Origin of the sequence: Promicromonospora sukumoe 327MFSha3.1, from assembly GCF_000385135.1 — a bacterium.
In the GTDB taxonomy this organism is placed as follows: domain Bacteria; phylum Actinomycetota; class Actinomycetes; order Actinomycetales; family Cellulomonadaceae; genus Promicromonospora; species Promicromonospora sukumoe_B.
Genome location: NZ_ARQM01000015.1, coordinates 173,014 through 283,595 on the forward strand (window position 1 = coordinate 173,014; position 110,582 = coordinate 283,595).

Genomic DNA, 110,582 nt, shown 5'->3' on the forward strand with positions numbered 1-110,582 from the left:
GGAAGTAGGCCTGCGCGGTGGAGCCGCTGGTGGCGGTCAGCGTCGAGACCGTGTCGTTCAGCAGGCTCTGCAGGTCGCCGTTCGACGTCGTCGCGGCGTTCGAGAAGTTCTCCGAGACCTTCGTCGTCAGCGCCGCGGCCTCGCGGTCGATCGCGGCGAGCCGCTGCTCGTAGATCCCGTCCCGCACCGACGTCGACAGGTACAGCCCCAGCACCGCGATGGCCGCGAGGCCGATCGCCAGCGCCGTGGTGACGACACGCAGCTGCAGCGAGGAGCGCCACTGCGCGACCCCGCGCCGGGTGGCCCGGACCGTGACCACCCGGGCCCGTGAGACCACCCGGCGGAGCCGTGTGACCAGGCCGGACGGCATCAGCGGGTCGCGCCCGCCTTGTAACCGACGCCGCGCACCGTCAGGACGATCTCCGGGTTCTCCGGGTCACGCTCGATCTTGGAGCGCAGGCGCTGGACGTGGACGTTGACCAGGCGCGTGTCGGCGCTGTGCCGGTAGCCCCACACGCGCTCCAGCAGCACCTCGCGCGTGAACACCTGCCACGGCTTGCGGGCCAGCGCCACGAGCAGGTCGAACTCGAGCGGGGTGAGCGCGATGCGCTCGCCGTCACGCATGACGGTGTGGCCGGTGACGTCGATCTCGACGTCGCCCACCACGAGCCGCTCCGGGCCCGGGTCCTCGCTGCGGCGCAGGCGCGCCTTGATGCGGGCCACGAGCTCCTTGGGCTTGAACGGCTTGGACACGTAGTCGTCGGCGCCGGACTCGAGGCCCACCACGACGTCGAGTGTGTCCGACTTGGCCGTGAGCATGATGATCGGCACGCCCGACTCGGCGCGGATCTCGCGGCAGACCTGGACGCCGTCCTTGCCCGGGAGCATGAGGTCGAGCAGCACGAGGTCGGGTTGGTGGGTCCGGAACATTCCGAGCGCGGAGTCCCCGTCGGCACAGAAGATCGCCTCGATGCCCTCACCCTTGAGGACGATGCCGATCATCTCCGCCAGTGCTGTGTCGTCGTCGACGACAAGAACTCGTACCTTCATGCCCTCCAGTGTGCCAGCCTGGTCCAGTAAACCCGTCCTCGCGGGCCGCTACCTGGCGTGTTCGGCGCAGGTTCACCCGGTTCGGGGCGAATGGCCACGTTGCGGGAAGCCGCACGGGATACGGGGGACAACCCCCGCGAGATCGGGCGGTCGACCCCATGTCGCGGGCGCACCCGCAGGGGCGAACCTGGCACCATGACAACCATGACCGTCGACCGGCTCACGGCCGGAGCCGTCCCGGGCGGCGCCGCCCGGCCAGGTCCCCACTTCCTGACCGCACCGTTCTCGGGCCGCACCTGGCGGGAGCAGGGCTACCTCACGCTCGTGCTCCTGCTGGCCCCGTTCGCCCTGACCTACACGATCTTCGCCGTGAGCTTCACCGTCGGCATCGCCGTGACCGTGGTGGGCCTCTTCGTCGCCGGCGCCGTGGTGCTCGGCGGGCGCGGCTGGGGCGCCGTGTACCGCGGGCTCGCCCGCGAGCTGCTCGACCTCGAGGTCGCCGCGCCCGCGCCGTACGTGCGGCCCCGCGGCTTCTGGCGCACGGTCGGCTCCCTGATCGGCGACGCCACCGGCTGGCGCGCGCTGCTGTTCATGCTGGTCACGTTCCCGCTGGCGATCATCGCGTTCGTCACGAGCACCACGATCCTGTTCACCGGCCTCGGCGCTCTGACCTACGGGATCTGGTACCGGTACCTGCCCACGCAGCCCGACAGCGAGGGCACGCTCCACCGGGGCGCCTCGTTCGGCACCGACTACTTCCTGGACACGCCGCCGCGCATCGCGCTGGCCGCGCTGGCGGGGCTGGTGCTGTTCTTCTGCTGGCCGTGGATCACGCGGATGTTCGCACTGCTGTTCCGGGTGCTCACCGCCGGCCTGCTGAGCCCGACCCGGGCGAGCCTGCGCGTCGCCGAGCTGGAGCGGTCCCGCACCGGCACCGTGGAGGACGCCGACGCCCGCCTGCGCAGCATCGAGCGCGACCTGCACGACGGCACGCAGGCCCGCCTCGTGGCCGTCGCCATGCAGCTCGGCGAGGCGCGCGAGCACCTGACCGAGGGCGGCGACGTCACCCAGGCCGCCGAGCTGGTCGACACGGCCCACGCGTCGACCAAGGAGGCGCTCACCGAGCTGCGCGAGCTGGCCCGGGGCATCCACCCGCCGGCGCTCGACAGCGGCCTCGCGGTCGCCCTCGAGACGCTCGCCGCGCGGTCGGCCCTGCCGGTCACCGTGGACGTGGACCCGAGCGTCGAGGCGGACGGCCGCCTGGTCCCGGCCCTGGAGTCGATCGCCTACTTCAGCGTCGCCGAGCTGGTCACCAACGCGGCCAAGCACGCCCGCGCCTCCGGGGTGTACGTGCTGGTCGAGTCGGTGCAGCGGGCCGGCGGCCCCGACGCCGCGCTCCGCATCCGGGTGCGTGACGACGGCCGCGGCGGCGCCGAGGTCGTCGCGCCCGACGGCTCGGGGCAGCGGTCGGGCCTGGCGGGCCTGGCCGAGCGGGTGCGGTCGGTCGACGGCACGTTCGACCTGTCCAGCCCGGTGGGCGGGCCTACGGTGGTCACCGTGACCCTGCCCACCGCCCGCCCCGCCGGCCCGGCATGACCGGCCCGACGCCGGACGCGGGCCTGCGCGTGCTGCTCGCCGAGGACTCGGCGATCCTGCGCGACGGCCTCGCCGCGCTCCTGACGCGCCGGGGCCACGCGGTGCGCACCGTCGCCGACGGCGCCGCGCTGGAGCGCGAGGTGGCCCGCGTCGCGCGCGAGGAGTCGCTGCCCGACGTCGTCGTCGCGGACATCCGCATGCCGCCCACCTTCACCGACGAGGGCCTGCGGGCCGTGCTGAACCTGCGGTCCCGGCATCCGGAGCTGCCGGTCCTGCTGTTCTCGCAGTACGTGGAGACCCGGTACGCGAGCCTGCTCCTGGCCGGGGACGCCCGGGGCGTGGGCTACCTGCTCAAGGACCGCGTGGCCGACGTGCGCGACTTCGTCGCGGCGCTCGGCCGCGTGGCGCGCGGCGAGACGGTGCTGGACCCCGAGGTGGTCACGCAGCTCATGGGCACCGCCCGGCAGGACGTCGCCCTGGAACGCCTGTCGGCGCGCGAGCGCGAGGTGCTGGGCCTGATGGCGCAGGGCAGGTCCAACGGGGCGATCGCCGACACGCTGCACCTGTCCTACGGCGCGGTCGAGAAGAACGTGGCGGCCATCTTCACCAAGCTCGACCTGCCGCAGGACGCCGCCGACCACCGGCGGGTCCTGGCCGTGCTGCGGCACCTCGGGGTCTGACCGCGCCGGGTCCGGGGCAGCGGCCCCGGACCCGGCGTCCGGCATCCGGTGGCAGACGTCAGAGCCGGCCGGCCGCCTTGAGCGCCAGGTACTCGTCGGCCAGGCGCGGCGCGAGGTCGTCCGGCAGCGCCTCGACCACGTCGGCGCCGTAGCGGCGCAGCATCGTGGTCACGGCGGTGCGCTCCAGGTCGCCGCGGGCGGCCGCCGCAGCGTCGTACACCTCGGCCACCGTCTCGCGGCCGGCGCGCAGGCCCGCCACCTCCTCGTCCGCGACGGACGCGACGACCACGGTGTGGTCGCGGGCGAGCTGGTCCACCACGGGCAGCAGGCCGTTCTCCACGGCCGCCGGGTCGAGGGTGGTCAGCAGCACCACGAGCGCGCGCTGGGTCATGCGCGTGCGCACCTGCGTCACGACGCCCGGCCAGTCCGTCTCCAGCAGCACGGGCTCGACGGTCGCCAGGGACTCCGCCAGCGCGGGCATGAGACGCGGCCCGGCCGCGCCCGCCACCCGCGCCCGCACGGTGCGGTCGAACGCCACGAGCTCCACGCGGTCGCCCGCGTGGCCGGCCAGCGCCGAGAGCAGCAGGGCCGCCTCGATGCTGGCGTCCAGGCGCGGGGCGCCCGTCGACTCCGCGGCGCCCACCCGGGCGGCGGCCGTGCGGCCCGTGTCGAGCACGATCAGCACGCGCCGGTCCCGCTCGGGACGCCACGTGCGCACCACGACCTCGCGCCGCCGGGCCGTCGCGCGCCAGTCGATCGAGCGCACGTCGTCGCCCACCACGTACTCCCGCAGCGAGTCGAACTCCGTGCCCTCACCGCGGATCTGCACCGCGGCCCGACCGTCCATCTCGCGCAGCCGCGCCAGGCGCGACGGCAGGTGCTTGCGGCTGGCGAACTCGGGCAGCACCCGCAGGCGGCCCGGGACCGGCAGAGTCACCTGCCGGCCGGCCAGGCCCAGCGGCCCGAGGCTGCGGACGGTCACGCCGCCGGCGGCCCGGTCCCCGCGCCGCGTGGGCACGAGGGTGGTGGGCAGCCGCGCGGCCTCGCCGTCGGGCAGGTCCACGTGGTGCCGGCCCGGGCCGCCCGCGGCCGGGCGCACCCGCTCGGACCGGCCCCGGCCCGGGCCGGCGCCGGCCGAAGGCCCCCACGCGTCCCGGACCACGGCCCGCAGGCGCCGGCCCGAGGCGTTGCGGACCACGAGCTCGCTGGTGGCCTCGGACCGCAATCGGACGGAGCCCGGCACGCGCCGCTGCACCGCCACCCGGCGCGGCGAGGCCGCCAGGGCGACGTCGGCGACGCAGGCCAGGACCACGACCGTGGCCCAGATGAGCACCGTCCCGTTGGCCGGCCAGATCAGCACGGGCACCACGCCGAGGCCCATCAGGGCGGCGGCCCGCCACGTCACGACCATGCGGCCCTCAGCGCGGCACGGGCACGGAGGCCAGCACCGTGTCCAGCACGCCCTCGGCGGTGACGCCCTCCAGCTCGGCCTCCGCGCGCAGCTGCACGCGGTGCCGCAGCGTCGGGTGGGCCAGCGCCTTGATGTCGTCGGGCGTCACGAACGAGCGGCCCGACAGCCACGCCCAGGCCCGCGCCGTGCGCAGCAGCGCGGTGGCGCCACGCGGCGAGACGCCGAGCGAGAGCGACGGCGAGAACCGGGTGGCGCGGCAGACGTCGACCGCGTAGCCGAGCACCTCGCGCGACACCTGGACCAGCGCGACCTCGGCGCGGGCGCGCTCCAGCACGCTCGCGTCGGCGACGGGCGTGACCCCGGCGGCGGCCAGGTTGCGGGGGTCGAACCCGGCGGCGTGCCGGGCCAGGACCTCGACCTCCTGGTCCCGCTCGGGCAGCGGCAGCACCAGCTTGAGCAGGAACCGGTCGAGCTGGGCCTCGGGCAGCGGGTAGGTGCCCTCGTACTCGACGGGGTTCTGGGTGGCGATGACGAGGAACGGGTCGGGCAGCAGGCGCGGCGTGCCGTCCACGGAGACCTGCCGCTCCTCCATCGCCTCGAGCAGGGACGCCTGGGTCTTCGGGGGCGTGCGGTTGATCTCGTCCGCCAGCACCAGGTTGGTGAACACGGGGCCCTCGCGGAACGAGAACTCGGCCGTGCGCGCGTCGTAGACGAGCGAGCCCGTCACGTCACCGGGCATGAGGTCGGGCGTGAACTGGACGCGCTTGGTGTCCAGCTTCAGCGCCGCGGCCAGGGTGCGGACCAGCAGCGTCTTGGCGACGCCCGGCACACCCTCCAGGAGCACGTGGCCCTGGCACAGCAGCGCGATGAGCAGGCTGGTCACGGCCGCGTCCTGCCCGACGACGGCCTTGCCCACCTCCGTGCGGACGGCCGCCAGGGCGGAGCGCAGCTCCTGCGACGGCGCGGGCGGAACGCTCGGGGCGGACGCCGGCGCGGGCTCGGCGTCGGCCTGGCCGTCGACCGGCACGGTCTGCACGGTCCGGTCGGACGTCGGCTCCGCGGGCTGCGCGGCGGGCTGTTCGGGGAAGGCTGGTTCGGTCACGGTCGGTGGACCTCGCTCTCCAGGGTGTCGAGTCGGCGCACGAGCTCGGCGAGCGCGGCGTCGTCAGCGGGCGGTGGGCCGTAGAGCAGGTCTGCCACCTGCTGCGACGGGCGGTTCGTGGCGGCCACGACGGCGTCGACCACGGTGTTGGCATCGGAGGACCGGGCCAGGCCGAGGCGCGTGGCGACCCGGTCGGCGGACGCGGCCCGCAGGCCAGCGGCGGCGTGCCCGCGGGCACGGGCCGCCCGGTACAGCCGGGCGCGGCCGCGGGTGGCCTCGGCGGAGCGGACGAGCACCGGCAGGTCCTCGACCACCAGCGGGCCCATGCGGCGCACGCGCCAGAACGCGAGCAGCACGGCGGCGAGCACCACCACGAGGGCGACGGGCGCCGAACCGGGCGGCATCAGCGCGTTCACCTGGCCGCGCTCGGCGGGCGTGGGCGTGTCCCCGCCGGTGCTGATGTCCATCGGGTTCGGCACCAGCCAGACGAGGTCCTCGTTCTGCCCGAGCATCCACAGCGCGAGCGCCGCGTTGCCCTCGTCCACGACCGAGCCGTTGCGGACCACCGCGGGGTCGTTGACCACGGTGACCGAGCGGTCCGGGAAGTCCAGCCGCGCGTAGGCGTAGGCCCCGGTGTCGTCCGGCCAGCACAGGACCGGGCGGACCTTGTCGGAGCCGCCCGACGCGTCGTACAGGCCGGGCGTCAGCGTGACCGCGCCCGCCGCCTGCGCGGCGGGGTCGGCACACTGCGGCTGCGTGGGTTCGGGCTGCTCGCCGTAGGTGATGTCAAGGAGGTCCTGGCTCACGCCCGCGACCATGCTGTAGTCGGGCTGGAGCACGACCAGGTCGGCGCCCGTGCGGTTCAGCGCCGAGATCTGGTCGTCGGCGAAGAACGACGGGTTGGGCGTGATCAGCAGCGTGCTGTCCTTGCCCGCGGCGGCCACGGCGTCGGCCACCGAGGTGACGTGGGTGATCTGCACGCCCTGGTCCTTCAGCACCTCCGCCACTGCCATGGCCCCGTTCGGCTCCGGGTTGTCCGGGGCGTACGGGTCGGCGGACGTCGGTGTGCGGACCACCGCGAGGAACAGCACGAACAGCGCGACGATGCCGAGCACCGTGAGCGGCCAGCGTGCCCGGCGCCACCGGCTCGCGGCGCGCGACCGCCCGCTGGTGTCGTCGCCGATGACCACCGGCGGCTCGTCGACCGGCCCCGTGGGCGCCGCGGCCACCGTGGACGGCGGCGTCGGGGCGGGCGGGGCCGGGAGCTGCGCGGTCATGCGGACACCTCGCGCTGCCCGTCGGCGCGCGCGGTGCCGTCCGGCTCCGCGCCGGTGCCCGTCCCGCTGCCCGGACCACCCCCGGACACGGCCACGGGCCGGGCGGCGGCGACCTGGCCGTCGAGCTCCCGCAGGGCGGCGTCGTCCGCGGCCGTGGCGACCCGGTCGCCGTACTCGACGCCGTCGAACAGGTCGGCGCCGGAGCGCAGGCCGGCGGCCTGACCGGGCAGGCGCTCGCCCGCGTCGCCCGCGGCCTCCTGCGCCGTGCGGCCGGGGCGCGGCTCGATGATCACGCGTTCCTCCAGGGACCGGACCACGGCCCGGAAACGTTCGGCGGCGGCCTTGTTCCAGTCGCCCGACGCCGCGGCGGCGTCGGCCGCGCCGCGCATCTGGGCGGCCGTGCGGGCGTCGTCGGTGTCGAGCACCTCCGCGGAGCCCGCCCGGTCGCGGCCCAGGCGCACGGGCCCGGCCACCAGCCAGGCGATCCCCAGGACGAGCACGGCGGCGACCGCGATGACGATCCCGAGCTGCGGCCCGGACATGGCCGTGTCGGGCCAGTCGATGCCGCTCAGCCAGTCCAGGACCCAGCGGATCAGGCGGGACAGCAGCGACTCACGCTCCGCGTACTCGGGTCGCTGCAGCTCGCTGGTGAGCCACTCGCGTGCGGTGTCCCGGTCCGGGACGACGGGCAGATCGGCCCTCATGTCACTTGTCCGCCGCGGCTGCGGCCGCGGCCTGCAGCTGCACGTCCAGTCCCTCGCGACGCATCCGGGTGTCGATGTAGAGCAGGGCGACGACGCCGCCGAGGAACAGGATGCTCATGCCGCCCGTGATCACGTAGGTGAGCCCGTAGCCGGCGGCCATGGCCGCGTCGCTGGCCGTCATCATCGCGACGCCCATCAGCGCGCCGATCGGCAGCGCGACGATCTGACCGATCACGCTGAGGATGATCGAGGTCAGCACGTAGATGCCGAGCACCCGCCAGAACGTGCCGCGGGTCAGCTTCCAGGCGCGCGTGAACGTGGCCCAGAAGCCGCCGCCCTCGACCGCGAGCGCCGGCGGGACCAGGATCACGCGGGTGAACGCCCAGACGCCGGCCACCAGGAGCGCGGCGAGCACGAGGAACACGCCGACCACGCCGATCGTGGGGTCCACGGCGAAGAGCCCGACGACGATGCCGACCGCCAGGGTGTAGGCCACGATCATGACGAGGGTCGACAGGAGCGAGAAGCCGATCAGGAACCAGGCCCGCTTGGCGACGCGCCGCCAGGCGTCGGACACCGAGATCTTGCGCCCGATGACGGAGTCGCTGACGGAGATGGCCATGACGCCCATCGCGAGCGGCGTGGCGAGCGTGAGCAGCAGCCCGGTGCCGAGCAGCGACCCGTAGGTGACGCCCAGCATGTCCTGCGTGAGGCCCATCTCGTCGAGCATCGGGTCGTTCCCGGCCGCGGCGAAGACGCTGCCGAACAGGTCGGTGAACCAGGTGGTCAGCGGGATGCTGATCAGGGTGCCGATCGCGACGGCCACGATGACGATGATCGCCGTGAGCCCGAGCGTGACGGCGGGGTTGTGCCGTACCGCCCCGAACGCGCCGTCGTACAGCTCACCGAGCGTGAGGGGGCGCAGCGGGACGATGCCGGGCTTGTCGGCGGCGGGCCGGTAGCCCGGGACCGCTCCCCCGGGCGCCTGCTGCCCGTACTGGCTCTGGCCGTACTGGGTCTGCCCGTACTGGGTCTGGCCGTACTGCCCGGCGGGCGGCGTGCCGTACTGGGGCTGCCCCGGCGCCTGCGGCGCGGACGGGTCGTACCCGGGCGCGTACTGCCCGTACCGCGGCGGCTCGCCCCAGCCGGCGGGCTGGGACCCTCCGGACTGCGGGGGCGTCGGCTGCGCCGGCTGGTCGGGTGCGCTCTCGGGCGTCGTCATGGGGCGTGCTCCGGATGTCGTCTGGGGTCGTGCCTGTGCGCCGCAACCCTAGTACGGGGCACCGACACGGGGTGGCGTAATTCGTGGGCCCGGGCGGGTCGCCACGCAACCGTCACCCGGCTGTAACCACCGTAGCGCCGGCCTCGTGCTCGGCGAGGTCGCCGGACGCGCCGGCCCGGACGGCCCGGCCGCCCAGCACGTACACGTAGGTCCAGAACGCGGCGAGGACGATCGCGCCGATCACGATCTTGAGCCACCAGTACAGCTCGGAGCCGGTCACGAAGCCCTCGACGAGGCCGGAGACGGCCAGGGCCACGGCGAGCCCGATGACCGTGGTGATCAGGGCGCGGCCCTCGGCGGCCATGGCGACCGACCGCTTGCGGTGCCCCGGGTCGATGAGCGTCCAGAACAGCCGCAGGCCCGCGGCGCCCGCCACGAAGATGCAGGTCAGCTCCAGCAGGCCGTGGGGCGCGATGAGCGTGAGGAAGAGGTCGAGCTCGTCGTGGGCGGCCATCATGCCGCCGGTGGCACCGATCTGGACCGCGTTCTGCCAGAGCACGTTCAGGGTGAAGAGGCCGGTGATGCCTCCGGCCACGGCCTGGGCCGCGATCCAGGCGTTGTTCGTCCACACCACGGCGGCGAACCCGATGCCGGGGTCGTAGTAGGAGGCGAAGGCCTCGTTGACGTAGTTCTCCTGCGCCGACGGCGGCATCATCGCGTTCATCGCGTCGGTGTCGGAGGCGATGTAGACGCCCGCGACGATCGCGACGAGCAGGCAGGCCGCCGTCACGGCGTGCGACCACCACCGGATCCGGTAGAACGCGGCGGGCAGCGACACGACGGCGAACCGCACCACCTCGCGCCAGGCGGGCTCGTGCGACCCGGCGATACGGGTGCGCGCCCGGTTGAGCACGTCGGACAGCCGGGTCACGAGCGCCGGGTCCGGCGCCGCCGAGCGCACGGTCGACAGGTGCGTGGCCACGGACTGGTACAGGCGCACCAGCTCGTCCGACTCGGCGCCGTCGAGGCGGCGCCGGGACGAGAGCTCCTTGAGGCGGTCCCACTCTGCGGCGTGCACGGCGGTGAAGGCGTCGATGTCCACGACGGTAGTCTGCCGCACAGGGACCGCGGTACGTCCCGAGGCCCGCACCAGCAGACTCATCCGACCAGACCCACCCGACCGGAGGAACCGTGCAGGACGGCATCGTCATCGGCGAGGGCGTGGTGCTGGACGCGCGCCCGGCCTCGTTCATCACGCGCGCCATGGGCGCCATGCTCGACTTCCTCGTGATCGGCGTGGTCGTCACCGCCGTTCTGATCGTGGGCGCGGTCTGGTTCCTGGAGAACGCCGTGCTGGGCGAGGACATCGCGATGGTGGTCTACGTCCTGGCGAACGTCGTGGTCATGGTGGCCGTCCCGGTCACGGTCGAGACACTGTCGCGCGGCCGCTCCGTCGGCAAGCTCGCGTGCGGCATCCGCGTGGTGCGCGACGACGGCGGCCCGGTCAGGTTCCGGCACGCCCTGGTGCGTGCGCTCATCGGCGTGATCGAGCTGTGGCTGACGTTCGGCGCCGTCGCCGCGATCGCCTCGCTGTCCAACGCGAAGGGCAAGCGCCTCGGCGACCTGGCGGCGGGCACGTACGCGGTCCGCGTGCGGGGCGGCAAGCCGGTCTCGGCCCCGATCGTGATGCCGCAGTCCCTCGCGGCGTGGGCCCGCACGGCGGACATGCGCCGCCTGCCGGACGGGCTGGCCCTGGCCGCCCGCCAGATGCTGGGCCGCGCCGCGCGCCTGGCCCCGGAGTCCCGGGCGCGGCTCGCCGACGACCTGGCCGGCCGCATCGAGCCGTACGTGGCCCCCGGGCCGCCGCCGGGCACGCACCCCGAGGCGTTCCTGCACGCGGTCCTGGCCGAGCGCCGCGAGCGCGAGCTCGGTGCGGGCCAGCGGGAGCGCAAGCGGGCGCAGGAGCAGGCCGAGCTGCTGCACCGGCTCCCGTTCGCGGTCGCCGACCCGCCCCGCTGACGCCTTCCGGCAGGGCGCGGACGTCGTGGGACGCCGTCAGGTGCGGACGTCGTCCCAGGCCCGCATCAGGCCCTTCGAGCGCAGCGCCGCGGAGCAGCGCAGCAGCCCGGCCTGCACCGCCCGGCGCAGCCGGGTCGACGTCGGCCGCTCGACGCCGTAGTGGATGGCCACCGCCAGGACGAGGCTCAGCGCGCCGGCCGCGACCAGCGCGACCGTGCGCGTGGTCTCGTGGGCCAGCACGTCGATGACGGCGTACCCGAACTGCGTGTGCACCAGGTAGACGGGGTACGTCAGGGCGCCGACCGTGCCCAGCACGGCCGCGACCCTACGAGGTGGGGCGTTCCTGCCGCGCAGTGTGGTGGCCCAGACGGCCACGACGCTGGCCAGCATGATCATCACGGCGATCACGGGGTTCACGGCCACGCCCTGGAGGTCGGACGCGCGGCCGGCGGCCTCCTGCACCCGCATGACGCACAGAACGAGGCCGCCCACGAGCAGCGTGCTGGTGACCAGGTCGAACCCGTCGCGGTACGCGAGGAACAGCAGCATGCCGACGGCGAAGTACGGGGCGTAGACGGGCACGAGCCAGTCGGCCAGCCAGTGGGCACCGAACTCCTGCGCGGCCCAGCCCGCGAGCGGCCAGATCGTGGCGAAGGCCAGCACGCGGTTGCGCGTGAGCGGCCCGAACGCCAGCACCACGAAGACCAGCAGGTAGAACTTCAGCTCCACCAGCAGGGTCCAGAACACGACCTGCACGCCCGTGACGTCGAAGAGGTCCTGCACCATCGTCAGGTTGACCAGGGTCTCGGTCAGGCTGGTCTGCCGCCCGCCGGACCAGAACTGCTGCAGCCCCACGGTCAGCACGATGCACGCCCAGTACGCGGGGAAGAGCCGGCCCACGCGGGAGGCGACGAAGCCCGCGATCCCCCGGCCGTCCGCGCTGAGCAGGATCACGAACCCGGAGATCACGAAGAACAGCTCGACGCCCAGCCACCCGTACCGCGTGACCTCGTTGAGCAGCGGGAACGCCCGATCCGGGTCGGCGCCCCAGTAGCTGGTCACCGTCGAGGTGGCCGTGAAGTGGTAGAGCAGCACGGCCGCCGCGGCGCCGAAGCGCAGGCCGTCCATGGCCACGAGCCGGCCGGTCGCCTTGCGGCGTGGGGCCCCCGTGGTCGCAGGGCTCGCCTCGGGAACGGTTGCGGTCAGGCTCTCGTCAGGACGGGTCATCGCCGCCGACCTTAGATCACGGAAAGATAACGGTCAAAATCACCCTAGCAGAAGGGCCAGGAGCGTCTTGGCCGAGGTGTCCCAGTCGTAGCCGGCGGCTCGGAGCCGTGCGGCGGCCGACCGCTCGGCCCAGGTCTCGGGGTCGTCGAGCGCGCGGACGGCGGCGACGTACCCGTCGACGTCGTCCGGGTCGACGTACGCGCCCGCCGCCCCGCCGACCTCGCGGAACACCGGGATGTCGCTGACCACCAGGGGCGTGCCGAGCGTCATCGCCTCCACGAGCGGCAGGCCGAAACCCTCGTCGCGCGAGCCGGAGACCAGCGCCGTCGCGCCGCGCAGCACGTCGCGGTAGTCCTCGTCGGAGGCGCCGTCGTGGAAGACGAGCGTGCCCGGCCCCGCCAGCTCCGTCAGCGCCGCCCGCCGCTCGGCCGTGACGGGGCTCATCAGGTGCAGCTCCCACCCGGGCAGGTGCGCCATGGCCCGCGCCGGTAGCTCGACGTTCTTGTACGGCATGAACGAGCCCATGTAGACCAGCGAGCGGGTCCGCTCCGTGCGGGGCAGGTCCGGCACCGGGTCGGGCGCGTTCGGCACCACGGTGACCGGGCGGCGGGTCAGCCGGTGGGCGGCGATCAGGTCGCGCGTGGTCTCCGAGACGGTCACCACGGCGTCGGCCCGGTTCAGCAGCACGCGCTGCGGCCACCACGCGAGGTGGAACGCCCGCCACAGCAGGCGCACGGGTGCCGGCAGGTTCCGCGGGGGCGTGGGGTGCCGGTAGTAGATGAGGTCGTGCAGGGTCAGCACCACCCGGTAGTCCCGGCCCCAGGTGCCCATGGTCTGCATGGGGCTGAACACGACGTCGGCACCCGTGCGGCGCACCTGCCGGGCCACGAACGGCTCGCGCCAGCTCGTCGGTGCGCTCACCAGGTGCCACGGCAGCCCGGCCGGCAGGTGGTCGAGCTGGCGCTCGTCGTCGACCAGCACCTCGATGGGGTGCAGCCGGGCCAGCGCCGTCACGATGCCGGCGGTGTAGCGGCTGATCCCGTCGTGCCGGCCGACCCGCAGGTACCGGCAGTCGACGACGATCCTGGGCCCCGTCACGACGCGGCCCCGTCGAGGCCCGCCAGGAACGCCTCGACCTGCTCGGCAACGGCGTCCGGCGCCTCGTAGTGCGTCAGGTGACCCACCCGCGGCACGACGGCGAGCCGTGCGTCGGCGAACAGGCCCTGCAGCACGCGCTGGGACGGCAGCGGGGCGACGTCGTCGTTCTCGGAGGCGACCAGGAGCGTCGGCAGGCCGATCGCCGGCGCGTAGCCGGAGACGTCCGTGCCCACCGAGGCGTGGAACGCCTCGAGCAGCGTGCGCCGGTCCGCGAACCCGGAGAAGTACCGGTCGTGCTCGGCGTGGATCCAGCGCCGCAGGACCCGGTCGTCCGTGGTGACCATCGCCACACTCGCCACGCGCGTGAACACCGGGTGCCGGAGCAGCCCCGTGCCCACCCGCTCCGGGAGCGCGGCGGCGAGCCGGTGCACCCCGACCGTCACCGCGCTCAGCGCCCGGCGCGGTCCCGCGAGCGCCGCCGTCGCGATCGGGTTCACCAGGACGAGCCCCCGCAGGGCCGGCGCGTCCGGCGTCTCGGCCGCGACCGTGGCCGCCGCGACGATCGAGCCGAAGGAGTGGCCCGCCAGCACGGCGTCCCCCTCGGGCACGAGCGCGGTCAGCAGCTCGGCGGTCCAGGCGGCGTAGCCGGGGATGTCGTGCACCCCGTCGCGAAGCGGCGCGGACCCCCCGAACCCGGGCAGGTCGGGCACATATACCTGCACGTCAGGACGCCGCCGCACGAGGTGCGCGACGATCGGCTCCAGGCCGTGGTGGTCGCCCCGCAGCCCGTGCAGGAACACGATCCGGTGCGGCGCGGCGGGGTCGCCGTAGACCCGGACGTGGGCGCGGACGCCCCGGATCTCGAGGTCCGCGTCGCGCGCGGGTGTGGCCGCGACCAGTCCCGCGTACGGTGCCTTCTGCGGGGAGGTGCCCGGCGCCGCGTGGCCCGGAACCTGCCCTGCCCCAGGCGCTGTCCCGGGCGGCGACGCGGCGCTGTCGCGCGGGTGCGTGTCGGTGTTCATCGCGCTGACCCTAAGCACTCGAGGGACGGTCACGGGAGGGGTCCGAGAAAGATGGGGGAAAACCCCCATGTCATTACGGGGGGAAACCTGGTGGCGGAGAAGGGCATCCTTACGTCACCGTTGTCCCATGCAAGCCATAGCGGTCGCCCTCGCCGTGCTCGGCGCCGCCCTGTTCGCCGGGGCAGCAGTCCTGCAGCACCGCGAGGTGGCCGACCTCTACGGAGAACCCGACCCCCGCGAGCGCGTGATGTCGCTGCGCCGGCTCAGCCGGATCGCCCGGCGGCCCGGCTGGCTGGCCGGGTTCGGGCTCGCGGCGGGCGGCACGATCGTGCACGCCGTGGCGCTGGCCCTGGCCCCGCTCCGGCTCGTCCAGCCGATCGGCGTGCTCGCGGTACCCGTGGCCGTGCTGCTCTCCTCGCTCCGCCTGCGGCGCGCGCCCGGCCGCAGCGTGCTGCTGGGCGTGGCCCTGACCATGGCGGGCGTCGCGGTCTTCGTGGCCGCCTCGGTCAGCGCCACCTCGGGCAACCCGCCGCCCCCCGGTTCCACCCTGCCGACGATCCTGGTCGTCGGCAGCGTCGTTCTCGCCCTCGGTGCGGCCGGCCTCGCGATCGGCGGCTGGCTGCGCTGCGTCGCCTGCGCGACGGCGGGAGCCACCGCGTTCGGCCTGCTCTCCGCGCTGATGCGCGTGGTCTTCCAGGAGCTCGCGCGCGGCACGCAGTGGTACGACCCGCAGGTGCTCGGCACGGCGGCGTGCGCCGTCGCGGCGCTGGTGCTGGGCGGCTGGCTCGTCCAGCAGGCCTACCCCGCCGGCCCGCCCGAGGTCGTGGTCGCCTGCCTGACCGTCGTCGACCCGATCGTCGCCGTGCTGCTCGGCGCGGTGCTCCTCGGCGAGGGGGCCGACACCTCGGTCGGCACCTGGTTCCTCCTCGGCGGGGCGGCGACCGCCGCGGCCGCCGGGGTCCTCGTCCTTGCCCGGCTCCACCCAGACGCCGTCGCGGCCCGCGCGGCGCGCAGCAACCCTTCGAGACTTCCCGAACCATCGAGAGGTACAGCACAGTGAACCTGCCTGGTACTCCCCGCACGATCTTGATCGGCGCCGATACCTACCCGCCCGCCGTGAACGGCGCCGCCCGGTTCGCCGGCAGCCTGGCCACGGGACTGGCCGGCCGTGGGTACGACGTGCACGTGGTGGCCCCGTCGCCGACGGGCAAGCCGGTGCGCGAGGTGCGTGACGGCGTCGTCCTGCACGGGCTGCGGTCCAGCCGGTACCCGACGCACCACAACCTGCAGATCTCCCTGCCCTGGGAGACGCGCCGCGCGGTCACGGAGATCCTGGACGAGGTACGGCCCGACGTCGTGCACACCAACGGCAGCTTCATCGTGGGCCGCGCGCTGGTCGACACCGCGCACCGCGCGGGCCTGCCGATCGTGGCGACCAACCACCTGATGCCGGAGAACCTCGTGGGCTACCTGCTGGTGCCGGGCGCGATGCACCGCCGGGTCGGCCGCTGGCTCTGGCAGGACATCGGCCGCGTCTACGCGAAGGCCGACGTCGTCACCGCGCCCACGCCCCGCGCCGTCGACCTGCTGGCGCAGCACGCCGGGCTGAGCCACGCGATCCCCGTGTCCAACGGCATCGACACCGACCGGTACACGACCTCCGTCCGCGAGGGGCGCGACGAGCCCACCGTGCTGTTCGTGGGGCGACTGGACCAGGAGAAGCGGGTCGACGAGATCATCCGCGCCTTCGCCCTGCTGCCCGCGGACCTCCCCGGCCGGCTGGAGATCGTCGGCACCGGCGCGAAGGCCGACGAGTGGGCTGCGCTCGCCGCCGAGTCCGGCGTCGCGGGCCGGGTCCGGTTCCGCGGCTACGTGCCCGACGACGAGCTGCTCGCCGCCTACTCCGCCGCCGACGTGTTCTGCATGCCCGGTGTGGCCGAGCTGCAGAGCCTGGTGACCCTGGAGGCCATGGCCTCGGGCCTGCCCGTCGTGGCCGCCGACGCGATGGCGCTGCCGCACCTGGTGCGCCCCGGCGTCAACGGCTGGCTCTACACCCCGGGCGACGTGCGCGAGCTGGCGAACCGCCTGGGCGACCTGCTGGCCGACGCCGGCCTGCGCCACCGCATGGGCGCCGCAAGCCGCGAGCTCGTCGCGGCGCACGCCGTGGACGGCACGCTGGACGCGTTCGCCGAGATCTACGAGAAGGTGCACGCCACGCGCGCCACCCCTGCGGCGGCCTGAGCCGCTGTCGCTGGTCGAGCCCCGCCGTCGCTGGTCGAGCTTGTCGAGACCCTGGTCTCGACAAGCTCGACCCGCGAAGGCTCGACCCGCGAGGGCGACAAGCTCGACCCGCGATGGGCTAGCCCCCGAAGACCGGGGCCACCGCCTTGACCAGCTCGTTGCCGCCCAGCACCAGGAACATCGCGGCCACCAGCACCAGGATCACGTTGACCCACCAGCGGTTGCGCCACTGCTGCGGCACGGCCTTGCTGTTCATCAGGAACAGCAGCGTGAGCGCCAGGAACGGCATGAACAGCGAGCCCAGCGCGCCGTAGACCACGACCAGGAGGATGGGCTTGTCGAGGAACAGCAGCGCCATCGGCGGGAACGTCAGCCACAGGATGTACCAGCGGTAGTAGGTGCCGCCCGCGCCCCGGCGGCGGTCGTCGGCCGGCAGGTTGCGCATGGTCGCCACGAAGTCGGCGAACATGAGCGACACCCCGTGCCAGACGCCGATCACCGACGAGAACGTCGCGGCGAAGAAGCCGACCAGGAACAGCGGCGCCATGAACGCCCCGTAGCGCTGGGCGAGCACGTCGGCGACGTCGACCAGCCCCTGCTCGCCGTCCGCCACGGCGAGGCCGGCCGAGTACAGCAGCTCGGAGCCGACGATCAGCATGGCGATCACGAACACGCCCGACATGAAGTACGCCCACGCGTTGTCGAGACGCATGACCCGCATCCAGCGCGGCGTGTCCCAGCCCTTCTCCGTGAGCCAGTAGCCGTAGGCGGCCAGCGTGATGGTGCCGCCGACGCCGCCCGCCAGGCCGAGCGTGTTCAGCACCGCGCCCTCGGGGATGATCGGCACCAGGCCCGCCGCGATCTCGCCGAGGTTGGGCGTCGTCAGCGCCGCCGAGCCCACCACGGTCACGAACATGACGCCGATGAGCACGGCCATCACGTTCTCGAACGGCTTGTACTTGCCGAACCAGACCAGCAGCAGGCCGGCGACGCCGGCGGCCATCGCCCAGTACCGCACCTCCAGCACCGGGAACAGGCCGTTCAGCGCGAGGCCGACGCCGGACATCGCCGCGGCGCCGTAGCTGAAGCCCCACACCACCACGTACACGCCGAAGTAGACGACGGCCCACAGGCCGAGCGACTTCCAGCCGTCGAAGATGGTGCGGCCGGTCGCGAGCGTCCAGCGGCCCGCGCCCTCGACCAGCGCGATCTTGACGACGACGCCGAGGATCACCGCCCACAGCAGCGCGTACCCGTAGTTGCTGCCCGCGACCATCGTGGCGACCAGGTCGCCGGCGCCGATGCCGGTGGCCGCCACGACCAGGCCCGGGCCGATGATCCGCCAGCGCGGTCTCTCCAGGGACTCGCCCTGCCGGACACCGGCCTCGTCGCCGGACGTCCGCTGGTCCTCGGTCAGCCGATCTCCTGGAAACCCCTGTGAAGTGACCTCATTGTCCTTTTCCATGGCGTGACTGTACCCATGCGTTTCACCCGCCCAAAAGGGACGCGCACCCGCCCCGGACCGTGTCACAGAGGTTTAACAGGACTGCAATCCATTGCATACACACACGACCCTGTCTGAGTGATTGTATGCAATCGTCCCTCTCAGACCCGGATTGGATTCTCCAGTGCGCACACCACTGCCGCGGCTGCGCGGCCCACTCGCCCCCGCCGCCGGCCTCCTGGCCACGGCGCTCGTCCTGTCCGGCTGTCAGGAGGTGCAGACCTCCGCCCCCGCCGAGGAGACCGCCGACGTCACCGGCGTTACCCTGGACGGCCGCACGGTCGAGGAGGGCGGCGACCTCGTCATGGCCCTGTCGGCCGAGCCCGACGTGCTCGACCCGACCACCTCGTCGTCGCTCTACACGCGCTACGTCATGGAGACGATGTGCGAGAAGCTCTACGACATCGACGAGTCGGGCGAGATCGTCCCGATGCTCGCCACCGAGCTGCCCGAGGTCTCCGACGACGGGCTCACCGTCACGTTCCCGATCATGGAGGGCGTGCAGTTCGCGGACGGCACGCCGTTCGACGCCGAGGCCGTCAAGACCTCGATCGAGCGCCACCTCACCAAGGAGGACTCCTCCCGGCGCAGCGAGCTGGGCCCGGTCGAGGAGGTCACCGCCGTCGACGACAGCACGGTCGAGATCACCTACGAGACGCCGTTCGCCCCGCTCACCGCGGTCCTGGCCGACCGCGCGGGCATGATCATGTCGCCCACGGAGCTGGAGAAGGCGGGTGACGACTTCGGCGAGCACCCCGTCTGCGTCGGCGCCTTCAAGTTCGTCGAGCGCGTGCCGCAGACGTCGATCACGGTCGAGCGCGACCCGCTGTACTACGACGCCGACAACGTGCACCTGGACACGATCACCTACCGCATCATCACCGACGCCAGCATCCGCTCGGCCAACCTGCGCTCCGGCGACGTCCAGGTCGCCGACTCCCTCTCGACCCAGGACCTGGCCGAGCTGGAGTCCGCCGACGGCGTCGGCCTGCTGGAGGTCGGCTCGCTCGGCTACCAGGCCATGACGGTCAACGTGGGCAACACCGACGGCGTCGGCGCACCGCCCGGGGAGATCGACACCCCCATCGCCACGGACCCGCGCGTGCGCCAGGCCCTGTCGATGGCCGTGGACCGCGAGCAGCTCGTGAAGTCCGTGTTCAACGACCGGTACGACCCGGCCTGCTCCCCCATCTCCCCCGCGTCCCCGTTCAGCAGCGACGCGAGCGAGGCCTGCCCGGAGTACGACCCCGAGGGCGCCAAGGCGCTCCTCGAGGAGGCCGGCGCGGACGTGCCGTACAAGATCGAGATCAAGGTGACCAACACGCCCGACACCCTGCGCCTGGCGCAGGCCGTCCAGGCCTCCGTGGCCGACGGCGGGTTCGAGCTCACCATCGTCCCGGTCGAGTACTCCTCGCTGCTCGAGGTGCAGGAGCAGGGCGACTTCGACCTGCTGCAGCTCGGCTGGTCGGGCCGCGTGGACCCGCACGGCAACATGTTCAACTTCCTGTCCACCGGAGCCGGCAACAACTACTCCGGGTACAGCGACCCCGAGGTGGACGACCTGCTCACGCAGGCCGCCACCGTGATCGACCCGGCCGAGCGGGCCGAGCTGTACGGCCAGGTCGTGACCAAGGTCCAGGCGGACAACCCGATCATCTACCTCTACCGGACGCGCAGCATGACCGGCCACGCCGACGAGGTGGCGGGCATCTCCACCTACGCCGACGGCGTGGTGCGGCTGAGCAACGCCGCGTTCGTCGAGCCGGCCGAGGGCTGAGAGCACCCACGATGCGTCGTTACCTCCTCGTCCGCCTCGGCCAGTCGGCCGTGACGCTCCTGCTGGCGTCGATGGTCATCTTCCTGGGCGTGCGCATGCTGCCCGGCGACCCCGCGCTCGCGATGGCGGGCGAGGAGGCCACGCCGGAACGGCTCGCCATGATCCGCGCCGACCTCGGCCTGGACCAGCCGGTCTGGGTGCAGTACGGGCGGTTCCTCGCCGAGGTCGTCTCGGGCGACCTCGGCGAGTCCACCCGCACCGGCGCCTCCGTCGCGAGCATGATCGGCGCCACGCTGCCGGTGACGCTCTGGCTGTCGCTCTACGCGATCGTCGTCGCCGTCGTGACCGGGGTGGCGCTCGGCCTGCTCGCCGAGCGGTACCGCGGGCGCTGGCCCGAGTGGGTCGCGAACGCCGCGGCCCTGACCAGCCTGTCGGTGCCCAACTTCTGGCTCGGCATGCTCGCGATCGTGTACCTGTGCATCGGCCTGGGCCTGTTCCCGGCGTCGGGCTACGTGCCGCTCACCGACGACCCGGTGGGCTGGGTGGTGCACCTGACCCTCCCGGCGCTGATCCTCGGCACGGGCCTGGCCGCCGTCATCATGCGGCAGACCCGGGCCTCCATGATCGAGGCCATGCGCACCGACTACGTGCGCACGGCCCGCGCCAAGGGCCTGGGCCGCACCCGGGTGCTGCTGCGGTACGGGCTGCGCAACTCCCTGATCGTCGTGGTCACCATCGCCGGGCTCCAGCTCGGCGGCCTCATCTCGGGGGCCGTGGTGACCGAGCAGATCTTCGCGCTGCCCGGCTTCGGCAAGCTCACGCTCGACGCCGTCTTCCAGCGCGACTACCCCGTGATCCAGGCCGTCGTGGTGCTCACCACCGTCGGGTACGTGCTGGTCAACCTGGCCGTGGACGTCCTGTACTCCGTCATCGACCCGCGCATCCGAGTGGGAGGCCGCTCATGACCGTCATCGAGCACGGCGATCTCTCGCCCGAGCCCGCGCCCGCCGTCGTCGGGCCGCGGCGCCTGCTGTCCCGGCTGCGCACGCCGCAGGCGATCACCGGCGCCGCGATGCTCGCCGTGGTGGTGCTCGCCGGGCTGCTCGCGCCCCTGCTGGCCCCGCACGGGCCCGCGGAGGTGCACTTCGACGCCCCGTTCCAGCTCCCCGGCACCGTCGGGTACGCGCTCGGCACCGACGACCTGGGCCGCGACATCCTGTCCCGGATGATGTACGGCATCCGCGCCTCGCTCATGGTGGGCGTCGTGGCGGTGGGCCTCGCCGTCGTCGTCGGCACGCCGCTCGGGCTCGCCGCCGGGTACTACCGGTGGCTGGACGCACCCGTCTCGCGCCTGACCGACGTGACGCTCGCGTTCCCGTTCCTCATCCTCGCGGTGGGGCTGGCCGCCATCAACGGGCCCAGCCTGTCCGGCGCGGCGATCTCGCTCGGCATCGCGCAGGTGCCGACCATGGTGCGCGTGGTGCGCGCCGAGACGATGCGCCTCAAGGAGAGCCCGTTCGTGCTCGCCGCGACGGCGATGGACGCGTCGGGCCCGCGGATCCTCGCGCAGCACATCCTGCCCAACTGCCTCTCGGCGATCATCGTGCAGGCTACGGTCATCATGCCGGCGGCGGTGCTGGGCGAGGCGGTGCTCTCGTTCCTGGGCCTCGGCATCCAGCCGCCCACGCCGAGCCTGGGCATCATGCTCTCGGACGCGCAGCAGTACCTGGGCCGCGCGCCCACCGCCGCGCTGTTCCCGGGACTTGCCATCGTGGCGATCTGCCTCGGCTTCAACCTCCTCGGGGACGCCCTGCGCGACGCCCTCGACCCGTCCACCGACCGTAAGTGAGTGCCATGACCTCGACGCCGTTCGTCCGGCCGACCACCCCGCTGACCCGCCCCGACCTGAAGGGCACGTTCGGGATGGTGGGCTCCACCCACTGGATCGCCACCGCGAGCGCCCAGGCCGTGCTCGAGCGGGGCGGCAACGCGTTCGACGCCGCGGTCGCCGGCGCGTTCGTGCTGCACGTCGTGGAGCCGCACCTGAACGGGCCGGGCGGCGACATGACCGGCGTCTTCGTGACGGCGGACGAGCCGGCGCACCCGCGCGTGCTGGTGGGCCAGGGGCCCGCGCCCGCGGGCGCGACGATCGAGCACTACCGGTCCGAGGGCCTGGACCTGGTGCCCGGCTCGGGCGCGCTGGCGGCGGCGGTGCCGGGCAGCGTGGACGCGTGGCTGCTGCTCCTGCGCGACCACGGCACCTGGGACCTCGCGGACGTGCTGGCCTACGCCATCGGGTACGCCCGCGACGGGCACCCGCTGCTGGAGCGCGTGGCGGGCACCCTGACGAACGTGGCCGACCTGTTCCGCGACCACTGGCCCACCTCCGCCGCCCACTGGCTGCCCGACGGCGAGGTGCCCGCCCCCGGCACGGTCGTCACCAACCCGGAGTACGCCGACCTGCTGGACGCCGTGGTCGCGGCCGGTTCGGGGGCGGCGACGCGGACGGAGGCGATCGACCTCGCCCGCGCCGCCTGGCGCGAGCAGGTGGGCGCGGCCGTGGAGGCGTTCGTCGCCACGCCGCACCGGCACGCCGACGGCGCCGACCACGCAGGCGTCATGACGGCCGCCGACGTCGCGGCCTTCGCGGCGTCGTACGAGGACGCGGCCACGGTGACCTTCCGCGGGTACACGATCGCCAAGACCGGCGCGTGGGGCCAGGGCCCGGCGCTGCTGGCCACCCTGAAGATCCTGGAGGGTCTGGACGACGCCGCGCTGGACCCGTCCACCGAGCTGGGCGCCCACACGGTCCTGGAGGCGCAGAAGCTCGCGCTCGCCGACCGCGACGTCTGGTACGGCGACCCGGCCGCCGACGACGTGCCGCTGACGTACCTGCTCAGCGAGGAGTACGCGGCGCTGCGCCGGGCGCTGATCGCGGACACCGCGAGCCACGAGGTGCGTCCGGGCGAGGTGCCGGGCCGCGCGACGCCGCCGGTGCCGGTGCTGCGCACCGAGTACGCCACGAGCGCGCCGGCCGGGTCGCTGCCGGGCGCGCCCGGGGGCAGCGCGGCGGCGGGCGTGGGCGAGCCGACGGTCGAGGTCTCGACAAGCTCGACCCGCGGCGCGGAGCCCGACTCCCCCGAGCACACCGGTGCCACCCGCGGTGACACGTGCCACATCGACGTCGTGGACCGCTGGGGCAACATGGTCTCGGCCACGCCGTCGGGCGGCTGGCTGCAGTCCTCCCCGACGGTGCCGGGCCTGGGCTTCTGCCTCGGCACGCGCCTGCAGATGACGTGGCTGGACGAGGCGTCGCCGTCGGCCCTGACCCCCGGACGGCGGCCGCGGACCACGCTCACGCCCACCCTCGTGCTGCGCGACGGCGAGCCCGTGATCGCGCTGGGCTCGCCCGGCGGCGACCAGCAGGACCAGTGGCAGCTCCTGTTCCTGCTGCGCGTGCTCGTGGGCGGGTACACGCCGCAGCAGGCGATCGACGCGCCGGCCCTGCACACGACGTCGTTCCCCGGCTCGTTCTGGCCGCGCACCTGGACACCGGGCGGCGCCGTCGTGGAGGACCGGCTGGGCGAGGACGTCATCACCGCGCTGGAGGGCCGCGGCCACGTGGTGACCCGGGCCGGCGACTGGGCGCTGGGGCGTCTGTCCGCCGTGACCCGCGACCCGGCCACAGGCCTGCTGGGCGCGGCCGCCAACCCGAGAGGAGCGCAGGGATATGCCGCAGGACGCTGACCGCCCCGCCCCGCTGCTGCGCGTGCGCGGCCTGGAGGTCGCCTACGGCGACACCCCCGTCGTGCGCGGCGTCGACCTGGACGTGGCGCGTGGGGAGCGCGTGGCGATCGTGGGCCAGTCCGGCTCGGGCAAGTCGACCGTCGTGGCCGCGCTCCTGCGGCTCCTGCCCGGCGCGGGCCGCATCACGGGCGGCACCGTCGAGCTCGACGGCGAGGACCTGACCGCCGCGGGCGAGGCGCGGATGCGCGCCGTCCGGGGCGGCCGCATCGGGCTGGTGCCGCAGGACCCGGGCACCAACCTCAACCCGGCCATGCGCCTGGGCGACCAGGTAGCCGACGCGCTGCGGGCCCACGGCCTGCGCGGCCCGGCGGTGCGACAGCGCGTGCACGAGCTGCTGGAGGAGGCCGGCGTGCCCGAGCCGGAGCGGCGGGCCAAGCAGTTCCCGCACGAGTTCTCCGGCGGGATGCGCCAGCGCGTGCTCATCGCGATCGCGCTCGCCCGTGAGCCGGAGCTGCTGCTCGCCGACGAGCCGACGTCGGCCCTGGACGTGACCGTGCAGCGGCGCATCCTGGACCACCTGGTGGCGCTGGCCGAGTCCCGCGGCACCGCGATGATCCTGGTGACGCACGACCTGGGCCTGGCCGCGGACCGCGCCGACCGCGTGATCGTCATGCTCGACGGCGAGGTCGTGGAGCAGGGCACGCCCGAGCAGGTGCTGCGCGCGCCGCAGCACGAGTACACGCGGCGGCTGGTCGCGGCGGCGCCGGCCGTCGTCGTCGCCCAGGGTGAGGCGGAGGCCCCTTCGGAGCGGCCGGGCGCGGCAGAGGGGACGGGCGCGGACGCGCCGTCGTCCGCCGACGTCGTCACCGTCCGCGACCTCGTCAAGGAGTACCGGGTGCGCGGGCGCGGCGGGGTGCTGCGCGCCGTCGACGAGGTGTCCTTCTCCGTGCCGCGCGGCGGCACCACCGCCCTGGTGGGCGAGTCCGGCTCGGGCAAGACGACGGTCTCGCGGATCCTGCTCGGGCTGGAGGCCCCGACGTCGGGCGAGGCGCTGGTGGACGGCCGCAGCATCTCGGGAGCGGCCCGCGCCGAGCGGCGCGCGCTGCGCCGCCGGGTGCAGCCGGTGTTCCAGGACCCGTACGCGTCGCTCGACCCGACCCACACCGTGGAACGGGTGGTCGACGAGCCGCTGCGGATCTTCGGCATCGGGGACCGGGAGTCGCGCCGGGCGCGCGTGGCCGAGCTGCTGGACCAGGTGGCGCTCCCCCGGGACGTCGCCCACCGGCACCCGGGCGCGCTGTCCGGCGGGCAGCGCCAGCGCGTGGCGATCGCGCGGGCGCTGGCCCCCGGGCCGGAGCTGCTCGTGCTCGACGAGGCGGTCTCGGCGCTCGACGTCCTGGTCCAGGAGCAGATCCTGGATCTCCTGGCTGACCTGCAGGAACGCCTCGGGGTGTCGTACCTGTTCATCAGCCACGACCTCGCGGTGGTGCGCGGCATAGCGGATAATGTGGTGGTGCTGCGGCAAGGCCGCGTCGAGGAGCAGGGGTCCGTCGACGACGTGTTCCACTCCCCGCGGGCCGCCTACACCCGAGACCTGCTAGGAGCCATCCCCGGTGCCGCTTTCGCCCGATGAGCCCGTGCTCCCTGCCGTGGTGCGGCCCTCCGTGCAGGACGCGATCCGGCGCGACATCATCGCCGGGGTCCTGACTCCCGGCGCCCGCGTGACCGAGGCCTCGCTGGCCCAGCGGTACGACGTCTCGCGGGTGCCGGTCCGGGAGGCCCTGCGCGGCCTGGCGAGCGAGGGGTTCATCGACTCCCGCCCGCACGTGGGCTCGCGCGTGGCGCCCATCCCGGTGCACGACGCCGACGACCTGTTCGCGGTGCGGGAGGCCCTGGAGGTGGCGACCGCGCGGAGCGCGGCCCGGCGGGCGGCGGCGCTCTACTCGGGCGACGAGAGCCCCGAGGACTGGTGGCGCATCCGCCGCCAGATCGCCGCGCTGCTCGACGCCGGGGACGCGCACGTGGCCGAGGGCGACCTGGACCCGCTGGTCGGGATCAACGACCAGATCCACATCGCGATCGCCGAGCTCAGCGGCAGCGCCACCCTGACGCAGCTCCTGCGGCAGCTCTCCTGGAAGATCGAGTGGCTGTACGCCGCCGACATGCAGTCGCGCGGCAAGCGGCTCTGGCCGGACCACCGGGTGATCGTGGGCGCCATCGACGCCGGCGACGGCGAGCGGGCCGCCGCCCTGATGGCCGCGCACGTGCGGGAGTCGCGCATCGGCTACCTGCGGCGCTACGGCGTCACGCGGCCGAGCTCGGACCCCGAGGTCGCCGCGGCCGTGCGGCGGCAGCCGGGCGGTGCGCAGGACGCCGTCCTGCCCGGCGCCGATACCGTGGGACCGTGACGAGCGACGAGCAGACCAGGGACGAGGCGACCGGGGACGAGGCAACCGGGGGCCAGGCGACCGGCGCAGGGCACGAGGGTTGCGGGTGCGGGTGCGGGACCCCGGGGCGGGGCGCGTTCGTCCAGCTCGGCTCCCGCCCGGCGGACGCCGCCGCGGCGCCCGCCCCGGGCCGGCACGACGTCGAGCAGGCGAGCGTGCCCGCGGGCCGGTTCACGATGGGCGACTCGTCGGGCGACCGGAACCCCGCCGACGGCGAGGTCCCGCTGCACGAGGTGGCCCTCGACGCCTTCGAGATCGACGCGACCACGGTCACGAACGCCGACTTCGCGCGGTTCGTCGACGCCACCGGCTACCGCACCGAGGCGGAGACGTTCGGCTTCTCCGCCGTCTTCCACCTCGCCGTCGCGGCGGACCGCGGCGACATCATGGGCCAGGCCGACGGCACCCCGTGGTGGTTCGGCGTGCAGGGTGCCGACTGGGCGCACCCGGGCGGCCCGCGCTCCGACGTCGACGGCCTCGACGACCACCCCGTGACCCACGTGAGCTGGAACGACGCCGTCGCCTACTGCGCGTGGGCCGGCCGGCGGCTGCCCACGGAGGCCGAGTGGGAGTACGCGGCGCGCGGCGGCGTCGACGGCGCCAAGTACCCCTGGGGCGACGCCGAGGTCGACGACGGCGGCTGGCGCGCCAACATCTGGCAGGGTGCCTTCCCGCGCGAGAACACCCTGGACGACGGCTGGCTCACCACCGCGCCGGTGCGGACGTTCGAGCCCAACGGCTACGGCCTGTGGCAGCCGGTCGGCAACGTCTGGGAGTGGTGCCAGGACTGGTTCGACCCCGGCTGGTACGGGCGCTCCCCCGCGGCGAGCCCGGCGGGTCCCGAGGCCGGCGCCATGCGGATCCTGCGCGGCGGCAGCTACCTGTGCCACATCTCGTACTGCAACCGCTACCGCAACTCCGCGCGCTCGTCGAACACGCCCGACTCCTCGATGGGCAACGCCGGGTTCCGCACGGTCGCGCTGGCCGGGGCCGACGGCGGGGCAGTCGCGGCGTCCGACGCCGGACACGGCGCCGCCGCATGACCGCCCGGAGATTCCCGCAGCGCGTCTACCGGGACGGCGAGGAGCCCGACCCCCGGTTCAGCCTCGCCAACGAGCGCACGTTCCTGGCGTGGCTGCGCACGGCGCTCGGGATGTACGCGGGCGCGTTCGCGCTGGAGGCGCTGTCGCTGCCGGCCGCGACGGGCTGGCGGCTGGCCGCGGCCGGCGTCTTCCTGGTGCTCGGCACGCTGGCCGCCGTGCAGGCCTGGCTGGGCTGGGCCGCCACCGAGACGGCGCTGCGCCTGGGCCGGCCGCTCCCCGGACTGGCGGTGGGCGGGCTGATCGTGGTCGGCATCGTGGTGGCCGTCGCGCTGGTCACGATCGGGCTGTTCGTATGACCGAGGGGCACGGCGTCTACGACCCGGGCCTGCAGACCGAGCGCACGCTGCTCGCCTGGCGCCGCACCTGCCTCGCGTTCGGCGTGGCCAGCCTGGTGGGCATGCGGTTCACCGTGGAGACAGCGGGCGTGATCGCGGTCTTCGCGGGCGTCATCGGCGCCGGGCTCGCCGTCGCCGCGTACGTCGCCGCCGCGCTCGGCTACCGCCGGGCCAACCGCGCGCTGCACGACACGGGCTCCCTCGACCACGGGGCCGCGCCCATCGCCCTGGCCACGGCGGCGGCCCTGGTCCTCGGCATCGCGTGCGCGGGCTACCTCCTGCTGGGCGCCCTGCGCGCCTGACCCTCCGGGCCGAGACGGTCGAACGTAGGGTTCGTCGGCGCATGAGCGCTCATGCGCCGACTGAGCCTACGTTCGACCAACCGGGCGCGGGGCGAGCTCCGGTCAGTACAGCAGGTCGCGGTACTGCGGCCGAGCCTTCATGGCGTGGATGATCAGCGTCTCGCCGGAGTCGAAGTCAAGGTCACGATCTCAAGCAGTCGCCCGGCATCGTCGAAGCCGAGCAAGAGCCAGCGGCGCGGGTCGTCCTAGTCGTCCAGGGGTGCGCGGTACGCGGGCTGCTCGGTGGCGCGCAGGACGCCGGCCTCGGTCAGCCGGTCTCGACGAAAGTGCTTACGGGCTGATTCATGCAGCTTCACGCGACGTGCGCCCAGGCACGCACCGCCGCGCGGATCGCCTCGGACCTGTTCGCCAGCCCCTCGGCCTTGGCCTGCCGGTCGAGCGCGGCGAGCGTCGCGGCGTCCAGCCGGGCCGGCACCACCTCGCCCGGCCCGTCACCGGCCGGCGGGCGACCGCGTCGACGCAGCTTGGACACGTCGTAGCCAGCCTCGGCCTCGTCGGCCCAGGCCTGGATCTGCTCCTCGCTCACCGCCTGCCCGCGGATCTTCCTGTCGCTCATCCAATTATCGTATACGTAAATGAAAGTCCGTCAATGATGTGGGGCATCAGCTCAGACCGAGCTCGTCGGCCGCCGCCTGACGCTCGGCGCCGTCGAACGTAGGGTTCGTCGGCGCATGAGCGCTCATGCGCCGGCGGAGCCTACGTTCGACGATCAGGCTGCGTGGCGATCCGCCGCCGAGCGGGCGCGCGTCAGAACGTGCGGTGGGTCCAGTTGCCCGACAGGAGGGTGCCCGCTACCGGCATCGTGCGCAGGGCCTCGGCTGCGCCGTCAGCACCGTCCGCACCGCCGCCCCCACCAGCCCCGCCAACCCCAGCCCCGAGCTCCAGCGGGTCCGCGTCCAGGACCACCAGGTCGGCCGGCGCGCCCGCCGTCGGGACCAGGCCCCGCCCGTCCGTCGACGCCGCCAGGGCCGTGCGCAGGCCGATCCGCTGCTCCGGGTGCCAGGGTGCGCGCCCGTCGCGCGACCGGCTGACCGCCGCCGCGATCGCGAACCAGGGGTCGAGCGGCGCGACCGGGGCGTCCGAGCCCAGGGCGAGCACCGCGCCGGCGTCGTCCAGGGCGCCGAACGCGAAGGCGTGCTCCGTGCGGCCGGCCCAGTGCCGGTCGGCGACGTCGCGGTCGTCCATCGCGTGCTCGGGCTGGACGGACGCCACCACGCCGAGCTGGGCGAACCGTGCGAGGTCGGCGGGGTCGAGGAGCTGCGCGTGCTCCACCGAGCCGCGCGCGCCCGTCGCGGCGAACGCGTCGAGCGCGAGGGTGTTGGCGTGGTCGCCGATCGCGTGGATCGCGCACCGCAGCCCGCCGGCGTGCGCACGGGCCATGAGCGGGACCAGCTCGGCCGGGGGCACGGACAGGATCCCGTGCGCCTCGGGCCCGGTCAGGCCGGGGTACGGGTCGTGGCAGTAGGCGGTGCGCGTGTTGAGCGAGCCGTCGGTGACCACCTTGAACGGCCCCTGCTCCAGCAGGCCGCCGGTGCCCGGCAGGACGGCGCCGCTGCGGAGCCCCTCGGCCAGCACGTCGTCCAGCCACGGCGTCCACACGCCGGCGCGCACGCGCAGCGCGGCGAAGCCCGCGGCGAACCGGCGGCGCCAGGCCGTGAGGTTGTCGGTGATCTCCAGGTCGACGACACCGACCACGCCGCGCGCCGCGGCGGCCGCGGCGGCGTCGGCCACCCAGGCGTCGGCCAGGTGGTCCGGCGCCCGGTCGACGACGGCGGCCAGCGGCAGCCACTCGGCCTCGCGCAGCACGCCCGTGGGGTGCTCCGCCACGCCCGCGAACCGCAGGCCGGCGGTGTTCAGCCAGGCGCAGTGCAGGTCGCCCGAGACGAGCACCACCGGCACCTCGCCCGCGACGGCGTCGAGCAGGTCCGCCGTCGGGACGTCGGGCCACAGCGCGTCCCGGAACCCGTAGCCGACCAGCGCGGTCCCGGGCTCGGGGAGCCCCTGGGCGAGCCGGTCGCGCACCAGGGCGACTGCCTCGGCGGCCGAGCGAGCGCCCGACAGGTCGAGCCGACGCCGCACCAGCGCCCACTGGGTGAGGTGCACGTGCGCGTCCCAGAGCCCGGGCATGAGGATCCGCCCGCCCAGGTCGACCCGCTCCGCGCCGTCGCCGTCGCCCTGCCCGGCCTCCTCGACCGAGACAACCACCCCGCCGCGCACCAGCACGTCGACGAGCCCGTCGCCGGTCCCGCCGACCGCCCCGCGGTCGGTCCCGCCGAACGTAGGTTTCGTCGGCGCAACACCCCCCGTTGCGCCGACAGACCCTACGTTCGACGCCCTGCCCAGCAGGCGGGCGTTCGCCAGCAGCAGCGCGGTCATGCCGCGCCGTCCGGGCGGCGCGTCAGCTCGGCGCGGACCTCGGCCGCGAGCGCCGGCTGCGCGTAGTGCGGGTCCGACTCCAGCGCCGTGACCACGCGTTCCACCACCTCGCGCGGCTTGTCCTGGCTCAGCTTGGCCTTGCCCTGCCAGCGGACGACGCGGAGGCGGAACCCGGCGGCGCCCTTGGCGATGCGGTGGGCGTACTCCTCGACGCTCGGCAGCCGCACGGGCCGGGGCAGCACGGACTCGTACCGGTCGACGGTGTCGGACAGGACGCCGTACGACTCCTCGGGGCCGAGCAGCTCGACGGTGCACCACAGGTGCACGGCGAGGTAGTCCCAGGTGGGCACGGCCGGCGTCATCTCGTACCAGCCGGGCGAGACGTAGCCGTGCGGGCCCTGCACGATCAGCAGCGACTCCCGCCCGCTGTCCAGCGAGTGCAGCACCTCGTCGGGCCGGCCGACGTGGGTGAGCAGGCTCATCGGCTCCCCCGCCGCCGTGTCCTCCAGCAGGACCGGCAGGTGGGAGGCGACCGGGGCGCCGTCGTCGGCCACCGAGACGAGGGTGGCCCAGCCGTGGGTGCGGACCAGGTCGCGCACGCGGGCCTCGTCCTGGATCTCGTAGTCGCTCGTGTGGATCACAGGGTCATCGAACCATCAGGGAGGGCCCCTCCGGGACCCGTGCCGTGTGACCGCCGCGTAAAACTTTCATTTCCTTCTGAAACTTCATTGACCTCGATCGGCGGGGTGCGCTCAACTGTTCGCCACCCGAGCAGGACCCCGGTGCGCGAGAGCGCGCTACCCGTGGAGGAACCATGAACCCGAGACTTCGGCCGCTCCCCTACCGCGCTGGTACGGCGGCGACCGCCCTCGCACTGACCCTCGCCCTGTCCGCCTGCGGCTCGGCCGGCGCCGACGACGACGCCGCCGGCTCCGGCGGTGGCTCGATCAGCGTGGCCGTCACCGACCCGATCCAGACGATTCCCGCCCGGCAGACCGTCGCCTACGACCTCAACATGGCCGTCTGGTCGCCGCTGACCTGGGTCGACGCCGGCGGCGAGCTCACCTACGTGGCCGCCGAGTCGATCGAGTCGGACGACGCCACCACCTGGACCGTCACCCTGCGCGACGGCTGGACGTTCCACGACGGCACGCCCGTGACCGCGCAGTCGTACGTGGACTCCTGGAACGCGGTCGCCTACGGGCCCGACGCGTTCGAGAACTCCGGCCAGCTCGCCGGCATCGCCGGGTACGACGACCTGAACCCCGCCGAGGGCGACCCCGAGACCAAGGAGATGGAGGGCCTCGAGGTCACCGGCGACCTGACGTTCACCGTGACGCTGGACGGGCCCGACGGCCAGTTCCCGATGCAGGTCAGCCAGGCGCAGACCGCCATGTACCCGATGCCCGCCTCCGCCCTGGAGGACATGGACGCCTACAACACGCACCCCGTGGGCAACGGCCCGTTCCAGGTGGTCGGCGACTACGTGGAGAACGAGCCGATCGAGACCGAGGCGTACGCCGACTACCAGGGCACGGCGCCCACGGTCGACGCCATCACGTTCGTCCCGTACGCCGACGCCACCACCGCCTACACGGACGTCCAGGCGGGCAACATCGACGTGGCGAGCGTGCCCGCGGCCCGGCTCCCGCAGGCCGCCGCCGACTTCGCGGACCGCCTGTACACGTTCGACGCGCCCGGCATCTCGTACCTCGGCCTCCCGCTGTGGGACGAGCGGTACCAGGACGTCCGCGTGCGGCAGGCCATCTCGATGGCCATCGACCGCTCGACCATCTCCGACGTCGTCTACGGCGGCCTGTACACCCCGGCCACCGCGTTCACGCCGGCCGTCGAGGCGGGCACGCCCGAGGGCATCTGCGCCGAGTTCTGCGAGTACGACCCGGCCGCCGCGAAGGCCCTGCTGGACGAGGCCGGCGGGTTCGACGGCACTATCGACATCTACTTCCCGGGCGGCATCGGCCTCGACGAGCTGTACAAGGCCATCGCCAACCAGCTGCGGCAGAACCTGGGCGTCGAGGCCGTCGCCACGCCGAGCGCCGACTGGGCCGAGTTCTCCGAGAAGCGCACCGCCGGTGACATCGACGGGCCGTTCTTCTCCCGCTGGGGCGCCCTCTACCCCAGCCAGCAGAACACGCTGCGCTCGTTCTACGTCGAGAACGGCGGCTGCCCCAACTGCATCCCGTACTACGAGGACGACGTCGCCGAGCTGATCTCCGCGGCCGACGCCGAGGCCGACCCCGCGGCGGCCGGCGAGGCGTACGCCGCCGTGCAGGAGCGGCTGCTGGAGGACTTCCCCGCGCCGCCGCTGTTCTTCGAGACGTACTCCTACGTGACCTCGGAGCGCGTGGCCGAGCTGCCGACGTCGGCGGTGGGCAACCCGACCTTCAGCGCCGTCGTCCTCGCCGAGGGCGCATGAGCACCACCGCCACCGGGGCGCTCGACGCGGGCCTGCTCGACGACGTGCTCGACCGGGCCCGCGCCGTCCCCCCGATGACCGACTTCCCGACGGTCGACGCGCTCCTGGACTGGTTCGCGGCCCTCGCCGACGACCACCCCTCGCTGGTGCGCCGCCGGCGCGTGGGGACGTCGCGGCTCGGCGAGCCGATCGAGATGTTCTCGGTGGGCGACGGGCCGCGGCCGCACCTGCTCTTCGCGGGCGTGCACCCCAACGAGCCCATCGGGTTCCGCACGCTGCAGCACCTGGCCGCCGAGCTGGTGGCCGACCCGGGGCTGCGCGCCGCGACCGACGCGACGTGGCACCTCGTGCCGTGCATCGACCCGGACGGCACCCGGCTGAACGAGTCCTGGTTCGGCGACCCGGCCGACCGGGCCGCCTACGCCCGGGGCTTCTACCGCCCGGCGCCCGGCGAGCAGGTGGAGTGGACGTTCCCGTTCGCCTACAAGGACGCGTACTTCGACGACGTGATCCCCGAGACCCAGGCGCTCATGCGCCTGATCGACGAGCTGCGGCCCGAGCTGATGGTCAGCCTGCACAACGCCGAGCTCGGCGGCGTGTACTACTACCTCAGCGAGGACCTGCCGGACGCCGTCGGGCCGCTGCACGCCGTGCCCGCCGCGCTCGGCCTGCCGCTCGACACCGGCGAGCCGGAGTCCGCCGCCCTGCAGCGGCTGGCCCCCGCGATCTACCGGGCCGGCTCGACGCGGGACGAGTACGACTACCTGGAGTCCCTCGGCCTCGACGCCCCCGCCATGGTGGGCGGCGAGGGGTCGGCGGCCTACGCCCGGCGGCACGGGACGGTCTCCCTGATCGCCGAGCTGCCGTACTGGTCGCACCCGTCCGCGGACGACACGAGCGAGTCCGACGCCGACTACGCCGACGTGGTGCGCACCAAGGCCGAGGCCCTGGTCGAGCTCGGCGGCACGCTGACGGCGCTGCTGGAGGAGGCCCGCGGGGACCTCACGCTGCGCAGCCCGTTCCTGCGGGCCAGCGAGTCCTTCGTGCCGATGATGACCTCGGCCGGGACCAGCGAGCTCGTGCGCGCCGGGCGGCTGACGTCGCGGGCCGCGACGGGCGCCGAGGTGTTCAGCAACGAGGAGGTGGTGCGCATGTTCCGGCTGCGGTTCGGCGGCATGCTGGTCCGCGCCCTGGAGGCGGAGGCCGGGGCCGGGCTGGCCACTGCACGGCTGCGCCGCGTGCACGCCCGGGCCTCGGAGCTCTGGGCGGGCTGGCTGGCCGACGCCCAGGCCGTGACCGGCCTGGAGCCGCTGCCGGTCGAGCGGCTCGTCGGGGTGCAGTACGGCGCCACGCTCACGATGTCGCACGTGCTCGCGGCGCGCGGCCCGGGCGTCGGCTCCGGCGGCGGGGGCGGACGGCGATGACCCGGCGCGTCACCCGGCGCCTGGTCGACCTGCTCGTGGTCTTCCTCGGCGTCACGCTGATCATCTACCTCATGGTCTTCGCGCTGCCCGGGGACCCGATCGCCGCCCTCGGCGGCGACCGGCCCCTGGCACCCAACGTGGTGGCCGAGCTGCGCGAGCGGTACCACCTGGACGAGCCCGTGCTCCAGCAGTACCTGCGCTACCTCGGCGGGCTGCTCCAGGGCGACCTGGGCACCACGTTCCAGGGCCAGTCCGTGGCCGACCGGATGGCGCTGCGCTGGCCCGTGACCATCACCCTGGCGCTGACCGCCTGGGGCATCGAGGTGCTGCTCGGCGTGCTGCTCGGCCTGGTCGCCGGCCTGCGTGCCGGCGCCGTCAGCGACCGCCTGGTCCTGGCCGGCACCGTGGTGGCGACGTCGATCCCGGTGTTCGTGCTCGCCGTCTCCGCCCAGCTCTGGCTGGGCGTGGAGCTCGCCTGGTTCCCCGTCGCGGGCACGAGCGCGGGCTGGCCGACGGCGTACCTGCTGCCCGCCGCCGTCATCGCCGTGTTCGGGCTCGCGTCCGTGGCCCGGCTGATGCGCGGCTCCGTGGTGGACACGCTACGGACCGACTTCGTGCGGACGCTGCGGGCCAAGGGTCTGCGCGAGCGCCAGGTGGTGGGGGTGCACGTGCTGCGCAGCTCCTCGATCCCGGTGCTCACGTTCCTCGCCATCGACCTCGGGTACCTGCTCGGCGGCACCGTGGTGGTCGAGGGCGTGTTCAACCTGCCCGGCGTCGGGCAGCTCCTGTTCCAGGCGATCCGCGCCCACGAGGGGCCCACCATCGTGGGCGTGTCCACGGCGCTCATCCTCGTGTTCCTGGTGACCAACCTGCTCGTCGACCTGCTTGCCTCCGTCCTCGACCCGAGGATCCGCCATGAGTGAACCCCTGCCCGCCGCGCCCGCCGCCGCGGGATCCACCGCCGCGAGCGCCGCCGCTGCCGCCCCCGCCACCGCACCGGCCGTCGCCCGGCGCGGCGTCTGGCGCACGCTGCGCCGTCGCGCGCTGTTCTGGGTGTCCGCGGCCGTGCTGGCCGTGCTCGGCCTGGTCGCGCTCGTCCCCTCCGCGTTCGCGGGGTGGTTCGGCCACCCCGACCCGCGGGCCTGCGACCTGGCCTCCAGCGCCCAGCCGCCCGGCGGCGGGCACGTGCTGGGCACCGACGTGCAGGGCTGCGACGTGTGGGCCAACGTCGTGTTCGGCACCCGCGCGTCCCTGACCGTGGGGCTGCTGTGCACGGCCGTGGCCCTGGCCGTCGCGCTGGTGGTCGGCACGCTGGCCGGGTACTACGGCGGCTGGCTCGACCGCGTCGTCGCCCGCCTGACCGACGTGTTCCTCGGCTTCCCGTTCCTGCTCGGCGCCGTCGTGGTCCTGACGTCGGTGGGCTCCCGGTCCGCCGTGTCCGTGGCCCTGGTGCTGGCGCTGTTCTCGTGGCCCACGATGGCGCGGCTGGTGCGCGGCTCGGTGCGCACGGTGCGCGACGCACCGTACGTGGAGGCCGCGCGCGCCATGGGCCTGCCCGACCGGCGGATCATCGCGCGCTACGTGCTCCCGAACGCCCTGGGCCCCGTGCTGGCCGTGGCGACGATCATGGTGGGCAGCGTGATCGTGGCCGAGTCCACGCTCACGTTCCTCGGGCTGGGCCTGAACGCGCCGTCGATCTCCTGGGGCCTGCAGCTGTCCAGCGCGCAGTCCTACTTCCAGACGTCGCCGCACATGCTGGTGGCGCCCGCGACGGTCCTGACCGTCACGGTGCTGGCGATGATCACGCTCGGGGACGTGCTGCGCGACGTGCTCGACCCGAGGGGTCGCTCGTGAACCCGGATCCTAGGGTGGGCCCATGAGCAGCCACACCCCCGCTGACCAGCCCACAGACCCGTCCACGGACCGGCCCGCCGCCCTGCCCGCCGACGGCGTCGACGAACCCGTGCTCGACGCCGCCGCGGAGCACTTCGTGGAGCAGTTCGCCCTGACGTGGGGAGCGTCGCACAGCCCGCGCATGGAGGGCCGGATCGTCGGCCTGCTCATGATCGTGGACCGGCCGTACCTGTCGTCGCAGCAGATCGCGAAGCTGCTCAAGGCCAGCGCCGGCGCCGTCTCCACCGGCACCCGGCGGCTGGTCGAGACCGGGTTCGTCAAGCGGCACGCGGTCCTCGGCGACCGCCAGCACTACTTCCGCGTCGAGGACGACATCTGGGGCAGCTTCCTCGCGGGCGAGCGCAACTACCTGGGCCACCTGCGCAACGTGATCGACGACGGGCTCGCCATCGCGGGCGACGCCGACGGCCCGCACAAGCGCCTCGTCAACGCGCGCAACTACATGGAATGGCTTGCCGGGTACCACCGCAAGATGCTCGCCGACTGGGAGGCGTACCGCGACGCCCAGCCGGCGGACGGAACAGGAGAACCGTGACCGACGCCGCCCCCGACTCCGCGCTCGCCACCACCTCCGGCCCCGACCCGGCGCCGGGCTCCGTGCCCGGCCCCGGGCCGGTCCTGGAGGTCCGCGACCTGACGGTCACCTTCCGGGTCGACGACGGGCACGCCCCCGACGTGCACGCGGTGCGCGGTGTGTCCTTCGACGTGCTCCCGGGCGAGGTGCTCGCCGTCGTCGGCGAGTCCGGCTCCGGCAAGAGCGTCACCTCGCTCGCCCTGCTCGGGCTGCTCGGCCGGCACGCGACGGTGGGCGGCAGCGCCCGCCTCGGCGGGGCGGGGCGGGAGCCCGTGGAGCTGATCGGCCTGGAGCGCCGCGCGCTGCAGGACGTGCGCGGGCGGCGCGTCGCCATGGTCTTCCAGGACTCCGCGGGCGCGCTGGACCCGGTGTTCACCGTGGGCTTCCAGCTCGACGAGATGCTCAGGCGGCACGCGCCGGACCTGACGCGCGCGCAGCGCCGGGAGCGGGCCGTGGAGCTGCTGCGCCTGGTCGAGCTGCCCGACCCGGCCGAGCGCCTGAGGTTCTACCCCCACCAGTTCTCCGGCGGCCAGGCCCAGCGCGTGATGATCGCGATGGCGCTGGCCTGCGACCCCGAGGTGCTGCTCGCCGACGAGCCGACCACCGCGCTCGACGTCACCGTGCAGCGCGAGGTGCTGGACGTGCTGCGGCGCCTGCGGGAGCGGGTGTCCACGTCGATCGTGCTGATCACGCACGACATGGGCGTGGTCGCCGACCTCGCGGACCGCGTGGTCGTGATGCGCGGCGGCGAGGTGGTCGAGACGGCGCCGGTGCGGCAGCTCTTCGCGGCGCCGCGGGCGGCCTACACGCGCGAGCTGCTGGCGGCAGTGCCCCGGATCGGCACGCCCGACCGGCCGAGCGGGGCCGACGGCGCCGAGCGGCCGGCCCTCGCGTTCGAGAACCTGGTGGTGGAGTACCGCGACCGGCGGGGCCGCGCGGTGCGCGCCGTCGACGGCGTGACGCTGGCCGTGCAGCCGGGCGAGATCGTGGCACTGGTGGGCGAGTCCGGATCCGGCAAGTCGTCCATGGGGCGCTGTGCGCTGGGGCTGGCGCCGGTCACGTCCGGGTCGGTCGAGGTGGTCGGCACCCGCCCCGGGCACGACACCCCGAAGGCGGTCCGGGCGGCCCGGGCCCGGATCGGGGTCGTGTTCCAGAACCCCGCGGCGTCGCTCAACCCGCGCTACTCGATCGGCGAGTCCGTGGCCGAGCCGCTGCGGGTGCACGCGGGCCTGCGCGGCCCCGAGCTGGAGCGGCGCACCGCCGAGCTGCTGGAGAGCGTCGAGCTCCCGGCGTCGTGGGTGTCCCGGTACCCGCACGAGCTCTCGGGCGGGCAGCTCCAGCGCGTCTCGATCGCCCGCGCGATCTCGCTGGGCCCGGACCTGCTCATCGCCGACGAGCCGACGTCGGCCCTGGACGTGTCCGTGCAGGCCACCGTCCTGGAGCTGTTCCGCCAGGTGCAGCAGTCCCTCGGCTTCGCCTGCCTGTTCATCAGCCACGACCTCGCGGTGGTGGACGAGCTGGCGGACCGCGTCGCCGTCCTGCACCAGGGCCGGCTGGTGGAGTCGGGCCCGCGGGCCCGGGTGCTCGGGCAGCCGGAGCAGGACTACACGCGGCGCCTCCTGGCGGCGGCCCCGGTCCCGGACCCGGAGGCCCAGGCGGCCCGCCGGGTCGCGGCCGCCTGCTGAACCACAGCCGGTACCCGGGCCGAGATGCTGCCGTGACCCTGGGTCAACCTCGGGTTAAAGCGGGGTCCCTACGGTACCGACGTGTCTCACCCTCACCCCCTCGGCCCCGCCACCCCGACCGTGCGGGTCGGCGCGGTCGACGGCCTCCGCGGGCTCGCCCTGCTCCTCGTGGTCGCGTTCCACCTCTTCGGCCAGGGCCGGGTCTCGGGCGGCGTGGACGTGTTCCTGGTGCTGTCCGGGTACTTCGCGACCGGGGCGCTGCTGCGCCGGGCCGAGGGCGGCACGCTCCGGCTCGCGGCGCACTACGCCCGTACCCTCGCGCGGCTGCTGCCCGCGGCGCTCGTGGTGCTCGCCGCGGTCACGGTCGCCCTGCTGACGCTCGCGCCCCGGCTGCGCTGGTCGGCGGGGCTGCGGGAGGTCGGCGCGTCGGCGACGTCCTGGCAGAACTGGGAGCTGGTGAGCTCCTCGCTGGCCTACGGCGCGGCCGGGCCCGACGCCAGCCCGCTGCAGCACTTCTGGTCGCTCTCGGTGCAGGGCCAGTTCTTCGCCGCCTGGCCGCTGGTGGTGCTCGGCCTGGTCGCGGTCGCCCGACGCCGCGCACGGGCCGGGGGCGCCCGACTGACCCCGCGCGGCCTGGTGACCGCGGTGACGGCCGCGGCCACGGCGGCGTCGTTCGCGTACGCGCTGTGGCTCGTCGACGTCGACCAGCCGGTCGCGTACTTCAGCACGTTCACGCGGTTCTGGGAGATCGGCGTGGGCGCGCTGCTCGCGCTGACCCTGCCGCGGGCGGTCGGAGGGGCGCCACGACGGGGCTCCTCCCGGCCGGGCTCCTTCGCCGCGGGACCGGCCCGGACCTGGGCCGGGTGGGCGGGCCTCGCCCTGGTCGTCGGGTCGGGCTTCCTGGTCGACGGCGCCGACGTGTTCCCCGGCGCCTGGGCCCTCGTCCCCGTCAGCGGGGCGGTCCTGGTCCTCGCGGCGACCGTCGCGGGGTCCACGCGGCCCTGGGGAATCGAGCGCCTGCTGGACTCGGCCCCGCTGCGCCTGGGCGCCCGCGTCTCGTACGCGCTGTACCTCTGGCACTGGCCCGTGCTGGTGTTCTGGCTGCTGACCACGGGCTACCGGCAGGCCGGCCCGCTCGCCGCCGTCGCCGTCCTGGCCATCTCGGCGGTCCTCGCCTGGCTCACCACGCGCTACGTGGCCGAGCCGCTGCTCGCGCACGTCACGACCCGGCTGGCCGCACGCCGGGCCGCGCGCTCCGGCCCGGCCCCGGCGGACCGTGCGAGCGACCCGGCCGGGCGGGTCGCCGCCCTGCCGTCGGGCCGGCGCACGCTCGCGGTGCTGGCGGGCACCGCCGTGCTGGTGCTCGGCGGGGCGCAGGTCGCGGCCACCGCGCACGACGAGACGGTGCGGCAGAACGTCACGGACCTGCTCGCGCCGTCACCCGACCACCCGGGCGCCGCGGCGCTCGTCCCGGACCGTTCCGCCGCACAGGCGCCGGGCACGCGGGCAGCGAAAGCCCAGGCCCCGGACGCCCAGGACCACGTCGCCCAGGACCCGGCCCCGCCGGACCTGGACCCGACGGCCTCGGGCCCGGCAACCCCGCCGCCCCCGTTCCGCCCCGCCACCTGGGTCGCCTACGACGACCACCCCGACCGCCCGGACTGCGCGCAGGGCGGCGACCGGTCCGAGCTGCTGGAGTGCGTGGTGGTGGACCAGGCCGACCCGGCCGCCGTCGTCTACCTCGCCGGGGCCTCGCACGAGCAGCAGTACGAGGAGGCGTTCGCCGCGCTCGCCCGCGAGCACGGCTGGGAGCTGCGGGAGATGCTCAAGCACGGCTGCCGCCTGGCCACGCCCGACGGCGGGGAGGACGACGGGGAGGACACCGCCGCCGGGCCGGTGCCCCCGCCGTCGTGCGTCGCGTGGAACGAGGAAGCGCTGGCCGCGCTCGTGGCGGCCCGCCCGGACGTCGTCGTCGTGGTGGGGAGCCGCACCTACGAGGACGGCGCCCCCGAGGAGGTGCTGCCCGGCCAGGTCGGGGCGTGGCGCGTCCTGGCGGACGCCGGGATCCGCGTGGTGACGATCCGCGACAACCCGCGGTTCGAGTGGTTCGTGCCCGAGTGCCTCGACCGTGCCGACGTCCCGGAGGACTGCGCGCGGCCCCGGGCCGAGCAGCTCGCCCCCGTCTCGCCCGTGCCGACGGCGCCGGGTGTGCCCGCCACCGCGGTCCACCTGGACCTCAGCGACGCCGTCTGCGGGCCCGAGGTGTGCGATCCGGTGGTCGGGAACGTGCTCGTCTACCGCGACGACGACCACCTGACCAACACCTACGTGCGCACCCTGGCGCCCGTCGTGGGACGACAGCTCCGGTCCGGCGCGCCCTGGCTCTTCGAGAGCGGGCGGGGCGCCGGACCGGAGTGAGCGTCACAGCGCCTGGGGCAGCACCTTGCGCAGCCGGTCGGTGAGCTGGTTCACGTAGGTGGCGCTCACGTGGTCGGCGTCGCGGTAGACGAGCACGTTCCCGATCACCGCGTGGCAGGTCTTCTCGTCGCAGAAGGAGTCGGTGAAGTCCCCGACCCTGACCCGCGGCGCGGCCTCCAGCGCCGCCGGGACGACGTCCCGGCCGGCCAGGGCACGGTCCCGCGACAGGTCGCACTCCGACGGGTCCGAGTAGTTCTTGTTGACGCACGCGACGGCGTCGCCCCGCGCGCCCGGCGTGTCCCGCAGCACGACGACCTGCGAGCCCTGGTCGGCGAGCTCGTTCCAGACCTCGGCGAGACCCGCCGCTCCCGCGTACTCCTCCGAGCCGCGCGCCACGAGCTTGTTCGACTCGTGATAGGTGGTGACCACCAGGTCGGGCGCGCTCTCGCGCAGCTCGACGCGGGTCTGCGCGTTGGCCTCGTTGCAGGCGTCGACGTAGGACTCGTCGCCGGCCTGGCTGTCGGCGGAGTACGGGCACGCGGAGTGCAGGTAGGTGACCACGCGCCAGCCCCGCTCCTCGGCGACCGTGATGATCGGCTCGGTGAGCACGGCGGCGTGCGAGTCGCCCACCACGGCCACGGTCGCCGTCGGGTTGTCGGTCACGCCGAACTCGCACCTGGTCGTCTCGGTGGCCGACTGCCCCGACTGGCACTCCCTGACCTCGGGGTCCAGGTCGTCAGCAGCCTTGATCGGGTTCGGCGCGATCCCGGTGAGCCCGTCGACGAACGGCGCGAAGCCCTGCTCGATCCCCTTCGGGACCGTCACGGCCGCGTCGACCGCCTGGGCGTTGGCGTCCCACCGCTCGGTGATGCCCTGCAGCTTCCACGGCATCGTCAGGGTGAGCGCGGCCACCAGCAGCATCGCGACGAGGGAGGCGACGAGCAGGCGCCCGTCGGCCCGGAACCAGCGGATCGACCGGACGGGCTGCTCGACGAGGACGTAGCTGGCGATCGCCATGGCGAACGAGGCCAGGAGGATCACCATGACGTCGGTGAACTTGGGGCTGCGTCCGGTGTAGACACCGAAGAACACGATCACCGGGAAGTGCCACAGGTACAGCGAGTACGAGATGTCGCCGATGCGCTGCACGCCCCACGACTCGGTGACGGTGCGGAGCGAGCCGGGGCCCGAGGTGCGGCCCGCCAGGATGACGGCGCACGCGCCCAGCACGGGCGCGAGGGCGGCGAAGCCGGGGAACGGGGTGCCGTCGTTCAGCACGCAGGCCGCCGCGACGATGGTCGCGGCGCCGAACACGGCCATCGTGTTGCGCAGCGGGCCGAAGCGCTGCGTGTCCTTGATGAGCAGCGCCAGGATGCCGCCGGCGGCGAGCTCCCAGACGCGGGTCAGCGTCGAGTAGTAGGCCACCGGGTCGCCGGCGAGCGACTGCCACACGCCCCAGACGAAGGAGGCGGCGAGCACCGCGCCGAAGACGACGAGCAGGATGCGGCGCAGCGTCTCGGGGTTCTTCACCATCCGGCCGCCGCGCACGCCGCCCCAGATCCCGACCGCCAGCAGCACGAGCAGCGGCCAGACCAGGTAGAACTGCTCCTCCACGCCCAGCGACCAGAAGTGCTGGAAGGCGGTGGGGTCGTTGCTGGCCGCCTGGTAGTCGACGGCGTCGGCCGCGAGCGCCCAGTTCTCGACGTAGAGCACGGAGGCGAGCGCCTGCCGCCACCAGATCGCCACGAGGTTGGGCGGCAGCACGACGAGCGCGATCAGGATCGTGGCCACGGTGGCGACCAGGGAGGCCGGCAGGATGCGCCGGGCGCGGGCGGCCCAGAACTTCTTGAGGCTCACCGAGCCGGTGGTCGAGACCTCGCGCCACAGGTGGCCCGTGATGAGGAAGCCGGAGATCACGAAGAAGACGTCTACGCCGATGTAGCCGCCCGGGAGAACGTCGGGGTCGATGTGGTAGATCACCACGAGCAGCACCGCGAGAGCTCGCAGTGCCTGGACCTCGGGACGGAACTTGCGGGGGCGGACGGGAGCCTCGGCGGCCCGGTCGTCCGGCGTGGCGGCAGCGGGTGCCGTCGTCATAGCCGTCATGGAGAGTCAGGCTCCTCGTTTCGGGGCCAAGAACGGGGCAACTGTGCCACACATTCCTTGGGCGAAAAAGTGATGGTTGGCACCAGTCCTCTCCTTTGTGCAGAAGCGGTGGCAATCCTGGTCAGGGCGCGTAAGTTGCCCTACGGGTCCCGCTCGGGGACCCGCCTTTGACCCACAGGAGCGTGAACCATGCACTTCCACTCCCGTAGAGCAGTCGCCGTAGCCGCGGCGGCGACGCTCGCCCTCACGGCGCTCGGCGGCGCCGCCGCGACGGCGGCCGACGAGCCGGAGTCGACGCCGGTCCCGATCGTGACGCCGGACGGTGCCCTGTTCTCCTACGTCGTGAACACGGAGCGGGCCGGCGTGGCCCAGGCAGCGCTGGCCACGAAGGCGATCAAGCGGGCCGACGGCGTCGTCGTGCAGAGCTGGCCGCAGATCGGCGTCGTCGTGGTGCACTCGGCCAACGGCTCGTTCCGCGAGGACGTGGTGCGCGCGGACCGCCTCGGCGTCGTCGAGTCGGTGGGCGCCACCCGCACGGTGTCCCCGACGGAGGGCACGCCGGGCGCGGACGCCCCGGCGGGCGCGAAGGAGAGCCGGTCGGTGGTGGGCAAGGGGCAGAAGGACTCCGTGGGCGGCACCGTCGACGGGCCGTCCCGCTCCGCGGCGGACGACCCCGACCCGGGCGAGGTGACGCAGTGGGACATGGAGATGATCAAGGCTGACCAGGCCATCGAGGTCAACCCCGGCTCGTCCCGCGTCACGGTGGGCGTGCTGGACTCCGGCATCGACGCCGCGCACCCCGACCTGGCCTCCCAGGTCGACGCCGACCAGTCCGTGAACTGCACCGACGGCGGCCGGCCCGACCGGTCGGCGGGCGGCTGGCTGCCCACGACGTCGGACCACGGCACGCACGTGGCGGGCACCATCGCCGCTGCCCAGAACGGCACCGGCATCGTGGGCGTGGCGCCGGGGGTCAAGCTGGCCTCGGTCAAGGTCGTGAACGACGACGGCTACATCTACCCCGAGTACGCCATCTGCGGCTTCGTGTGGGCCGGCCTGGAGCGCATGGACGTCACGAACAACTCGTACTACGTGGACCCGTTCATGTACTGGTGCTCGGACCAGCCCGACCAGGCCGCCGCCAAGGAGGCCGTGCGGCGCGCGGTGGAGTACTCGACGGACCGGGGCGTGGTGCACGCCGCCGCCGCGGGCAACGCGTCGACCGACCTGGCGAACAACACCACCGACAGCTCGAGCCCGAACGACTCGACGACGGTCCAGCGGACCATCAACTCCGGCTGCGAGGACATCCCGACCGAGTTCGACGGCGTCGTCTCCGTCTCGTCGCTGACCCAGGCGGGCAACCTGAGCTCGTTCTCGAACCGAGGCCTCGGCAAGATCGACGTCTCCGCCCCGGGCAGCTCGATCCTGTCGACCGAGCTCGACGGCACGTGGGGCCTCAAGAGCGGCACCTCGATGGCGTCCCCGCACGTCGCGGGGGTGCTGGCGCTCCTGAAGTCGGCGCACCCGCGCTGGACGCCGGCCAAGCTGGAGGCCGCCGTTCGCGCCCAGGCCGACGACCACGAGTGCACCACCACGACGGCCGGCCCGGCCTGCGTGGGCACGCCGGCGGAGAACAGCTTCTACGGTGACGGCATCGCCGACGCCCTGGACGCCGTGACCGCCCGCAGGTAGGGATCCGGCCGATGTCCACCGGTGGTCGGGCTGGTCGAGACCTGGTCAGGTCTCGACCAGCCCGACCACCGGTGCCCGCGCCCCGCGCGAGCGGGCCGGGGGCCGGGGGTCAGTACTGCCGGCCGGCGGTGCCGATCATCCCCGCGGCGACCGTCTTGTTGGTCGCCTCGTCCACGAGGATGAAGGCGCCGGTCTGCCGGTTCTGCGTGTAGGGGTCCACGAACAGCGGCTGGGTCACGCGCAGGCGGATGCGCGCGATCTCGTTCAGCTTGATCTCGGTGGCGTCCTCGTCGCGGTGCAGCGTGTTCACGTCGACGCGGTAGTTGATGTTCTTCACCATCGCGCGCGCCCACCGGGTGGTGTGCTTGATCGCGTACTTCTTGCCCTGCACCAGCGCCGCCGACTCGTCCATCCAGCAGATCTGCGCGTCGACGTCCTGCGTGACCGTCGGGGCGTTGTTCGGGCGGCAGATCATGTCGCCGCGCGAGATGTCGATCTCGTCGGCCAGCCGCACCGTCACCGACATGGGCGGGTACGCCTCCTCGACGGGCCCGTCGGCCGTCTCGATGGACGCGATGGTGGTCTCCAGGCCGGCCGGCAGGGCCAGCACCCGGTCCCCCGGCTTCATGACGCCGGACGCGACCGTCCCCGCGTAGCCGCGGTAGTCGCGCGCGTCGTTCTGCTGGGGCCGGATCACGTACTGCACCGGGAACCGGACGTCGACCAGGTTGCGGTCGGACGCGACGTGCAGCCGCTCGAGGTGGCTGAGCAGCGGCGAGCCGTCGAACCACGGCATGTTCTCCGACCGCGTCACCACGTTGTCGCCCGCGAGGGCGGACACCGGGATGAAGGTCAGGTCGGGCACCCGCAGCCGGGCCGCGAACTCGGTGAACTCCGCGCGGATCTGCTCGAAGACCTGCTCGTCGTAGTCGACCAGGTCCATCTTGTTCACGCAGACCACGATGTGCGGCACGCCCAGGAGCGTGGCGAGGAACGTGTGCCGGCGCGACTGCTCGACCACGCCCTTGCGCGCGTCCACGAGGATCAGCGCCACGTCCGCCGTCGACGCGCCGGTGACCATGTTCCGCGTGTACTGGATGTGGCCCGGGGTGTCCGCGATGATGAACTTGCGCTTGGGCGTCGCGAAGTAGCGGTACGCCACGTCGATGGTGATGCCCTGTTCGCGCTCGGCGCGCAGGCCGTCCGTCAGGAGCGACAGGTCCGCGTAGTCGTTGCCGCGGTCCCGGCTGACCTGCTCCACCGACTCGAGCTGGTCGGCGAAGATCGACTTGCTGTCGAACAGCAGCCGGCCGATCAGGGTGGACTTGCCGTCGTCGACCGAGCCGGCCGTGGCGAACCGCAGCAGGTCGCCGGTGACGAGCTCGTTGCGCCCCTCCGGGGTCGCCTCGGGAAGAGTCGTCGTCATCAGAAGTAGCCTTCCTTCTTGCGGTCTTCCATGGCGGCCTCGCTGACCTTGTCGTCGCCGCGCGTGGCGCCGCGCTCGGTCAGGCGCACGGCCGCGACCTCCTCGACGACGTCGCGCAGCGTGGCCGCGCCGGACTCGACGCACGCCGTGAGGTTCGCGTCGCCGACGGTGCGGTAGCGCGTGGACAGGACCTGGGCGGTCTCGCCGTCCTTGAGCGGCGTGAAGCCGTTGACCTCGTAGAGCATGCCGCTGCGCTCCACGACCTCGCGCTCCCTGGCGAGGTAGAGGTCGGGCAGGTCGATGTCCTCGGCCTCGATGTAGGACCAGATGTCCAGCTCGGTCCAGTTGGACAGCGGGAACACCCGGATCGACTCGCCCTGGTGCACGCGGCCGTTGTACAGGTTCCAGATCTCCGGGCGCTGGTTCTTCGGGTCCCACTGGCCGAAGTCGTCGCGGAAGGAGAACACGCGCTCCTTGGCGCGCGCCTTCTCCTCGTCGCGGCGCCCGCCGCCGAACAGGGCGTCGAAGCCGTGCTTCTCGGCCGCCTCCAGCAGCACCGGCGTCTGGATCCGGTTGCGCGAGCCGTTGGGCTCCTCCTGCACCAGACCCCGGTCGATCCCCTCCTGCACGGAGGCGACGACGAGCTGCACGCCCGTGCGCTCCACCCAGCGGTCCCGGCAGTCGAGCACGGTCTGGAAGTTCAGGCCCGTGTCCACGTGCATGATCGGGAACGGGACGCGCGCCGGGGCGAACGCCTTGACCGCGAGGTGCAGCATGACGATGGAGTCCTTGCCGCCGGAGAACAGCAGACAGGGGCGCTGCATCTCGGCGACGACCTCGCGCATGATGTGGATGCTCTCGGCCTCCAGGCTGCGCAGCTGGCTCAGAACGTGACTCTTCACGACCGGGCACCTTCCTTGCGATCTGCCCCGGCCACGGACGCGACACCCACGGTGTCGAGCAGCTCGCGCAGGCGCGGAGCCAGTGCCGGGGGACATACGAACAGGTCGGGGAGCCAGGGATTCTCCCTGTTGTACTCCAGCTCGGATCCGTCCAGCCGGGTGCAGACGAGACCGCGGGAGAAGGCCACGGCCACCGGGGCCGCGGAGTCCCACTCGTACTGCCCGCCCCCGTGGACGTAGGCGTCGACGGTGGCGTCGGCCACCGCCATCATCTTGACCCCGGCCGAGCCCATCGGCACGAGCTCGACGTCGTCGCGCTCGGCCAGCGCCGCCACGAAGGCCGGCGGGCGGCTGCGGCTCGCGGCGATCCGCAGCGGCCGGTCCCCGGACAGGACGGCGGCGGAGTCCTCGTCACGCACGACGCCGTCCGCGGTGGTGAGGACCTGCCCGCGGGCGGGCAGGGCGACGGCGCCGGAGGTGAGGCCGGGGCCGCGCTCCCAGAGCGCCACGTGGACGGCGAAGTCGTCCCGCCACTGCCCGGCCAGGGGTCCGTCGGCGTGCCGCTCGGCGAACTCGCGGGTGCCGTCGAGCGGGTCGATGATCCAGACCCGGTCCGCGCCCGTGCGGGCGGCGTCGTCCTTGGCCTCCTCCGAGAGGACGGCGTCGCCGGGCCGGGCCGCCGACAGCGCGGCGGCGAGCCATGCCTGGGCGGCGGCGTCGCCGGCGTCCTTCAGCTCCCTGGCGACGAACGAGCCGCCGGCGGCGTCGACCTCCGCGCGGAGCGCGAGCAGCACCTCGGCAGCACCCGAGGCGAGTGCGCGGGCGAGGGAGTCGTCGTCGAGCGACGCCGGCGGGAGCGTGGGGGACGGCGCGTTCATCGGTCTCCAGGGTGGGCGACTTCCGGCTGGTCAGGCCGTCCCGATGCGGCGCTCGACGGGGGCCAGGCTGCCCAAGGTACAGCCCGCCGGAGGCGCCGGCGACTACCATTCCGCCATGCGATCAAGCGCCAGTTCACCAGAAGGCATCAATACCGGCCATAGGCGGGGTTAATACCTACTACTCCGATGGATTTGATCGGGAATGAGCCCGCCGGCGGCAGCAGCGGCCGGCCGCGGAACCCAGGCGGCACCCGGATCCCCGGCCGCACCCGAGACCGCCGGCGACCCGGCAGAGACGAGCCCGCACAGATGACCGACTCCCCCGCCCGCGTCCTTGACGACGACGAGCTGGACGTCCTCGAGCTCACCCTCGGTGGGGCGCTCCCGCCGTCGGCCCTGGTGACGGCCCTGCGGGCCCGCCCGGCGGGCGACGCGCTCTCCGGGGCGGGCGACGCCGGGACGGCCGGCGTGGTGCTGACCGACGCCGAGAACACACCGCTGGCCCGTCTCACGGACCTGCCCGGCGGGACGCCCGCGGTCGAGCCGCTGCGGCCCCTCGCCGCGGCGATCGGGCCGCAGTGGGACGCCGCCGTGCGCCGTCCGGCCCGCGACGTGCGGGCGGGCGTCGGTGCCGCGGCCGGCCTCGGTCTGCTCGTCACCGAGGTCCCGACCCGCGAGGAGTCCGACGCCGCGGCGACGCTCGTCGCCGGCGCCGGGCCGGGCGAGGCCGTGGAGCCGGCCGACGGGGCCGGGACTGCCGACGTGCTGCTGCTCGTGCCGGTCGCGCGCCGCGCCCCCGAGCCGGGCACCGTCGGCGCACCCGGGCTCGTGCGGGCGGCCCAGGGCCTGGCCGGCACCCTCGCCGAACGCACCGGCGCGCGGGTGGCCACCGTCGTCGTGCCCTGGTCCGGGCTGGGCGACGTGTCCCTCGACGACGTGGCGACCGCCTACGGCACGGCCCGCGTCGAGCGGCTCGCCGCGCACCGCTCGCCGGCCACGGCCGAGCGCGTGGCGGCCCTGCCCGGCGTGCGGGACGAAGCCGTCCGTGCGCTGTACCCGCCCGCCTCGGCGGCCGAGCTGACCCGCGCCGCGAGCGGCGCCCACCGCCGGGGCGCGGTCGTGTTCTTCACGGGCCTGTCCGGTTCGGGCAAGTCGACCGTGGCGCGCGCCCTGGCGGCCGAGCTGGAGGACGACGGCCTGGGCACCACGCTGCTCGACGGCGACGAGGTGCGCCAGCACCTGTCGAAGGGGCTCGGGTTCGACCGCGCGTCCCGGGAGACCAACGTGGAACGCATCGGGTACGTGGCGGCGCTGGTGGCCCGGCACGGCGGCATCGCCGTGGCCGCGCCGATCGCGCCGTTCGCCGCCGGCCGGGCCCGCGTGCGGGCCCTCGCCGAGGAGGCCGGCGCGCACTTCGTGCTGGTGCACGTCAGCACGCCGCTGGCGGTGTGCGAGGCCCGCGACCGCAAGGGCTTCTACGCCCGGGCCCGGGCCGGCGAGGTCGCTGAGTTCACCGGCATCTCGTCGCCCTACGAGGAGCCCGACGACGCCGACCTCGTCATCGACACCACCGACGTCCCGGTCCCGGAAGCGGTGGACCGGGTCCGCCGCCACCTGGCAACCCTGCTGGGCTGAGCCGGTACCTGATCAGGGCGGTCGGCAGAAGGTCAGGTGGTCGGCAGCTCGAGCTGCCGACCACCTGACCTTCTGCCGATCACTCACCGGGGCCTACCAGCCCTCGGCAGAATCAGGCCCGCGCCTCCGCCGCCTTCTTCTGCTCGGCCTCGGCCTTCTTCGCCTCAGCCTCCGCGGCCTTCGCCTCGGCCGCGCGCTTGCGCTGGATCGCGCGCCGGCGCGCCGGGGTCATGCCGCCGGGCCGCTGCGCGCGCACGAACTTCTTGTACGCGTCGGCGACCTCGTGCACGGGACCGTCCATGACGAGCTGCCCCTGGTGCATCCACAGCACCCGGGTGCACATGGCCTCGATCGTCGAGATCGAGTGGCTCACCAGGAACACGGTGCCGGCGTTCGCCCGCACGTCCTCGATCCGCGACTTGCTGCGCTCCTTGAAGGCGGCGTCACCCGTGGCGAGCGCCTCGTCGATCATCAGGATGTCCGGCGACGCGGCCGACGAGATCGCGAACCGCAGGCGCGCGCCCATGCCGGACGAGTACGTCTTCATCGGCAGGTAGACGAAGTCGCCGATGCCGGCGAACTCCACCACCTCGTCGAACTTCTCGTCGACCTCCTTGGGCGTGAGCCCGAGCGCGAGGCCGCCGATCATGATGTTCCGCTCGCCCGAGAGCTGCGGCATGAGGGCCGCGTTCACGCCGAGCAGCGACGGCTCGCCGGAGACGTGCACGCTGCCGTGCTTGGGCGGCATGAGGCCGGCGATCGCCCGGAGCATCGTGCTCTTGCCCGAGCCGTTGACGCCGACGATCCCGACGGACTCGCCGTGCCGCACCGTGAACGAGACGCCGCGCACGGCGTGCACCTCGCTCACCGCGCCCACGTGCTGGCGGCCCGACTGGAGCAGCCTCTTGAAGAACGGCTCCTTGACCTTGATCTCGCGAACCTCGGAGCCCTTCTTCTCGGCCTCCTTGCGCGCGCGACCGCCGATGACGCGGTAGACCACGTGCAGGTCGTCCACCACGAGGCAGGGGTCGCCGAGATCGGTCTCGAGCGCCTCCTCGCCCTCGTCCTCGGGCTCGATCTCGAGGTCGAAGTCCATGTGCTCGTCGGCCTCAGTCACGTCCGTACCTCTCCTCGCCGCGCCAGAACACGATGAAACCGACCACGAAGAACACCACGGCCCACACGCCGCCGAGGGCCCACATCAGGCCGCTGGGCGGGAACTGCTCCTCCTGCATCAGCACGGAGCGCACCAGGTACAGGTACACCGCGACCGGCTGGTACTCCAGGATGCCGCCGACGACCGCCTTGAACGCCTCGGGGATGTGCAGCTTGTCGAGGTGGCCGACGATCGGGAAGATGACGCCGGACGCGTACATCACGACGCGCATGACGAACGGCAGCACGTTCTCGACGTCGGGCGTCGTGGCCACGTACCGGGCCATGATGAAGGCCAGCCCGGTGTTGAAGATCCACATCAGCGCCACGGCGGCGGGCAGCAGGAGCCACCACCAGGTGATGTGGATCATGGCGTAGCCGGGCAGCAGACCGCTGAGCAGCGTCACGATGCACATGACCACGATCGCGGGCAGCAGCGTGGTCAGCAGCGACAGCACCGTCGACATCGGCAGCACCGCACGCGGGAAGTGCAGGGAACGCAGCAGCTGGGTCTTGCCGCTGATGGACTTGGCACCGCCGGTCACCGAGGACTCGATGAAGCGGTACATGAAGACGCCGATCACGATGAACGCGATCGAGTTGCTCACGCCTCGGTTGAGGCCGAGCAGGATGCCGAAGATCAGCACGTACACGGCCGCGTTGAGGATGGGGTTCAGCACGGCCCAGAGCTGGCCCAGGTAGTTGTTCTGGTTCTTGGCGTACGCGGTCGACGTGGCGAGGACGCGGATGAAGGCCCAGCGGCCTGCCAGGTCGCGGATGTACTCGCCCAGCGGCGGGCGGACGTTCAGGGGGCGCAGCCCGTACTTCTTCGCGAGAGCGAGCCGCTCGGCAGACGTCGTGCCGGGGACGAGCGGCGGCGGTGGCGTTTTAGCATCACCGCTGGCGGCAGGCTTTGCTGGCGCTGCCGCGTCGGTAGTAGGTGTGCTCACGGTTTGGGAAATACCTGTCTGGTCGGGGGCACTGCCGGGGACGATCCGGCCGTTCGATCCTAGCGGGTCACGGACCCTAGCAGTTTGGTCGGGATGCCTGTAGCAGGGCCGGGGACCACGCCCGCCGGACCTCGGCGGACGTCTCCCGTGAGAGACTCCACGCGTGCAGCACCCCCGTCCCGCTCCTCGAACGACCGAACCGGGCACCGCGTCCCCGCGTGTGGCCGGCGCCCTGGTCGAGTCGCCGCTGCAGCTGCTCTGCACGGTCGAAGCGCACGCCGCCGGATACGGCGGAACCGAGACGCACGTACACGTGCGCGACGACGTCCCCGCGCTGGGCGACGCCCTGTCCGGGGTGCGCGAGCTCACGCTCCCCGACGGACTGACCTTCGACCTCGCGGGACGCCGCAGCGCCCTGACCGCGCGCGAGCCCGTCTGGCTCGTGGGCGACGCCTTCTCCGGCCTGTTCCAGGCCACCGCGCCCCTGCGCCGCCCGGAACGCATGGTGCTGGTCGACGACGGCCTGGCCACCCTCGAGCTGTGCCGCCTCCTGGTGCGCCGCGCTCCCCTGGTCCGGATCGGCCGTCCCGCGCGTGCCCCCCGGCGGCGCCTCGGCGCCGTCGCCGCCGGCCGCCTGCGGTCCCTCGCCGCCGACGGCCGCGTCACGATCTTCACCGCCATGCCGCTCACCCCCGACCTGTCCGCCGGGCTGCGGGCCCAGGGCTTCGACGTGCGGCACAACCAGTTCGGCTGGCTCACCGCGCAGCCCGCCGACGAGGCGATGCCCGAGCCCACGATCGTCGTCGGCTCGGCGATGGCCGCCGACAAGCTGATCGACCCGCACCGGTACGTCGACTGGATCCGGTCGCTGGCGAAGGAGAGCGCGCTGCGCTACCTGCCGCACCGCCGTCAGACGCCGGAGCTGCTCGCGACCCTGGCCGAGATCGACGGCGTGACCGTCGACGCCCCCGGCGCCCCCGTCGAGATCCGGCTGCGGGGCCTGCGCGCGGGCCAGCGGGTGCTGAGCCTGCCGTCGACGTCGACAATCCTGTTGACCACTATCATTTCCCCGCTCGGTGTCCCCGTCACCGCGCTCGACGTGCCCGCCGACTGGTGGACGCCGCGCGCGACGGCCGAACAGCGAGCGCACCTGACCAGCGTCGTCGAGCTCGCCCGGCAGGCCCGGGCAGCAGCCGACGACGCTCCGGAAACCGACTCCCCGGAGGCGAACGAATGACCATCCGCGTGCTCGCGGTCGCGGACAGCGACTCCTACCTGAAGTGGGCATGCGCGTCGCTGGACAGGCTCGGCCCGGCCGACGACAGCGGCCTGGACCGCTCGGCCGTGATCGTCAAGACGCCGATCGCGCCGACCACCAGTCAGATCGCCGCCGCCGTCGCCGGGTCCTCGGTGGTCCGGCCCGCCGTCCTGCTCCTCCGGGACCTCGCCGCGCAGGTCCGGGACACGAGCCCCGACGTCGTGCTCATCGCCGCCACCGGGCCCGTCGCCGAGGTGGTGGCGCGCGCCGTCGTCGCCGCGGCGGGCAAGCGCCGCCCCGCCCTGATCACCGGGCTGCCCGGCATGGCGCTGCCCGCCACGCCGAAGGGCACGGGCTGGCGCCGCTGGTGCGACGCGTTCGTGGTGCACAGCCGGCTCGAGGTCGACGCGTACCGCGAGGCCTTCGCCGAGCACGGGGTCACCCCCGAGGTGCCGCTGGCCCACCTGCCGTTCCTGGAGCACACGGCCGGGAGCCTGGGCGCCGAGCCCGTCAAGCGCGTCGTGTTCGCGGCGCAGGCCAAGGTGCCCGACAACCGGCCCGACCGCGTCACCCTGCTGGACCGCCTGGCGAAGCTGGCCGAGGACGACTTCGAGGTCATCGTGAAGCTGCGCGCCCGAAAGGGCGAGCGGCAGACGCACAACGAGGCCTTCCCGTACGACGAGCTGTGGGACGCCGAGCACAAGAAGCTCGGGCACCGCAGCGACGCGCTGCGGTTCGTCGACGGCCCCATGGCCGAGTGGCTGCAGGCCGGCTCCGCGCTCATGACGGTCAGCTCGACCGCCGCGATGGAGTCGCTGTCCCTGGGCCTGTCGACCGTCATCATCGACGACTTCGGCGTGACCCCTGAGCTGCTCAACGCGCCGTTCGCGGGCAGCGGCTGCGTGCTCCCCGTGGCCGGCGCCGCCGAGGCGTTCCGCGCGGGCGGTCCGGAGCCCGACACCGCCTGGCTCGAGGACAACTACCTGCACGCCGCGGAGTCCGAGCTGCCGGCAACCGTCCGGGAGCTGGCGGCCCGGCGCGCGGACGGGACCCTCACCGAGCTGGCCGAGGTCAAGCCGTGGCTGCGCCTGCGCTACCTGCGGATGTACTCGCAGATGTACCTGCCCCGGTTCGTCTACGACGGGATCCGGCTGGTGACCCGCCCGGTGCGGCTGCTGTTCCTGGACAAGAAGGCCTGACTCCCGCGAGGTGTCAGACGTACAGATCACTCGGGTGACCTGTACGTCTGACACCTCGTTCGGCGTCCGGGTGGGTCAGACGCCGTCGTCGACCCGGACGCGCTCCGTGAGCCCGCGCAGGAACCCGGCGCCCCACGCCATGTGCATCGTCACGAGCGTCGCCGGCAGGGCCAGCGCCGAGCGCAGGTCGAGCCGCGGGCGGCGGGTCGCCGCGTGCGCCGACGCCGCCAGCACGCCCAGCAGGTAGGTGGCGGGCGGCACGAGGCCGACCACGGTCACGGGCAGCGAGCCCGCGACGGCGCCGGCGATCGCCACCAGCACGGACACGGCGAGCACGACGACGGCGGTCGGCGGGGCGAGGTAGCGCAGGTTCGCGGTGCCGGGGTTGCGGCGCACCACCTCGCGGCGCCACATGCCGGTGCGCCAGAACTGCGTGGCGATGGCGCCCAGCGAGCGGCGCGGCTTGTACTCGACGACGAGCGACGGGTCGAACCAGAGCAGGCTGCCGCTGGTGCGCAGGCGCAGGCACAGCTCCCAGTCCTGGGCCCGCACGTACACGGGCGAGTACCCGCCCACGCGCTCCAGCGCCTCGCGGCGGAACGTGCCCAGGTAGACGGTCTCGGCCGGGCCGGCGACGCCGCCCGTGTGGAACGACGCGGCGCCCAGCCCCGCGGGGTGGCTCATGGCACGCGCCACGGCCTTCTGGACGGGGGTGTCGCCGACGGGAAGCATCTGCCCGCCGACGCCGTCCGCGCCCGCGGCCTGGAGGGCCTCCACGGCGCGGCGCACGTACGTGGGCTCGGCCACGGTGTGGCCGTCCACACGGACGAAGATCGAGTGTCCCTCGGGCATGCGCTCCAGGCCTGCGTTCAGGCCCAGCGGCTTGGAGCCCGTCGGGTTGTCCACCACGGTGACGCGGCCGGTCTCGACCGCGAGCTTGTCGGCGATCTCGCGGGTCCGGTCCTTGGACGGCCCCACCGACAGCACCACGTGCAGCGGGTGGGGATAGTCCTGGCCCAGGACCGAGCGCACCATCGCCTCGAGGTAGGGCTCCTCGTCACGTACGACGGCGACCACCGTCACCAACGGCATGCTCGCCGCCTCTACCCGCTCGGGCACGAGGCCTCCTCTCGTTGACGCGTTGGCAGGACCTACAGGTCCACGATCTCGTGTTCTGTCAGTTCCGGAAACATCGGGGGCGGACGCCGCGCACACGCGGCGTCCGCCCCCGACAGGTCGACCTGTTACGCGTCGACGCGGCGCAGGCGCGACATCGGCGAGAACTCGCCGGGCATGACGCGCTTCTGGCCGTCGCCGAGAGCCTTCTCGAGGATGCGGATGTCGCGCACCAGGTTCTCGAGGCCCTTGGGCTCGAGCGAGGAGGCGTGGTCCGAGCCCCACATGGCGCGGTCGAGCGTGATGTGCCGCTCGACGGCGACGGCACCCAGCGCGACGGCCGCGATCGAGATCTGCAGACCGGTCTCGTGGCCCGAGTAGCCGACGGGCACGCCGTAGCGCTCCTGCAGCGTCGTGATGGTGCGCAGGTTCGCCTCCTCGGGGGGAAGCGGGTAGGTCGAGGTGGAGTGCAGGATCACGAGCTTGCTCGAGTCCAGGATCTCCACGGCGGCGTCGATCTGCTCCAGCGTCGACATGCCGGTCGACAGGATGATCGGCTTACCGGTCGCGGCCAGCGCGCGGAGCATCTCGTGGTCCGTCACCGAGGCGGAGGCGACCTTGTGGGTCGGCACGTTCATCTTCTCGAGGAACTCGACCGACGGGGCGTCCCACGGAGAGGCGAACCACTGGATGCCCTTCTCCTTGGCGTACGCGTCGATCTCCGTGTACTCGGGCTCTTCGAACTCGACCTTGTACTTGTACTCGAGGTACGTCATCTCGCCCCAGGGCGTCTGACGGATCTTGTCGCGCTGGTCCTTCGGCGTGCTGATCTCCGGCGTGCGCTTCTGGAACTTCACGGCCTGGCACCCGGCCTCGACCGCGACGTCGATCAGCTTCTTGGCGATCTCGACGTCACCGTTGTGGTTGATGCCGATCTCACCGATCACGTAGACCGGCTGGTCAGCGCCCACCTGGTGCTCGCCGATGGCGACCGGCGTGGGCTGCGCGTTCGTCGCGCTCATAACGAGGTCCTTCCGAAGATGTCTTGCACAGGGTAGTGCTCGTACGGCTTGTCGATGGCTATCCGGTGACGGCTGGAGCCTGGGCGGTGCCGGCACCGGGCGCGACTTCACCCGGACGCGAGGCGAGTATACGGTCACAGACCTCACGAACCGCACCGTCTCCGCCGTCCCGGGACAGCACGATCCTGGCCTGCGCCTTCACCTCGGGACGCGCGTCGGCGACCGCGATCGGCCAGCCGACGACCGCCATGGCGGGCAGGTCGTTGACGTCGTTCCCGACGTACGCGACCCGCGCCGGGTCGAGACCGTGGTCCGTGAGCCAGCCGCGCAGCGCGGTGGCCTTGTCCTCGACGCCGTGCAGCACCTCGACGCGCAGCTTGCTCGCGCGGGAGGCGACGACCTTGTTGGTCTCGGTGGACAGGATCAGGACGGGGATGCCCGTGCGCCGCAGGCGGGAGATACCCATCCCGTCGCCACGACTGACCCGGACCTGCTCGGTGCCGTCCTGGTCCACGTAGGCGTGGTCGTCGGTGTGCACGCCGTCGAAGTCGGTCACCAGGGCGTCGACGTCGAGCGGCTCGGGCGAGGCGTCGACGTCCTGGTCGACGAGCTGGCGGGCGAGCCACAGGTCGCGCGGCTCGTCGATCTCGATCGACCACTCGGGGGCGACCGGCTGGATGCCGACGTCGCCGAAGAACCGCGTCCCGCTCTCCCGGAACCCGTCCGTACGCATCACGTAGAAGGCGCCGGTCTCCCGGTAGTGCGGGGCCCGCTCCTGGCGCCGCGGCCGGTACTCGGTGGTGTGGCCCACCGGGCTGGCCACGCCGTCGTCGATCCGCCACTGGAAGTCGTGCGTCTCCGAGACGGCGACGACCACGTCCTTCTCCCCCTCGGCGACGGTGCGCACGGCGGCGTCCAGGTCCGCGGGGTCGATGAACGGAGAGGTGCACTGCACCAGCACCGTGACCGGCGGGATCTCCTGCGGGGGCAGGCCCCCGTCACCGGCCTCCACCCGCTCCAGGACGTGCAGCAGCGCGGACTCCGACGACGCCGTCCCGCCGGCGATCTCCGCGGGCCGGACCACCACGCGAGCTCCGTGCGACAGCGCCTCCGCCGCGATCTCGTCGTGGTCCGTCGAGACGATGACCGTCCCGACCGACGGGGCCGCTGACGCGGCCTGGACCGCCCGGCCGACGAGCGTGATGCCGTCGACCCGGGCCAGGTTCTTCAGCGGGACCCCCTGCGAACCGCCGCGGGCCGGGATGATGACGATGGCCGACGGGCCGGCTGTCTCTGGCATGCTTTCCTTCGACGGGCTGACTCGGGCGGAGCCTGGTGAACCAGGTCCCGTCCCGCCTGCGCGTCGCGCGCAGGGCGCTGTCCACTCTAGCGCTCCCCGACTCGCCCCCTGGCACCCCGGCTCCACGCGGTCATCGGGCCGTTCGCGTCCGTCGTACGGGCCCGAACTCCATCTCTGAGAGGATTACGCCATGAAGATCGCTGTTGCCGGAACGGGCTATGTCGGCCTGTCCAACGCCGTCCTGCTCGCACAGCACCACCAGGTGTGGGCGGTGGACGTAGACGCTTCGAAGGTCGCGCTGGTGAACGACCGCAAGAGCCCGATCGTGGACGCGGAGCTGGAGGAGTACCTCGCCACGAAGGACCTCGACCTCACCGCGACGCTGGACGCCTCGGCCGCCTACACCGGTGCGCAGGTCGTGGTCGTGGCGACGCCGACGAACTACGACGAGGTGACCAACTTCTTCGACACCTCCTCGGTGGAGTCGGTGATCGACCAGGTGCTGCAGGTGGCACCCGACGCGACGATCGTCGTGAAGTCCACGATCCCGGTGGGCTTCACCGAGCGGGTGCGGGCCGAGCGCCCCGGCGCCGCCATCGTCTTCTCGCCGGAGTTCCTTCGGGAGGGCCGGGCGCTGTACGACAACCTGCACCCCTCGCGCATCGTGGTCGGCGACCGGTCCGAGCGCGGCAAGCACTTCGCCGAGCTGCTGCTCGAGGGCGCGCTGACCAAGGACGTCCCGATCCTGCTGACCGACGCGACCGAGGCCGAGGCGATCAAGCTGTTCGCCAACACCTACCTCGCGCTGCGCGTCGCCTACTTCAACGAGCTCGACACGTACGCGGCCACCCACGGCCTGGACACCGCGCAGATCATCGAGGGCGTGGGCCTGGACCCGCGGATCGGGTCGCACTACAACAACCCGTCCTTCGGGTACGGCGGCTACTGCCTGCCCAAGGACACCAAGCAGCTCCTGGCCAACTACGCCGACGTGCCGCAGAACCTGATCAACGCCGTGGTGGACGCCAACACCACGCGCAAGGACTTCGTCGCCGCGGACATCCTGCGGCGCGAGCCCAAGACCGTGGGCGTGTACCGCCTGGTCATGAAGTCCGGGTCGGACAACTTCCGGGCCTCCTCGATCCAGGGCATCATGAAGCGCATCAAGGCCAAGGGCATCGAGGTCATCGTCTACGAGCCCAGCCTCGAGGACGACGAGTTCTACAGCTCCGAGGTCGTCCGCGACCTGGACGCGTTCAAGGGCCGCGCCGACGTCATCATCGCCAACCGCCGCACCGAGGCGCTCGACGACGTGGCCGACAAGGTCTACACCCGCGACATCTACGGCCGCGACTGATCATCGGTGAGGCCCGCCGCGGGTCGAGCTCGTCGAGACCGGTGAGGTCCCGAAGAGCTCGACCAGCGGCGGGCCTCACCCGTCCCTGCTGGTCCGGACAGGCTCAGTGCGGCCGGAACATGACGGCCTGCGCGACCGCCTTCGCCCTGCGGACCGCGCCCGACCGTCGCGCCGCCTGGCGGACGAGCCGTCCCGCGTCGCGCCGGAGCCGGGTCCTGACCTTCCTCGCCACCGCACGGGCATCCGCGTGGCGCTGGTCGTCGCCGGGCGCGCCGGCCTGCGGCACCGGCACCACGGCCGCCCGGCCGGCGACGTCGTCGGCCCCCGCGAAGAACTTCGCGGTCCAGGGGTGCTCGGCGAGCAGCCGCCTCCGGTCCTCCGACACGGCACCCGGTCGGCGCATCGCGTGCGCGATCTCGTCCACCAGCAGCTGCAGGTCGATCTCGACGGGACCGCGCTCGACCAGGGTGCCGTCCGGCGCGACGTCCGCGCGGTTCAGGCGGACGTCGGTGATCGCCAGCGGGACGCGGTTGCCGTCCTGGAGCTTCGGCAGCCGCTCCAGCACCTCGTCGACCCCGACGGCGTACCCGGCCGTCCCGTAGACCTCGGCCGCCGTCGACAGCTCGGCCGAGAAGCACCCGATGACGGCGGCGGGCCACAGCCGGTCGTACAGGACCTCCGCGGGTACCGGGTCGTCGAGCACCCGCAGCCGGACGCCGAGCTCGTCCGCCAGGTCCGGGAGCCGGTGCGCGAACGCCGGGGGCGCGCTCGGGCGCGGCGTGAGCACGACCTGCCGGTGCCCCAGCCCGGCGGCCACCCGAAGGAATCTCTCGTGCAGCTCCTGCTCCTCCTCCGGTGACAGCAGCCCGGACGTGCTCAGGTCCTGCCCGAGCACGATCGCGTCGACCCGCTCCTCGCCCGGCGACGCGGACGCCGTCGCCTCACCGTGCTCGGCCACGACGTCCCGGTACCCCGCCGAGGACAGGACCACGTTCGCCACCACGTGCTCGCGCAGGAGCACCGGGTCCAGCCCGCCCGCCAGGTCCAGGTGGAGCAGCCGGCGCAGCCGTGGCGCGATCTGTCGCGGCGCGGGCACCGGCAGCGGGCCGTAGCCCGTCAGCCCGTCGGGGACGACGTCGACCGGACCCTCCGGGAAGACCCGCAGGACCGAGGTCGCCGGCTTGGCCGCCAACGACTGGAGCGTGATCCCGAACGGCTCGCGCAGGCCCACCGCCGCCGCGAGGATCCCGTGCCACCGCTCGACGTCCTCCGCCGGGCTCCACGAGCACGGGTGCTGCGGGTAGATGACCTCGTTGAGGGACACGACCCGGTCGAACCGCCGGGCGAGCTCGGCGAAACCGGGCTGCTCCGCCAGGCCGCCCCCGAGCTCCGGGATCGGTGAGGTGCTGGTCGTCATCAGCACCTTGGTGCCGGCGTCGGCGTACAGGCCGGCGTCGACGGCGGACGCCATGGCGGCGGCCGCCGAGAAGGTGGGAGCGACGAAGAGCTGGTCCATGTCAGTCGGCCTCGATTCGCAGGATCTTCCCGAGCACGATCCGCTTGGACAGGTCGAAGTGCCGCAGCGCGGTGCGGACGGACTCCGGCGGGAACGAGTTCAGGAACGCGGACGACCGGTGGTACAGCTCGCGCTGCAGCTCGTGGGACAGCCTGGCGCGGCGGGACACGTGGAACTCGACGATCCGCAGCGCTCCGTACGCCGCCTTGTCCACGTAGCCGGCGTTGCCCGAGCCGACCGCCAGGTCACGGATGCCGGCATAGGCGTCCAGGAAGTGCAGCGTGCTCGCGTTCCCCGCCTGGGTGAGCGCCGTGGGGTTGGCGTCCTTGCGGTAGAAGTAGCCGTTCAGGTCCACCACGGCGGTGGACTCCGTGTTCAGGTGCAGGCGCCAGAACCACGGCCGGTCGGCGGCCGTGCGCAACGACTCGTCGAAGGCGAACAGCGCGGGGTCGATCCGTTCCCTGTCGTACATCCCCGCCCACAGGAACGGGTAGTCGACGACGGTCCGGTAGCCCGGCGCGCCGATCTGCGACCTCGGGTCGAGCACGACGTCCCGGCGCTCCTCGGGCGCCCGCTCGACCACGCGCGTCATCTGGTCGACCCGCACGTGATCGGTCCGGACGAAGTCGACGTCCAGCCGCTGCAACGCGGCCAGGGTCCGGTCGAGGTGCCCTACGTGGTACCAGTCGTCGGCGTCGAGATAGGTGAGGTACCTGCCCTCGGCATGCTCCAGCGCGATGTTCCTGGACTTGGCCACGCCGTAGTTCTCGGGGTTGCGCAGGGTGGTCAGCCAGGGCATGTCCCGCGCCGCACGCTCGATGATCTCGGGCGTCTCGTCCGAGGAGTGGTCGTCGATCAGGATGAACTGGTAGTCATCGCGCCGGTTCGCCCTGATCGTCGCGAGGCAGTTGGGCAGGAACGTGGCCGCGTCGTAGACCGGCACGATGATGCTCAGCGTGGTCAAGGTTTCCGTCCTGGCTCGTGGTTTCCGGGGGAATCTACCGGAGCACACCGATCCCACCGACCTCGGCGGTCCCTGTCGTCCTCAGGACCGCCGCGACGTCCAGACCGGACCCTTCGTCAGCGGCGGCTGGCCGCTGCCGCGTCCTGGAAGACCTTGGCGTACATCTTCACGGTCTCCTCCAGGTCGGGCGCGTCGAGCTGCGGGCTGCCCGACGGCGGCGTCGCGCGCAGGCTCGTCACCGTGGAGTCGATCTTCTCGGCGGTGAGCGGGCCCTCGTAGAGGGTGATCCACCCGGCGCCGACCTTCTTGGCGAGACGTCGCGTCAGGTCGGTGGCGGGCACCAGGACGGGGCGGTCGAGCGACAGTGCCGTGTACAGCACGTGCATGTCCTCGATCTCGGCCACCTTGGGGAGCAGCACCAGCTCGGCAGCGGTGACCTCCTGCACGGTCGCGCCCTCGGAGATGGTCTCGAGCAGCAGCGTGATCTTCTCCGGGTCGCGCGCGGCCATCCCCTTGAGCCCGATGTACGCACCGGCCGCCGGCTTGCCGACGACGCGCAGCGAGAGCCCGGGCGTCTCGGTGGAGAAGAAGTTCTCGAGCGCCGGCGCGACGCCCTTGGGCAGGTTCGGCGAGATGCGGAGCAGACGGCCGGGCACCTGCTCGGAGCGGGGGTAGCCCAGGAACCGCTCGCGGTAGTGCGCGTGCGGGATGAGCGTGACGGGACGCCCCTTCGGGGCACGCGTCGTCTCGTCCAGCACGATGTACGACGTCGTCACCTGGTCGAGCAGCCGGTTCGCGGCCTGACGCAGGCGGCCGCCCTGGCCGGTGGCGTCGGCACCGCTGATGGTCCGCACCACGGCGATCTTGCGGCGCTTGGCCTGCAGCACGAAGTCGGCCATCTTGGCGAGGCGCTTCCACCGGCTGCCCTTGCCGAGCAGCACGCTCGACCGGTGCAGGTGGACCACGTCCATGTCGGCGTGCGGAAGCTTGCCCTCGAAGTAGCGGAACTCGACACCCGGGGTGGCTTCGTTCCCGACGATCTGGTCGATGTAGGAGACGATGTGGTACGGCTGGCGCTGAGATGCGAAGACCACGATCTGGTCGCGCTGATCGCGCTCGGCGGCGGGATCTGCAGCGGGATGAGTAACATTCGGCACCAGGCTACGATACCAACGTGGACCCTGGCTGTGCACAGGTCCGCAGTCACGACGACGGGCCTCAGCGGTCCACACAGACCGGGCACACACCAGCCCTCTGTGCACGTCAGCCCTGATCGACCGCCGGCAACGCGACTCCGATAATAGGATCCCCCACCGTGAACTCGAACCTTGTCCAAGATGTCTTCGTCAACCTCGGTGGGCAGGACGACAATCTCGGCGACTCCGCGCTGCGAGCAGGCTTCCTCCTCGCCGCCCGAGGCGAGGGCCGCCGCTTCCACGTGCTTCTGGAGAACAAGACGTCGGACTACGTCTCCGGCCTTCCCCTGAAGCCCGAGGACCGCGTCTACACCAAGGCGTCGAAGTGGGGCGCCGCCTCCCGGGCCGCCGTCCGCCCCGTTCACCTCTTCGAGGCAGGCGAGATCAACCCGCGCGCCGGCACGTACCCCAAGCGCAGCCGCGTCGCCGGCCTGCAGCAGGCGGTCAACGCCGGGGGCGCCGTCATCGTCGCCGGGATCGGCATCCGGTCGCCCCAGGTCGCGGCCGAGGCGGTCACGTTCCACCAGGTGCTGCAGGACGCGGCGATCGTGTCCTGGCGCGACCAGCCGTCGCGGGACGCCGCAGGGTTCGGCGACGTCGCGCCGGACTGGGCCTACTCGATGGGCACGCCGACGTCCCGGTGGGCCCCCGAGTCCGAGCGCCCGCTGCTGCCGATCACGCTGCGCTACGACCGGCCGTGGCCGGAGGCCTCGTGGTTCGACGCCGTCCGCGCCCTCGCCGCGCAGACGTCGACCGAGATCGTCACCGTCGCCCAGGTAGCCCGTGACGCCCCCCGCGCCGTGCGCGTCGCCGAGGAGCTCGGCGGCAAGTACCTCGTGGCGGCCAGCACCAGCCACCGCGACCTCGACGACCACGTCCGCGACGTCTACCGCAGGTCGCTCGCGGTGATCAGCGACCGCGCGCACGGGCTGATCATCGGCGCGTCGGAGGGTGCCTACCCGCTCGGGTCGGCCGCCGACCCGGAGAAGATCAAGCGTCTGCTCGACTCCGCGGGTCTCGGCGAGCTCACCGGCCGGTACGACGAGCTCGCGCAGCTCGGCCCGCAGGTCGTGGATCGCCGCTCGAGCCTCGTGTCCGGCATCGACACCGCCCGAGCCACGCTCACGGACCTGCAGGAGCGGATCCACAAGGCCATGGACGCCGTCCTCTGACCGCCTGACGGATCGGGCGGACGTCGCTCGGCTCCTGGTAGGCGGCTGGCCTCGACCAGCTCGCTCCTACCAGGAGTCCTCACGCACCGGGCCTGCTCACAGCGCCCTCTGCACTCGCCGGAGGACTGGTTCGAGCGCGGGGAAGGTCCGGATGCTCCGCCGTGCCACCCGGCGCACCAAGGAAGTCTTCCTGGGGGGCGCTGCCGCGCTCTGCTTCGCCGCGCTCTCCGCGAAGCCGGTCTCCGCGTAGAAGACGGTCCGGTCGAGGAGCTGCCGGGCGTCGTCGAGCGTCGGCTCCGGCGAGAACTCGGCGGGCAGGGAACCCTGGAGCAGCTGCTGGTACAGGCTCGACATGTCGTACGAGGTCAACCGCTCGGCGGCCTTGACCGACGCGCGCGAGTGCCGGAGGTAGCGCTCCCGGTCCTCGGCGAGGGCCGCGACCTCCCGGGCGAGCCCCACGGCGTCACCCTGAGGAACGGCGACGATGCCCTCGTTGTCCTGGACGGGCACCAGCCACGGCAGCTCGTACATCACCACGGGCACGCCTCGGATCTGAGCCTCGGCGAGCGTCAGCTGGTAGCCCTCGATGATGCTCGTCGTCACGAAGAGATGCGCCGCGTCGATCGACCGGATCAGCTCCTCGCCGCGGCGCGGCCCGACGACCTTCACGTACTGGCCCAGGCCCCTCTTCTCCACCTCGGCGGCGAGGTCCGCCACGGTGTAGTCCATCCAGCCTGGCCCGATCACCGTCAGCCGGAAGTCGACCGAGAGCTGACACAGCTCCTCGGCCATGCGGAGCAGCTCGCCCGGCTTCTTCAGGCGCTCGTCCAGGCGGCCCCACCAGACGAGCTCGATCCGCCCCTCGGGCGCGGTCTTCGTCACTTCCATCGCGGCCGACTCGATCAGCAGCGGCGACGGCGGGTTCGGCAGGTACACCGCGTGCTCGATACCGCGGAGCTTCCAGTAGGCGACGTCGAGCGGGGACAGCGTGACCGTGGTCGCGAGAGCGCCCAGGTGGTCCGTGAGGAACGACGTCAGGCCGTTCTGGTCGTAGATCGGACGTAGCCCGAAGCTGTGGATCCACCCGATCGTCGGCACACCGACAGCACGCGCCATCAAGGCGTACGACGGCCACTGCCGGCTGTAGAGGATCTGCTGGTCGATGATGACGTCGATCGCCTCGTCGCGGCAGATCCGCGCCCAATCCTGCACGCGGGCGGGCAGACCCTCGCCCGTCAGCTCGATGAACTTCGCGCCCTCCGGCAAGCCGTCGAGCACGCTGTCCTTACGCCGCGCGACGACCGTGACCTTGTACCCGGCCTCCAGCAGGAAGTGCGCCTGCGAGAGGAGCACGCCGGAGACACCGCCGGTGGTCACCGTCTTGGTCGTCAGCAGCACGCTCTTGACCGGGCGCTCCCCCGCCTCGATCCGGGTGCCGGCCGTCGCGAGGGCCGGGAGGACCTCGGGGGTATGGGTCACCGCCGCGAGCACGACGTCGGGCTGCGGGACGCGGGAGTGCAGCAGGTCGAGGCAGGCGCCGTGCAGGTCGCTGCTCATGTTCTTCTTCAGGAAGCCGATCACGTTCGCGATCATCGACAGCCGCGCCGACTCATAGCTTCTGATGAGCTCGGTCGGGTCCTCCCGGGCCTCCGCCAGAGTGTCGAGCGCCGGGCGGATGCTCTCGACGGCATCGATCGCGCCCATGTAGAACTCGAACTGGGCGACGTCCGCGACCGCGTGCCCGCTCCCGCCACGACGGAAGAAGTACCGGTACAGCTTGTCCGTGATCGATACGTACTTCTGAGCACGCGCGGCCGCGAGGAACATGACCGGGAGGTCGTTCACCCGCGGGAGCACCAGGTCCGCCGGGAGCATCTCGTGGACGTCGCGGAGCAGCGACGTCCGGAAGATGTAGCGCCACAGCTGCCCCTGCGCCGCGCGTCCGACCGGGAAGAGCCCGTTGAACACCTCGTCGCCGCTGAGCGACTGGTGGATCGGCGCCAGCCGCTTCTGGTACCCGCCGACCTTCTGCCCGTCCGGGTTGATGACCTCGACACCAAAACCGACCAGGTCGGCGTCCGTCGCGCGTGCTTGCGCGTACGACTTCTCGACCGCGTCCGGAGCGAACTCGTCGTCACCGTCCAGGAAGAGGACGTACTCGCCCTGCGCCGCCATGATGCCGGCCCGCCGCCCCTGGAACGCCGAGCCGTTCCGCTCCAGCCGGATCAGCCGGACGCGCTCGTCCCGGGCCTGGTAACGCTCGATGACCTCGTTCGTGCCGTCCGTGGAGGCATCGTCCACGCAGATGACCTCGAACTGCCCGACCGACTGACCCAGACAGCTCTCGATCGCATTGGCGATCCAGGCCTCGTCGTTGTGCACCGAAAGGACGATCGAGACGAGCGGTGGCGAATGCAATGAGGTCTCCGACGCTGGAGGGCGGACGCGCACATCGCGGCAATCCTAGTCTTACAGCGCCCTCTGCACGCGTCGGAACACCGGCTCGAGCGCCGGGAAGGTCCGGATGCTCCGCCGCGCCACCCGCCGCGCCAGGGAGACCTTCCTCGACGACGGCGAGACCTTCGAGGCCGCCGCGGTCCTACGAGCCTTCCGTCCACGAGGCTTCTCGGCCTTCTCCGCGAAGCTGGTCTCCGCGTAGAAGACGGTCCAGTCGAGGATCTGCCGGGCGTCGTCGAGCGTCGGCTCCGGCGAGAACTCGGCGGGCAGCGTGCCCTGCACGAGCTGCTGGTACAGGCTCGACATGTCGTACGAGGTCATCCGCTCGGCGGCCTTCACCGAGGCCTGCGAGTACCGGAGGTACCGCTCGCGGTCCTCGGCGAAGGCCGCGACCTCCCGGGCGAGCCCCACGGCGTCACCCTGGCGGACGGCGACGATGCCCTCGTTGTCCTGGACGGGCACGAGCCACGGCAGCTCGTACATGACCACGGGCACACCGCGGACCTGGGCCTCCGCGAGGGTCAGCTGGTAGCCCTCGATGATGCTCGTCGTCACGAAGAGGTGCGCCGCGTCGATCGACCGGATCAGCTCCTCGCCGCGGCGCGCACCGACGACCTTCACGTGCTCGCCCAGGCTCTTCCGCTCCACCTCGGCGGCGAGGTCCGCGACGGTGTAGTCCTTCCAGTCCGGCCCGATGACCGTCAGCTCGAAGTCGACCGACAGCCGGCGCAGCTCCTGGGCCATGGCGAGCAGCTCGCCCGGCTTCTTGGTGCGCTCGTCCAGGCGGCCCCACCAGACGAGCTCGATCCGCCCCTCGGGCGCGGTCTTCGTCATGTTCATGGCGGCCGACTCGATGAGCAGCGGCGACGGCGGGTTGGGGAGGTAGACCGTGTGCTCGATGCCGCGGAGCTTCCAGTAGGCGACGTCGAGCGGGGACAGCGTGACCGTGGTCGCCAGCGCGTTCAGGTGGTCCGTGAGGAAGGACGTCAGGTCGTTCTGGTCGTAGATCGGGCGGAGCCCGAAGTTGTGGATCCACCCGATGGTCGGCACGCCCAGGGCACGCGCCATCAGGGCATAGGACGGCCACTGCCGGCTGTAGAGGATCTGCTGGTCGATGATGACGTCGATCGCCTCGTCGCGGCAGATCTGCGCCCACTCCTCGACCCGGGCGGGCAGGCCCTTGCCCTTCATCTCGATGAACTTCGCGCCCTCGGGCAGGCCGTCGAGCACGCTGTCCTTGCGGTGGGCGACGACCGTGACCTTGTAGCCGGCCTCCAGCAGGAAGTGCGCCTGCGAGAGGAGCACGCCGGAGACGCCGCCGGTCGTCAGCGTCTTGGTGGTCAGCAGCACGCTCTTGACCGGGCGCTCCCCCGCCTCGATCCGGGTGCCGGCCGTCGCGAGCGTCGCGAGGACCTCCGGGCAGTGGGTCACGGCCGCGAGCACGACGTCGGGCTGCGGGACGCGGGAGTGCAGCAGGTCGAGGCAGGCCCCGTGCAGGTCGCTGCTCATGTTCTTCTGCAGGAAGCCGATCACGTTCGCGATCATCGACAGCCGCGCCGACTCGTAGCTCCGGAGCAGCTCGTCCGGGTCCTTCCGGGTTCCCAGCAGGGACTCGAGCGCCGGGCGGATGCTCTCGACGGAGTCGATCGCGCCCATGTAGAAGGCGAACCGGCCGACGTCGGCGACCGCGTGCCCGCTGCCCCCACGGCGGAAGAAGTACCGGTAGAGGCGGTCCTGGATCGACACGTACTTTCGGGCGCGGGCCGCCGTGAGGAACATGATCGGGAGGTCGTTGACGCGCGGGAGCACCAGGTCGGCCGGGAGCATCTCGTAGACCTCGCGGAGCAGCGAGGTCCGGAAGAGGTAGCGCCAGAGCTGCCCCTGCGCCGCCTTGCCGACGGGGAAGAGCCCGTTGAAGACCTCGTCGCCGCTGAGCGACTGGTGGATCGGGGCCAGGCGCTTCTGGTAGCCGCCGACCTTCTGCCCGTCCGGGTTGATGACCTCGACGCCGAAGCCGACCAGGTCCGCGTCCGTCGCCCGCGCCTTCGCGTACGACTTCTCGACCGCGTCCGGGGCGAACTCGTCGTCACCGTCGACGAAGAGGAGGTACTCGCCCTGCGCCGCCATGATGCCGGCCCGCCGGCCCTGGAACGCCGACCCGTTCTGCTCCAGCCGGATCAGCCGGACGCGCTCGTCCTGGGCCTGGTAGCGCTCGATGACCTCGCTCGTGCCGTCCGTCGAGGCGTCGTCCACGCAGATGAGCTCGAACTGCCCGACCGACTGACGCAGACAGCTCTCGATCGCGTTCCCGATCCAGGTCTCGTCGTTGTGGACCGGAAGAACGATCGAGACGAGCGGTGGCGTGGTCAATGAGGTCTCCGAGGGTGGGTGCGGGCGCGCAAATCGCGGCAATCCTAGTGGCACGGGAACCTGCCGCATCAATCGCCGGCGCCGGCGAGCACCAGACGGGCGAGACGTGGGCTCTGCCGTTTCCCTCAGCCTACGTCGTCACGCCCCGACGCTCGCAGTGGCGCGGTGGGCCAGCACGTCCTCCAGGAGAACCTGGGCCCGCGCACCGAAGCTGTGCTCCTTGCGGACGTAGTCGGACAGCGCGCGCAACGACGTCTCGTCGTACCAGGCCTCGCTCCGCCCGGCGAGCACCGCGCCCAGCTCCTCGGCGGAGCTGAAGCGCGCCAGGCCGCGCTCCGGGAGCACGGTCCCGGTGATCTCGTCGAGCCCTTCGACCTCGTCGGTCAGCAGCCGGCCGCCCGAGGCGAGGACGTCGAACACCCGGTTGGAGACGAAGCCGAGGTCCCGCATGTCGCCCCAGTGGTCGTTGAGCGCCCACGCCGCCGAACGGTAGTAGCGGCGGAGGATCTCGTTGGGCACGTACGTCCCGGCGACCGACTCGGGCGGCAGGAACTCCTCCCACTGCTCGCCGTAGACGGCGAGCGGCGTGCCGGAGGCCGCGGTGTGCATGACCACGGGCCGGGCCTCGCCCCGCGAGTTGCCCACGAACAGCGCCTTGCCGACGACCTCGGGAACCGGCTCGTCGTCGATGTAGAAGCGGTTCGGGTCGGTGCACTGCAGCAACGGCCGCACCGGCAGGTCCCACCTCGACGAGACGTCCCGGGCCCAGCTGTCGCTCGCCGCGTACCGGAGGTCGTAGGTCCCGAGCTCGCGGGCCGTCACCTCGTCGGGGTGGCTGATGACCCACGCGACGCTGGTCACGTTCGTGGGCAGCGTCACCGCGAACAGCCCGCGCAGCGTCAGGACGACGTCGTCCGCGTACGAGCTGAACCGGGCGTCGTTGGACCGGTAGTCGACGACGGCGCGCTGGCCGAGCGACCGCAGCGCGTCCGCCAGCGAGTTGGCGAAGTGGAAGTCGCCCCACTGGCGCGCGCGGTCCGCCGACGGCGCAGCGGTCTTGATCGCCCAGCGCAGCGACGGCGGAGCCTCCGCGACCTGGGCCCTGCCCGGCGCGGCGCCCTCGGCCGGGAGCCAGAGCGCCCGGGTCCAGGACCGCTGCCGTTCGGGCGCGCTCAGCGCCGAGACGCCCAGGAAGACCGGGGCGAGACCGAAGGACCGGTAGAGCTCGGCCGACCCGGAGGGCACCTGCGGCCAGGTCTTCTGGAACGCCAGGAGGTCTTCCTCGGGCTGGGCCGAGCCGTCGAACACGACGGCCCCTGATGACTGGGTCCCGACCAGGCCGGGTACGACGACGACCGGGCGTCCCTCCTGCACGGCGAGGCGCTGGGACAGGCTGACGTCGGCCCACAGGTCGGCCTTGCCGTCGCCCAGCACCGCGCGCACGGACTCCGTGCGGGCCAGCAGCGGGACCGGCGCCCCCGGCACCGTGAACCACGGCGCGGGCCAGTCGATGCTGTCCGGGTGCATGCCGCCCAGGAAGGGGACCGGGTCCTTCCCCTGGGGCGGGTAGGCGATACCGGCGTCGCGGACCAGGTGCCGGCTGTTGAGCACGAGCGGGTGCACCGCGGCGGCGCCGGACTCCGCGAACGCGGCGAGCCAGTCGGCGAGCGTCCCTTCCTTGAACCCGTTCCGCGCGGACAGCACGAGCGTGTGCTCGCCGCGGGAGGCGTGCACGGCCGCGGTGACGGCGGCGATCGTCCCCGCCCGGGCGCGCACCGGCACGACCCGCACGTCCCAGCGGGCCAGCCGGGCCAGCGCCAGCCCGACCGAGGGCCGGCGACCGCCGGGCACGAGGAGGACGACCTCGACGGGCTGCTCGGGCCGGGACTCCGTGGCCCGCGCCACCGGGTCGAGGGCCCCGAGGGCGGCGAGCACGTCCGAGGTCGAGGTGCAGTCGGTGACCACGACGCTGGTCAGCCCCGGCACGGTGTCGGCGGCCGGGGTGTCCCGCCAGGAAGCCGCCGCGTCGTCCGCCGGCTCGGTCACCTGCGCCCGCAGGGCCTCGCGCACGTCGGGGAGGGTGACCCCGGCACGCAGCCAGCCGCCGCCAGGTGCCGGCGGCAGGGTCTGCGGGTCGCCGTCCTGGAGCAACGACTCCAGCGGGGCCCGGTCGGGACGCCGCGAGCCGATGGCGGGTGCCGGGGCGAAGAGCGGCGACGTCGACCGCTCCCAGGCGCCGCTCGCGCCCTCGAGATAGGTGACCAGCGGGTCGGTCTCGCTGCGGTTCCACCGCCTCGGGTCGAAGCGGGACGGGAAGAACAGCGGGTGCGGGGAGCGCCCCGCCTTCCTGCCCTCGTCGACGTAGTGGCGGACCGCCTCTGCCGCGTCCGCGAAGGTCCGGCCCGCCTGGTACTGGTACCACTCCACGTCGAACACGCCCGAGGCGAGTATCCGCTCGGCGTCGTTGCCGGTCGGAGACTCTTCTTCGGGTGCCGCCGAGCCCTGCTCCACCTCGGACGACGTCGCTGGACCTTCTGGGGGTTGGACCACGCGGCAAGCCTAGTCGGACACCCGGGTCCGGTGTGAAGACACCCGGCCGGATTCCTGCGGCGAAGGGCTCAGAGCGCCCGCGCGTCCGACTCCAGCAGCACCGGGATCCCGTCCCGCACCGGGTAGGCCAGCGGCCGGTCCGGGTCGGTCGAGTGCAGCTCCGGCTCGCCGTCGGGCCCGGTCGCGTCGACCAGCTCCGCGCCCGTCACGGGGCAGCGCAGGATCTGCCGCACCCACGGCTCCAGCTGGACGGTCGGGTCGGTGCTCATGCTGCTCCTCCTGCGTCGTCGGCCTCGGCACGCACCAGCGACAGGACGTCGTCGCGCACCTTGACCATGATGTCCTCGTCGGCGGCCTCGACGTTGAGCCGCAGCAGCGGCTCGGTGTTCGACGCCCGGAGGTTGAACCACCACTGCGGGTGGTCGTCCCAGTGGGACACGGTAACCCCGTCGAGCCGGTCGACGACGATCCCCGGGTACGCGGCCTGGTAGGCGTCCAGCACCCGCTGGGTCGCCGCGGCGGCGTCGGACACGGTCGAGTTGATCTCGCCCGAGGCGACGTACGGCTCGTACATACCGGCGAGCGCCGACAGCGGGTGCTGCTGGCCGCCGAGAGCGGCGAGGACGTGCATCGCGGCGAGCATGCCGGTGTCGGCGAAGAAGAAGTCCCGGAAGTAGTAGTGGGCGGAGTGCTCCCCGCCGAACACCGCGTCCCGCTCGGCCATCTCGGCCTTGATGAAGGAGTGGCCCACGCGGGTGCGGACGACCTCGGCCCGCGCCGCCGACAGGAGGTCGGGCACGGCCCGGGAGGTGATCAGGTTGTGGATCACCGTGGGCGTACGGCCGGCTGCGTGCTCCTTCTCCACCTCGCGCAGCCCCACCAGGGCCGTGACGGCCGACGGCGAGACGGCCACGCCGCGCTCGTCCACGACGAAGCAACGGTCGGCGTCGCCGTCGAAGGCGAGGCCGAGGTCGGCCTCGTTCGCCACGACGGCGGTCTGCAGGTCCACCAGGTTCGCCGGCTCGAGGGGGTTCGCCTCGTGGTTGGGGAAGGTCCCGTCCAGCTCGAAGTACAGCGGCACGATCTCCAGGGGCAGCGCCGGCAGGCCTGCCGCCTCGCCGAGCACCGCGGGGACGGTGTACCCGCCCATGCCGTTCCCGGCGTCGACCACGACCTTGAGCGGACGCAGCCCGGACAGGTCGACCAGGCCGCGCAGGAAGGCGGCGTAGTCGGCGAGGGTGTCGCGGTCGGTCACGGTTCCCGTCCTGGTGCCCGACGGCGCGGCCGGCGCCCGGCCGCCCTCGTCGTCGTCCAGGATCGCCTGGGCGACCTCGCGGATGTCGGCGAGGCCGGTGGCCTCTCCGACGGGCCGCGCGCCCGCGCGGCACAGCTTGATGCCGTTGTAGGCGGCGGGGTTGTGGCTGGCGGTGAACATCGCGCCCGGCAGGCCGAGCACGCCCGAGGCGTGGTACAGCCCGTCGGTGGAGCACAGCCCGATGCGCGTCACGTCCACGCCCTCGGCGGTCAGCCCCGCGGCGAACGCCTCCACGAGCTCGGGGCCGGAGTCCCGCATGTCGTGGCCCACCACGACGGCGGGCGAGGCGTCGGCGTCGGCCGGCCCGGTGCCGGCCCCGGCCAGCACGACGACGCGGGCGAACGCCCGGCCGATCGCGCGCGCGACCTGCGGTGAGAGCTGGTCCGGGACGGTACCTCGGACGTCGTACGCCTTGATGATCTGGGAGAGGTCCATTGCCACCCGGTCAGCCTACGCGGCGCCGGGCGCCGTCCGGGTCGGACTCGGACGCCCGGCCGAGGGGCGGCGCCGCCCGCTCGGTCAGACGTTCACCCGCGACGCGCGCTCCGCCGCCTCCAGCCGGGCCGCGTCGGACGCCGCGACCAGACGCCGCTGCGCCTTCTCGAGGCGGGCGTCCAGCCGGTCCAGCCGCTCCGTGACCTCGACCAGGTCCTCAGGCGAGGCGAGCTCGGTCAGGTCCTGCCGGACGCCCTCGAAGCCCCGCTTCAGCAGCAGCTCGAGCGATCGCCGACCCGCGCGGGAGCGCCGGTCGGTCAGGTACGCGACCGCGGCGAGAAGGGCGAGGCCCACACCGGTCAGCACCAGCGCGACGGAGCCTTCGACGGCCGCTGTCACGGCCGCGGCGACACCTACCAGCGCGAGGGCGGCGATCACCAGGTTGAAGACGGACGGACGACGCATGGGCTATCCCCTTCTGAGTTTCTGCTGGATGGACACGGACCCGGTCGTCACAGGCGGTGCACCTTGTCGCCCGTGGCCGCGCCGCGCGTGTCGAAGAACCGCCTCGACGCGTGTGCCAGGGCATCGACGTCGTACGAGCGGTGGTTCTGCACGAGCACCACCAGGTCGGCGTCGGCCACCGCGCGGCCCAGGTCGGCGACCCGGGTCAGCGACGTCGACCCGAGCTGCCACTCCTCGACCGCCGGGTCGTGGAAGGCCAGGTGCGCGCCCTGGGCGAGGAGCGCCTCGCCGAGCGGGCGCGCCGGCGACTCGCGCTGGTCGGCGATGTCGGGCTTGTAGGTGACGCCGAGCAGCAGGACGGTGGAGCCGCGCAGCGACTTGCTGTCCTCGTTGAGCAGGTCCTGGATACGGCGGGCGACGTAGGCGGGCATCGTCGCGTTGATCTCCTGGGCGAGCTCCACGAAGCGGAACGGGTAGCCGAGGCGGGAGCGCACGTTGTGACTCAGGTAGTTTGGGTCGATCGGGATGCAGTGCCCGCCGACGCCCGGGCCGGGGTAGAACGCCTGGAACCCGAAGGGCTTGGTCTTGGCCAGCCCGATCACGTCCCACAGGTCGATCCCCAGCTCGTGGCAGAACCGGGCCATCTCGTTCACCAGCGCGATGTTGATGTGGCGGTAGGTGTTCTCCAGGAGCTTGGCGGCCTCCGCCTCCCGCGTGCCCTTGGCCACGACCACCGTCTCCACGAACTTCCCGTAGAAGTCCGCGGCGAGCGTCGAGGCCTCCGCGGTGGAGCCGCCCACCACCTTGGGAGTGTTGTGCATCCCGTAGACCGGGTTGCCCGGGTCGATGCGCTCGGGGGAGAACGCGAGATGGAAGTCGGTGCCGGCCCGGAGCCCGCTGACCGACTCCAGGATGGGCTGGACCACCTCTTCGGTGGTGCCCGGGTACGTGGTGGACTCGAGGACCACGAGCGTCCCCGGCCGCAGGTTGCGCGCGATGGCGTGCGTCGCGCCCGTCACGGCGCCGAGGTCGGGCCCGCCGTCCGGGGACAGCGGCGTCGGCACGCACACGACCACGACGTCGGCCGCCTTGATCACCGCCTCGTCGGCCGAGGCCCTGAACCCGTCCGCGAGCAGCTCGGCGATCACTTCGTCGGACAGGTCGTCCACGTGGGACCGTCCGGCGTTGAGGTCGGCGACGACCCGCTCGTTCACGTCGAGGCCGACCACGTCGTAACCGGCACCGACAGCGGCCTGTACCAGCGGGAGACCGACGTACCCGAGCCCCACCACGACCAACATGGACATGCCTCTACTACCTCTCGCGTTCCGGATCGTGTGGCCTGGACACTCGCCGCCGTCGTTGGGGGCGGAGCATCCCGGTCCAAGCATCCTAGGTGCACCGAGCAGGCTGTCGGTGCACCTCAGGGGCCAGTTACCAACGATTTCACCCGGTGCCGTCGCCCCGCGCAGGTCGCCCGTGCGGAGAGTTGTCAGGATCCGTGCCGACCGGTGAAGATGGGGCCGCCCGAGGCGCTGGTCCCTCTGGCACCTCCGGAGGGAACCCCTTGACGACCGCAGCAACCTCAACCACCGATTCCACGAGCGCTCCTGTCCGCCCCGTCGACGCCGACGTCGCGCGCGGGCTGGCCAAGCAGATCGCCGGGCGCCGCGACCACCTTCGCGCGATGGCGTACACCGCGGGGCTGACGCGGGCCGACTCGTTCCGACGGGTCATCGCCGCGGGCATCGCGCCCGACCGGACCTACGAGGACCTCCGGGACGCCGCGCGGACCTCCGCGAGCGAGGCCGCCGCTCTCGGCACCGGGCGCCCCAGCTGGTGGCGTGCGCTCGCCATGTCCGTCGGCTACCAGAGCCTGACCCCCGAGGACCTGTCCGACGCGGCGCACCTGTACCGGGTCGCCAGGCACCTGGCGCCAGGCGCGAAGTGGCGCCCCGACGAGACGCGCCTGTACCTGCAGATCCTCCAGCTCACCGGTGCGACCGACGAGCTCGGGTCGGAGCTCACCGCGGTCCACGAGCTCCAGGAGGACGACCGCCTGACGCTCGAGATCGACCTGGCCGCCGCCCGGCACGGCGTCGGCAGCGAGGAGTGGAACCGAAAGCTCGACGAGCTCACGGGACGCTGGGGCGTGCGGCCGGTCCGTCTGGCGCACGACGGCGCGACGCCGTTCGACAGCCTCGCCGCCCGAGGACCCAGCGGGACCGAGGACGGGCCCCTGGTCACGGTGGTGATGTCCGCGTTCCGCCCCGGCCCCGAGATCTTCTCGGCTGTGCGGTCCATCCTCGACCAGACCTGGGGCAACCTCGAGCTGCTCGTGCTGGACGACGCCTCGGGCCCCGACTTCGAGGGCGTCCTGAACGAAGTGGCCGGCCTCGACCAGCGAATCCGGGTGCTGGTCCAGCCGCAGAACCGCGGGACCTACGCCGCGCGGAACCGCGCGCTGAGCGAGGCACGCGGCCAGTTCGTCACGTTCCAGGACTCCGACGACTGGTCGCACCCCGAGCGGATCGCGCGCCAGGTGCGGCCGCTGCTGGAGAACAGCGCGGTGCACTCGACGTTGAGCCGATCGATCCGGGTCACGGAGGATCTGGGGTTCCAGCACCTGGGGATGCCGACGAGCCGCAAGAACGCGTCGTCACTGATGTTCCCCCGGGCGGTCGTCGACCGGGTCGGCGGGTTCGACCCCGTCCGCAAGAGCGCCGACTCGGAGTTCCTCGAACGGCTCGTGGCGGCGCTCCCCGGCAAGCAGCTCCTGCTCAGGGACCAGCTCGCCTTCGTCCGGCTGACGGCGGGCTCGCTCTCCCGCGGAGACTTCCGTGCACGCTGGGTCCACCCGTCGCGCCGGGAGTACTCGGAGTCCTTCACGGCGTGGCACCAGCAGATCAGGGCCGGTTCGTCCCCGTCCGTCTCGCCCGATCCGGCGCAGCGGTCCTTCCGGGCCCCGCGGAGGTTCGTCCAGGGCACGGGCATCCCCGTGGAGACGCCCGACCTGGAAGTGGTCCTGGCCGGCGACTTCCGCGGCGACTCCTACACCGCGGTGCCGCTGTACGACGAGCTGGTCGCGCTGGTCGAGCAGGGCGTGCGGGTCGGCATCATGCAGCTGGAGCTCGCCGGCCGGCCGGTCGCCAACCCGCAGCCGCTGTCGCCCGAGTTCCGCCGGCTCGTCGAGGACGGGACCGTGGTCAACGTCCTGCCGACCGAGGAGGCGCACACGAACCTGCTGCTGGTCCACGACCCCGCGGTACTCCAGCTCCCGGCCCACGAACCCCCGGTTCTCGACGCCGACCGGGTGGCGATCCTCGCCCACCGCGGTGGTGCCGAGTCGACAGGTGGTGCGCTCTGGTCCGCCCGGGACGTCACGGCGGCGGCCCGGGACCTCTTCGGCTCGGTGCCCACCTGGGTCCCGGCAGATCCCGGAGTCCGCGCCGAGCTCGCGGACGTGCCCGGGCTGGTGGTGCACGACGTCGATGCCGTCGACCCCGTCCTGCCGCACCGGTGGGCCGCCGGCCGGCGGCGCGCGCCGTCCGATCCGCCGACCGTCGGTTTCGCGACGTTCGAGGGCGCCGACCTCTGGCCGTCGTCGGACGCCGACTTCCTCGGCGCCTATCCCACGGCGGACGACGTGGACGTCCGCCTGCTCGGGGTGGTCGACCACGCGCCGAGGATCGCCGGACGGCCGCCCATCGAGTGGCTGGTCTTCCGGAACGGGGAGCTCTCGCAGCGCCGCATGCTCCAGCAGCTCGACTACGTCCCCTGCTTCCCCGCCGACACGGTCCGGCAGCCCCCGGCGTACCTGACCCGCGCCATGGCGGCGGGCGGCGTGGTGATCGTGCCCGAACGGTTCCGCCCGTGCTACGGCGAGGCCGCCGCCTACGCGGCCCCGGGCGACGTCCTGGAGCTGATCCGGCACCTGGAGGCGCACCCGGCGGAGCGCTCGGAGCTGGCGCGCGCGGCAGCGCGCCACCTCGAGGAACGGCACGACGCGGGCCGGTTCGTCCGGCTGGTGACCGGGCTGCTCCCGACCGGGACCGGAGCGGGCCGCGGAGCGGCGGCCGCGACCACAGGGCTCCGGCGAGCAGACGTGTCGTCATGACCGGTCAGGACAGAGGGCTCGCCGAAAGACTGGTCGACAGGCTTCCCCCCGTACGGCGACGGGACGAGCTCCTCGCCGCGCGCGACGAGGTGGTGGCGGGTCTGCGGTCGGAGGTCGAGGGGCTGCAGGCCGAGACCCGCGCGGGGCGGGCACGCGCACGGCGGCTGCGTGGCGAGCTCGCGGAACTTCGTGAGCAGGTTGCCGCGGCGACCGCCGCGAACGAGCACCAGCGTTCGGTCGAGGCCCGGCCCTCGTTCCGGCGGATGCTGGTCACCGAACGCGGCCTGTCCCGCGCCGCGCACGAGCACCCCAACCGCTCGCCACGCAGCAGGGTCTCCGACAAGCTCTTCTCGAAGGAGCTGGCGGACTCGTTCGGCGTCCGGGTACCGGTGAAGCTGCGGGCCTGGCCCGATCTCGACAGCATCGAGCTCGGTTCGCTCCCCGACGAGTTCGTGCTCAAGTCCATCGGCGGCGCGTCGTCCCGAGGCGTCTTCCCGCTGCGCCGGGTCGGTGGCGAGTACCGGCTGATCAGCACCGGCGACGTCATCACGCTCGACGAGATGCGGGCACAGATCAGCGCCCACATGGAACGGGACGCCGCGCGACCGTCGTACGACCGGATCCGCCCGCCCTTCTACGCGGAGGAGTTCGTCCAGGACCTGAGCGACAGCTCCGAGATCCCGGTCGACGTCAAGCTCTACACGTTCTACGGCCGCGTCGGTCAGGTCCTGCTCCGCCGTGTCGCCCGCCACGGTGAGCGCTCCGGCGTCGGATACCGGTACCTCGGCGCCGACGGGACCGACCTCGGTGACGTCTCCACCGGCCGGACGACGGATCCGACGATCCCGGTCCCCGACCGGTTCCCGGAGCTGGTCGCGACCGCGGAGAAGATCTCGCGGGCGACCGGCCTCGCGTTCGTCCGGGTGGACCTCTACCAGACGCGGAACGGGGTGGTCTTCGGCGAGCTGACCCCCTGCCCCGGTGAGCCCCAGCACTACACGGACGACCACGACCTGCTCCTGGGGCGCCTCTGGCAGGAGGCCCAGCTGCGGCTCGACGCCGACGTCGCGAGCGGCCTGGCCATCGGCTTCGACCTGCCCGGCGGCAGCGGGGGTTCCGGCGCCCCCGCTGCCCGCTGACGTCGGGATACCCTGGCGCCGTGCTCGCTGTCGCCCAGTTCCACGCGCCCCTGCCGCTGACCAACACGATCCAGCGGTACGACTGGGGATCCGTCGACGCGATCCCGGACCTGCTCCGCACCGAGCCCGACGGCGGGCCCCAGGCGGAGATGTGGCTCGGCGCGCACACCAGCGCGCCGTCCGTCAGCCGCATCACGCGCGAGGACGACGTCGACCACGTCGCCCTCGACCGTCTGGTCCGCGAGGCGCCCGTGCAGACGCTCGGCCACCGGGTCGCGGAGCAGTTCGGCCCGCGCCTGCCCTACCTGCTCAAGGTGCTGGCCGCGCGCAAGGCGCTGTCGCTCCAGGTGCACCCCTCGCCGCGGCAGGCCCGCGAGGGCTTCACGCGGGAGAACAAGGCCGGGATGCCGCTGACGTCGGCCAAGCGGTCGTTCAAGGACGACCAGCACAAGCCCGAGATGATCGTCGCGCTCACGCAGTTCGAGGGGCTGGCGGGCTTCCGCACGCCGCGCACCATCCTGGACGTGCTGGAGGGGCTGGCGGGCGACATGGTCGAGGCGGTCCGCGCGGCGCTGCTGCACGACCGCGGCCACGACGGCATGCGGGAGGCGTTCAACCACCTGCTGTCCGCTCGCGCCGACGAGGCCTGCGCGGCCGACATCGCGGCCACCCTCGACTCGGTGCGGGCCCGCCTGGCGGCCGGCTCGCCGTTCGAGCGCGCCGACCGCACGGTGATCGAGCTGGCCGAGCAGCACCCCGGCGACCCGGGCGCCATCGCGTCCCTCATGCTCAACCGGTTCTCGCTCGAGCCGGGCGAGGCGGCGTTCACGCCCGCGGGCGTGGTGCACGCCTACTTGTCGGGCGTGGGCATCGAGATCATGGCCAGCTCCGACAACGTGCTCCGGGCGGGCCTGACGACCAAGCTCGTGGACGAGGAGAACCTCGTCGCCTGCACCGTCTTCGCCCCGCAGCAGCCGGCCGCCCCCGAGGTGACGACGGCGGGCGGTCGCGGCCAGGTGCGCACCTACCGCGTGCCGGTCACGGAGTTCGCGCTCACGACCGCCGACGTCGACCCGGCCGAGCCCGTGGCGCTGCCCGCGACGGGGCCGCGCATCCTGCTGTGCCTCGACGGCGAGCTGACGCTCACGGCGGACCGCTCCGAGGAAGGGCCGCAGCGCCTGACCCAGGGCGACTCGGTCTTCGTGCCGCACGACGCGGGCAACCTGGAGCTGACGGGCGCGGGCCACGCCGCCTGCGCCTGGGTCCCCTGAGCAGCCGGCGCGGTGCGGCGCGGTGCGGCGCGGGTCCGGGTCGACCCGCGATCAGCGCGATCGGCAGAATGTCAGGTGGTCGGCACCCCGGGGTGCCGACCACCTGACATTCTGCCGACCACCAGATTTGCTGCCGACCAAGCCGAACAGTCAGGCCGAGTTGTCGTCGTCCGCGCGCAGCACACGGAGGTGGCCGCGGCGGGCCGTCTCGGTCACCGTGGGCGGCTCCGCCGGACGACGCCGGCGGCCGGCCTCGCGGACGGCGTCGGCCAGCGCGGAGAGGTCGTCGGGGCTCGGCCCCGCGTCCTCGAACTCGGGCATGAGGCGGACCACCTCCCACCCGCGCGGCGCGGTCAGCCGTTCGGCGTGCTCCGCGCACAGGTCGTAGCTGTGGGGCTCGGCCAGGTGCGCCAGCGGACCCAAGACCGCGGTCGAGTCCGCGTACACGTACGTGAGCGTCGCCACGGCCGCATTGGTGCAGGCCGAGCGCGAACACTGTCTCACCGATCTCACGCGCCGAGACTACGCCGCTGACCGGGTAGGACGTGCCGAACACGCCGGGCATTCACGGGCGTAACGGCGGGGATCCGGCACGAATTCGCCCCGCGGACCGGGCGAGCAGCAGTCCGGCACCCGCGAACGCGAGGTCGACCACCGTCAGGACCACCCGGCTGACCAGCACCGCGAGCCCCGCGGACGGGCCCGCGAGCGACCCGGCGAGCACCGCCGCGAGCACGACCTCGCGCACGCCGGCGCCCGCCGGCGCGAGGACGAACAGGAACCCGGCGGTCCAGGCGAGCGCCCAGCCGCCGGTCGCCAGGGCGAACGTCCGGGCGGTCAGCGGGAGGCCCAGGCCGGCACAGAGCACCCAGAGCTGGAGTCCGGCCACGAGCCAGCCCGCCACCGACCACGCGGCGGCGCGGCCCAGGCCGCCCCACGTCATCGGGTGCTCCAGCGCGTCGCGCCGGGTCGCCCGCAGCGCCAGCCCGATCAGGCGGTTGAGCACGGGCGGCGCGAGGACCAGCACCACCACGGGCGCGGCCCACACCACCCACGACCACGCGCCCAGCGCCCCGGCGGAGACGAACGGCAGCGCCACCGCGCCCACCGCCGCTCCCGAGGCCACCGAGACGGCGACCGCCACCAGCATGGAGGCCGCCGACCTGCGGCGCGGCACCCCGTGCCCGGCGCCCACCTCGGCGGCGGCCACGACGTTCCACACGCCGCCCGGCACGTACTTGCCGAGCTGGCTGATGCCGAACACCGCCACGGCGCCCCGCAACGGCAACGGCGAGCCCAGGTCGGCCAGGATCGCGCGCCACGCCAGCAGCGTGCACCACACGTACAGGACGCCGAGCACGACGACGAGAGCCACCTCGGCCGCGGACAGCCCGGCCGCGGCCTGCGCCAGCGCCTCCCGGTGGGCCAGCACGTACCAGAGCGCGAGACCCAGCGCGACGACGAGGAAGCCCCAGCGCACCCAGGGCGACCGGAGCACCGAGAGCACGCGGGACGGCAGGGAGCGGGACGCGCTCACCGGACGTCCCGACGGCGCAGCTCGGCCGCCAGCGGCTCGGTGACCGCCTGGGGCCGGATCCGGTCGCGGCCTTCGGAGGCGCGCTCCTGTGCGGCGGCCAGCGCGGCGGGGTCGGTGAGCTCGGTCAGCCGGGCCGCGAGCGCCGCGGCGTCGGCGGGCGGGACGAGCTCGAGGCTCTCGCCGAGCGTGCGGCGCTGGGGCGGGGTGTCGGAGGTGACGACGACGCAGCCGGCGGCGAGCCCCTGGTACACCTTGTTCGGCACGACCCGCAGGCCCTTGGGGGTGTCGCTGAAGATGCCGAGGCAGACGTCGTGGCCGGCGACCAGGGCGGGCAGCTCGCCGGGCTCGACCCAGTCGTGCCAGGTCACGCCCGGGGTGCCGGCGAGGGTCTCGCGGGTGCGGGCCAGGTCCTGGCCGGTGCCGACGAGAGTCACGCGCAGGGGTGCGCCCGCGGCGACGGCGTCGCGCACGGCCTCGGCGATGACGGGGGCGCCCTGGAGCGGGGTGTACAGGCCGAAGAAGACGACGGACAGCGGGGTGGTGGGTGCGGGGGTCTCGACAGGCTCGACCAGCGAGGGCCGGGTCTCGACCTGCGAGGTCCGGTTCTCGACCAACGGGGCCCGCCAGTCGTCCGGTGCGCCGACCAGCACGACGACGCCCTTGCGGGGGTCGGGGAGCATCTGCCGGTGCTCCTCGGTGTCGGTGACCACGACGTCGGCGCAGGCGGTCGCGAGCCGGTCCAGGCCGTTCAGCAGCCGGACGCGCAGCCCGGTGGCACCGCGGTCGGCGGCGGTGTCGCCGGCGAAGACGAGGTGGTCGAGCACGACCACGGCCCGGGGGTGCAGCAGGCGGGCCAGGAGCACGTCGAAGTGGCCGAGGTACCCGACGAGCACCGCCCGGGGCCGGCCCTCCGCGCGGCGCAGCCGCAGGGTGTCGGCCGTCAGGCCCGCCCAGCAGCGCAGCAGGCGGACCGCCAGGACGGGCAGCCGCCACGGCTGCTGCAGCATCCGCACGCGTTCGGCGGTGGAGAACCCGAGGGGGCGGTTGAGCTCGGTGACCTTGACGCCGTGGGCACGCAGCCCGGCGACCAGGACGGCGGTGCGGGGGTGGCGTGCGGCGTCGTACGTGCCGAAGGTGATCACTACACGGCCGCCGGGACGTCCGCGCGGCCGGACCCGGCGGGCCGGCCCGGGGCCGCGGACGGCTTGGCGGTCCGTTCGACCGACGCCGCGCGGTTCCGGGGCGCGCCCGCCGCGACCGGGCCCGTGGTCGTGCCGTACTGCACCTCCTTGAGGCGCTCCAGCGTCTCCTCGAGCAGCACCCGGTTGGTGCGCTGGAGGTCGGCCAGCACGAGCAGGGCGAAGCTGAGCAGCGCCCCCACCAGCGACGTCGCCCCGAGCACGATGGACTGCAGGTGCTGCCCGGCGGTGCCCGTGGCGAGGAGCACCGCGTACCGGCCGAACGGCACCAGCGCGCCGAGCGCGAACAGGAGCCCGAGCGTGACGAACACCGTGTGCGGCTTGAACATGACGTAGGACCGGCTGATCGCCTGACCCGACTTGGCGATGTGCTGCCACATGCTGCTGAACAGCCGCGACTCGCGCGTCTTGGGGTTGGTCGTGACGGGCAGGCTCTGGATCCGCATCCGCTTGTGCCCGGCCTGGATGATCGTCTCCATGCAGTAGCTGAACTGCGTGACGACGTTCAGGCGCAGCAGCGCCGAGCGCGAGTAGGCGCGGAACCCGCTCGCGGCGTCGGGCAGGTCGGTCCCGGCGGCGAAGTTCACCACGGCGCTGCCCACCTGCTGCAGGGTCTTCTTCAGCGGGGAGAAGTGCTCGATGGTGGCGGTCTGCCGGTCGGCGATCACGATGTCGGCGTTGCCGAGCACAACGGGCAGCACCAGGTCGCCGATCCGTTCCTGCGGGTACTGGTTGTCGCCGTCGGTGTTCACCACGATGTCCGCGCCGTGCCGCAGCGCGTAGTCCACGCCGTCCCGGAACGACCGGGCGAGCCCCATGTTCCGGGTGTGGTGCACGAAGTGGCGCACGCCGAGCCGGCGCGCGACCTCGACGGTGCGGTCCGTGGACCCGTCGTCGACGACCAGGATCTCGATCTCGTCGATCCCCGGGATGCTGCGGGGGATCGTGGCAAGCACGAGAGGAAGCGTCTCTTCCTCGTTCAAGCAGGGAATCTGCACGAACAGCTTCATGGCCTGTGCTTTCGATGAGCAGTGTTCCAAGGAGCGGTGACTGGCTTCACGAGCGTACGAGCGGTACATGACCAGGGCATGAACACTGCGTGCCATGCAATGACTGTTACCCGGCCGTGACCACGGCGCCCCGGGGCGTCAACCTGCCGTGGCTACCCTGCACGCGTGTCCCGACCCCGCACGGTCCCCGCCGTCGTGTGGCTGATCGTGCTGCTGCACCTGGCGGTCATGCTCACGCAGACCTCCGTCTTCCCCAACGTCCGCTCGCCCGACGAGCGCCAGCACGTGGACCTCGTGTTCCAGGTGCGGCAGGGCGACGCCTGGCCGTGGCCCGGACCCGGCACCACCTACGTGACCCAGGGCGTGACGGCGGGCGGCTTCGTCGGCGCGGACAGCCTCTACGGCCCGCAGCACCTGGCAGACCGCGACGACGTGCCGCCCCGCGGCGAGCGGCCGTCGTACCGGGCGGCCGGCAGCACCGCGACGCTGACGGCCGAGGGGCCCGACGGGCACCTGGACCCGGTGTTCAACCAGCTCGTGCAGCACCCGCCGCTGTACTACCTGCTGGGCGCGGGCGTCGTCGCCCTGGTGCCCGGCTGGGCGGACGCCCCGCTGGACCAGGTCTGGCTGCTGCTGCGCTGGTGGAACGCGCTGCTCGCGCTGCCGCTGCCGCTGCTCCTGTTCGCCACGGCCCGCCGGCTGCGGCTGCCGGACCCGCTGCCGGTCGCGGCGGCCGTCGCCCCGCTCGCCGTCCCCGAGCTGACGCACCTGGAGTCCGCGGTGAACAACGACAACCTGCTGGTGATCCTCGGCGCGTGCGCCACGCTGCTCGTGGCCCGGGTCCTGACGGGCGACCTGAGCCGCCGCACGGGGCTGCTGCTCGGGCTGGTCTCCACGCTCGCGCTGCTCACCAAGGGCTTCGCGCTCATGTTCCCGGCGTGGATCCTCCTGGCCTACGGCGTCGTCGCGTGGCGGCACCGCGAGCGCCTGCGGTCCGCCGCGACGTCGCTGCTCGTGGTCGTCGCGGCCACCCTGCCCGGCCTGACGTGGTGGGTGCGCAACGTGGTGGTCCACGGGATGCTCCAGCCGCACGGCACGCACGCCGCCCCGCCCGACCTCACCCCGGTCCACGGGTGGGCCGACGGCGGTCTGTCCTGGCTCGCGCGGTTCGCCGAGCGCATGGTCACGCTCTTCTTCGTCCAGGACCACACGGCGGCCCGGGACCACGACGCGTCGTGGTGGATGGCGCGCGTCGCGCTCGTCGTCCTCCTCGCCGGGCTCGCCGCCGCGCTGGTGCGCCGCCCGCTCCCCCGGCCCCACGGGCTCGTGCTGCTGTTCCCCGTGCCGGCTCTGGCCGGGATCGTGGCCCGCGGGTCGTGGGAGCAGTTCGCGGCGTTCGGCGACACCGGCGCCGCGCAGCAGGGGCGCTACCTGTACACCGGCCTGGTCGGCCTGCTCGTCGTCGCGGTCGCCGGCGCCGCCGTGCTGCGGCCCGCCTGGCGGCGGGCCGTCCCGCTCGCCCTGCTCGGGCTCGCCGGGGGCATGCACCTGGCCTTCCAGTACGACGTGTGGCGGCTGTACTGGTGGCCCGCGGACGGCGGGCCGGACGCGCTCGCCCGCGCCGTGGCCGCCGTCGGCCACTGGTACGCCTTCCCCGCCGTCGTGCTGGTCGCGGTGGTGGCCGCCGGGCTGGTGCTCGCCGCCGCGGTGGCGGTCTCGCTCGCCCGGACCGCACGCGGGTCCGCGCCGCCGGGCCGGGCCGCCGGGATGGCGGGGACCGACGCCCACCCGGTGCTGGCCGCATGACCCGCCTGCTGCGGCCGCGCCCGTTGCCCCCGCGCCTGCGGGCCTGGTTCGTCGCCCGGGGCCGCCCCGGCACCGCCGCGCTCGCCGAGCGCCGGGCGGTCCTGGTCGCGGTGCTCTGCGGCATGCTGCTGTCGCTGACGGTCGCGCTCGCCGACGCCCCGTACGCGACCGGCGACGAGCCGCCGCACGTCGACTACGCGTACCAGGTGTGGCACGGCGAGCTGCCGGTCTTCGAGGACGGGCTGGAGCTGCGGCCCGACGGCGCCTGGCTCGCCCCCGTGCAGTGGACCGCCCAGCACCCGCCGCTGTACTACCTGCTGGTCGCCCCGCTCGTGGGCCCCCTGGCGGACGCCGGCCACCCGGTCGCCGCCGTCTACGCCGCGCGCGGGGTGAACGTGCTGCTCAGCGGGGTCTTCGTGCTCGCCGTGTGGTGGAGCGCGCGGCGCCTGACCCGGCCGGGCAGCACGCTGCCGCCGCTCGTCGCGTTCCTGGCGGGGGCCATGGCCGCCGCGGCGCACGTGGGCGGCGGCGCGTACAACGACCTGCTCGCCGCCACGGGCGTCACGGTGCTGTTCGGGCTGGCCGGCACCGTGGTGCGGCGCGGCCTCGACGCGCGCCTCGTCGCCCTCGTGTCGCTGGTCGCCGCGGCCTGCGCCCTGACCCGGCTGTCCGCCGCGCTCATCGCCGCCGTGGTCGCGGGGATGGCGCTGCTCGCCGGGGCGGTCCGGGCCGCCCAGGGCCGCGAGCGGTGGGCGCACGTCGCCGCGCTGGCGGCGGCCGGACCCGGCGCCGTGCTGGTCACCAGCGGCTGGTTCTACCTGCGCAACCTGGAGCTGACCGGCAACCTCACCGGGTCGCACTTCGACTGGGCGCTGGCCAACCAGAACCGGCAGGAGCGGCCCGTGTGGGCGGTGCTCGCCGACCCCGTGACCTGGACCCGGCTGCCCGACCTGTTCTGGTGGGCCGGCCGCCTGCCTCCCAACACCGCCCTGACGGTCACCACGCTCGCGGTCACCGCCGTGCTGCTCGTGTGGACCCCGCTGGTGATCGCCCTGGTCGTCGCGATCCGACGCCGGCGGGCGGGCGCCCGGGGAGCGGCCCCGGGAGCAGGGGCCCAGGCGTCGTCGGCCCGCCCCGGCGACGGCGCGGCCCACCGGACCGACCGGCTGCTGCTGCGGGCCCTGCCGTTCGTCGCCGTCCTGGCCTCGGTGTCGGTGCAGGTCGGGTACGCCGCCAGCAGCGGCGGCGTCTACCCGCGGTACCTGCTCGTGGTGTCCCTGCCGCTGTGCCTCGCGATCGCCGCGGGGCTCGCGGTACGCCCCCGGCTGCTCGTGCCGGCCTGGACCGCGCTGACCCTGCTCGACCTCGCGGTCTGGCTGTCCGTCGAGCTGGCCGGCCCCGCGCCGGCCGGGTACTACTCCGAGCTGCCGCTGCCGGCCGCGGTCGTGGGCGCGCTCGCCGCGGCCGCCGTGGCGACCTCGGCGGTGCTCGCGCTCCGCGCGGTCGCGGCTGCCTCCGCGCCCGCGAACCGGGCGGTCGCCAGCACCGCGGCCACGCCGGCGGCCACGACCACGACACCGGCCGCTGCGAGCTGAGGTCCGGTCAGCGGGCTCCAGCCGGCCCAGCGGGCCGCGGCGTCGGCCACTGACTCGCCCGGTCCCTGGTAGAAACCGTGGAACCCGTGGGCGAGGCCGCTCGCGGCGGCCAGGCCGGCGGCACCGACCAGCCATGGCGTCGCCCGGCGCAGCCCCGGGCCGAGCAGGGTGACCAGGCCCAGCGCGGTCCCGGCGCTCAGCGCCAGGAGCCCGGCGAACAGGTACCGGCCCTGGATGGCGGAGATCCAGCCGTGGGCCGCGTAGTCGGGCCAGGCGTTGACCAGCACGGCGCACCACAGGGCCGCGGGCTGCAGCAGGAGCACGGCGGTGGCGCGCCGCGCGGGCCCGCGCGCCACCGCCACCGCGCACAGCACGGCCACGACCACGGCGGCGGACCAGAAGACGGCGTCGGGCAGGCGGATCTCCAGCCAGCCGAAGTTGCCGAAGAACGACCGGGTCAGGCCGGTGACGACGACCCGCAGGAAGTACCAGAGGCCGCGGGGCTCGTCGTCCAGGAACCGGTCCGGGATGCCCACCGGCTGCACCGTGCCCAGCACCAGCAGGTTGCGCAGCCACCACCAGCCGCCGACGGCGAACGCCACGCCGCCCGCGAGCGCCGCGCCGCCCACGCGCCGGCCCCGCGGGCCGGCCGCCAGCAGGTAGGCCGCCAGGACCACGGGCAGCGCGAAGGCCGCCATGACCTTGGTGAGCAGCCCGACGCCCACCGCCGCGCCGAGCGCCGCGGCCGTCCGCGGCCGCAGGTCGCCCGTGACCACGCGCACGCAGAGGTAGGCGGTCACCGTGCCGCTGAGCATGACGAGCGCGTCGTTGGTGACGCTGCCCAGGATGTGCCCGGCCTGCGGCACGAACAGCGTGAACGACGCCGCCACCAGCGCCGCCGGCCGCGACCGGCCCAGCCGCCGCACGGCCGCCGCCGCGAGCAGCGGCAGGGGCACGAGCAGCGCGACGTCGAACAGCCGCAGCCCGAGCAGCTGGTGGTCCCACCGCGCCTCGGCCAGGCCGGTGACGTGCAGGTACCCCGCCGCGACCGCGTAGTACAGGGGCGGGTGCTGGGTCATCTGGTCGACGGCCTCGGGGTCGAGGTGTCGCGTGCTGGTCCCCGGCGGCAGCCGTTCGGCCAGGGCGTTCGCGCCGGTCACCGTGCCACGCTCGGCGTCGGGGGTGGGCACGGCGTCGACGAACGGGGGGATGCCCTCGCGGTCGAGGTGCCGCCCGGGGACGTCGGTCGCGAGCGCCGCCTGCTCCCGGGCCGCGTCGACGGCGGGGCCCACCAGGGCCTCGCCGGCGCCCGGCCAGCCGCCGCCGTACGCGAGCCGGAGCACGCTGTTCACGTGCTGCGGCTCGTCGGGGGCGCGGAACGCCGGGGTGAGCACCGCCCAGAGCCCGCCCACGAGGGTGACGAGCGCGGTGACCAGGGCCAGGGCTCTGCGGTACGCCGCCTCCGCGGGATCGTCGCGCACGGTCACAGGATAGGGGGACGAGGTTGCCGAACTCGCGCGGCGCGGGCGGCGGGTGACCGATAAGGCCCCCGATCCGACGTATCGTCAGTAGGTGCCTCCGTTTTCTCCTCGTGGCCGGAACCGGCGGTCGGGCCGGGGCTCCGGACCCGCCAGCGGCTCCTCCGGCAGCGGCCAGCCCGGCAGCCAGCCGGGCACCGGTTCGGCCGCCGCACCCGGTAACCCGTCCGGCATCCCCAAGGCGTCGCAGGCCGACCTGCTCCGGCTGGCGGCCGCCCGTCCCGGCGACCCCGGCGAGGCGGGTCAGGACGCCGGGCCCCGGCGCCGCGACCGTCGCGGCCGGGGGCTGCGCGGCCCCATGTTCCCGCCGGGCACGCCCGCGCACCGCACGCGCGCGCAGCGGTTCGACGACCTCGTGCTCGACGTGGTCGAGGACCTCGACCGCACCTGGGCCGCACACCTGCACGGCACGGAGTTCGCGGTGGAGGACGTGCCACCGTCCGACCCCGCGCCGTGGGAGGACGGCGGGGTGCTGCTCGGCCGGTTCTTCCCCGCCGAGGCGGGGCGCCCCGGACGGGTGGTGGTCTACCGCCGCCCTGTCGAGGTGCGCGCCGTCGACCTGGAGGACCTCGCCGACCTGGTGCGCGACGTCGTCGTGGAGCAGGTGGCGCACCTGCTGGCACGCACGCCGGAGGAGATCGACCCGAACTTCGGCGAGCGCTCCTAGCCCGGGGCGGGGTCAGCCCGCCGCGTCGACCCTGCGCACGCGCACGTCGCCGTCCGCCGCGAGCGGCGGCGTCGGCGCGAGCACGGAGAACAGCGACTCGTCGTCGGAGTCGGCCATCCGCACCGACCACACCACCTCGGGCTCGTCGGCGGACTGCTCGGCCACCACGGCCACGGCGTCGCCCAGCTCCTCGAGCTCGGACCAGGACACCTCGACGGTCTGCCCGGCGGGCACGTCGACCTCGTGCGTCCAGGCCTCGGCGCCGTCCGGCCCGACGCCACGCAGTGTCACCTCGGTGCTGCCCGTGGCGTCGTCGATCCGGTCCGGGTCGCGCTCGCCGGGCACACCGCTCAGCGTCACGTCGTAGGAGGTGTCCCCCGGCACGGCGACCGCGCCGTCGCCCACGCCGCCCGTGGCGGGTACCGCCTGGCCGGCCAGCCAGGCCCGGTCGTAGGGGTCGTCGTCGATCACCGCGTCCCGAGCGGCCTTGCCCTTGCGGTCCAGGGCCGCGCCGGCCACGACCGGCACGTCGGCGTCCACCACCACCGTGTAGGTGCCCTCGGGCAGGCCGCCCAGCGGCAGCGTGGTCACCTGCCCCGGTTCGAGCGGCAGCTCCTCGCCACCGCGCAGCCGGACCGGCCCGTCGGGGCCGAGCACCGCGAGCCGGGCCGTGCCGCCCTGCTCCCCCGGCGCGAGGACGTCGAGCCGCGGGGCGTGCGGGTCGTCCACGGCCTCCCCGGTGCTGACCACGCCCGACACCGCGGTGGTCCGGGCGGGCGCTCCCCCGCCCACGACGAGGTCGGCGCCCGCGGGCACCAGGCCGTCGATCCGGTGGTGCTGCACGTACGCTCCGACGCGGCCGCCCTCGGCGGTGACGTGCAGCGCGAGACGGTTCTGGTCGGGCGCGACGGCCTCCAGCATGGTGACGACCTGCTCGCCCGGCGGCACCACGACGAGCGACTGGCTCCCGAGCACGACGGGCCCGGAGGCGCCCCAGGCCTGGAGCGTCACGGTCGCGGGCGTGCGGCCCGGGTTCTGCAGCACCAGGCGGCCGCTGGAGCCCACCGAGGTGCTGCCGCCCACGAGCCAGTGCTCGACCGCGGGCTCGGCGCACGGCCCGGCGACCAGGCCGCGCAGGTCGCCCTCGGTGGTCAGGGACGCGACGGTCGCGGCCGCGTACGTCGCGGCCGACGGCGTCAGCCGCAGCACGCGCGCGTCGGGCGGCGTGCCCGTGCGCACCGCGGCCGCGCTCCCCTGCTCCAGCGCGCCCGTCAGGTCCCCCTCCGGCTCGCCGCCGAGCGTGGTGACGAGCGGCTGCTCGCCGGCCGCCGGGTCGAGCACGGCCGCCGTCAGCGACGTGGTGGTCTCGACCGGCGTCGCGCTGAACTCGTCGTCGCCGGCGTCCGGCTGCTCCAGCACGGCCGGCGCGGGGCAGACCAGCCCCGTCCCGGCCGCCGCCACGGGCACGGTGCGCGCGTCGTCGACGGACGGGCCGCCGTCCCGGGCGGCTCCGGGCGTGATCGTGCCCGTCGTGGCGAGGGCGGCGACCGCCGTCGCGCACAGCAGGCCGCCCACGGCGGCCGCCGCGCGGCGCACCGAGGACGGGACCGTGAGGTTCTTGCGCTTCATCGACCCCTCCTGCGGCCCACCGGCAGCGCCAGCAGGGCGAAGACCACCAGTGTGAACGTCGTCAGCACGAGCCAGGCCGTGCGGTGCGGTGCCTCGTAGCGGACCACGAGCTGCCCGGCGTCGGGGCCGAGCTCGAAGGCCTGCAGCCCGGCCGCCTCGGCCGCCTTCACCCGCTCGAGCCGCTTGCCGTCCAGGCTCGCGTACCAGCCGCGGCCCGCGGTCTCCGCCAGCACGACGGTGCGGTCCGCGTCACCGGCCTCGACGTCCGCCCGCACGACCGTGCCGGCCGACGGCAGCACCTGGCGCGTGGCGCCGTCCTCCTCGATGCGGGCCCAGCCGGGCGTCGCGTCCTCGGCGGGCGCGACCCGCCACACGGAGACGGCCTGCCCCTCGGTCACCCGGCTCATGCCGGGCACCATGTCGAGCGTGGCCACGAGCTCGCCGACGGCGGGCGTGACCGCGCCGCCGGACCGGACCTGCACGGCCCCGATCCCCAGGTCCGCGAGCTGCTGCGGCACCCCCTCGGTGGTGCCGGAGGTGAGCGCGGCGACCACCGCGTCGAGGGCGGCGGCCGGGTCGGTGGCAGGGTCCGCGTCCTCGTCGCGCGCCGACGCGGCGGCCCGCGCCGCGACGGAGGCGTCGGCGAGCTGCGAGCCGTCGGCCCGCAGCAGCGCGTACCGGACGGTGCCGTCCTCGGCCATGTCCGCCTGGAGCACGCGGGCCTGCCGGGGCGGCGCCTGCATCTGCTGCCCGACGGCGGGCACCACCGGGTCGGTCGTCACGTGCAGCAGCCCGGCCCGGGAGCCGCTCGTGACTGTTCCGGAGCCGGTCAGCCACACCGTCGCCTGCGCGGCGGGGAGCAGCACGGCGGCGACCACGAGCCCGACGGCGACCACCCTGCGCGTCGAGCCGAGGAAGCCGCTGAGCGCCGCGCCGTGCCCGGTGAGCACACCCGCGCCCGCGACGGCCGCGGCGCCGAGGCCGAGCAGCAGCAGGGAGAGACCCGGGCCGGCCCACCGGCCGTCGTCCTGGGCGAGCACCGCGGCGGCGAGGCCCACGGCAGCGACCAGCCAGCCGACCAGCGACGTCGTCGCGACGTGCCGGCCGGAGCCCGCGAGGTCCCTACGGCCGATGCCGAGCAGCGCGCCCACGAGCCCGACCAGCGCCAGCGCGACCACCAGCGCCCCGAGCGCCCACGGGGCGGCCGCGACCACGGCGCGGGCGGCGGTCGACAGGGGCCCGTCGCCGGGCACGTCGAACCAGGCGGCGGGCGCGGCGGGCAGGCCGAGCAGCAGCTCCAGGCCCGAGGCCGCGCCCGGGGCGGGCACGCCCGAGCCCGCGAGCGGCTCGGCGGTCAGGAGGCCCAGGTCACGGTCCCGCAGCGCGGTCCACCACAGCGGCGCGCCGACCACGAGGGCGGGCGCCAGGGCCAGCACGAGGTGCACCCGGCGGCGCGGGGCGACGAGCAGCGCGCCCGCGAGCACCAGCACCGCTGCGGGGAGCAGCACCGGCGCGCCCGCGACCACGCAGGCCAGCAGCAGGCCGCCGGCGCCGGCCGCACCGAGGGAGCCGGTGCTCGTCCGGGTGGCCGTCCGCGCGCCGGGGGCACTGTGCGCGCCCGCCTGCTGGTCCGCGAGGTCGTCGGCCCGCGCGACCTCGTCGACGGCCTGGGCGCCCACCGCGCGCACGAGTGCGACGGCGGTCCACGGCAGCAGGGCGTGCACCAGCACCGCGCCGAGCAGGCCGCCGTCGAGCGAGCCGAGGAACGCGGGGGCGACGGTCCAGGCGAGCGCGGCGAGCACCCGCAGCCACACGGAGCGCGTCACGGTGCCCGCGGCGGCCCAGGCGCCCACGGCGGCCAGCGGCAGCGCGAGCAGGAGCAGCGCGTTCACGGCGTGCTGCAGGGTGCCGCCCGCCAGCACGGACAGGCCGGAGAGCACGAACAGGAGGGGGTCGGCCGGTGCGGCCGCGCCGAGCCCGTCGCGCACCCAGCCGGACGTCGCGGCCGACCACGTGGTCGCCGTCGTACCCCCGGCCGGGAGCAGGGCGCCGCCGACCAGCCGGCCGCCCGAGGCGAGCGCGCCCAGCCCCGGGCCGAACAGCGCCGCCGCCAGACCGACGGCGGCCACGACGACCACGGCGAGCGCCGAGCGCCGCCGGACGGCCAGGACCTGCAGCTCCGCCTGCTCCAGCTCGGACGGCGCCTCGTCGACCCGGTGGGCCTCGCCGCGGGCGAGCCGCTTGTCGCGCCGCTCAGCGGCCACCTCGCGCCAGGTGCCCAGCAGCGGCCGGAGCACACCGCGCGGCACGGTCGACGTGCGCTTGGCGCGCCGTCGGGCGCGCAGCAGCGGACCGAGGCGGAACACCGCCCACAGGGGTGCGACCAGCTCGTTGCGGGCGCGGTCGGGGTGCTTCATCGCGAGCCGGTAGCTCGCGGCGAACGGCGCCCACACCACCATGGCGAGCATCGCGAACGGCAGCACCCACCCGGCGACGGACGTGAGGCGCAGGTAGAGCTGGCTGCGCCGGCGGGCGCCGGCCGAGCCGGGGGTGTGCAGGGCGACCTGCGCGTGCCGCACCACGGCGTCGGGCACGACGACGACGCGGTGGCCCGCGAGCCGCACGCGGCGGCAGAAGTCGGTCGAGTCGCCGAACTGGCCGAAGGCCGGGTCGGTGCCACCCACCTCGCGCCACACCGACGCGCGCACCAGCGCCCCGGCGAGCCCCACGGCGAGGACGTCCTCGCGCGAGTCGTGCTGGCCCTGGTCGATCTCGGTGTCGTCGATGCCCGTCATGCGGCGGCCGAGCGGCGAGACCGTGTGGCCCACCTCCAGGAGCACGCCCCGGTCGGACGCACCGGGGTCGAGCGGCAGGCCGTCCGGGCCGGCCTCCCAGCGGCGCTGCTTCGCGCCCGCGACGGCCACCGCGTTCGAGTGCTCCACCGCGCGGCTCAGCGCGGCCAGCGCGCCCGGCGCGGGCGCGGAGTCGTCGTGCAGCAGCCACAGCCAGCCGTGCTCGGGGGTGCCGGTCGCGGCGAGCGCGGCATGGATCGCGTCGCCGAAGGTCCGGGCACCCGCGCCCGCTACGTACCGGGCGCCGCCGAGCTGCAGGTCCTGGTGGCCCGACGTCGCAGGGGCGGTGTCGACGTCGACCACGACCACGTCGTCCGGGGTGCGCGACTGGGCGCGCAGCGCGGCGAGCGTGGCGGCGAGGTAGGGGCTGCTGCCGCGGGTGACCACGACGGCGGTCACCGTGACCGCCACGGGCGGTTGCACGGTGGGCTGGGCCGGGACCTTGGCCCACACCGGTCCCGCCGGGGTCGTGTGGGACCCCCGGTCCGGGCTGGGAGCCGACAGGCTGTCGGTACGTGGAGCGCTCATCTCGTTCCACATCATGCGGCGCGTCGGAGCCGACACGCCGCAGACGCGCCGGGTGGGCGCCGAACGGTGCGCTGGTTGCGCGCACCCTTCTGAACGGCTCCCTCACGCTCTGCTCGTTGCCGCCTGAGCCTGCGGCTTCGCTCCGGGCGAGATGCCTCGTTCCTCGGCCCTCACCCTGCGCTACGCCTCCGGCTCAGACGGCGCGGCGCTTGAGCTTGCGGCGCTCACGCTCCGAGAGACCGCCCCAGATCCCGAACCGCTCGTCGTTCTCCAGCGCGTAGTCCAGGCACTCCGCCCGCACCTCGCACCCCGAGCAGACCTTCTTGGCCTCCCGGGTGGACCCGCCCTTCTCCGGGAAGAAGGCCTCCGGGTCCGTCTGCGCGCACAGGGCACGCTCCTGCCAGCCGAGCAGGGAGTCGTCCGGCTCGTTCAGCACATACAGCTCGCCGAAGAGCGGCAGGACCGGTGCGACCGGCGCCACCTCGCTCTTGGCGTCGGTCGGGAACTCCACGTCCGATTCCAGCATGTTCCACATGACGTGCCCCTCCATGCCGTGTCCGTGCCCCGAGGCCTGGCCGGGAGATCGTGCCGATCCACCGACCCATCAAGCCTGACTGGCCAGACCTGCAGTTTCAGGCCCCGTTGCGTATTCGCTACGAAAACTGCATACATGGAATTACACGCGTGTCGCCTGGAGTCGTCAAGCGGAAATGTGCTATCGCCCACGGGTTCCACGGGTAATTCACGAGTCCTTCCGCAGGTCGCGGCGCACGTCTCACTCGCAGGCCGCTCTTCCTGGTCACGAAACCACCGGCGAGTCGACACGCCGGAGAGGCCTTCTGCGCGCCCGGCGACAAAAGCCGGCGAGCCGACGACGGCCTGCCGCCGAGAACGCCCTGCGGGTCATTAGACGTACGCCGACGCCGGGAGCAACGTTCTCGGTCGGCCTGCTCGCCCGGGCCCGCGGGCGTGATCCCGCGTGCCGGCTCCCGCGACTTCCGACCTAGGCTGACCGCATGCAGATCGCGCCTCGCAGCGGCGGCCCCGTGCCCGACGTCGCCTCGCTCCTCGCCCGCCTCGCCGCCGACGGCGGCCGTCCCCGGCTGACCTGGTACGGCGACGACGGCGAACGGGTCGAGCTCTCCGGCGCCGTGCTCGCCAACTGGGCCAGCAAGACCGTCAACCTGCTCGTCGAGGAGTTCGACGCCGCCCCGGGCACCACCGTCGTCGTCGACCTGCCCGTGCACTGGCGCGCCGCGGTGTGGACGCTGGCCGCCTGGCGGGCCGGCGCGACCGTGGCCCTGCCCGACGCCGCCGTGGCCGGGCCGGACGTGGTCGTCACCGACACCCCGGAGCGCTGGGCCGACGGCGGGGCGGACCTCGTGGTCGTCTCCCTGGCCGCGCTCGCCCGCCGGTACGACGGCGAGCTGCCGCCCGGCGCGATCGACGCCGCCTCGGCCGTGATGACCTACGGCGACGTGATCGGCTGGGTGCCCGACGTCGACCCGGACCAGGACGCGCTGGTGACCGCGGCAGGCGCCGTCGGGCACAAGGGCCTGGTGCCGGAGCCCGGCGACGGCGCGCGGGTGCTCGTGGACGGGCGCGGCGCCGTGGCCGACGTGCTGCGCACCCTGCTCGGCGTCTGGGCGGGCGGCGGCTCGGTGGTCCTCACCTCGGCCGGGACCGCGGCCGCGCTCGAGGCGGACGACGCGCGCCGCGAGCGGCTGCGCTCCACGGAGCGGATCGACTGAGCGGTTCGGCCGAGCGGATCGGCTGAACCACAGCGCTCCTCCACGAACCCTCTACGGTCCGCCCCCGGGCGGTGCGCCGCCGTGCAACATGCAGTCTCTAGGATCGGTGACCGTGACATTTCCCGACTTCAGCGCCACAGGTGCGACGGACCCCTCGCGGGGGCCGTCCCATGCCCGGAAGCTGAGACACCTGGGCGGCGCGTCCCGCGTGGTGGCACTGGTGGTCGTCGCCGCCCTCTCCCTCGGGATCGCAGGCGGGGCGACGGCGGTGACCCAGCTGACCGGGAACATCGAGACCGCCGACATGGCCGCCCTCGGTACGAACCGGCCCAAGCAGGTGCTCCCCAAGGACCCGAACGCCGGCACCCCGCTGAACATCGTGGTGATGGGCAGCGACTCGCGCAGCGGCGACAACGACGCCCTGGCGGGCGGCGGCGAGATCGGCGCCCGCTCGGACACCACCGTCGTCATGCACATCTCGGGCGACCGGTCGCGGATCGAGATGATCTCGATCCCCCGCGACTCCACGGTGGACGTCCCGAGCTGCACCACGACCGACGGCGCGACCACGGCCGAGCTGTACGGCACCAAGTTCAACGCGGCCTTCTCGCAGGGCGTGCAGGCGGGCGGTGAGGTCGCCGACGGCGCCCTGTGCGCCGTCAAGACGATCGAGGAGCTCACCGGCGTCTACATGGACGGCTTCATCGTCGTCGACTTCGCCGGCTTCTCCTCGATGATCGACGCCGTGGGCGGCGTCGACGTCTGCGTCGAGCAGGAGATCTACTCCGAGGAGGCGAACCACCTCTCGCTCTCCCCCGGCACCCACACCCTCCAGGGGCAGAAGGCCCTCGACTACGCCCGGGCCCGCAAGGGTCCGGGGCTCGGCGACGGGTCCGACCTCGGCCGGATCGGCAGGCAGCAGGAGGTCATGGCCTCGCTCGCCCGCAAGGTGCTGAGCCAGGACGTGCTGACGAACCCGTCGAAGACGCTCAAGTTCCTCAAGGCGGTCACCGGCTCGCTCACCATGAACGACGAGCTGGCCAGCATCGACGGACTCGCCGGGTTGGCCTACTCCATGCGGAACGTGCGGCCTGACACGATCACGTTCATGACCGTCCCCAACGAGTACGACCCGAACAACGCGGCTAACGTCGTATGGACGGACGAGGCCGTACAGCTGTGGGACAACGTCAAGCACGACAAGCCCCTCACCGACGACCCGGACGAGCCGTCGGCAGACCCCTCGGGGTCCGCCACCGAGGACGGGACCACGGGCGAGGAGGGCACGGGGACCGACGCGGACAGCGGGACGGGGACCGACGCCGAGGCCGGCGACGAGTCCTCGACCGAGCCCACGCCGGCCCCGACCGAGATCAAGCAGGCCGGTGAAGAGGCCTTCACCGGCGCCGACACCACCAAGGTCTGCGGCTGAGCCCATGTCAGATCCCAGAACGTCGAAGCGTCCGGCCTCATCGGCCGACGACGACGTCACGCGCGTCCGGATCCCGCCCAGCTTCACGCCGCAGGGCGTGAGCGGGCGCCCCGGCGCGGACGACGCCATCCCGGTCGGCGACACGGGCGAGCGCCCGCGCATCGTGCCGGGCGCGTCGAGCAGGCAGCAGCAGGGCGGACCCGCGAATGCGGAGACGCCCGGCGTCGGGGTTCCCGGCGTCGGTGGCGCCCACCGCATCGGACGGCCGGAAGGCTCCGACGAAGCGCGCTCAGAACCACGTATCCGTCGACAGTCTTCACGGGAGGTACCGGTGTCCGGCGATCGCAGGGGAACGAATCCCCCGCCTGTTCCACCACGTAGGTCGGGCATGCCCGCGCGCAGCGAGGCCGCCGGACAGGTGCCGCGCTCGATCCCGCCGCGCCAGGCGCCCCAGGGCGGCGGCCAGCCGCCGCAGGCCATCCCCCCGGGCCGCCCGGTCCGGGCGAGCGCCCAGCCCGTGCGCCCGACACCGATGCGCAGCGCCCCGCGCCCCGCGGCCGGCGGCAACGGCCGGGGCGGGAACTACCCCGCCGGCGCCCTCGCCTCGGGCGGGCGCGGTGGCAGGGGGGGCAGCAACATCCGCATCCGCAAGGGCCGCGTGGCCGGCGTCATCGCGGTGCTCGTGCTGCTGGCGATCCTCGCGTGGCCGATCGGCCTGCTGATCTGGGCCAACGGCAAGATCCAGCACGTCGAGGCGCTGTCCGGCGCGAAGAACACGCCCGGCACCACCTACCTGCTGGCAGGCTCCGACGCGCGCGGCAGCGGCGGCATCAACGACTCCACGAGCGGCGCCCGCACGGACACGATCATGCTGCTGCACCAGCCGCGGTCGGGCCCCGTTGCGCTGATCTCGATCCCGCGCGACACCTTCGCGGAGATGGGTGACGGCTCGGGTGGCAACAAGATCAACGCCGCGTACTCCTACGGCGGCGCGCCGCTCCTGGTCAAGACCGTGGAGCAGCTCAGCGGCCTGACCGTGGACCACTACGTGGAGGTCGGCTTCGGCGGCGTCGAGGGCGTGGTGGACGCCGTCGGCGGCGTGCGGCTGTGCCTCGACTACGACGTGCACGACGTGAAGTCCAAGCTCAAGTGGCAGAAGGGCTGCCACGTCGCGGACGGCAAGACCGCGCTGGCGTTCTCCCGCATGCGCTACTCCGACCCGACGGGCGACATCGGCCGCGCGCAGCGGCAGCAGCAGGTCATCGGTGCGATCGGCAAGAAGGTCGCCGACCCCGCCGTCCTGCTCAACCCGGCCAACCAGGTCGGGCTGGCCGACGCCGGCCTCTCGGCCCTGGTGACCGACACCGACACGGGCATCATCGACATCGCGCGGCTCGGGCTGGCCTTCCGGTCCGCCAACGGCGACGACGGCGTGACCGGAACCCCGCCGATCGCGTCGATCAACTACCGGACGCCGTCGGGCGCCTCGGCGGTGCTGCTGGACGAGAACCTGACCGGTGAGTTCTGGGCCAAGATCCGCGACGGCGAGTACCCGGCCGGCGAGAAGATCGGCGGCATGCCGGGCTCCTGACCCGGCCCTCCCCGCGACGTGTCGGACGCCCAGTTCCCTTGAGGGAACTGGGCGTCCGACACGTCTGGGTAGGTCAGAGCTGGGCGCGGAGCTTCTCGCCCTTGGCGTGCGCCACCGCGCTCAGCTCGGCCTGGAACGCCACCATGCGCTCCCGCAGCGCGGCCGCCTCGTCGCCCGCTCCGGAGCCGAGGATGCGCGCCGCCAGCAGACCCGCGTTGCGCGCCCCGCCGATCGACACCGTCGCGACCGGCACGCCGGCCGGCATCTGCACGATCGAGAGCAGCGAGTCCATGCCGTCGAGGTACTTGAGCGGCACCGGCACCCCGATCACGGGCAGCGGCGTCACGGACGCCAGCATGCCGGGCAGGTGCGCCGCGCCGCCCGCGCCCGCGATGATCACGCGCAGTCCGCGGTCGGCGGCCTGGCGGCCGTAGTCGATCATCTCGGTGGGCATGCGGTGCGCGGAGACGACGTCGACCTCGGCCCGCACGCCGAGCTCGTCCAGCGCCTCGGCCGCCGCCTGCATGACGGGCCAGTCGGAGTCCGACCCCATGACGATGCCGACCTGCGGGTTGGTGCTCATGCGTTCGCCTCTTCCTCGGTGGTGGTCGTGGTCTGCTCGACCCGCGCGACAGGCTCGACCAGCGAGACGGTCTCGCCGCGCAGCAGGGCCGCGGCCGCGACCGCCCGGCGCCGAACCTCGGCCAGGTCGTCGCCGCTCACGTTCACGTGGCCCAGCTTGCGGCCCGGCCGGATGCCCTTGCCGTACAGGTTGACGCGCGCCTCGGGGAACGCGGCGAGCACGTCCGGCAGCGCGTCGGTGAGCTCGTCGAGCGTGGAGCCCAGCACGTTCGCCATGACGGTCCAGGTGGCCGTCGGCTCGGCGGCGCCGAGCGGCAGGTCCAGGACGGCGCGCAGGTGCTGCTCGAACTGGCTGGTCACGGCACCGTCGATGGTCCAGTGCCCGCTGTTGTGCGGGCGCATCGCGAGCTCGTTGATCAGCACCGTCGGCGTCCCGTCAGGCCCGGGGACCTCAAACATCTCGACGGCCAGCACACCGGTCACGTCCAGGCCCTCAGCCACCGTGGTCGCGATCTCGCGCGCCCGGGCGTCCAGCTCGGCGGACAGACCCGGCGCGGGGGCGATCACCTCGGAGCAGACTCCGTCGCGCTGGATCGACTCCACGACGGGCCAGGGGCGCACCTCGCCCGACGGCCGGCGGGCCACCAGGGCCGCGAGCTCGCGGGTGAACGGCACCTTCTCCTCGACCAGGAGCTGCGGGCCGCCGTCGGCCACCGCGGCGAACCAGTCGGTGACGTCGTCCGGCGAGGTGACCACCCGTACGCCCTTGCCGTCGTAGCCCCCGCGGGAGGTCTTCACCACGGCGCTGCCGCCCACCTCGTCGAGGAAGGCGGCCAGGGCGGCCCGCCCCTCCTCGGGGGACGACGCCGGCAGCGGGGCCCACCGGGGGCACGGCACGCCGAGCTCGGTCAGTCGCTGCCGCATCACGATCTTGTCCTGCGCCTGCACCAGGGCGTGCGGGCCGGGGCGCACGGGCGTCCCGTGCTCGATCAGGTCCGTGAGCAGCGCGTTCGGCACGTGCTCGTGCTCGAACGTGAGCACGGCGGCGGCACGGTCGCCGTCCGGCGCGATCAGGGCGCGGATCGCGGCCTCGTCGGACGCGACGCCCACCGGGGCGTCGGTGACGACCTGCGCCGCGGACGACGCGGGGTCCTCGACCAGGACACGCAGCCGGATGCCCAGCTCTCCGGCGGCGGGGGCCATCATGCGGGCCAGCTGCCCGCCGCCCACGACGGCGACGACGGGCGGGCCGGACTGACTGGAATCTGTTGCGCTCACGTCGGTGAAGCCTACCGGCGGCCGCGCACCTTCTTCTGACCGAGGGTGGAGATCTTCGACCCCACCGGGAGCACCTGGTGCGGGTCGAGGGTCTTCGGCACGCCCGACAGGAACACCGAGAACACCGGCGGCGTGCGCTGGGTGAGCTGCAGGTTCCCGCCGTCGGCGGCGACGAGGTCGCGCGCCAGGGCGAGGCCCAGGCCGGTCCCCGCGCCGGACGTGACGCCCCGCTCGAAGATCTTGCCCTGCATGTCCTCGGGCACGCCGTCGCCCTCGTCCGTGACCTCGACGGCCATGGCGCCTCGCTGTCCCTCGCGGATCCGGAGGGTCGTGGTGCCACCGCCGTGCTTGAGCGAGTTCTCCAGCAGGGTGGACAGCACCTGGGCCAGGGCACCGGGGGTGGCCAGGACCCGGGCGCCGCCCGAGTCCTCGACGTTCAGGTGCCGGCCCGCGCGCTCGAAGGACTCGCGCCACTCCTCCTCCTGCTGGAGGAAGACGACGGCGACGTCCACGGACTCCGTGGTGCCACCCTGCGCGCGCCGCGAGCGGGCGAGCAGGTCGTCGACCACCCCGACCAGGCGTTCCACCTGTTCGAGGGAGATCCGGGCCTCCTCCTGCACGTCGGGCTCGCTGGAGGTGAGCGTGATCTCCTCCAGGCGCATCGTCAGTGCCGTCAGCGGCGTGCGGAGCTGGTGCGAGGCGTCGGAGGTGAACTGCCGTTCCACCGCCAGCCGCGCCGCCAGGCGGTCCGAGCTGCGGGCCAGCTCGGCCGCCACCAGGTCGATCTCCTCGACGCCGGAGGGGTCCAGCCGTGGACGGACCTGTCCCGCGCCGAGCTGTTCGGCGGAGGCCGCGAGGTACACGAACGGCTGCGCCAGGCGGTTCGCCTGCCACGCGGCCGTGACCGCGCCGGCGGCGAACGCCCCCACGCTGCCGAACACGACGAGCACCACGACGTTGATCGCCTTGATGTACGCCGGCCAGGCCGAGACGGAGACCACCACGCCCATGACGGGCTGCTCCTCGGACGTGAGCCCTCGGTCGATGGTGGCGCCGGCCACGGGCTCGCCCGAGACGAGCTGCTCGCCGTTGGGCTGGTTCACCGTCACGTAGGCGACGATGTCGTTGCCCTGCGGCTGTACGGCGCGGTCGACGACCGACTGGTCGACGAACCCGGCCTCGGCGGCCGAGCGGTTGCGCTCGTAGGAGTTGACGGAGGAAGCCAGGAGGTCCTGCGCCCGGGTCTCGACCCGCTGAACTTCCTGGCCGTAGATGTAGCGGGCACCGAAGATCGCGAGCGGGATGCCCAGGAGCAGGACCGCGACCGCAACCGCGGCGATCGTCGCCTGCAGTACGCGGGCGCGCATCTGGCTAGCTCGCCCCGATCTCGAAACGGAAGCCGAGGCCACGCACGGTGGAGACGTAGCGCGGAGCGTTGGCGTCGTCCCCGAGCTTGCGGCGCAGCCAGGACACGTGCATGTCCAGCGTCTTGGTGGAGCCGACCGGGTCGGAGCCCCACACGTCGCGCATCAGGGTGTCGCGGACCACGACGGAGCCGGCGTTCTGCACGAGCACGCGCAGCAGGTCGAACTCCTTGGTGGTCAGGTGCAGCTCGCGGTCGCCCTGGAAGGCGCGGTGCGCGGAGACGTCGACGCGGACGTCCTGCGCGTGCAGCTCCTCCTCCTCGCCGGTCTCGCCGTGCGAGCGGCGCAGCAGCGCCCGGACGCGGGCGAGCAGCTCGGCCAGGCGGAAGGGCTTGGTGACGTAGTCGTCGGCACCGGCGTCGAGGCCCACGACGAGGTCGACCTCGTCGGCGCGGGCGGTCAGCACCAGCACGGGCACGGTGAGGCCATTGGCCCTGATCTCGCGCGCGACATCGAGCCCGTCCATGTCGGGAAGGCCTAGGTCCAGAACTACGATGTCCGCACCGGTCGAGCTCTCGATCGCACCTTTGCCGGTTCCTTGCACGACGACGTCGTATCCCTCACGGGAGAGCGCTCGTGCCAACGGCTCGGCAATGGCCGGGTCGTCCTCGGCTAGGAGTACGTGAGTCATTTCGCCATCGTAGGGCATAACCGACGCTCTGGCGCTACCCGGTCAGGCCTCTTGACAGGGCTCGTACCGAATCCTTTCGGCTGACACCGCCATGGCGCAAGTGCTACCACGGTATGACGCGCCGACGCAACGGTTACACCTACTCTGACCTGCATGGGTTGGTACGAACGGTGGGCGGGTTGGTCCGAGCGGTACCGGTTCGTGATGGACCTCGTCGTCACGGTGCTGGTCGTGCTCGTCGTGGCGGTCACCGCGAGCGACAGCGCCCCCTACTACCTCTCCTCCACCAAGGCCGTCCTGATCTCGGTCGCGGTGGTCGCGCCGCTCGCCTGGTGCCGCACCCGGCCGGTCGCCTCGTGCGTCGCCGTCTTCGTGGTGTGCATGGTGCAGCTCATCGTCTTCCACGTCCCCGTGCTGATGCCCGCCGACCTGGCCGTGCTGGTGTCGATGTACTGCGTCACCGTCTACGGGCCCCGCTGGGCGTACCTGATGGCGTGCGGGATGGCCGTGGTCGGCCCGCTGACCGTGGGCGCGACCATGTGGTTCCAGATGCAAGGGTCGGACTACGGGCCGGACCTCGGCCCGACCGCGGGCACGGTCGTGCTGATCGTGACGTTCCTGGCCTGCTCCTTCGCGTTCGGCCTGGTCCGCAGGTCCAGACGCGCGATGCTCGTGGCCATGCGCGACCGCGCGGAGCGGCTGGAGATCGAGCGCGACCAGCAGGCCCAGATCTCCACGGCCGCCGAGCGGTCGCGCATCGCGCGCGAGATGCACGACATCGTGGCCCACTCCCTGTCCGTGGTCATCGCGCAGGCCGACGGCGGCCGGTACGCCGCGGCCGCCGACCCCGCCGCCGCCGAGCGCGCTCTGGGCACCATCGCCGAGACCGGCCGCGCCGCGCTGGCCGACATGCGCCGCCTGCTGGGTGTGCTGCGGGAGGGCCCGGACCGGGGCGCGACGCCGCTGGGTCTGGTGGCCCCGGCCGCCGCGGCCCGCGCCCGGCCGCGCCCGAGCACCGGGAGTACCCCGGCGGTCCAAGGCGCCGCTGGTTCCGGCGCCCACCCGGCGACGTCGTCCCCGGCGGACGGCGCGGCGCCCCTGCGCCCCCAGCCGGACGTCACGAACCTGGGCGACCTCGTGGACCAGGCCCGTGACGACGGCCTGCGGGTCTCCTGGGCGCGGGTGGGCGTCGAGCGACGGCTGCCGCCCGGCGTCGGGCTCACGCTGTTCCGCGTGTGCCAGGAGGCGCTCACCAACGTGCGCAAGCACGCCGGCCCCCGCCCCGCCGTCACCATGCTGCTGCGGTGGGGCGAGGACGAGGTGGAGCTGCGCGTGGACGACGACGGCCGCGGCCTGGCGGCCGCCGGCTCCGCCGACCCGGCGGAGCAGCCCTCGGCCGGGTACGGCCTGCTGGGCATGCGGGAGCGCGCCGAGATGTTCGGCGGGACGCTGACGGCGGGACCGCGCCGCGGCGGCGGGTTCTCCGTGCGGTTCGTCGTGCCGATCCCCCGCGCCGAACGCCCCGCGACCGCCGAGACCATCGAGCCCGCCGAGCCCGCGGGCCCGGCCACCACCGAACCGAGCACGACGACCGAGGAGAACGATGACTGACGCCCTGGACGCGCCCGTACGGGTGGCCCTGGTCGACGACCAGCCACTGGTCCGCGCGGGCCTGCGGATGGTGATCGACTCCCAGCCCGACCTGCGGGTGGTGGTCGAGGCCGACGACGGCCGGGACGCGCTGCGCCTGCTCGCGGGCACGGCCTCCGACGTGGTGCTGATGGACGTGCGCATGCCGGGCATGGACGGCCTGACCGCGACGAGGGCCCTGCTGGGCGACGGCGGCGTCGCGGCGGGCGACCCCCGCGTCGTCGTGCTCACGACGTTCGACCTGGACGAGTACGTGCTCGACGCGATCCGGGCCGGGGCCAGCGGGTTCCTGCTCAAGGACGCCCAGCCGGAGGAGCTGCTCACCGCGATCCGCACGGTGCACCAGGGCGACGCGGTGATCGCGCCGTCGTCCACGCGGCGGCTCATGGAGCGCCTGGTCACGGCGCTGCCGCCGGAGGAGGCCGCGGGCCCGCAGGAGGCGCTGGCCGGACTGACGGGCCGCGAGCGGGAGGTGCTGGTGCTGATGGCGCGCGGGCGGTCCAACACGGAGATCGCCGCGGACCTGTTCGTCGCGGAGGCGACGGTCAAGACGCACGTGGGCCGGATCCTGGCCAAGCTCGACGCGCGCGACCGCGTGCAGGCCGTGGTGACCGCCTACGAGACGGGCCTGGTGCGGCCCGGCTCGTAGCCGCGGTCCGTGCCGGCCCGGCTCGTGGGGTCGGCCGGCCCCGGCTCAGTCCGCGGCGAGCGCCGCGACCGGCCGGGTCCGGACGGCGGCCCGGGCCGGTACGACGGAGGCGACGAGGCCGGCGACGAGTGCGACGCCGAGCACGGCCAGGACCTCGGACCACGGGACCACGAGCGGCACCTCGCCCAGGGTGGACAGGGCGGTGGTGGCGCCGGCCCAGCCGTACAGGAGGCCGAGCAGCACGCCGAGCACGGCACCGACGCCGGCGATGACCAGGCCCTCGACGGCGAGCGTGGCGCGCAGCTGTCCGCGCGAGAGCCCGATGGCGCGCAGCATGGCGTTCTCGCGGGTGCGGTCGATGACGGACAGCGACAGGGTGTTGGCCACGCCGATGAGGGCGATGAGCACGGCCACGGCGAGCAGCCCGACGACGATCCCGAGGATGACGTCGATGATCTGCTGGTAGGCGGAGCGCTCGACGACGATCCCGGTGATCCCGACGGTCTCGCCGGTGGCGGACACCGCCTCTTGCACGGCCGACACGACGTCGGCGGCGTCGTGGCCGTCGTCGACCTGGGCCCAGAGCTCGCCGGCCGCGAGGCCGGGGGCGAGGGTGTCGAGGTCCTGGGGCGTGAGGTAGGCCCGGTCGGACCGGGTCGCGCTGTGCACGACACGGAGGGTCAGGTCGCCGCCGGGGCCGGTGAGCTCGACGGTGTCGAGGCCCGCCAGCCGGTACAGCTTCGCGGCGCCCTCGGGGACGACGAGGGTGCCGGGCCGCAGGAGGTCGGCGGTGGCGGGGGTGTTGGCCACGGCCCGCAGGTCCGCGGGGTCGATGACGGCGACCTGCACGGGGCGGCCGCCGTCGGCCCGCTCCGCCGACAGGTTGGTCACCGGGACCACGGCGCGCAGCCCGCCGACGTCGGCCAGGGCATCGGTGACGGCGGCGGGCACCGCGGCGGGTGCGCCGGTCCTGTCGGGCGTGGTGCTGGTGACCTGGAGGTCGACGGGGAAGCGGGCGTCCAGCTCGTCGTCCAGGGCGGCGCGGGCGCTGGCGGCGCCCGTCGTCATCATGGAGACCAGGGTGACGCCGATGAGCAGGGCGGTGGACGTCGCCGCCGTCCGGCGGGGGTTGCGCAGGGCGTTGGCCGACGCGAGGCGCGCGGCCGGTCCCCCGGCGCCGACGAGCCGGCCGAAGGCGGCCGCGACGCGGGGCAGCCAGAAGACGGAGCCGACGATGACGCCGACCAGCGACACGGAGCCGCCGAGGACCGCCGCGAACAGCCCGACGTCGATGTTGCCGGACATGCCGAGCGCCACGCCCGCGCCCAGGACGGCGAGGCCGCCCACGGTGGCCAGCGCCGCGAAGACGCCCCGGCCGCGACCGGTGCCCTGCCTGCCGGGGGCGTCGGCGGGGCGCAGGGCGGCGAGCGGGGCCACGCGTGCCGCGGCCCGCGCCGGGGCGAGCGCCGCGGCCAGGGACACGACCAGGCCGACGCCGAGCGGCCCGAGGAGCACGGACGCGCTCAGGGGGACGGTCCGCGGCAGCGCGACGCCCAGGTCGAACGCGGGCGCGACCAGGAGCCCGCCCTGCACCAGCAGGGTGCCGAGGACGATGCCCGCCGCGGAGGCGACCACGCCCAGCAGGGCGGCCTCCAGCAGCACGCAGCGGTAGATCTGCCCGGTGCCCGCGCCGACGCACCGCAGCAGGGCCAGGGTGCGGGCGCGCTGCGCCACCAGCACCTGGAAGGTGTTGGCGATGACCAGGCCCGCGACCACCAGGGAGACCGCGGCCAGGGCCAGGACGAACACGAGGTAGACGATGTTCTGGCCGTCCGAGATGGCCGAGACGACGTCCTCCGCGTACTCGACGGGGGTGGTGACGCCGGTAGCGGCCGGGACGGCCGCGGCGAGGTCGTCCCGGGTCGCCGCCACGGCGGCCGCGGAGCCGGGCCGGTCCAGGGCGACGACGATCGTGCGCATGCCGGCCGCCCCGGCCGGGCCGGCGCCGTCCGCGAGCCTGTCCCGCAGCTCCTGCGGGCTGACGACGGCGACGCCGCCGCCCGCCGCGTAGGCGCCCACCGGGTCGGTGACCAGGCCGGACACCGTGAGCCGCGTGACGGCCTCCTGACCGCCGTGGCAGTCGGACCCGTGCTTGCCCACGGCGGGGTGCTCGCCCAGCAGGCAGCGCGTGGAGGCGACGGTGTCGCCCACGCCGACGCCGAGGAGCTCGGCGACGTCGGCGGGCAGCGCGATGCGCCTGGGCTTGCTCGGCCAGGCGCCGTCGGCCAGGACCAGCGGCGTGAGCCGCTGGTCCGACGGGGTGGCGACGAGCGACTGGTAGACCGTCCGGCCGCCGTGGTCGAGCTGGGCGTAGGTGCCCTGGAACCCGTCGGCCGCCGCCACCCCGTCGACGTCCCGCACCGCGTCGACGTCGTCGGGGGTCATGGTGCCGCCGCGGTCGAAGACCACGAGGTCCGCGCCCGCGTACTGCGCGGCCACCTGGTCGTACGTGGTGCGGGTGATGATGGTCCCCGCCTGCAGCGTCGCGGCCACGAACGCCGTGCTGATGACGATGGCGAGGCCCGCGGCGGCGAGCCGGCCGAGGCCGCGGCGCATCTGGGCCACGGTGAGGCGCAGGGTGGGGCTGACGGTCAGCACGCGGCAGCCGAACGGTCCGCCGGGACGTACAGAGGTGTGTCCACGAGATCTCTCCCTCGAGTCGCTGCGGCTGCTGCGTGCTGACCGGTCGCCCCGGGACTGCTACTCCGCGGCGAGCGCCGCCACGGGGTGGGTGCGGACGGCCGCCCGGGCGGGCACCACCGAGGCGACCAGCCCCGCGACCAGGGCCACCCCGAGCACCGTGGCGATCTCGGCCCACGGGACCGCGAGCGGCACGGTGCCCACGCTGGACAGGGCCGAGGCGGCGCCCGCCCAGCCGTACACGAGACCCAGCAGGATCCCGAGCAGGGCCCCGACCCCGGCGATGAGCATGCCCTCGATGGCGAGCGTGCCCCGCAGCTGCGCCGTCGAGAGGCCGATCGCCCGGAGCATCGCGTTCTCGCGGGTGCGTTCGACGACGGACAACGAGAGGGTGTTGGCCACACCGATGAGCGCGATGATCACCGCCACCGCGAGCAGGCCGACCACGATCCCCAGGATCACGTCGATCACCTCCTGGTAGGCCTCCCGCTCGACGGCAGCACCCGTCACGTCCACGGCCTCTCCCGTCACGGAGACGGCGTCCTGCACCGCCGCGACGGCGTCCGCCGGGTCGTCGCCCTCCGCGACGCTCCCCCACAGGGTGTTCGCGCTCACGGCCTGCGTGAAACCGGCCAGGTCGTTCGGGGTCAGGTAGGCGGAGGAGGTACGCAGGTCCGTACCGACGACGTCCAGGGTCACCTCACCGGCCGGCCCGGTGAGCGTGATGGTGTCGCGCCCCTCCAGGCCGTAGTCCTCGGCGACCCGGTCGGGCAGGAGCAGCGTGCCGCGCTCCAGCGCCGCGACGTCGTCCGGCGTGCTCAGCACCTCGCGCAGGTCCTCGGGTGCAGCCGCCGTGACCGGGACGAACGACTCGGCGTCACCACCGACCTCCGCGGTGAGCGTGGTCACCTCGGCCACGGCACGCAGGTCGCCGACGTCACGGACGGCGTCGGTCACGGAGCCCGGCAGGGCGACCAGGTTCCCCGCGTCGTCGTACGACGTCGCAGAGACCTCGAGGTCCACGGGGTACTGCGCGTCGAGCTCCTCGTCCATGGCGAGCCGGGCGCTCGCGGCGCCCGTCGTCATCATGGAGACGAGCGTGACGCCGATGAGCAGCGCGGTCGCCGTCGCCGCCGTGCGACGCGGGTTGCGCTGCGTGTTGGCCGCCGCGAGCCGGGCGGCCGGGCCGGCCGGGCCGAGCAGGCGGCCGATACCGGCGGCGACCTTGGGCAGCCAGAAGACCGCACCGACGACGACGCCCACGAGCGACACGCAGCCACCGAGCACGGCGGCCATCACCCCGATGTCCGCCTTGTCGGTCATCCCCAGGTAGACCCCGCCGGCCATGACGGCGAGCCCGCCGAAGGTGGCGAGACCGGCCAGGACGGCCCGGGCCCGGCCCGCACCCGAGCCGCGCAGCGTCGGCGCGTCGGCCGGCCGCAGGGCGGCGAGGGGGGCCACGCGGGAGGCCGCACGGGCCGGGGCGAGCGCGGCCGCGAGGGTCACGAGGACGCCGACGGCGAGCGGGAGGAGCACGACGGGAGCGCTCACGGTGATGGCCGCGGGCAGCTGGACACCGAGGTCGAAGGCCGGCACCAGCAGCAGGCCACCCTGCACCAGCAGGGACCCGAGGAGCACGCCCGCCGCCGAGGCGATCACGCCGAGGATGGCGGCCTCGAGCAGGACGCTGCGATAGACCTGGCCGGTGTCCGCGCCGATGGCGCGGAGCAGCGCGAGGGTGCGCGAGCGCTGCGCGACGAGCACCTGGAAGGTGTTGGCGATGACGAGGCCCGCGACCACCAGCGACACGGCGGCGAAGCCCAGGACGAACACCAGGAAGATGATGTTCTGGCCACCTGTCAGCCCGGCCACGACCTCCTCGGCGTACTCCTGGGTGGTCATGACCTCGGTGGCCGCCGGTACCGCGCCGGTGAGCGCGTCCCGGACCGCTTCGACCGCGGCCGGGTCACCCGGCTGGTCGAGCGCCACGACGATCTCCTGGAGAGTCTCCGCCTGGCCGGGTTCCCGGTCGTCGGCGAGCCACTGGTTCATGGCCTCCGGGGTGATCACGCCCATGCCTCCGGCGAGCGCGAAGGCCTGGCTCGGATCGTCGACGAGTCCGGAGACCGTCAGCTTCTCGTTGACCTCCTGGCCGTCGTAGTAGCTGGTGCCGTCGTCCGCGACGGTGGGCTCGGCGTCCATCACCCAGCGGCTGGAGGAGACGGTGTCCCCCACCCCGAGGCCGAGCCGCTCGGCGACGTCCGCCGGGAGGGCGATGCTGCCGGTCCCTTCCGGCCACGCCCCGTCGGTCAGGACCAGCGGGGTGAGCCGCGGGTCGGAGGCCTGCGGGACGATCGACTGGTAGATCGTCTTCCCGCCGTGGTTGAGCTCCACATAGGTGCTCAGGGACCCGTCGGCAGCCGCGACACCGTCGGTGGCCCGCACGGCCTCGACGTCGTCCGGCGTCAGTGCGGTGGATTCGTCGGACACCACGAGGTCGGCGTCGGCGTACCGGGCCGCGACCTGGTCGTACGTGGTGCTGGTGATGATGTTGCCCACCAGGAGCGTGGCCGCGACGAACGCGGTGCCGATGGCGATCGCGACACCGGCGGCGGCGAGCCGCCCGACGCTGCGGCGCATCTGCCCCAGGGTGAGGCGTGCGGTGGGGAAGAAGTTCGACATCACGCATCCGTCCCGGACACCGTGCTGCCGGCTCCGGCGGTGACGGCGGGCTCGAGGGTGCGCAGCGCGTCCAGCCCCGCCATCGCGGACTCCGGCGTCGGGTCACTGATGTCCCCCGCGATCCGGCCGTCCG

General features: G+C 73.7%; 85 protein-coding genes (1 of these 85 running past the window's edge). 37 read left to right on the forward strand and 48 right to left on the reverse strand.

Annotation, left to right across the window (positions count from 1 at the left end):
* Both mtrB and mtrA read right to left on the reverse strand, forming a co-directional pair.
* Window positions 1-337 carry the 5' portion of an MtrAB system histidine kinase MtrB gene (gene mtrB, locus H291_RS0124445; protein WP_232216166.1) on the reverse strand. 1,436 nt of this gene lie to the left of the window's left edge, so the window shows 337 of its 1,773 coding nt (coding positions 1-337); the start codon lies at window positions 335-337; its stop codon lies beyond the left edge, outside the window.
* A 32-nt stretch (window positions 338-369) separates the two neighbouring features.
* Window positions 370-1,050: an MtrAB system response regulator MtrA gene (gene mtrA, locus H291_RS0124450; RefSeq protein WP_026366090.1), complete on the reverse strand. Its 681-nt coding sequence runs from the start codon at window positions 1,048-1,050 to the stop codon at window positions 370-372.
* 195 nt (window positions 1,051-1,245) lie between these two features.
* Between mtrA and H291_RS0124455 the strand changes: the two genes are divergently transcribed.
* Both H291_RS0124455 and H291_RS0124460 read left to right on the forward strand, forming a co-directional pair.
* Entirely contained in the window at window positions 1,246-2,646 is a 1,401-nt protein-coding gene (locus H291_RS0124455; RefSeq protein ID WP_232216167.1) for a sensor histidine kinase, read from the forward strand.
* Complete coding sequence (locus H291_RS0124460; RefSeq protein WP_020017664.1) at window positions 2,643-3,326, forward strand: response regulator; 684 nt, start codon at window positions 2,643-2,645, stop codon at window positions 3,324-3,326. The genes H291_RS0124455 and H291_RS0124460 overlap by 4 nt, the downstream gene beginning before the upstream one ends.
* 58 nt (window positions 3,327-3,384) lie before the next feature.
* Here the strand turns inward: H291_RS0124460 and H291_RS0124465 are convergent, their stop codons facing one another.
* The 6 genes from H291_RS0124465 to H291_RS0124490 form a co-directional block, all read right to left on the reverse strand.
* Window positions 3,385-4,737, reverse strand: coding sequence for a DUF58 domain-containing protein (locus H291_RS0124465; RefSeq protein ID WP_020017665.1), 1,353 nt, complete (start codon window positions 4,735-4,737; stop codon window positions 3,385-3,387).
* 7 nt (window positions 4,738-4,744) lie between these two features.
* Window positions 4,745-5,839 carry an AAA family ATPase gene (locus tag H291_RS0124470; RefSeq protein WP_020017666.1) on the reverse strand — a complete coding sequence of 365 codons (1,095 nt, stop codon included), beginning with the start codon at window positions 5,837-5,839 and terminating at the stop codon, window positions 4,745-4,747.
* Window positions 5,836-7,116 carry a DUF4350 domain-containing protein gene (locus H291_RS0124475; protein ID WP_020017667.1) on the reverse strand — a complete coding sequence of 427 codons (1,281 nt, stop codon included), beginning with the start codon at window positions 7,114-7,116 and terminating at the stop codon, window positions 5,836-5,838. The genes H291_RS0124470 and H291_RS0124475 overlap by 4 nt, the downstream gene beginning before the upstream one ends.
* Complete coding sequence (locus H291_RS0124480; protein WP_020017668.1) at window positions 7,113-7,820, reverse strand: DUF4129 domain-containing protein; 708 nt, start codon at window positions 7,818-7,820, stop codon at window positions 7,113-7,115. Before H291_RS0124480 ends, H291_RS0124475 begins: the two co-directional genes overlap by 4 nt.
* Before the next feature lies 1 nt (window position 7,821).
* Window positions 7,822-9,042, reverse strand: coding sequence for a DUF7544 domain-containing protein (locus tag H291_RS0124485; RefSeq protein ID WP_020017669.1), 1,221 nt, complete (start codon window positions 9,040-9,042; stop codon window positions 7,822-7,824).
* A gap of 112 nt (window positions 9,043-9,154) precedes the next feature.
* A complete protein-coding gene (locus H291_RS0124490; RefSeq protein ID WP_020017670.1) occupies window positions 9,155-10,144 on the reverse strand; it encodes a stage II sporulation protein M in 990 nt (329 codons plus the stop codon).
* Between the two features lie 89 nt (window positions 10,145-10,233).
* Here H291_RS0124490 and H291_RS0124495 point away from each other — a divergent pair, with 89 nt between their 5' ends.
* Window positions 10,234-11,061 (forward strand): RDD family protein, encoded by an 828-nt coding sequence (locus H291_RS0124495; protein ID WP_020017671.1) that lies wholly within the window; start codon window positions 10,234-10,236, stop codon window positions 11,059-11,061.
* A gap of 36 nt (window positions 11,062-11,097) precedes the next feature.
* On the opposite strand, the gene H291_RS0124500 is transcribed toward H291_RS0124495, so the two are convergent.
* The 3 genes from H291_RS0124500 to H291_RS0124510 are packed head-to-tail and all read right to left on the reverse strand — an operon-like array spanning window position 11,098 to window position 14,408.
* Entirely contained in the window at window positions 11,098-12,288 is a 1,191-nt protein-coding gene (locus H291_RS0124500; protein ID WP_020017672.1) for an acyltransferase family protein, read from the reverse strand.
* A gap of 39 nt (window positions 12,289-12,327) precedes the next feature.
* Window positions 12,328-13,386: a glycosyltransferase family 4 protein gene (locus H291_RS0124505; RefSeq protein ID WP_020017673.1), complete on the reverse strand. Its 1,059-nt coding sequence runs from the start codon at window positions 13,384-13,386 to the stop codon at window positions 12,328-12,330.
* Entirely contained in the window at window positions 13,383-14,408 is a 1,026-nt protein-coding gene (locus H291_RS0124510) for an alpha/beta fold hydrolase (RefSeq protein WP_020017674.1), read from the reverse strand. The genes H291_RS0124505 and H291_RS0124510 overlap by 4 nt, the downstream gene beginning before the upstream one ends.
* A gap of 127 nt (window positions 14,409-14,535) precedes the next feature.
* On the opposite strand from H291_RS0124510, the gene H291_RS34695 reads away from it, so the two are divergent.
* Both H291_RS34695 and H291_RS34700 read left to right on the forward strand, forming a co-directional pair.
* Window positions 14,536-15,468, forward strand: coding sequence for a DMT family transporter (locus H291_RS34695; RefSeq protein ID WP_051109628.1), 933 nt, complete (start codon window positions 14,536-14,538; stop codon window positions 15,466-15,468).
* Entirely contained in the window at window positions 15,465-16,649 is a 1,185-nt protein-coding gene (locus H291_RS34700) for a glycosyltransferase (protein ID WP_033327901.1), read from the forward strand. The genes H291_RS34695 and H291_RS34700 overlap by 4 nt, the downstream gene beginning before the upstream one ends.
* Window positions 16,650-16,767: 118 nt before the next feature.
* On the opposite strand, the gene H291_RS0124525 is transcribed toward H291_RS34700, so the two are convergent.
* Window positions 16,768-18,114, reverse strand: a complete 1,347-nt coding sequence (locus H291_RS0124525; RefSeq protein WP_084468410.1) for an Nramp family divalent metal transporter — start codon at window positions 18,112-18,114, stop codon at window positions 16,768-16,770.
* A 163-nt stretch (window positions 18,115-18,277) separates the two neighbouring features.
* On the opposite strand from H291_RS0124525, the gene H291_RS0124530 reads away from it, so the two are divergent.
* The 9 genes from H291_RS0124530 to H291_RS0124570 are packed head-to-tail and all read left to right on the forward strand — an operon-like array spanning window position 18,278 to window position 27,864.
* The gene (locus H291_RS0124530; protein WP_020017678.1) at window positions 18,278-19,930 is read left to right on the forward strand and encodes an ABC transporter substrate-binding protein; all 1,653 of its coding nucleotides are present in this window, start codon (window positions 18,278-18,280) and stop codon (window positions 19,928-19,930) included.
* Window positions 19,931-19,941: 11 nt separating this feature from the next.
* A complete protein-coding gene (locus tag H291_RS0124535; RefSeq protein WP_020017679.1) occupies window positions 19,942-20,895 on the forward strand; it encodes an ABC transporter permease in 954 nt (317 codons plus the stop codon).
* Window positions 20,892-21,779, forward strand: a complete 888-nt coding sequence (locus tag H291_RS0124540; protein WP_020017680.1) for an ABC transporter permease — start codon at window positions 20,892-20,894, stop codon at window positions 21,777-21,779. The genes H291_RS0124535 and H291_RS0124540 overlap by 4 nt, the downstream gene beginning before the upstream one ends.
* A 5-nt stretch (window positions 21,780-21,784) precedes the next feature.
* Complete coding sequence (locus H291_RS0124545) at window positions 21,785-23,677, forward strand: gamma-glutamyltransferase family protein (protein WP_020017681.1); 1,893 nt, start codon at window positions 21,785-21,787, stop codon at window positions 23,675-23,677.
* Window positions 23,661-25,310, forward strand: a complete 1,650-nt coding sequence (locus H291_RS0124550) for a dipeptide ABC transporter ATP-binding protein (protein ID WP_020017682.1) — start codon at window positions 23,661-23,663, stop codon at window positions 25,308-25,310. The genes H291_RS0124545 and H291_RS0124550 overlap by 17 nt, the downstream gene beginning before the upstream one ends.
* Window positions 25,291-26,085, forward strand: coding sequence for a GntR family transcriptional regulator (locus H291_RS0124555; RefSeq protein ID WP_232216168.1), 795 nt, complete (start codon window positions 25,291-25,293; stop codon window positions 26,083-26,085). The genes H291_RS0124550 and H291_RS0124555 overlap by 20 nt, the downstream gene beginning before the upstream one ends.
* A complete protein-coding gene (locus H291_RS0124560; protein ID WP_020017684.1) occupies window positions 26,082-27,167 on the forward strand; it encodes a formylglycine-generating enzyme family protein in 1,086 nt (361 codons plus the stop codon). Before H291_RS0124555 ends, H291_RS0124560 begins: the two co-directional genes overlap by 4 nt.
* Complete coding sequence (locus tag H291_RS0124565) at window positions 27,164-27,523, forward strand: YidH family protein (RefSeq protein WP_020017685.1); 360 nt, start codon at window positions 27,164-27,166, stop codon at window positions 27,521-27,523. Before H291_RS0124560 ends, H291_RS0124565 begins: the two co-directional genes overlap by 4 nt.
* A complete protein-coding gene (locus tag H291_RS0124570) occupies window positions 27,520-27,864 on the forward strand; it encodes a DUF202 domain-containing protein (RefSeq protein ID WP_020017686.1) in 345 nt (114 codons plus the stop codon). The genes H291_RS0124565 and H291_RS0124570 overlap by 4 nt, the downstream gene beginning before the upstream one ends.
* A gap of 352 nt (window positions 27,865-28,216) precedes the next feature.
* On the opposite strand, the gene H291_RS0124575 is transcribed toward H291_RS0124570, so the two are convergent.
* From H291_RS0124575 to H291_RS0124585, 3 genes are all read right to left on the reverse strand, one after another.
* Window positions 28,217-28,480 (reverse strand): ribbon-helix-helix domain-containing protein, encoded by a 264-nt coding sequence (locus tag H291_RS0124575; protein WP_020017687.1) that lies wholly within the window; start codon window positions 28,478-28,480, stop codon window positions 28,217-28,219.
* Between the two features lie 191 nt (window positions 28,481-28,671).
* Entirely contained in the window at window positions 28,672-30,300 is a 1,629-nt protein-coding gene (locus H291_RS0124580; protein ID WP_020017688.1) for an amidohydrolase, read from the reverse strand.
* The gene (locus H291_RS0124585; RefSeq protein WP_020017689.1) at window positions 30,297-30,941 is read right to left on the reverse strand and encodes an FMN-binding negative transcriptional regulator; all 645 of its coding nucleotides are present in this window, start codon (window positions 30,939-30,941) and stop codon (window positions 30,297-30,299) included. Before H291_RS0124585 ends, H291_RS0124580 begins: the two co-directional genes overlap by 4 nt.
* A 173-nt stretch (window positions 30,942-31,114) precedes the next feature.
* On the opposite strand from H291_RS0124585, the gene H291_RS0124590 reads away from it, so the two are divergent.
* From H291_RS0124590 to H291_RS32975, 7 genes are all read left to right on the forward strand, one after another.
* Window positions 31,115-32,737: a peptide ABC transporter substrate-binding protein gene (locus H291_RS0124590; protein ID WP_020017690.1), complete on the forward strand. Its 1,623-nt coding sequence runs from the start codon at window positions 31,115-31,117 to the stop codon at window positions 32,735-32,737.
* Window positions 32,734-34,161: a M14 family zinc carboxypeptidase gene (locus tag H291_RS0124595; RefSeq protein ID WP_020017691.1), complete on the forward strand. Its 1,428-nt coding sequence runs from the start codon at window positions 32,734-32,736 to the stop codon at window positions 34,159-34,161. The genes H291_RS0124590 and H291_RS0124595 overlap by 4 nt, the downstream gene beginning before the upstream one ends.
* Window positions 34,158-35,084, forward strand: a complete 927-nt coding sequence (locus H291_RS0124600) for an ABC transporter permease (protein WP_020017692.1) — start codon at window positions 34,158-34,160, stop codon at window positions 35,082-35,084. The genes H291_RS0124595 and H291_RS0124600 overlap by 4 nt, the downstream gene beginning before the upstream one ends.
* Complete coding sequence (locus tag H291_RS0124605) at window positions 35,077-36,015, forward strand: ABC transporter permease (protein ID WP_020017693.1); 939 nt, start codon at window positions 35,077-35,079, stop codon at window positions 36,013-36,015. Before H291_RS0124600 ends, H291_RS0124605 begins: the two co-directional genes overlap by 8 nt.
* A gap of 22 nt (window positions 36,016-36,037) precedes the next feature.
* Window positions 36,038-36,610: a GbsR/MarR family transcriptional regulator gene (locus H291_RS0124610; RefSeq protein ID WP_020017694.1), complete on the forward strand. Its 573-nt coding sequence runs from the start codon at window positions 36,038-36,040 to the stop codon at window positions 36,608-36,610.
* Window positions 36,607-38,334 (forward strand): dipeptide ABC transporter ATP-binding protein, encoded by a 1,728-nt coding sequence (locus H291_RS0124615; protein WP_020017695.1) that lies wholly within the window; start codon window positions 36,607-36,609, stop codon window positions 38,332-38,334. Before H291_RS0124610 ends, H291_RS0124615 begins: the two co-directional genes overlap by 4 nt.
* A gap of 81 nt (window positions 38,335-38,415) precedes the next feature.
* Window positions 38,416-40,752 carry an acyltransferase family protein gene (locus H291_RS32975; RefSeq protein WP_084468414.1) on the forward strand — a complete coding sequence of 779 codons (2,337 nt, stop codon included), beginning with the start codon at window positions 38,416-38,418 and terminating at the stop codon, window positions 40,750-40,752.
* A 3-nt stretch (window positions 40,753-40,755) separates the two neighbouring features.
* Here H291_RS32975 and H291_RS31565 read toward each other — a convergent pair whose 3' ends face one another.
* Window positions 40,756-42,858 carry an acyltransferase family protein gene (locus H291_RS31565; RefSeq protein ID WP_084468416.1) on the reverse strand — a complete coding sequence of 701 codons (2,103 nt, stop codon included), beginning with the start codon at window positions 42,856-42,858 and terminating at the stop codon, window positions 40,756-40,758.
* 189 nt (window positions 42,859-43,047) lie between these two features.
* Between H291_RS31565 and H291_RS0124630 the strand changes: the two genes are divergently transcribed.
* Window positions 43,048-44,553, forward strand: a complete 1,506-nt coding sequence (locus tag H291_RS0124630) for a S8 family peptidase (RefSeq protein WP_020017698.1) — start codon at window positions 43,048-43,050, stop codon at window positions 44,551-44,553.
* A 109-nt stretch (window positions 44,554-44,662) separates the two neighbouring features.
* On the opposite strand, the gene cysN is transcribed toward H291_RS0124630, so the two are convergent.
* The 3 genes from cysN to H291_RS0124645 are packed head-to-tail and all read right to left on the reverse strand — an operon-like array spanning window position 44,663 to window position 47,759.
* Window positions 44,663-45,979: a sulfate adenylyltransferase subunit CysN gene (gene cysN, locus H291_RS0124635; RefSeq protein WP_020017699.1), complete on the reverse strand. Its 1,317-nt coding sequence runs from the start codon at window positions 45,977-45,979 to the stop codon at window positions 44,663-44,665.
* Entirely contained in the window at window positions 45,979-46,881 is a 903-nt protein-coding gene (cysD, locus tag H291_RS0124640; RefSeq protein ID WP_020017700.1) for a sulfate adenylyltransferase subunit CysD, read from the reverse strand. Before cysD ends, cysN begins: the two co-directional genes overlap by 1 nt.
* Complete coding sequence (locus tag H291_RS0124645) at window positions 46,878-47,759, reverse strand: 3'(2'),5'-bisphosphate nucleotidase CysQ (protein WP_020017701.1); 882 nt, start codon at window positions 47,757-47,759, stop codon at window positions 46,878-46,880. Before H291_RS0124645 ends, cysD begins: the two co-directional genes overlap by 4 nt.
* A gap of 309 nt (window positions 47,760-48,068) precedes the next feature.
* On the opposite strand from H291_RS0124645, the gene cysC reads away from it, so the two are divergent.
* Entirely contained in the window at window positions 48,069-49,394 is a 1,326-nt protein-coding gene (gene cysC, locus H291_RS0124650) for an adenylyl-sulfate kinase (protein WP_020017702.1), read from the forward strand.
* A 112-nt stretch (window positions 49,395-49,506) separates the two neighbouring features.
* On the opposite strand, the gene H291_RS0124655 is transcribed toward cysC, so the two are convergent.
* Together H291_RS0124655 and H291_RS0124660 are read right to left on the reverse strand one after the other, a co-directional pair.
* On the reverse strand, window positions 49,507-50,511 hold the full coding sequence (locus H291_RS0124655) for an ABC transporter ATP-binding protein (RefSeq protein ID WP_020017703.1): 1,005 nt from the start codon (window positions 50,509-50,511) through the stop codon (window positions 49,507-49,509).
* On the reverse strand, window positions 50,504-51,499 hold the full coding sequence (locus H291_RS0124660; RefSeq protein WP_020017704.1) for an ABC transporter permease: 996 nt from the start codon (window positions 51,497-51,499) through the stop codon (window positions 50,504-50,506). Before H291_RS0124660 ends, H291_RS0124655 begins: the two co-directional genes overlap by 8 nt.
* A gap of 163 nt (window positions 51,500-51,662) precedes the next feature.
* On the opposite strand from H291_RS0124660, the gene H291_RS31570 reads away from it, so the two are divergent.
* Together H291_RS31570 and H291_RS0124670 are read left to right on the forward strand one after the other, a co-directional pair.
* A complete protein-coding gene (locus H291_RS31570) occupies window positions 51,663-52,736 on the forward strand; it encodes a hypothetical protein (protein WP_232216169.1) in 1,074 nt (357 codons plus the stop codon).
* Entirely contained in the window at window positions 52,733-53,956 is a 1,224-nt protein-coding gene (locus H291_RS0124670) for a DUF6716 putative glycosyltransferase (RefSeq protein WP_026366098.1), read from the forward strand. Before H291_RS31570 ends, H291_RS0124670 begins: the two co-directional genes overlap by 4 nt.
* Before the next feature lie 75 nt (window positions 53,957-54,031).
* Here H291_RS0124670 and H291_RS0124675 read toward each other — a convergent pair whose 3' ends face one another.
* The 3 genes from H291_RS0124675 to H291_RS0124685 form a co-directional block, all read right to left on the reverse strand.
* On the reverse strand, window positions 54,032-55,075 hold the full coding sequence (locus tag H291_RS0124675; RefSeq protein ID WP_232216170.1) for a glycosyltransferase family 2 protein: 1,044 nt from the start codon (window positions 55,073-55,075) through the stop codon (window positions 54,032-54,034).
* Between the two features lie 125 nt (window positions 55,076-55,200).
* Window positions 55,201-56,094: an N-acetylneuraminate synthase family protein gene (locus H291_RS0124680; RefSeq protein ID WP_020017707.1), complete on the reverse strand. Its 894-nt coding sequence runs from the start codon at window positions 56,092-56,094 to the stop codon at window positions 55,201-55,203.
* Window positions 56,095-56,152: 58 nt separating this feature from the next.
* Window positions 56,153-57,394, reverse strand: a complete 1,242-nt coding sequence (locus H291_RS0124685) for an acylneuraminate cytidylyltransferase (protein WP_020017708.1) — start codon at window positions 57,392-57,394, stop codon at window positions 56,153-56,155.
* A 190-nt stretch (window positions 57,395-57,584) separates the two neighbouring features.
* Between H291_RS0124685 and H291_RS0124690 the strand changes: the two genes are divergently transcribed.
* Entirely contained in the window at window positions 57,585-58,751 is a 1,167-nt protein-coding gene (locus H291_RS0124690) for a nucleotide sugar dehydrogenase (RefSeq protein ID WP_020017709.1), read from the forward strand.
* Between the two features lie 103 nt (window positions 58,752-58,854).
* Here the strand turns inward: H291_RS0124690 and H291_RS31575 are convergent, their stop codons facing one another.
* From H291_RS31575 to H291_RS0124705, 3 genes are all read right to left on the reverse strand, one after another.
* The gene (locus H291_RS31575; protein WP_020017710.1) at window positions 58,855-60,267 is read right to left on the reverse strand and encodes a polysialyltransferase family glycosyltransferase; all 1,413 of its coding nucleotides are present in this window, start codon (window positions 60,265-60,267) and stop codon (window positions 58,855-58,857) included.
* Window position 60,268: 1 nt separating this feature from the next.
* Window positions 60,269-61,231 carry a glycosyltransferase family 2 protein gene (locus tag H291_RS31580; RefSeq protein ID WP_020017711.1) on the reverse strand — a complete coding sequence of 321 codons (963 nt, stop codon included), beginning with the start codon at window positions 61,229-61,231 and terminating at the stop codon, window positions 60,269-60,271.
* Between the two features lie 116 nt (window positions 61,232-61,347).
* Window positions 61,348-62,388 (reverse strand): hypothetical protein, encoded by a 1,041-nt coding sequence (locus tag H291_RS0124705; protein ID WP_157237317.1) that lies wholly within the window; start codon window positions 62,386-62,388, stop codon window positions 61,348-61,350.
* Window positions 62,389-62,546: 158 nt separating this feature from the next.
* On the opposite strand from H291_RS0124705, the gene H291_RS0124710 reads away from it, so the two are divergent.
* A complete protein-coding gene (locus H291_RS0124710; protein ID WP_020017713.1) occupies window positions 62,547-63,599 on the forward strand; it encodes a hypothetical protein in 1,053 nt (350 codons plus the stop codon).
* Window positions 63,600-63,695: 96 nt separating this feature from the next.
* Here the strand turns inward: H291_RS0124710 and H291_RS0124715 are convergent, their stop codons facing one another.
* The 7 genes from H291_RS0124715 to H291_RS0124745 all read right to left on the reverse strand — a co-directional run bounded on the left by H291_RS0124715 (window position 63,696) and on the right by H291_RS0124745 (window position 74,498).
* A complete protein-coding gene (locus H291_RS0124715; RefSeq protein ID WP_269637224.1) occupies window positions 63,696-66,050 on the reverse strand; it encodes a glycosyltransferase in 2,355 nt (784 codons plus the stop codon).
* An 18-nt stretch (window positions 66,051-66,068) separates the two neighbouring features.
* The gene (locus H291_RS0124720; RefSeq protein ID WP_020017715.1) at window positions 66,069-68,426 is read right to left on the reverse strand and encodes a glycosyltransferase; all 2,358 of its coding nucleotides are present in this window, start codon (window positions 68,424-68,426) and stop codon (window positions 66,069-66,071) included.
* 138 nt (window positions 68,427-68,564) lie between these two features.
* Entirely contained in the window at window positions 68,565-70,976 is a 2,412-nt protein-coding gene (locus H291_RS0124725; RefSeq protein WP_157237319.1) for a glycosyltransferase family protein, read from the reverse strand.
* 68 nt (window positions 70,977-71,044) lie between these two features.
* Window positions 71,045-71,245 carry a Trm112 family protein gene (locus H291_RS0124730; RefSeq protein ID WP_020017717.1) on the reverse strand — a complete coding sequence of 67 codons (201 nt, stop codon included), beginning with the start codon at window positions 71,243-71,245 and terminating at the stop codon, window positions 71,045-71,047.
* Entirely contained in the window at window positions 71,242-72,726 is a 1,485-nt protein-coding gene (locus H291_RS0124735; RefSeq protein ID WP_020017718.1) for a phosphomannomutase/phosphoglucomutase, read from the reverse strand. Before H291_RS0124735 ends, H291_RS0124730 begins: the two co-directional genes overlap by 4 nt.
* A gap of 84 nt (window positions 72,727-72,810) precedes the next feature.
* On the reverse strand, window positions 72,811-73,191 hold the full coding sequence (locus H291_RS0124740) for a hypothetical protein (protein ID WP_020017719.1): 381 nt from the start codon (window positions 73,189-73,191) through the stop codon (window positions 72,811-72,813).
* A 47-nt stretch (window positions 73,192-73,238) separates the two neighbouring features.
* Window positions 73,239-74,498 (reverse strand): nucleotide sugar dehydrogenase, encoded by a 1,260-nt coding sequence (locus H291_RS0124745; RefSeq protein ID WP_020017720.1) that lies wholly within the window; start codon window positions 74,496-74,498, stop codon window positions 73,239-73,241.
* Between the two features lie 260 nt (window positions 74,499-74,758).
* Between H291_RS0124745 and H291_RS0124750 the strand changes: the two genes are divergently transcribed.
* Genes H291_RS0124750 through manA form a run of 3 tightly spaced genes read left to right on the forward strand, consistent with a single transcriptional unit; the run spans window position 74,759 to window position 79,718 of the window.
* A complete protein-coding gene (locus H291_RS0124750; RefSeq protein WP_157237320.1) occupies window positions 74,759-77,308 on the forward strand; it encodes a glycosyltransferase in 2,550 nt (849 codons plus the stop codon).
* Window positions 77,305-78,447: an ATP-grasp fold amidoligase family protein gene (locus tag H291_RS0124755; RefSeq protein ID WP_084468422.1), complete on the forward strand. Its 1,143-nt coding sequence runs from the start codon at window positions 77,305-77,307 to the stop codon at window positions 78,445-78,447. The genes H291_RS0124750 and H291_RS0124755 overlap by 4 nt, the downstream gene beginning before the upstream one ends.
* A gap of 20 nt (window positions 78,448-78,467) precedes the next feature.
* Window positions 78,468-79,718, forward strand: coding sequence for a mannose-6-phosphate isomerase, class I (gene manA / locus H291_RS0124760; RefSeq protein ID WP_020017723.1), 1,251 nt, complete (start codon window positions 78,468-78,470; stop codon window positions 79,716-79,718).
* A gap of 150 nt (window positions 79,719-79,868) precedes the next feature.
* On the opposite strand, the gene H291_RS0124765 is transcribed toward manA, so the two are convergent.
* The 4 genes from H291_RS0124765 to H291_RS31585 are packed head-to-tail and all read right to left on the reverse strand — an operon-like array spanning window position 79,869 to window position 83,464.
* Window positions 79,869-80,231 carry a DUF3499 domain-containing protein gene (locus tag H291_RS0124765; protein ID WP_026366101.1) on the reverse strand — a complete coding sequence of 121 codons (363 nt, stop codon included), beginning with the start codon at window positions 80,229-80,231 and terminating at the stop codon, window positions 79,869-79,871.
* A gap of 52 nt (window positions 80,232-80,283) precedes the next feature.
* Entirely contained in the window at window positions 80,284-81,255 is a 972-nt protein-coding gene (locus H291_RS0124770; RefSeq protein ID WP_020017725.1) for a lysylphosphatidylglycerol synthase domain-containing protein, read from the reverse strand.
* Window positions 81,252-82,397 carry a glycosyltransferase gene (locus H291_RS0124775; RefSeq protein ID WP_020017726.1) on the reverse strand — a complete coding sequence of 382 codons (1,146 nt, stop codon included), beginning with the start codon at window positions 82,395-82,397 and terminating at the stop codon, window positions 81,252-81,254. The genes H291_RS0124770 and H291_RS0124775 overlap by 4 nt, the downstream gene beginning before the upstream one ends.
* Window positions 82,397-83,464, reverse strand: a complete 1,068-nt coding sequence (locus H291_RS31585) for a glycosyltransferase family 2 protein (RefSeq protein ID WP_051109629.1) — start codon at window positions 83,462-83,464, stop codon at window positions 82,397-82,399. Before H291_RS31585 ends, H291_RS0124775 begins: the two co-directional genes overlap by 1 nt.
* 165 nt (window positions 83,465-83,629) lie before the next feature.
* On the opposite strand from H291_RS31585, the gene H291_RS0124785 reads away from it, so the two are divergent.
* The gene (locus H291_RS0124785; protein WP_157237321.1) at window positions 83,630-85,270 is read left to right on the forward strand and encodes a glycosyltransferase family 39 protein; all 1,641 of its coding nucleotides are present in this window, start codon (window positions 83,630-83,632) and stop codon (window positions 85,268-85,270) included.
* A gap of 1,414 nt (window positions 85,271-86,684) precedes the next feature.
* On the opposite strand, the gene H291_RS31590 is transcribed toward H291_RS0124785, so the two are convergent.
* Window positions 86,685-88,346, reverse strand: coding sequence for a DUF2142 domain-containing protein (locus H291_RS31590; protein WP_232216171.1), 1,662 nt, complete (start codon window positions 88,344-88,346; stop codon window positions 86,685-86,687).
* 91 nt (window positions 88,347-88,437) lie between these two features.
* Between H291_RS31590 and H291_RS34885 the strand changes: the two genes are divergently transcribed.
* Window positions 88,438-89,070, forward strand: coding sequence for a metallopeptidase family protein (locus H291_RS34885; protein WP_020017732.1), 633 nt, complete (start codon window positions 88,438-88,440; stop codon window positions 89,068-89,070).
* A 12-nt stretch (window positions 89,071-89,082) separates the two neighbouring features.
* Here the strand turns inward: H291_RS34885 and H291_RS0124805 are convergent, their stop codons facing one another.
* The 3 genes from H291_RS0124805 to H291_RS31605 form a co-directional block, all read right to left on the reverse strand.
* Window positions 89,083-90,699 carry a DUF5719 family protein gene (locus H291_RS0124805; RefSeq protein ID WP_020017733.1) on the reverse strand — a complete coding sequence of 539 codons (1,617 nt, stop codon included), beginning with the start codon at window positions 90,697-90,699 and terminating at the stop codon, window positions 89,083-89,085.
* Window positions 90,696-94,079, reverse strand: a complete 3,384-nt coding sequence (locus H291_RS31600) for a glycosyltransferase family 2 protein (protein ID WP_084468429.1) — start codon at window positions 94,077-94,079, stop codon at window positions 90,696-90,698. Before H291_RS31600 ends, H291_RS0124805 begins: the two co-directional genes overlap by 4 nt.
* A 193-nt stretch (window positions 94,080-94,272) precedes the next feature.
* Window positions 94,273-94,614, reverse strand: a complete 342-nt coding sequence (locus H291_RS31605; protein ID WP_033327987.1) for a WhiB family transcriptional regulator — start codon at window positions 94,612-94,614, stop codon at window positions 94,273-94,275.
* 481 nt (window positions 94,615-95,095) lie between these two features.
* On the opposite strand from H291_RS31605, the gene H291_RS0124820 reads away from it, so the two are divergent.
* The 3 genes from H291_RS0124820 to H291_RS31610 all read left to right on the forward strand — a co-directional run bounded on the left by H291_RS0124820 (window position 95,096) and on the right by H291_RS31610 (window position 98,853).
* Window positions 95,096-95,830, forward strand: coding sequence for a TIGR03089 family protein (locus H291_RS0124820; protein ID WP_020017736.1), 735 nt, complete (start codon window positions 95,096-95,098; stop codon window positions 95,828-95,830).
* Between the two features lie 112 nt (window positions 95,831-95,942).
* On the forward strand, window positions 95,943-97,262 hold the full coding sequence (locus tag H291_RS0124825; RefSeq protein WP_232216172.1) for an LCP family protein: 1,320 nt from the start codon (window positions 95,943-95,945) through the stop codon (window positions 97,260-97,262).
* Window positions 97,263-97,650: 388 nt separating this feature from the next.
* Window positions 97,651-98,853: an LCP family protein gene (locus H291_RS31610; RefSeq protein WP_020017738.1), complete on the forward strand. Its 1,203-nt coding sequence runs from the start codon at window positions 97,651-97,653 to the stop codon at window positions 98,851-98,853.
* 73 nt (window positions 98,854-98,926) lie between these two features.
* Here the strand turns inward: H291_RS31610 and purE are convergent, their stop codons facing one another.
* The 4 genes from purE to H291_RS0124850 are packed head-to-tail and all read right to left on the reverse strand — an operon-like array spanning window position 98,927 to window position 102,768.
* On the reverse strand, window positions 98,927-99,436 hold the full coding sequence (gene purE / locus H291_RS0124835; RefSeq protein WP_020017739.1) for a 5-(carboxyamino)imidazole ribonucleotide mutase: 510 nt from the start codon (window positions 99,434-99,436) through the stop codon (window positions 98,927-98,929).
* Window positions 99,433-100,713, reverse strand: coding sequence for a 5-(carboxyamino)imidazole ribonucleotide synthase (locus H291_RS0124840; protein WP_084468424.1), 1,281 nt, complete (start codon window positions 100,711-100,713; stop codon window positions 99,433-99,435). Before H291_RS0124840 ends, purE begins: the two co-directional genes overlap by 4 nt.
* Window positions 100,714-100,724: 11 nt before the next feature.
* A complete protein-coding gene (locus H291_RS0124845) occupies window positions 100,725-102,080 on the reverse strand; it encodes a sensor histidine kinase (RefSeq protein WP_020017741.1) in 1,356 nt (451 codons plus the stop codon).
* A 4-nt stretch (window positions 102,081-102,084) separates the two neighbouring features.
* Window positions 102,085-102,768 (reverse strand): response regulator transcription factor, encoded by a 684-nt coding sequence (locus H291_RS0124850; RefSeq protein ID WP_026366105.1) that lies wholly within the window; start codon window positions 102,766-102,768, stop codon window positions 102,085-102,087.
* A 153-nt stretch (window positions 102,769-102,921) separates the two neighbouring features.
* Between H291_RS0124850 and H291_RS0124855 the strand changes: the two genes are divergently transcribed.
* Together H291_RS0124855 and H291_RS0124860 are read left to right on the forward strand one after the other, a co-directional pair.
* The gene (locus H291_RS0124855; protein ID WP_020017743.1) at window positions 102,922-104,379 is read left to right on the forward strand and encodes a sensor histidine kinase; all 1,458 of its coding nucleotides are present in this window, start codon (window positions 102,922-102,924) and stop codon (window positions 104,377-104,379) included.
* On the forward strand, window positions 104,372-105,067 hold the full coding sequence (locus tag H291_RS0124860) for a response regulator (protein WP_020017744.1): 696 nt from the start codon (window positions 104,372-104,374) through the stop codon (window positions 105,065-105,067). Before H291_RS0124855 ends, H291_RS0124860 begins: the two co-directional genes overlap by 8 nt.
* A gap of 45 nt (window positions 105,068-105,112) precedes the next feature.
* Here H291_RS0124860 and H291_RS0124865 read toward each other — a convergent pair whose 3' ends face one another.
* The gene (locus tag H291_RS0124865) at window positions 105,113-107,725 is read right to left on the reverse strand and encodes an ABC transporter permease (RefSeq protein ID WP_020017745.1); all 2,613 of its coding nucleotides are present in this window, start codon (window positions 107,723-107,725) and stop codon (window positions 105,113-105,115) included.
* Window positions 107,726-107,827: 102 nt separating this feature from the next.
* The gene (locus tag H291_RS0124870; RefSeq protein ID WP_020017746.1) at window positions 107,828-110,449 is read right to left on the reverse strand and encodes an ABC transporter permease; all 2,622 of its coding nucleotides are present in this window, start codon (window positions 110,447-110,449) and stop codon (window positions 107,828-107,830) included.
* Between the last annotated feature and the right edge of the window lie 133 nt (window positions 110,450-110,582).

What these genes read in the sequence shown, in the direction of transcription:
- H291_RS0124575 (WP_020017687.1), bottom strand. Translation starts at nt 28,480, where the DNA reads ATGAGCGACAGGAAGATCCGCGGGCAGGCGGTGAGCGAGGAGCAGATC.
- H291_RS0124545 (WP_020017681.1), top strand. Translation starts at nt 21,785, where the DNA reads ATGACCTCGACGCCGTTCGTCCGGCCGACCACCCCGCTGACCCGCCCC.
- H291_RS0124565 (WP_020017685.1), top strand. Translation starts at nt 27,164, where the DNA reads ATGACCGCCCGGAGATTCCCGCAGCGCGTCTACCGGGACGGCGAGGAG.
- H291_RS0124580 (WP_020017688.1), bottom strand. Translation starts at nt 30,300, where the DNA reads ATGACCGCGCTGCTGCTGGCGAACGCCCGCCTGCTGGGCAGGGCGTCG.
- H291_RS34695 (WP_051109628.1), top strand. Translation starts at nt 14,536, where the DNA reads ATGCAAGCCATAGCGGTCGCCCTCGCCGTGCTCGGCGCCGCCCTGTTC.
- H291_RS0124455 (WP_232216167.1), top strand. Translation starts at nt 1,246, where the DNA reads ATGACAACCATGACCGTCGACCGGCTCACGGCCGGAGCCGTCCCGGGC.
- cysC (WP_020017702.1), top strand. Translation starts at nt 48,069, where the DNA reads ATGACCGACTCCCCCGCCCGCGTCCTTGACGACGACGAGCTGGACGTC.
- H291_RS0124680 (WP_020017707.1), bottom strand. Translation starts at nt 56,094, where the DNA reads ATGAGCGCGACGAACGCGCAGCCCACGCCGGTCGCCATCGGCGAGCAC.
- H291_RS31565 (WP_084468416.1), bottom strand. Translation starts at nt 42,858, where the DNA reads ATGACGGCTATGACGACGGCACCCGCTGCCGCCACGCCGGACGACCGG.
- H291_RS31600 (WP_084468429.1), bottom strand. Translation starts at nt 94,079, where the DNA reads ATGAGCGCTCCACGTACCGACAGCCTGTCGGCTCCCAGCCCGGACCGG.
- H291_RS0124540 (WP_020017680.1), top strand. Translation starts at nt 20,892, where the DNA reads ATGACCGTCATCGAGCACGGCGATCTCTCGCCCGAGCCCGCGCCCGCC.
- H291_RS31585 (WP_051109629.1), bottom strand. Translation starts at nt 83,464, where the DNA reads ATGAAGCTGTTCGTGCAGATTCCCTGCTTGAACGAGGAAGAGACGCTT.
- H291_RS0124745 (WP_020017720.1), bottom strand. Translation starts at nt 74,498, where the DNA reads ATGTCCATGTTGGTCGTGGTGGGGCTCGGGTACGTCGGTCTCCCGCTG.
- H291_RS31605 (WP_033327987.1), bottom strand. Translation starts at nt 94,614, where the DNA reads ATGTGGAACATGCTGGAATCGGACGTGGAGTTCCCGACCGACGCCAAG.
- H291_RS0124550 (WP_020017682.1), top strand. Translation starts at nt 23,661, where the DNA reads ATGCCGCAGGACGCTGACCGCCCCGCCCCGCTGCTGCGCGTGCGCGGC.
- H291_RS0124860 (WP_020017744.1), top strand. Translation starts at nt 104,372, where the DNA reads ATGACTGACGCCCTGGACGCGCCCGTACGGGTGGCCCTGGTCGACGAC.
- purE (WP_020017739.1), bottom strand. Translation starts at nt 99,436, where the DNA reads ATGAGCACCAACCCGCAGGTCGGCATCGTCATGGGGTCGGACTCCGAC.
- H291_RS0124630 (WP_020017698.1), top strand. Translation starts at nt 43,048, where the DNA reads ATGCACTTCCACTCCCGTAGAGCAGTCGCCGTAGCCGCGGCGGCGACG.
- H291_RS0124595 (WP_020017691.1), top strand. Translation starts at nt 32,734, where the DNA reads ATGAGCACCACCGCCACCGGGGCGCTCGACGCGGGCCTGCTCGACGAC.
- H291_RS0124465 (WP_020017665.1), bottom strand. Translation starts at nt 4,737, where the DNA reads ATGGTCGTGACGTGGCGGGCCGCCGCCCTGATGGGCCTCGGCGTGGTG.
- H291_RS0124570 (WP_020017686.1), top strand. Translation starts at nt 27,520, where the DNA reads ATGACCGAGGGGCACGGCGTCTACGACCCGGGCCTGCAGACCGAGCGC.
- H291_RS0124850 (WP_026366105.1), bottom strand. Translation starts at nt 102,768, where the DNA reads ATGACTCACGTACTCCTAGCCGAGGACGACCCGGCCATTGCCGAGCCG.
- H291_RS0124590 (WP_020017690.1), top strand. Translation starts at nt 31,115, where the DNA reads ATGAACCCGAGACTTCGGCCGCTCCCCTACCGCGCTGGTACGGCGGCG.
- H291_RS31610 (WP_020017738.1), top strand. Translation starts at nt 97,651, where the DNA reads ATGCCCGCGCGCAGCGAGGCCGCCGGACAGGTGCCGCGCTCGATCCCG.
- H291_RS0124510 (WP_020017674.1), bottom strand. Translation starts at nt 14,408, where the DNA reads ATGAACACCGACACGCACCCGCGCGACAGCGCCGCGTCGCCGCCCGGG.
- H291_RS0124600 (WP_020017692.1), top strand. Translation starts at nt 34,158, where the DNA reads ATGACCCGGCGCGTCACCCGGCGCCTGGTCGACCTGCTCGTGGTCTTC.
- cysN (WP_020017699.1), bottom strand. Translation starts at nt 45,979, where the DNA reads ATGACGACGACTCTTCCCGAGGCGACCCCGGAGGGGCGCAACGAGCTC.
- H291_RS31575 (WP_020017710.1), bottom strand. Translation starts at nt 60,267, where the DNA reads ATGGACCAGCTCTTCGTCGCTCCCACCTTCTCGGCGGCCGCCGCCATG.
- H291_RS0124870 (WP_020017746.1), bottom strand. Translation starts at nt 110,449, where the DNA reads ATGTCGAACTTCTTCCCCACCGCACGCCTCACCCTGGGGCAGATGCGC.
- H291_RS0124805 (WP_020017733.1), bottom strand. Translation starts at nt 90,699, where the DNA reads ATGAAGCGCAAGAACCTCACGGTCCCGTCCTCGGTGCGCCGCGCGGCG.
- H291_RS0124740 (WP_020017719.1), bottom strand. Translation starts at nt 73,191, where the DNA reads ATGCGTCGTCCGTCCGTCTTCAACCTGGTGATCGCCGCCCTCGCGCTG.
- mtrA (WP_026366090.1), bottom strand. Translation starts at nt 1,050, where the DNA reads ATGAAGGTACGAGTTCTTGTCGTCGACGACGACACAGCACTGGCGGAG.
- H291_RS0124480 (WP_020017668.1), bottom strand. Translation starts at nt 7,820, where the DNA reads ATGAGGGCCGATCTGCCCGTCGTCCCGGACCGGGACACCGCACGCGAG.
- H291_RS0124820 (WP_020017736.1), top strand. Translation starts at nt 95,096, where the DNA reads ATGCAGATCGCGCCTCGCAGCGGCGGCCCCGTGCCCGACGTCGCCTCG.
- H291_RS0124690 (WP_020017709.1), top strand. Translation starts at nt 57,585, where the DNA reads ATGAAGATCGCTGTTGCCGGAACGGGCTATGTCGGCCTGTCCAACGCC.
- H291_RS0124460 (WP_020017664.1), top strand. Translation starts at nt 2,643, where the DNA reads ATGACCGGCCCGACGCCGGACGCGGGCCTGCGCGTGCTGCTCGCCGAG.
- H291_RS0124735 (WP_020017718.1), bottom strand. Translation starts at nt 72,726, where the DNA reads ATGGACCTCTCCCAGATCATCAAGGCGTACGACGTCCGAGGTACCGTC.
- H291_RS0124605 (WP_020017693.1), top strand. Translation starts at nt 35,077, where the DNA reads ATGAGTGAACCCCTGCCCGCCGCGCCCGCCGCCGCGGGATCCACCGCC.
- H291_RS0124645 (WP_020017701.1), bottom strand. Translation starts at nt 47,759, where the DNA reads ATGAACGCGCCGTCCCCCACGCTCCCGCCGGCGTCGCTCGACGACGAC.
- H291_RS0124475 (WP_020017667.1), bottom strand. Translation starts at nt 7,116, where the DNA reads ATGACCGCGCAGCTCCCGGCCCCGCCCGCCCCGACGCCGCCGTCCACG.
- H291_RS0124730 (WP_020017717.1), bottom strand. Translation starts at nt 71,245, where the DNA reads ATGAGCACCGACCCGACCGTCCAGCTGGAGCCGTGGGTGCGGCAGATC.
- H291_RS0124855 (WP_020017743.1), top strand. Translation starts at nt 102,922, where the DNA reads ATGGGTTGGTACGAACGGTGGGCGGGTTGGTCCGAGCGGTACCGGTTC.
- H291_RS0124535 (WP_020017679.1), top strand. Translation starts at nt 19,942, where the DNA reads ATGCGTCGTTACCTCCTCGTCCGCCTCGGCCAGTCGGCCGTGACGCTC.
- H291_RS0124755 (WP_084468422.1), top strand. Translation starts at nt 77,305, where the DNA reads ATGACCGGTCAGGACAGAGGGCTCGCCGAAAGACTGGTCGACAGGCTT.
- H291_RS0124610 (WP_020017694.1), top strand. Translation starts at nt 36,038, where the DNA reads ATGAGCAGCCACACCCCCGCTGACCAGCCCACAGACCCGTCCACGGAC.
- H291_RS0124845 (WP_020017741.1), bottom strand. Translation starts at nt 102,080, where the DNA reads ATGCGCGCCCGCGTACTGCAGGCGACGATCGCCGCGGTTGCGGTCGCG.
- H291_RS0124485 (WP_020017669.1), bottom strand. Translation starts at nt 9,042, where the DNA reads ATGACGACGCCCGAGAGCGCACCCGACCAGCCGGCGCAGCCGACGCCC.
- H291_RS0124685 (WP_020017708.1), bottom strand. Translation starts at nt 57,394, where the DNA reads ATGCCAGAGACAGCCGGCCCGTCGGCCATCGTCATCATCCCGGCCCGC.
- H291_RS0124525 (WP_084468410.1), bottom strand. Translation starts at nt 18,114, where the DNA reads ATGGAAAAGGACAATGAGGTCACTTCACAGGGGTTTCCAGGAGATCGG.
- H291_RS0124670 (WP_026366098.1), top strand. Translation starts at nt 52,733, where the DNA reads ATGACCATCCGCGTGCTCGCGGTCGCGGACAGCGACTCCTACCTGAAG.
- H291_RS0124500 (WP_020017672.1), bottom strand. Translation starts at nt 12,288, where the DNA reads ATGACCCGTCCTGACGAGAGCCTGACCGCAACCGTTCCCGAGGCGAGC.